This window comes from Tabrizicola piscis, assembly GCF_003940805.1.
Taxonomy (GTDB): Bacteria; Pseudomonadota; Alphaproteobacteria; order Rhodobacterales; family Rhodobacteraceae; genus Tabrizicola; species Tabrizicola piscis.
This window is the reverse complement of the sequence record NZ_CP034328.1, coordinates 57672-170100: the sequence shown is the minus strand read 5'-3', so window position 1 is coordinate 170100 and position 112429 is coordinate 57672. Positions and strand designations below refer to the sequence as shown.

The 112429-nt window shown below is 64.4% G+C and carries 109 protein-coding genes and 3 tRNA genes (2 of these 112 only partly in view); 74 read left to right on the top strand and 38 right to left on the bottom strand.

Annotated elements, in window-relative coordinates; all coding sequences use genetic code 11:
- The 6 genes from EI545_RS00790 to EI545_RS00765 form a co-directional block, all read left to right on the top strand.
- On the top strand, positions 1 to 419 hold the final stretch of the coding sequence (locus tag EI545_RS00790; protein ID WP_125323694.1) for an aminotransferase. 988 nt of this gene lie to the left of the window's left edge; the window shows 419 of its 1407 coding nt (coding positions 989-1407); the start codon falls outside the window, past its left edge; the stop codon is at positions 417 to 419.
- Between the two features lie 145 nt (positions 420 to 564).
- Positions 565 to 1530: an agmatinase gene (gene speB, locus EI545_RS00785; protein ID WP_125323693.1), complete on the top strand. Its 966-nt coding sequence runs from the start codon at positions 565 to 567 to the stop codon at positions 1528 to 1530.
- 11 nt (positions 1531 to 1541) lie between these two features.
- The gene (locus EI545_RS00780) at positions 1542 to 1964 is read left to right on the top strand and encodes a DUF1499 domain-containing protein (RefSeq protein WP_125323692.1); all 423 of its coding nucleotides are present in this window, start codon (positions 1542 to 1544) and stop codon (positions 1962 to 1964) included.
- A gap of 94 nt (positions 1965 to 2058) precedes the next feature.
- Positions 2059 to 3114 carry a peptide chain release factor 1 gene (gene prfA, locus EI545_RS00775; RefSeq protein ID WP_125323691.1) on the top strand — a complete coding sequence of 352 codons (1056 nt, stop codon included), beginning with the start codon at positions 2059 to 2061 and terminating at the stop codon, positions 3112 to 3114.
- A complete protein-coding gene (gene prmC / locus EI545_RS00770; protein WP_125323690.1) occupies positions 3111 to 3968 on the top strand; it encodes a peptide chain release factor N(5)-glutamine methyltransferase in 858 nt (285 codons plus the stop codon). The genes prfA and prmC overlap by 4 nt, the downstream gene beginning before the upstream one ends.
- A gap of 181 nt (positions 3969 to 4149) precedes the next feature.
- Positions 4150 to 4983: a DUF4167 domain-containing protein gene (locus EI545_RS00765; protein WP_125323689.1), complete on the top strand. Its 834-nt coding sequence runs from the start codon at positions 4150 to 4152 to the stop codon at positions 4981 to 4983.
- A gap of 135 nt (positions 4984 to 5118) precedes the next feature.
- Here the strand turns inward: EI545_RS00765 and EI545_RS00760 are convergent.
- Positions 5119 to 5193 (bottom strand) — tRNA-Asn (locus EI545_RS00760).
- Positions 5194 to 5262: 69 nt separating this feature from the next.
- A complete protein-coding gene (locus EI545_RS00755; RefSeq protein ID WP_125323688.1) occupies positions 5263 to 6132 on the bottom strand; it encodes an MBL fold metallo-hydrolase in 870 nt (289 codons plus the stop codon).
- Between the two features lie 59 nt (positions 6133 to 6191).
- On the opposite strand from EI545_RS00755, the gene EI545_RS00750 reads away from it, so the two are divergent.
- Positions 6192 to 7505 (top strand): ATP-binding protein, encoded by a 1314-nt coding sequence (locus EI545_RS00750; protein WP_125323687.1) that lies wholly within the window; start codon positions 6192 to 6194, stop codon positions 7503 to 7505.
- 3 nt (positions 7506 to 7508) lie between these two features.
- Here EI545_RS00750 and EI545_RS00745 read toward each other — a convergent pair whose 3' ends face one another.
- Positions 7509 to 7997: a CAP domain-containing protein gene (locus tag EI545_RS00745; protein WP_164517170.1), complete on the bottom strand. Its 489-nt coding sequence runs from the start codon at positions 7995 to 7997 to the stop codon at positions 7509 to 7511.
- A 231-nt stretch (positions 7998 to 8228) separates the two neighbouring features.
- Between EI545_RS00745 and EI545_RS00740 the strand changes: the two genes are divergently transcribed.
- The 6 genes from EI545_RS00740 to EI545_RS00715 all read left to right on the top strand — a co-directional run bounded on the left by EI545_RS00740 (position 8229) and on the right by EI545_RS00715 (position 12409).
- Positions 8229 to 8867 carry a CDP-alcohol phosphatidyltransferase family protein gene (locus EI545_RS00740; protein WP_125323685.1) on the top strand — a complete coding sequence of 213 codons (639 nt, stop codon included), beginning with the start codon at positions 8229 to 8231 and terminating at the stop codon, positions 8865 to 8867.
- Positions 8868 to 9002: 135 nt separating this feature from the next.
- The gene (locus tag EI545_RS00735; RefSeq protein WP_125323684.1) at positions 9003 to 9635 is read left to right on the top strand and encodes an ATP-dependent Clp protease proteolytic subunit; all 633 of its coding nucleotides are present in this window, start codon (positions 9003 to 9005) and stop codon (positions 9633 to 9635) included.
- A 132-nt stretch (positions 9636 to 9767) separates the two neighbouring features.
- Positions 9768 to 11030, top strand: a complete 1263-nt coding sequence (gene clpX / locus EI545_RS00730; protein ID WP_125323683.1) for an ATP-dependent Clp protease ATP-binding subunit ClpX — start codon at positions 9768 to 9770, stop codon at positions 11028 to 11030.
- Between the two features lie 151 nt (positions 11031 to 11181).
- Positions 11182 to 11556, top strand: a complete 375-nt coding sequence (locus EI545_RS00725) for an NADH:ubiquinone oxidoreductase subunit NDUFA12 (protein WP_125323681.1) — start codon at positions 11182 to 11184, stop codon at positions 11554 to 11556.
- Complete coding sequence (gene mlaD, locus EI545_RS00720) at positions 11556 to 12026, top strand: outer membrane lipid asymmetry maintenance protein MlaD (RefSeq protein ID WP_125323679.1); 471 nt, start codon at positions 11556 to 11558, stop codon at positions 12024 to 12026. Before EI545_RS00725 ends, mlaD begins: the two co-directional genes overlap by 1 nt.
- A complete protein-coding gene (locus EI545_RS00715; RefSeq protein WP_125323677.1) occupies positions 12023 to 12409 on the top strand; it encodes a DUF2155 domain-containing protein in 387 nt (128 codons plus the stop codon). The genes mlaD and EI545_RS00715 overlap by 4 nt, the downstream gene beginning before the upstream one ends.
- Here the strand turns inward: EI545_RS00715 and aat are convergent.
- From aat to accB, 3 genes are all read right to left on the bottom strand, one after another.
- Positions 12343 to 12954 (bottom strand): leucyl/phenylalanyl-tRNA--protein transferase, encoded by a 612-nt coding sequence (aat, locus tag EI545_RS00710; protein ID WP_245990386.1) that lies wholly within the window; start codon positions 12952 to 12954, stop codon positions 12343 to 12345. The genes EI545_RS00715 and aat overlap by 67 nt on opposite strands.
- A gap of 125 nt (positions 12955 to 13079) precedes the next feature.
- Entirely contained in the window at positions 13080 to 14429 is a 1350-nt protein-coding gene (gene accC, locus EI545_RS00705; protein WP_125323673.1) for an acetyl-CoA carboxylase biotin carboxylase subunit, read from the bottom strand.
- Between the two features lie 4 nt (positions 14430 to 14433).
- Positions 14434 to 14916 (bottom strand): acetyl-CoA carboxylase biotin carboxyl carrier protein, encoded by a 483-nt coding sequence (gene accB / locus EI545_RS00700; protein ID WP_125323671.1) that lies wholly within the window; start codon positions 14914 to 14916, stop codon positions 14434 to 14436.
- A 246-nt stretch (positions 14917 to 15162) separates the two neighbouring features.
- On the opposite strand from accB, the gene EI545_RS00695 reads away from it, so the two are divergent.
- The 3 genes from EI545_RS00695 to preA all read left to right on the top strand — a co-directional run bounded on the left by EI545_RS00695 (position 15163) and on the right by preA (position 18441).
- On the top strand, positions 15163 to 16482 hold the full coding sequence (locus EI545_RS00695) for an NAD(P)-dependent oxidoreductase (RefSeq protein WP_125323669.1): 1320 nt from the start codon (positions 15163 to 15165) through the stop codon (positions 16480 to 16482).
- Positions 16483 to 16548: 66 nt separating this feature from the next.
- On the top strand, positions 16549 to 17079 hold the full coding sequence (locus tag EI545_RS00690; RefSeq protein ID WP_125323668.1) for a DedA family protein: 531 nt from the start codon (positions 16549 to 16551) through the stop codon (positions 17077 to 17079).
- A gap of 63 nt (positions 17080 to 17142) precedes the next feature.
- The gene (gene preA / locus EI545_RS00685) at positions 17143 to 18441 is read left to right on the top strand and encodes an NAD-dependent dihydropyrimidine dehydrogenase subunit PreA (RefSeq protein WP_125323666.1); all 1299 of its coding nucleotides are present in this window, start codon (positions 17143 to 17145) and stop codon (positions 18439 to 18441) included.
- A 16-nt stretch (positions 18442 to 18457) separates the two neighbouring features.
- Here the strand turns inward: preA and EI545_RS00680 are convergent, their stop codons facing one another.
- Positions 18458 to 18757: a hypothetical protein gene (locus EI545_RS00680; protein ID WP_125323665.1), complete on the bottom strand. Its 300-nt coding sequence runs from the start codon at positions 18755 to 18757 to the stop codon at positions 18458 to 18460.
- A gap of 89 nt (positions 18758 to 18846) precedes the next feature.
- Entirely contained in the window at positions 18847 to 19461 is a 615-nt protein-coding gene (locus EI545_RS00675; protein ID WP_125323663.1) for a TetR family transcriptional regulator C-terminal domain-containing protein, read from the bottom strand.
- A 134-nt stretch (positions 19462 to 19595) separates the two neighbouring features.
- On the opposite strand from EI545_RS00675, the gene aptA reads away from it, so the two are divergent.
- A complete protein-coding gene (gene aptA / locus EI545_RS00670) occupies positions 19596 to 20921 on the top strand; it encodes an omega-aminotransferase AptA (protein WP_125323662.1) in 1326 nt (441 codons plus the stop codon).
- Positions 20921 to 21223 carry a cupin domain-containing protein gene (locus EI545_RS00665; RefSeq protein ID WP_125323660.1) on the top strand — a complete coding sequence of 101 codons (303 nt, stop codon included), beginning with the start codon at positions 20921 to 20923 and terminating at the stop codon, positions 21221 to 21223. Before aptA ends, EI545_RS00665 begins: the two co-directional genes overlap by 1 nt.
- 51 nt (positions 21224 to 21274) lie before the next feature.
- On the opposite strand, the gene EI545_RS00660 is transcribed toward EI545_RS00665, so the two are convergent.
- Together EI545_RS00660 and EI545_RS00655 are read right to left on the bottom strand one after the other, a co-directional pair.
- On the bottom strand, positions 21275 to 21727 hold the full coding sequence (locus EI545_RS00660) for a heme-degrading domain-containing protein (RefSeq protein ID WP_125323659.1): 453 nt from the start codon (positions 21725 to 21727) through the stop codon (positions 21275 to 21277).
- A 9-nt stretch (positions 21728 to 21736) separates the two neighbouring features.
- Positions 21737 to 22384, bottom strand: a complete 648-nt coding sequence (locus EI545_RS00655) for a TetR/AcrR family transcriptional regulator (protein ID WP_125323657.1) — start codon at positions 22382 to 22384, stop codon at positions 21737 to 21739.
- Positions 22385 to 22505: 121 nt separating this feature from the next.
- On the opposite strand from EI545_RS00655, the gene EI545_RS00650 reads away from it, so the two are divergent.
- The 3 genes from EI545_RS00650 to hydA all read left to right on the top strand — a co-directional run bounded on the left by EI545_RS00650 (position 22506) and on the right by hydA (position 25731).
- Positions 22506 to 23768, top strand: coding sequence for a Zn-dependent hydrolase (locus EI545_RS00650; RefSeq protein WP_125323656.1), 1263 nt, complete (start codon positions 22506 to 22508; stop codon positions 23766 to 23768).
- Between the two features lie 63 nt (positions 23769 to 23831).
- On the top strand, positions 23832 to 24191 hold the full coding sequence (locus EI545_RS00645; RefSeq protein WP_245990230.1) for a GIY-YIG nuclease family protein: 360 nt from the start codon (positions 23832 to 23834) through the stop codon (positions 24189 to 24191).
- 88 nt (positions 24192 to 24279) lie between these two features.
- Positions 24280 to 25731: a dihydropyrimidinase gene (gene hydA / locus EI545_RS00640; RefSeq protein WP_125323654.1), complete on the top strand. Its 1452-nt coding sequence runs from the start codon at positions 24280 to 24282 to the stop codon at positions 25729 to 25731.
- An 8-nt stretch (positions 25732 to 25739) separates the two neighbouring features.
- Here the strand turns inward: hydA and EI545_RS21250 are convergent, their stop codons facing one another.
- The gene (locus EI545_RS21250; protein WP_164517169.1) at positions 25740 to 25880 is read right to left on the bottom strand and encodes a hypothetical protein; all 141 of its coding nucleotides are present in this window, start codon (positions 25878 to 25880) and stop codon (positions 25740 to 25742) included.
- A 92-nt stretch (positions 25881 to 25972) separates the two neighbouring features.
- Here EI545_RS21250 and EI545_RS00635 point away from each other — a divergent pair, with 92 nt between their 5' ends.
- The 10 genes from EI545_RS00635 (at position 25973) to EI545_RS00590 (ending at position 35741) form a co-directional block, all read left to right on the top strand.
- On the top strand, positions 25973 to 26770 hold the full coding sequence (locus EI545_RS00635) for an ABC transporter ATP-binding protein (protein ID WP_125323653.1): 798 nt from the start codon (positions 25973 to 25975) through the stop codon (positions 26768 to 26770).
- A 93-nt stretch (positions 26771 to 26863) separates the two neighbouring features.
- Positions 26864 to 27199, top strand: coding sequence for a hypothetical protein (locus tag EI545_RS00630; protein ID WP_125323651.1), 336 nt, complete (start codon positions 26864 to 26866; stop codon positions 27197 to 27199).
- Positions 27196 to 28062 carry an ABC transporter permease gene (locus EI545_RS00625; protein WP_125323649.1) on the top strand — a complete coding sequence of 289 codons (867 nt, stop codon included), beginning with the start codon at positions 27196 to 27198 and terminating at the stop codon, positions 28060 to 28062. The genes EI545_RS00630 and EI545_RS00625 overlap by 4 nt, the downstream gene beginning before the upstream one ends.
- Positions 28059 to 28904 carry an ABC transporter permease gene (locus EI545_RS00620; RefSeq protein ID WP_125323647.1) on the top strand — a complete coding sequence of 282 codons (846 nt, stop codon included), beginning with the start codon at positions 28059 to 28061 and terminating at the stop codon, positions 28902 to 28904. Before EI545_RS00625 ends, EI545_RS00620 begins: the two co-directional genes overlap by 4 nt.
- A gap of 54 nt (positions 28905 to 28958) precedes the next feature.
- Complete coding sequence (locus tag EI545_RS00615) at positions 28959 to 29939, top strand: ABC transporter substrate-binding protein (RefSeq protein WP_125323645.1); 981 nt, start codon at positions 28959 to 28961, stop codon at positions 29937 to 29939.
- Positions 29940 to 30050: 111 nt separating this feature from the next.
- Positions 30051 to 31370: an XRE family transcriptional regulator gene (locus EI545_RS00610; RefSeq protein WP_125323643.1), complete on the top strand. Its 1320-nt coding sequence runs from the start codon at positions 30051 to 30053 to the stop codon at positions 31368 to 31370.
- A gap of 60 nt (positions 31371 to 31430) precedes the next feature.
- Positions 31431 to 31793: a response regulator transcription factor gene (locus tag EI545_RS00605; protein ID WP_125323642.1), complete on the top strand. Its 363-nt coding sequence runs from the start codon at positions 31431 to 31433 to the stop codon at positions 31791 to 31793.
- Positions 31793 to 32053 carry a hypothetical protein gene (locus EI545_RS00600; RefSeq protein ID WP_125323641.1) on the top strand — a complete coding sequence of 87 codons (261 nt, stop codon included), beginning with the start codon at positions 31793 to 31795 and terminating at the stop codon, positions 32051 to 32053. Before EI545_RS00605 ends, EI545_RS00600 begins: the two co-directional genes overlap by 1 nt.
- A 1-nt stretch (position 32054) precedes the next feature.
- The gene (locus EI545_RS00595) at positions 32055 to 34739 is read left to right on the top strand and encodes an ATP-binding protein (protein WP_125323639.1); all 2685 of its coding nucleotides are present in this window, start codon (positions 32055 to 32057) and stop codon (positions 34737 to 34739) included.
- Positions 34740 to 34796: 57 nt separating this feature from the next.
- Positions 34797 to 35741: a FliM/FliN family flagellar motor switch protein gene (locus tag EI545_RS00590; protein WP_125323638.1), complete on the top strand. Its 945-nt coding sequence runs from the start codon at positions 34797 to 34799 to the stop codon at positions 35739 to 35741.
- A 16-nt stretch (positions 35742 to 35757) separates the two neighbouring features.
- Here the strand turns inward: EI545_RS00590 and EI545_RS00585 are convergent, their stop codons facing one another.
- Positions 35758 to 36189, bottom strand: a complete 432-nt coding sequence (locus EI545_RS00585; protein ID WP_125327174.1) for a protein tyrosine phosphatase family protein — start codon at positions 36187 to 36189, stop codon at positions 35758 to 35760.
- 153 nt (positions 36190 to 36342) lie between these two features.
- Here EI545_RS00585 and EI545_RS00580 point away from each other — a divergent pair, with 153 nt between their 5' ends.
- From EI545_RS00580 to EI545_RS21720, 3 genes are all read left to right on the top strand, one after another.
- Positions 36343 to 36675: a TraR/DksA family transcriptional regulator gene (locus tag EI545_RS00580; protein WP_125323637.1), complete on the top strand. Its 333-nt coding sequence runs from the start codon at positions 36343 to 36345 to the stop codon at positions 36673 to 36675.
- Entirely contained in the window at positions 36672 to 36878 is a 207-nt protein-coding gene (locus EI545_RS00575) for a hypothetical protein (protein ID WP_125323635.1), read from the top strand. Before EI545_RS00580 ends, EI545_RS00575 begins: the two co-directional genes overlap by 4 nt.
- 95 nt (positions 36879 to 36973) lie before the next feature.
- A complete protein-coding gene (locus tag EI545_RS21720) occupies positions 36974 to 38701 on the top strand; it encodes an enoyl-CoA hydratase-related protein (protein WP_125323633.1) in 1728 nt (575 codons plus the stop codon).
- A gap of 11 nt (positions 38702 to 38712) precedes the next feature.
- Here EI545_RS21720 and EI545_RS00565 read toward each other — a convergent pair whose 3' ends face one another.
- Positions 38713 to 38928 (bottom strand): hypothetical protein, encoded by a 216-nt coding sequence (locus tag EI545_RS00565; RefSeq protein WP_125323632.1) that lies wholly within the window; start codon positions 38926 to 38928, stop codon positions 38713 to 38715.
- A gap of 139 nt (positions 38929 to 39067) precedes the next feature.
- Here EI545_RS00565 and EI545_RS00560 point away from each other — a divergent pair, with 139 nt between their 5' ends.
- Complete coding sequence (locus tag EI545_RS00560; protein ID WP_125323630.1) at positions 39068 to 39322, top strand: DUF2312 domain-containing protein; 255 nt, start codon at positions 39068 to 39070, stop codon at positions 39320 to 39322.
- A gap of 7 nt (positions 39323 to 39329) precedes the next feature.
- On the opposite strand, the gene EI545_RS00555 is transcribed toward EI545_RS00560, so the two are convergent.
- Positions 39330 to 40202 carry a hypothetical protein gene (locus tag EI545_RS00555; protein WP_125323628.1) on the bottom strand — a complete coding sequence of 291 codons (873 nt, stop codon included), beginning with the start codon at positions 40200 to 40202 and terminating at the stop codon, positions 39330 to 39332.
- Between the two features lie 105 nt (positions 40203 to 40307).
- Between EI545_RS00555 and EI545_RS00550 the strand changes: the two genes are divergently transcribed.
- Positions 40308 to 41966 (top strand): ABC transporter permease, encoded by a 1659-nt coding sequence (locus tag EI545_RS00550; RefSeq protein WP_125323627.1) that lies wholly within the window; start codon positions 40308 to 40310, stop codon positions 41964 to 41966.
- A gap of 42 nt (positions 41967 to 42008) precedes the next feature.
- Positions 42009 to 42084 (top strand) — tRNA-Thr (locus EI545_RS00545).
- A gap of 96 nt (positions 42085 to 42180) precedes the next feature.
- Here EI545_RS00545 and EI545_RS00540 read toward each other — a convergent pair.
- Both EI545_RS00540 and EI545_RS00535 read right to left on the bottom strand, forming a co-directional pair.
- On the bottom strand, positions 42181 to 42519 hold the full coding sequence (locus EI545_RS00540) for a TfoX/Sxy family protein (RefSeq protein ID WP_125323626.1): 339 nt from the start codon (positions 42517 to 42519) through the stop codon (positions 42181 to 42183).
- A gap of 400 nt (positions 42520 to 42919) precedes the next feature.
- The gene (locus EI545_RS00535; RefSeq protein ID WP_125323624.1) at positions 42920 to 43120 is read right to left on the bottom strand and encodes a heavy-metal-associated domain-containing protein; all 201 of its coding nucleotides are present in this window, start codon (positions 43118 to 43120) and stop codon (positions 42920 to 42922) included.
- A gap of 390 nt (positions 43121 to 43510) precedes the next feature.
- Between EI545_RS00535 and EI545_RS00530 the strand changes: the two genes are divergently transcribed.
- The 7 genes from EI545_RS00530 to EI545_RS00500 all read left to right on the top strand — a co-directional run bounded on the left by EI545_RS00530 (position 43511) and on the right by EI545_RS00500 (position 56354).
- Positions 43511 to 45904 (top strand): glycogen/starch/alpha-glucan phosphorylase, encoded by a 2394-nt coding sequence (locus tag EI545_RS00530; protein WP_164517168.1) that lies wholly within the window; start codon positions 43511 to 43513, stop codon positions 45902 to 45904.
- A 44-nt stretch (positions 45905 to 45948) separates the two neighbouring features.
- Positions 45949 to 48111, top strand: a complete 2163-nt coding sequence (glgB, locus tag EI545_RS00525; RefSeq protein ID WP_164517359.1) for a 1,4-alpha-glucan branching protein GlgB — start codon at positions 45949 to 45951, stop codon at positions 48109 to 48111.
- A gap of 39 nt (positions 48112 to 48150) precedes the next feature.
- Entirely contained in the window at positions 48151 to 49422 is a 1272-nt protein-coding gene (glgC, locus tag EI545_RS00520) for a glucose-1-phosphate adenylyltransferase (protein ID WP_125323618.1), read from the top strand.
- 109 nt (positions 49423 to 49531) lie between these two features.
- A complete protein-coding gene (gene glgA, locus EI545_RS00515; protein ID WP_164517167.1) occupies positions 49532 to 50977 on the top strand; it encodes a glycogen synthase GlgA in 1446 nt (481 codons plus the stop codon).
- A 68-nt stretch (positions 50978 to 51045) separates the two neighbouring features.
- Entirely contained in the window at positions 51046 to 53097 is a 2052-nt protein-coding gene (glgX, locus tag EI545_RS00510) for a glycogen debranching protein GlgX (protein WP_125327171.1), read from the top strand.
- Positions 53094 to 54725 (top strand): alpha-D-glucose phosphate-specific phosphoglucomutase, encoded by a 1632-nt coding sequence (locus EI545_RS00505; RefSeq protein ID WP_125323617.1) that lies wholly within the window; start codon positions 53094 to 53096, stop codon positions 54723 to 54725. Before glgX ends, EI545_RS00505 begins: the two co-directional genes overlap by 4 nt.
- 96 nt (positions 54726 to 54821) lie before the next feature.
- Positions 54822 to 56354, top strand: coding sequence for a trimethylamine methyltransferase family protein (locus EI545_RS00500; RefSeq protein ID WP_125323615.1), 1533 nt, complete (start codon positions 54822 to 54824; stop codon positions 56352 to 56354).
- Between the two features lie 55 nt (positions 56355 to 56409).
- On the opposite strand, the gene EI545_RS00495 is transcribed toward EI545_RS00500, so the two are convergent.
- Positions 56410 to 56874 (bottom strand): lytic transglycosylase domain-containing protein, encoded by a 465-nt coding sequence (locus tag EI545_RS00495; RefSeq protein WP_125323613.1) that lies wholly within the window; start codon positions 56872 to 56874, stop codon positions 56410 to 56412.
- 183 nt (positions 56875 to 57057) lie between these two features.
- Between EI545_RS00495 and EI545_RS00490 the strand changes: the two genes are divergently transcribed.
- The 9 genes from EI545_RS00490 (at position 57058) to pgi (ending at position 66763) form a co-directional block, all read left to right on the top strand.
- Positions 57058 to 57573, top strand: coding sequence for an SRPBCC family protein (locus EI545_RS00490; RefSeq protein ID WP_125323611.1), 516 nt, complete (start codon positions 57058 to 57060; stop codon positions 57571 to 57573).
- 62 nt (positions 57574 to 57635) lie between these two features.
- The gene (locus tag EI545_RS00485) at positions 57636 to 58121 is read left to right on the top strand and encodes a (2Fe-2S)-binding protein (RefSeq protein WP_125323609.1); all 486 of its coding nucleotides are present in this window, start codon (positions 57636 to 57638) and stop codon (positions 58119 to 58121) included.
- A 12-nt stretch (positions 58122 to 58133) separates the two neighbouring features.
- On the top strand, positions 58134 to 60509 hold the full coding sequence (locus EI545_RS00480) for a xanthine dehydrogenase family protein molybdopterin-binding subunit (protein WP_125323607.1): 2376 nt from the start codon (positions 58134 to 58136) through the stop codon (positions 60507 to 60509).
- A gap of 12 nt (positions 60510 to 60521) precedes the next feature.
- The gene (locus EI545_RS00475; protein WP_125323606.1) at positions 60522 to 61310 is read left to right on the top strand and encodes an FAD binding domain-containing protein; all 789 of its coding nucleotides are present in this window, start codon (positions 60522 to 60524) and stop codon (positions 61308 to 61310) included.
- 225 nt (positions 61311 to 61535) lie between these two features.
- Positions 61536 to 62120: an HNH endonuclease gene (locus EI545_RS00470; protein ID WP_125323605.1), complete on the top strand. Its 585-nt coding sequence runs from the start codon at positions 61536 to 61538 to the stop codon at positions 62118 to 62120.
- A gap of 112 nt (positions 62121 to 62232) precedes the next feature.
- Complete coding sequence (locus EI545_RS00465; protein WP_125323603.1) at positions 62233 to 62931, top strand: MgtC/SapB family protein; 699 nt, start codon at positions 62233 to 62235, stop codon at positions 62929 to 62931.
- A gap of 107 nt (positions 62932 to 63038) precedes the next feature.
- Entirely contained in the window at positions 63039 to 64493 is a 1455-nt protein-coding gene (zwf, locus tag EI545_RS00460) for a glucose-6-phosphate dehydrogenase (protein ID WP_125323601.1), read from the top strand.
- Complete coding sequence (gene pgl, locus EI545_RS00455; RefSeq protein ID WP_125323600.1) at positions 64490 to 65161, top strand: 6-phosphogluconolactonase; 672 nt, start codon at positions 64490 to 64492, stop codon at positions 65159 to 65161. Before zwf ends, pgl begins: the two co-directional genes overlap by 4 nt.
- 3 nt (positions 65162 to 65164) lie before the next feature.
- The gene (pgi, locus tag EI545_RS00450; protein WP_125323599.1) at positions 65165 to 66763 is read left to right on the top strand and encodes a glucose-6-phosphate isomerase; all 1599 of its coding nucleotides are present in this window, start codon (positions 65165 to 65167) and stop codon (positions 66761 to 66763) included.
- A gap of 62 nt (positions 66764 to 66825) precedes the next feature.
- Here the strand turns inward: pgi and EI545_RS00445 are convergent, their stop codons facing one another.
- The 11 genes from EI545_RS00445 to EI545_RS00395 form a co-directional block, all read right to left on the bottom strand.
- Positions 66826 to 67179: a RidA family protein gene (locus tag EI545_RS00445; RefSeq protein ID WP_125323598.1), complete on the bottom strand. Its 354-nt coding sequence runs from the start codon at positions 67177 to 67179 to the stop codon at positions 66826 to 66828.
- A 57-nt stretch (positions 67180 to 67236) separates the two neighbouring features.
- Positions 67237 to 67557 carry a hypothetical protein gene (locus EI545_RS00440; RefSeq protein WP_125323597.1) on the bottom strand — a complete coding sequence of 107 codons (321 nt, stop codon included), beginning with the start codon at positions 67555 to 67557 and terminating at the stop codon, positions 67237 to 67239.
- 95 nt (positions 67558 to 67652) lie between these two features.
- Positions 67653 to 67726: transfer RNA gene (locus tag EI545_RS00435), tRNA-Gly, on the bottom strand.
- Between the two features lie 63 nt (positions 67727 to 67789).
- Entirely contained in the window at positions 67790 to 69457 is a 1668-nt protein-coding gene (locus EI545_RS00430; RefSeq protein WP_164517166.1) for a vWA domain-containing protein, read from the bottom strand.
- A 131-nt stretch (positions 69458 to 69588) separates the two neighbouring features.
- The gene (locus EI545_RS00425) at positions 69589 to 70143 is read right to left on the bottom strand and encodes a fasciclin domain-containing protein (RefSeq protein WP_125323596.1); all 555 of its coding nucleotides are present in this window, start codon (positions 70141 to 70143) and stop codon (positions 69589 to 69591) included.
- 107 nt (positions 70144 to 70250) lie between these two features.
- On the bottom strand, positions 70251 to 70910 hold the full coding sequence (locus tag EI545_RS00420; RefSeq protein WP_125323595.1) for an anti-sigma factor: 660 nt from the start codon (positions 70908 to 70910) through the stop codon (positions 70251 to 70253).
- Positions 70907 to 71443, bottom strand: coding sequence for a sigma-70 family RNA polymerase sigma factor (locus EI545_RS00415; RefSeq protein WP_125323594.1), 537 nt, complete (start codon positions 71441 to 71443; stop codon positions 70907 to 70909). The genes EI545_RS00420 and EI545_RS00415 overlap by 4 nt, the downstream gene beginning before the upstream one ends.
- A gap of 57 nt (positions 71444 to 71500) precedes the next feature.
- Entirely contained in the window at positions 71501 to 73540 is a 2040-nt protein-coding gene (locus EI545_RS00410; RefSeq protein ID WP_125323593.1) for an ASKHA domain-containing protein, read from the bottom strand.
- Complete coding sequence (locus EI545_RS00405; RefSeq protein WP_125323592.1) at positions 73537 to 73929, bottom strand: cupin domain-containing protein; 393 nt, start codon at positions 73927 to 73929, stop codon at positions 73537 to 73539. Before EI545_RS00405 ends, EI545_RS00410 begins: the two co-directional genes overlap by 4 nt.
- A 93-nt stretch (positions 73930 to 74022) precedes the next feature.
- Entirely contained in the window at positions 74023 to 74739 is a 717-nt protein-coding gene (locus EI545_RS00400; protein WP_125323591.1) for a hypothetical protein, read from the bottom strand.
- 42 nt (positions 74740 to 74781) lie between these two features.
- Positions 74782 to 75546 carry an MmyB family transcriptional regulator gene (locus tag EI545_RS00395; RefSeq protein ID WP_125323590.1) on the bottom strand — a complete coding sequence of 255 codons (765 nt, stop codon included), beginning with the start codon at positions 75544 to 75546 and terminating at the stop codon, positions 74782 to 74784.
- Positions 75547 to 75679: 133 nt separating this feature from the next.
- On the opposite strand from EI545_RS00395, the gene EI545_RS00390 reads away from it, so the two are divergent.
- On the top strand, positions 75680 to 76108 hold the full coding sequence (locus EI545_RS00390; RefSeq protein WP_125323589.1) for an excinuclease ABC subunit A: 429 nt from the start codon (positions 75680 to 75682) through the stop codon (positions 76106 to 76108).
- On the opposite strand, the gene EI545_RS00385 is transcribed toward EI545_RS00390, so the two are convergent.
- Complete coding sequence (locus tag EI545_RS00385; RefSeq protein ID WP_125323588.1) at positions 76105 to 77250, bottom strand: CaiB/BaiF CoA transferase family protein; 1146 nt, start codon at positions 77248 to 77250, stop codon at positions 76105 to 76107. The genes EI545_RS00390 and EI545_RS00385 overlap by 4 nt on opposite strands.
- Positions 77251 to 77345: 95 nt before the next feature.
- Here EI545_RS00385 and EI545_RS00380 point away from each other — a divergent pair, with 95 nt between their 5' ends.
- Positions 77346 to 79154 carry an ABC-F family ATP-binding cassette domain-containing protein gene (locus EI545_RS00380; protein WP_125323587.1) on the top strand — a complete coding sequence of 603 codons (1809 nt, stop codon included), beginning with the start codon at positions 77346 to 77348 and terminating at the stop codon, positions 79152 to 79154.
- 175 nt (positions 79155 to 79329) lie between these two features.
- Positions 79330 to 79926 carry an outer membrane beta-barrel protein gene (locus EI545_RS00375; RefSeq protein ID WP_125323586.1) on the top strand — a complete coding sequence of 199 codons (597 nt, stop codon included), beginning with the start codon at positions 79330 to 79332 and terminating at the stop codon, positions 79924 to 79926.
- A gap of 165 nt (positions 79927 to 80091) precedes the next feature.
- Here the strand turns inward: EI545_RS00375 and EI545_RS00370 are convergent, their stop codons facing one another.
- The 3 genes from EI545_RS00370 to EI545_RS00360 all read right to left on the bottom strand — a co-directional run bounded on the left by EI545_RS00370 (position 80092) and on the right by EI545_RS00360 (position 82906).
- On the bottom strand, positions 80092 to 80493 hold the full coding sequence (locus EI545_RS00370; protein ID WP_125323585.1) for a hypothetical protein: 402 nt from the start codon (positions 80491 to 80493) through the stop codon (positions 80092 to 80094).
- Between the two features lie 77 nt (positions 80494 to 80570).
- Entirely contained in the window at positions 80571 to 81524 is a 954-nt protein-coding gene (locus EI545_RS00365; RefSeq protein ID WP_125323584.1) for a TPM domain-containing protein, read from the bottom strand.
- On the bottom strand, positions 81494 to 82906 hold the full coding sequence (locus EI545_RS00360; RefSeq protein ID WP_125323583.1) for a pyridoxal phosphate-dependent decarboxylase family protein: 1413 nt from the start codon (positions 82904 to 82906) through the stop codon (positions 81494 to 81496). The genes EI545_RS00365 and EI545_RS00360 overlap by 31 nt, the downstream gene beginning before the upstream one ends.
- Positions 82907 to 83072: 166 nt before the next feature.
- Between EI545_RS00360 and EI545_RS00355 the strand changes: the two genes are divergently transcribed.
- The 4 genes from EI545_RS00355 (at position 83073) to EI545_RS00340 (ending at position 87857) form a co-directional block, all read left to right on the top strand.
- Positions 83073 to 83687: a DUF6778 family protein gene (locus EI545_RS00355; protein ID WP_125323582.1), complete on the top strand. Its 615-nt coding sequence runs from the start codon at positions 83073 to 83075 to the stop codon at positions 83685 to 83687.
- A gap of 183 nt (positions 83688 to 83870) precedes the next feature.
- Positions 83871 to 85295 carry a cysteine--tRNA ligase gene (gene cysS / locus EI545_RS00350; protein ID WP_125323581.1) on the top strand — a complete coding sequence of 475 codons (1425 nt, stop codon included), beginning with the start codon at positions 83871 to 83873 and terminating at the stop codon, positions 85293 to 85295.
- Positions 85296 to 85464: 169 nt separating this feature from the next.
- The gene (gene cimA, locus EI545_RS00345; protein WP_125323580.1) at positions 85465 to 87099 is read left to right on the top strand and encodes a citramalate synthase; all 1635 of its coding nucleotides are present in this window, start codon (positions 85465 to 85467) and stop codon (positions 87097 to 87099) included.
- On the top strand, positions 87096 to 87857 hold the full coding sequence (locus EI545_RS00340) for a phytoene/squalene synthase family protein (RefSeq protein ID WP_125323579.1): 762 nt from the start codon (positions 87096 to 87098) through the stop codon (positions 87855 to 87857). Before cimA ends, EI545_RS00340 begins: the two co-directional genes overlap by 4 nt.
- An 82-nt stretch (positions 87858 to 87939) precedes the next feature.
- Here the strand turns inward: EI545_RS00340 and EI545_RS00335 are convergent, their stop codons facing one another.
- Complete coding sequence (locus EI545_RS00335) at positions 87940 to 89145, bottom strand: MFS transporter (protein ID WP_125323578.1); 1206 nt, start codon at positions 89143 to 89145, stop codon at positions 87940 to 87942.
- Positions 89146 to 89229: 84 nt separating this feature from the next.
- Between EI545_RS00335 and EI545_RS00330 the strand changes: the two genes are divergently transcribed.
- Positions 89230 to 89859 carry a DNA-3-methyladenine glycosylase family protein gene (locus EI545_RS00330; protein WP_125323577.1) on the top strand — a complete coding sequence of 210 codons (630 nt, stop codon included), beginning with the start codon at positions 89230 to 89232 and terminating at the stop codon, positions 89857 to 89859.
- Positions 89856 to 90512, top strand: a complete 657-nt coding sequence (locus tag EI545_RS00325) for an alpha/beta hydrolase (protein ID WP_125323576.1) — start codon at positions 89856 to 89858, stop codon at positions 90510 to 90512. The genes EI545_RS00330 and EI545_RS00325 overlap by 4 nt, the downstream gene beginning before the upstream one ends.
- An 18-nt stretch (positions 90513 to 90530) precedes the next feature.
- On the opposite strand, the gene EI545_RS00320 is transcribed toward EI545_RS00325, so the two are convergent.
- Genes EI545_RS00320 through EI545_RS00310 form a run of 3 tightly spaced genes read right to left on the bottom strand, consistent with a single transcriptional unit; the run spans position 90531 to position 93875 of the window.
- Positions 90531 to 91505: a glucokinase gene (locus EI545_RS00320; RefSeq protein WP_125323575.1), complete on the bottom strand. Its 975-nt coding sequence runs from the start codon at positions 91503 to 91505 to the stop codon at positions 90531 to 90533.
- A gap of 9 nt (positions 91506 to 91514) precedes the next feature.
- Positions 91515 to 92843, bottom strand: coding sequence for a GH1 family beta-glucosidase (locus EI545_RS00315; RefSeq protein ID WP_125323574.1), 1329 nt, complete (start codon positions 92841 to 92843; stop codon positions 91515 to 91517).
- A gap of 3 nt (positions 92844 to 92846) precedes the next feature.
- Positions 92847 to 93875, bottom strand: a complete 1029-nt coding sequence (locus tag EI545_RS00310; protein WP_125323573.1) for a substrate-binding domain-containing protein — start codon at positions 93873 to 93875, stop codon at positions 92847 to 92849.
- Between the two features lie 263 nt (positions 93876 to 94138).
- On the opposite strand from EI545_RS00310, the gene EI545_RS00305 reads away from it, so the two are divergent.
- The 7 genes from EI545_RS00305 to EI545_RS00275 all read left to right on the top strand — a co-directional run bounded on the left by EI545_RS00305 (position 94139) and on the right by EI545_RS00275 (position 102624).
- Entirely contained in the window at positions 94139 to 95485 is a 1347-nt protein-coding gene (locus EI545_RS00305; protein ID WP_125323572.1) for an ABC transporter substrate-binding protein, read from the top strand.
- A 110-nt stretch (positions 95486 to 95595) separates the two neighbouring features.
- Positions 95596 to 96819 (top strand): carbohydrate ABC transporter permease, encoded by a 1224-nt coding sequence (locus EI545_RS00300; RefSeq protein ID WP_125323571.1) that lies wholly within the window; start codon positions 95596 to 95598, stop codon positions 96817 to 96819.
- A gap of 10 nt (positions 96820 to 96829) precedes the next feature.
- Positions 96830 to 97966, top strand: coding sequence for a carbohydrate ABC transporter permease (locus EI545_RS00295; protein ID WP_125323570.1), 1137 nt, complete (start codon positions 96830 to 96832; stop codon positions 97964 to 97966).
- Between the two features lie 5 nt (positions 97967 to 97971).
- Positions 97972 to 99606 carry an alpha-amylase family glycosyl hydrolase gene (locus EI545_RS00290; protein WP_125327169.1) on the top strand — a complete coding sequence of 545 codons (1635 nt, stop codon included), beginning with the start codon at positions 97972 to 97974 and terminating at the stop codon, positions 99604 to 99606.
- 12 nt (positions 99607 to 99618) lie between these two features.
- Positions 99619 to 100704, top strand: coding sequence for an ABC transporter ATP-binding protein (locus tag EI545_RS00285; protein ID WP_125323569.1), 1086 nt, complete (start codon positions 99619 to 99621; stop codon positions 100702 to 100704).
- Positions 100705 to 100771: 67 nt separating this feature from the next.
- Positions 100772 to 101563: a phytanoyl-CoA dioxygenase family protein gene (locus tag EI545_RS00280; protein WP_125323568.1), complete on the top strand. Its 792-nt coding sequence runs from the start codon at positions 100772 to 100774 to the stop codon at positions 101561 to 101563.
- 53 nt (positions 101564 to 101616) lie between these two features.
- Positions 101617 to 102624, top strand: coding sequence for a TDT family transporter (locus tag EI545_RS00275; RefSeq protein ID WP_125323567.1), 1008 nt, complete (start codon positions 101617 to 101619; stop codon positions 102622 to 102624).
- 94 nt (positions 102625 to 102718) lie between these two features.
- Here the strand turns inward: EI545_RS00275 and EI545_RS00270 are convergent, their stop codons facing one another.
- The gene (locus EI545_RS00270) at positions 102719 to 103417 is read right to left on the bottom strand and encodes a type 1 glutamine amidotransferase (RefSeq protein ID WP_125323566.1); all 699 of its coding nucleotides are present in this window, start codon (positions 103415 to 103417) and stop codon (positions 102719 to 102721) included.
- A gap of 132 nt (positions 103418 to 103549) precedes the next feature.
- Here EI545_RS00270 and guaB point away from each other — a divergent pair, with 132 nt between their 5' ends.
- The 3 genes from guaB to EI545_RS00255 all read left to right on the top strand — a co-directional run bounded on the left by guaB (position 103550) and on the right by EI545_RS00255 (position 108429).
- Positions 103550 to 104998 carry an IMP dehydrogenase gene (gene guaB / locus EI545_RS00265; protein ID WP_125323565.1) on the top strand — a complete coding sequence of 483 codons (1449 nt, stop codon included), beginning with the start codon at positions 103550 to 103552 and terminating at the stop codon, positions 104996 to 104998.
- Between the two features lie 51 nt (positions 104999 to 105049).
- Positions 105050 to 106195: an RsmB/NOP family class I SAM-dependent RNA methyltransferase gene (locus EI545_RS00260; RefSeq protein ID WP_125323564.1), complete on the top strand. Its 1146-nt coding sequence runs from the start codon at positions 105050 to 105052 to the stop codon at positions 106193 to 106195.
- A 155-nt stretch (positions 106196 to 106350) separates the two neighbouring features.
- Positions 106351 to 108429, top strand: coding sequence for an ATP-binding protein (locus EI545_RS00255; protein WP_245990227.1), 2079 nt, complete (start codon positions 106351 to 106353; stop codon positions 108427 to 108429).
- Between the two features lie 6 nt (positions 108430 to 108435).
- On the opposite strand, the gene hemB is transcribed toward EI545_RS00255, so the two are convergent.
- A complete protein-coding gene (hemB, locus tag EI545_RS00250) occupies positions 108436 to 109437 on the bottom strand; it encodes a porphobilinogen synthase (protein ID WP_125323562.1) in 1002 nt (333 codons plus the stop codon).
- 160 nt (positions 109438 to 109597) lie between these two features.
- Between hemB and EI545_RS00245 the strand changes: the two genes are divergently transcribed.
- On the top strand, positions 109598 to 110122 hold the full coding sequence (locus tag EI545_RS00245; RefSeq protein ID WP_125323561.1) for a component of SufBCD complex: 525 nt from the start codon (positions 109598 to 109600) through the stop codon (positions 110120 to 110122).
- A gap of 9 nt (positions 110123 to 110131) precedes the next feature.
- Positions 110132 to 112429: the 5' portion of a transcription-repair coupling factor gene (gene mfd / locus EI545_RS00240; RefSeq protein WP_125323560.1), read on the top strand. The gene runs 1149 nt beyond the window's last position; 2298 of the gene's 3447 nt are visible here — the first part of the coding sequence; the start codon lies at positions 110132 to 110134; its stop codon lies off the right edge, out of view.

Genomic DNA, 112429 nt, shown 5'->3' with positions numbered 1-112429 from the left:
CCTATGCCGGGCATCCCGTGGCGTCGGCGGTGGCGCTGAAGAACATCGAGATCATGGAGCGTGAGGACCTTCTTGGCAACGCAACCAAGGTCGGGGCCTATTTCGAGGCGCGGATGAAGGAGTTGGCGGCGATGCCGCTGGTCGGGGATGTGCGTGGCAAGAAGCTGATGGTCTGCGTGGAAAACGTGGCCGACAAGGAGACCAAGGCCGTGCTTCCCGATGAGGCGAACGAAAGCAAGCGCATCTCGAACGCGGCCGAGGCGATGGGCTTGATGGTGCGCCCGATGGGGCATCTGAACGTGATGTCGCCGCCATTGGTCATCACTGAAGCGCAGGCGGATTTCGTGGCCGAGGTGCTGGAGCGCGCGATCCGGCAGGTCACGGACGAGTTGGTGCGCGAAGGGTTCAAGCTGGGCTGAGCCTTGGCTTGACACGCCGTGGCTTGACGAGCCTTGGCTTGACACGCGTTGGCTTGACTTGGGCGGGCGGGTCCTTACACCTGCCACCTGACGGATTTGCGCGGTCTCCGGTCCCTGAACGATAGCGCCTGCGAGGGAGGCCCGGATGGCCCTGGAAGATGCCAAAAGCGAAGTCGATACCGCCTTCACCCGCAAGGGGCTGCGCGGTTATGCCTTTGAAAACGCGTTCGGGGGGGCGACGAGTTTTCTGCGGCGGACCTATACCAAGGATCTGGCCGGGGTTGATCTGGCGATCACCGGGGTGCCGTTCGATCAGGCCGTGACGCATCGCACCGGTACGCGCTTTGGGCCCCGCGCGATCCGCGAGGCATCGGCGCTGATGCCCTATGATCCGCCCTATGGCTGGCCCACCAACCCGCTGGAGGAGATGAGCATCATCGACTACGGCGATTGCGCCTTCGATTATGCCAAGGTGTCGGACTTCCCCGACACGCTGACCGCCCATATCCGGGGCATTCTGGCCGCCGGAGCGGGGACGGTGGTGCTGGGTGGTGATCACTACATCACCTATCCCATCCTGAAGGCCTATGCCGAAAAGTTCGGCCCGCTGGGGGTGATCCATTTCGATGCGCATTCGGACCTTTGGCCGGATGACGATCTGACGCGGATCGACCATGGCACCATGCTGTATAAGGCGGTCAAGACCGGGATCGTGGACCCGGCCCGGTCGGTCCAGATCGGGATCCGGACGACGACCGAGGATTATCTGGGCGTCCATGTCATCGACGCGCGCGAGGTGCATGAAAAGGGCGTCGCGGCGGCGGTGGCCAAGGCCAAGGACATCGTGGGCGACAAGCCGACCTATGTGACCTTCGACATCGACTGCCTTGACCCTTCGGCCGCGCCCGGCACCGGCACGCCGGTCTGGGGCGGGCTGCACAGCTGGCAGGCCGCCGCCGCCTTGCGCGATCTGGCGGGGATCAACATGGTCGGCGGCGATATCGTCGAGGTGTCGCCCCCCTATGACACCACCGGGGCCACCGCGATTGCCGGGGCGCATGTCGCCTATGAGCTGATCTGCCTCTACCACTGGGCCAGGACGCAAAGGTGAGGGGCAGCAGAATGGGATGGGTCATCGCTCTGGCGCTGGTCGCGGTCATCGGGTTCGCGGCCTATGTCCGGCTTGCGCCCAGCGACCCCGCGCGCTGGCATGTGCCGCCCATGGCCGAGGGCGCCTGGGATGACGTGCAGGCGGGGCAGGGGTCGGCCAGCCTGCGCCTGTCGCAGGCCGTGGGCGCTCCGGCGGATCTTCTGGCCCGTCTGGATGCCGTCGCACTGGCCACGCCGCGGACCATCCGGCTGGCGGGAACGGTGGCCGAGGGGCGGATCACCTGGGTCACGCGCAGCGCGCTTTGGGGCTTTCCCGATTACACCACTGCCGAGGTTCGGGACGACGGGCTTTATGTCTACGCCAGACTGCGCTTTGGCGGCGCGGACATGGGCGTGAACGCAGCGCGCCTGCGGGACTGGCTGGAGCAGCTTTAGTCTTTCTCTTCCCCAAATATCCCGGGGTCCGGGGCAGCGCCCCGGGGGTCGGCCCCCTTGACCGGCCAGCCGTAAAGCGCCAAACCCCCTGCCCATGGTTCCGTTAGACAAACTTGCCCAGATCACCCAGCGGTTCGAGTTTCTCGAAGCGCAGCTGCATGCCGGTTCTGCCCCGTCGGAAATTGCGCGGATCAGCAAGGAATATTCCAGCCTGAAGCCCGTCGCCGACGAGATCGCAGCCTATCGCCAGGCCCTGACCGCTCTGGCCGAGGCCGAGGCGATGCTGTCAGACCCCGAGATGAAGGCGCTGGCGGAAGAGGAAATCCCGCAGCTACGTGCCCGCATTCCGGAAATGGAGCAGGCGCTGCGGCTGGCCTTGCTGCCGAAGGACGCCGCCGATGGACGGCCGGCCATTGTGGAAATCCGCCCGGGTACGGGGGGCGACGAGGCCAGCCTGTTTGCCGCCGATCTTGCCCGGATGTACCAGCGCCATGCGGAAAAGATGGGCTGGCGCTGGGAAGTGCTTGAGGAACAGACGACAGACCTTGGCGGTCTCAAGGAACTGGTCGCGCTGGTGTCTGGTGACGGCGTGTTTGCCCGGCTGAAGTATGAATCCGGCGTTCACCGGGTGCAGCGGGTCCCGGAAACCGAAGCTCAGGGCCGGGTGCACACATCGGCCGCGACAGTTGCCGTCCTGCCCGAGGCGGAGGCCGTGGATATCGACATTCCGGCCAGCGACATCCGGATCGATACGATGCGATCCTCGGGCGCGGGGGGGCAGCATGTGAACACGACGGATTCGGCTGTGCGGATCACGCATATTCCGACTGGCACTGTCGTGACCTCGTCGGAAAAGTCGCAGCACCGCAACAAGGAAATCGCGATGCAGGTCCTGCGCTCGCGGCTGTACGAGGCGGAACGGGAGCGGGTGCATTCCGCCCGCGCGGCGGACCGGAAGTCGCAGGTCGGCTCGGGCGACCGGAGCGAGCGGATCAGGACCTACAACTTCCCGCAAGGGCGGATGACGGATCACCGGATCAACCTGACGCTTTACGCGTTGCCGCAGATCATGGCCGGTGACCTGACCGAGATCATCGATGCGCTGACGGCGCAGGATCAGGCCGAAAAGCTGGCCGAGATGGAAGGATGACCGCGCAAGCGGCGCTGGTGGCGGCGGTGGCGCGGCTGGAGGCGGCGGGCATCGACGGGCCAGGGCGCGACGCGCGCGTGCTGCTGGCGCATGCGCTGGGGGTCGGGGCGGACCGGCTGACGCTGCATCTGCAGGATGCGATGACTGCGGCCCAAGGCGCGGCCTATGAGGCGGCGCTTGTCGCGCGCATCGCGCGGCAACCGGTCGCGCAGATCATTGGCCAGAGGCTGTTCTGGGGGCTGTCCTTTCGGGTCACGCCCGACACGCTGGACCCAAGGCCCGAGACGGAAACGCTGGTGGCCGCGGCGCTGGAGCGGCCATTCCTGAAAGTCCTGGACCTTGGCACTGGCACAGGGTGCATCCTGTTGTCCTGCCTGAAGGGCATGCCGATGGCGCGGGGGGTTGGGGTTGACGCCTCGCCCGCAGCGCTTGACGTGGCAGCGGTCAATGCGCGCGATCTTGGGCTGGCTGACCGGGCACGGTTTCTGGTGTCGGACTGGTTTTCCGCCGTGTCGGGGGCTTTCGATCTGATCGTGTCGAACCCGCCCTATATCGCGGCAGAGGAGATGGCAGCCCTTGCCCCCGAAGTGCGCGACTGGGAACCGCTTCTGGCGCTGACGCCGGGCGGCGATGGTCTTGACGCTTACCGAGCGATTGCCCGGGGCGCAGGCGCGCGGTTGATGCCGGGGGGGCGGATCCTGCTGGAGATCGGACCGACGCAAGGGGCGGCAGTCGCTGGGCTGCTGGCTGCGGCGGGGCTTTGCGAGGTTCGGGTTCTGCCGGACATGGACGGGCGTGACCGGGTTGTCGCGGCGGTAAAGCCGGGGCCGGAAGATGCCTGCGGCTGTGCCTGAAACGCGCGGATTCCCACTAATCCGTGCAAATTCTGCTTGTCAGCACCGGGACCTTGTGGTTATTGACTTTGGCGCAGGTAGGGGTTGACCCCGGCCTAACGCATATACCAGCCCCTGCGCGACCAAGCCTTGCTGCCCGGATAGGGGCGGCGGCCGCAGGCCAAAGCCATCAAAGGACAAGATGCGCTCTTCGAAGAAACGCTCGCGTTCCAGCCAGAACCGCCCGCGCACCCTTGGCAACATCATCAACCGCGTCTTTGACTCCTCGGGTCCCGAGGGCAAAGTGCGTGGCACGCCGCAGCAGATCATCGAAAAGTACCAGATGCTCGCCCGCGACGCGCAGTTGTCGAATGATCGGGTGGCGGCGGAAAACTTCCTGCAACATGCCGAGCATTATACCCGGATGCTGGCCGAAGCCACGCGTGAGATGGCTGCCGAACAGGAAGCCCGGCAGCAGCAGTTCCAGGCGCATGGTGGACAAGGTGGTGGGCAGAACGGTGGCCAAGGTGCCGGGCAGCAAGGCGGCCAGAACGGTGGGCAGAACGGTGGGCAGCAGGCTGGCGGCTACGGTGGCCAGGGTGGCCAGCCGCAGCGCAATGACCGCCAGCCCGACCGGAACGATCGCCAGCCGGACCGGAATGACCGTGCCGATCGCGGTGACCGCCCCGACCGTGGCGAACGCCGTCAGGAATTCACCCGCGACTACCGCGAAGATCGCGACTATGCCGCGATGGAGCAGCCCTCGGTCCCCGATGTGATCGACCTTGACGCAGGGGACGACACCGGCCTGATCGACACGCCGGAATCCGTGGTCAAGCCCGTCAGCAAGCCCGCCGCGCGCCCCCGGGCCGAGGACCGGTCGCAAGACCGGGCAGAGGCTGCACCTGCCGCTGAGGCCCCCCGCGACCCGGCCCAAGCGCGGGACGACCGCGCCCCCCGCCGCGCCCGCAGCCCCCGCAAGCCGAAGGCAGAGGGCAAGCCGGAAGGCGAGCCGCCAAAGGAAGCGGCAGAGTAGGCCGACCCGGTCAGATCGAAACAAACAGGGCCACCCAAGCGGTGGCCCTTTTTCATTTGTGCGGAAGGTTCGGGGTCAGGGCGATCCCCGCAAATGCCAAAAGGGCCCGACGCCGAGGCGTCAGGCCCTTTGATTTGGCTCCGGCGGTAGGGATCGAACCTACGACCAATTGATTAACAGTCAACTGCTCTACCGCTGAGCTACGCCGGAACACGGGGGCCGTATAGCAAGCCCGTCTGGGGGCGTAAAGGGGCAAACGCCGGGAAAATGCCGGGGATGTCAAAGGCGGGAGAAGCGGGCCTCTGGGTGCAGGGCGGGTTCGGCGGAAACCTCGTTTCTGGCGGCAAGATCAATGAGATGGGCAAGGACGTTGCGTTCCGCTGCGGGCAAGAGGGCTTGAGGGATGTCGTGATAGATCCGGCGGGTGAGGGGGGCGATGTGGTCGGGGGTTTGGCCAAGCTCGGCCAGGATCGCCGCTTCCCGCGTCAGGCGGTGGGCGATGAGTTCGGCAAGGCGCGCGGCTGGATCTTCGACCGGGGCGCCGTGGCCCGGCAGGAAGCGCGTCCAGGCGGTGTCCTGCAGGCGGCGGAGCGAGGCCATGTAGTCAGCCATGTCGCCATCCGGGGGGGCCACGATGCTGGTGGCCCAGCCCATCACATGATCGCCGGAAAACAGCGTCTGGCCAAGGGCGAGGCAGAGGTGCCCGCCAAGGTGGCCGGGGGTGTGCAGGGCAGTGAGGTCCCAGTCGGGTCCGGCAAGGCGGTCTCCCTCGGCCAGCAGGGCCGTGGGGTGGAAGGCGAGGTCCAGCCCCTCGCCCGTCGTTGGCAGATGCGGGGCGAGGGCGGTCATCTGCGGGCTGCGGCCGGCGTGGGCGGGGCCAAAGGCCAGAATGGGCGCGCCTGTCAGGGCGGCAAGGCGGGGGGCGAGGGCGGAGTGGTCGCGGTGGGCGTGGGTCACTAGGATATGCGACAGGCGCTGGCCGGGGCCGAGGGCGGCAAGGATCGCCTCCATGTGGTCGGGCAGGTCAGGGCCGGGGTCGATGACGGCGATGTCGGTGGCACCAACGAGGTATGTGTTGGTGCCCGTCCCGGTCAGGGGCGAGGGGTTGGCGGCCCTAAGGCAGCGCAGAGGCGGGTCGCTGCTGGTCATGCGCGCGCGGGGCAGGGCGCCCTTCCCATGCAGGGCCGGGGCGGATAGTGTCGCGGGCGATGTCGATCTTGCAACGTCTTCTTCCCCGAAGTCTGTACGGCCGCGCGGCGCTGATCCTGATCGTGCCGGTGGTGACGATCCAATTGGTCGTGTCCACCGCCTTCATCCAGCGCCACTATGAAGGCGTGACCCGGCAGATGACGCAAGGGGTAGTGATCGACCTTGGCTATCTTCTGGCGGAAATCGAGGCCGCCCCGACGGCTGAGGCGGCGCGGGCTGCCGTGCTTGGGGTCGCCGAGGCGCTGGAGATCACGCTGACGCTGCCAGCGGAGGCGGATGCACCGCTGACGGACCGGATCGGGCCATTGGACCTGTCCGGCCGGGTGATCGTGGAGACGCTGCACATCCAGTTGCCCGCGCTGAAGGCTGCGGATGTGACGGATGAAGAGCGGGTGGTCAACTTGCGCTTTGCCACGCGGCATGGGGATTTGCAGGCGGAGCTGAGCCGGCGGCGGATGTCGGCGACCAATCCGCACCAGTTGCTGGTGCTGATGATCTTCACCTCGATCCTGATGACGGTGATCGCCTACATGTTCCTGCGCAATCAGCTGCGGCCCATCACCAAGCTGGCGCGGGCGGCTGAAGATTTCGGCAAGGGGCGCACGGTTCCCTACCGGCCACGCGGCGCGCAGGAAGTGCGGGCGGCGGGGCGCGCGTTTCTGGACATGCGGGCCCGGATCGACCGGCAGATCGAACAGCGCACGCTGATGCTGTCGGGGGTCAGCCATGATCTGCGTACTCCGCTCACACGGCTGCGGCTTGGGTTGTCGCTGATGCCGGATGACCCGGAAACTGCTGCCTTGCAGACCGATGTCATGCAGATGGAGCGGATGGTTGATGAATTTCTGGCCTTCGTGCGCGGCGATGCGATGGAGGGGTCAGAGCTGACGGATGCGGTAGCACTTGTGGGCGGCGTCGTCGCTCGGGCGGGTGACGGCGCGCGGCTGGCCGGAGTTTCGGGCAAGGCCGAACCGGTGGAGATGCGGCCACAGGCGGTGGAGCGGGCGGTGCAGAACCTTGTGTCGAACGCGCAGCGCTTTGGCACGGTCATCGAAGTGCGGCTGGAGTTTCTGGACCGCAGCCTGCGCATCAGCGTTGAAGACAACGGCCCCGGCATCCCCGAAGACCGGCGCGAGGAGGCGCTGCGGCCCTTCACGCGGCTTGACCAGTCGCGCGATCCGAACCGGGGGGGCGGGGTCGGGCTTGGCCTGTCGATTGCGGCAGACATCGCCCTTAGCCACGGTGGCACGTTGCGCCTGTCGCAGTCGGAACGGCTGGGGGGGTTGCGGGCGGATCTGATGATTGCCCGCTAGGCGTTACTTTGACGCGCCAACGACCAGAATCCAGTGCAACTTGTTGTCCGGCGCGGGGCTGACAGCGATGCCGATGCCCACTTCCTTGGCTTTGCGCAGCAGGATGTTGTCGCGGTGCTTGGAGGAATTCATCCACCACTGTACGGCGCGCGCGCCCGAGGCGAAGCCGCGCCCGGTATTCTCGGCGGCGGTGCGAAAGCTGTAGCCAGCGCGGCGCAGGCGGTTCTTCAGCGTGCCGCCGTCGGACGAGACATGGCTAATGGACATGCGTTTGGCATTGTCGCAGGCGTGGCCCTGGGCGGCCTTGTCCAGCTTGTTCGACAACCGCAGCGGTGCCAGACCGTTGGCGCGGCGTTCGGCGTTCAGGTGGGACAGAACCTCGGCCTGCATCGCGCTGGCGTTGCCCGGAACCGTGCAGGCGATGGCAGGTGCGGCAAGGCTGACGGCAAGGCTGGTGGCAAGCGCGGTCAGGGTGGTGCGAAGGTCCATCATACTCTCCCTAAGGGGGTGCGGTGGTTCAGTGATTCCATGGCAGTGCGGCTGGAATCTGGCGCAAAGGTGTGGAAGTCGTGAAAAGCAACGGATCGTCGGGCGGGGCTGACGAATTCGGGCCGGGTCGGGGATTGGTCCGGGCTGGGGCGGCTGCATGTCAAAGCCGTCTTTGAAACGTGACTTTGCTTACCGCCCAAGCGCGGCGAATATGCTGGAAACTGTGAGGGCTGGATGCTGGATGGGCTGATCCGCGGGGTGATAGACCCCCCGATGAACCGAGGCGGGCGCTGGCTTGCCGCGCGGGGCGCATCTGCCAATGCCGTCACGCTGACGGGCCTTGGGTTCGGGCTGGTGGCGGCGGGGATGCTTGCCTTCGGGAAGTCGGGGCTTTTGGTCGTGCTGCCGCTTTTGGCCAGCCGTCTGGCCGACGGGCTGGACGGCGCGGTGGCGCGCGCTTCGGGCAAGACGGATTTCGGCGGATACCTGGACATCGTCTGTGATTTCGCTTTCTACGCGGCTATTCCCCTGGCCTTCGTGCTGCGCGATCCGATGACCAACGGGGCGGCAGGGGGATTTCTGCTGCTGAGCTTCTATGTGAACGGCGCGACGTTCCTTGGGTATGCCATACTCGCCGCGAAGAACGGAATGGAGACATCCTCGCGTGGCGAAAAGTCGCTCTACTTCACGGCGGGACTGCTGGAGGGCAGCGAGACGATCGCGTTCTTTTTGTTGATCGTGCTGGTGCCGGGCGCTTTTGTCGCAGCGGCGTGGATTTTCGGTGGGCTTTGCCTGGTGACGGCGCTGGCGCGGGTGCTCCTCGCATGGCGCGTCTTTGGCCGGGGCGGGGCGGCCGGCTGGCCCCGCAAGTGATGTGGGGGGTATGGAGACCCGGCAACGCCCGGCAGGGAATTCGACCCGCCCGCCCTTGCAGCCCCCGTTCCGCCCTACTAAGACTCTGGCAATACTCCGGCGATATTCCTCGCGAGATACCGAAGGCAGGCACCGATGCGCGATCCCGTTGACCACTACATGAACACCCTTGTCCCGATGGTGGTCGAACAGACCAGCCGGGGCGAACGCGCCTATGATATCTTCAGCCGCATGCTGAAGGAACGGATCATCTTCCTTGGCGGCCCGGTCCATGACGGCATGTCCAGCCTGATCTGCGCGCAGCTGCTGTTCCTTGAATCGGAAAACCCGAGCAAGGAAATCAGCATGTATATCAACAGCCCCGGTGGCGTGGTGACGTCTGGCCTGTCGATCTATGACACGATGCAGTACATCAAGCCGAAGGTCAGCACGCTGGTGATCGGGCAGGCGGCCTCGATGGGGTCGCTCCTGCTGACGGCCGGGCATCCGGGGATGCGGTTTAGCTTGCCCAACAGCCGGGTGATGGTGCACCAGCCCAGCGGTGGCTATCAGGGCCAGGCGACGGACATCATGATCCACGCCCGTGAAACCGAAAAGCTGAAGCGCCGCTTGAACGAGATTTACGTCAAGCACACTGGCAATACCTATGAAACGGTTGAAGCCGCGCTGGAACGGGACAACTTCATGTCGGCTGAAGACGCCAAGGAATGGGGTCTGATCGACAGCATCCTGGAAAGCCGCGGCAAGGCGGAAGACACCGCCTCGTAAGGCAAGATCCCGGCGGGAAACCCGCCGGGTTTTTCGGATTGTGGTGACTTGGGGCTTGGCTTAGAGTTTCAGGTCAGGGACCCGGACGGCGCGACCGGGGACAGGTCAGTGAACGCGCCTAGAGGACTGCGGATGGCGAACAATTCCGGCGGCGACAGCAAGAACACGCTTTACTGCTCGTTTTGCGGTAAAAGCCAGCATGAGGTGCGCAAGCTGATCGCAGGGCCAACGGTCTTTATCTGCGACGAATGCGTCGAACTGTGCATGGACATCATCCGCGAGGAGACGAAGACCACGGGTCTCAAGTCCTCGGACGGGGTGCCGACGCCGCGGGAAATCTGCAAGGTGCTGGACGACTATGTGATCGGCCAGATCCATGCCAAGCGGGTTCTCAGCGTCGCGGTGCACAACCACTACAAGCGGCTGAACCACACGTCGAAGACGGATATCGAACTGTCGAAGTCGAACATCCTGCTGATCGGCCCTACCGGTTGCGGCAAGACCCTGCTGGCGCAGACGCTGGCCCGCATCCTGGACGTGCCCTTCACGATGGCGGATGCGACCACGCTGACCGAAGCGGGCTATGTGGGCGAAGATGTTGAAAACATCATCCTCAAGCTTTTGCAGGCGTCGGAATACAATGTCGAACGCGCGCAGCGCGGGATCGTTTATATCGACGAGGTCGACAAGATCACGCGGAAGTCGGACAACCCTTCGATCACCCGCGATGTCTCGGGTGAGGGCGTGCAGCAGGCACTGCTGAAGATCATGGAAGGCACTGTCGCTTCTGTGCCGCCGCAGGGGGGCCGCAAGCATCCGCAGCAGGAATTCCTTCAGGTGGATACGACGAACATCTTGTTCATCTGCGGCGGGGCTTTCGCAGGTCTGGAAAAGATCATCGCGCAGCGCAACAAGGGGTCGGGCATCGGCTTTGGCGCGGATGTGAAGGGACCGGAAGAGCGGTCGGTTGGTGAGCTTTTCAAAGAGCTTGAGCCGGAAGACCTTCTGAAATTCGGTCTGATCCCGGAATTCGTTGGCCGTCTGCCGGTGATCGCCACCCTGACCGATCTGGATGAGGCCGCGCTGGTCACCATCCTGACCGAACCGAAGAACGCGCTGGTCAAGCAGTACCAGCGTCTGTTCGAGATTGAGGGCGTCAAGCTGACCTTCACCCCCGACGCCATGGTCGCCATCGCCAAGCGCGCGATCAAGCGCAAGACCGGCGCGCGGGGCCTGCGGTCGATCATGGAAGATATCCTCTTGGATACCATGTTCGAACTGCCGGGCATGGACGGGGTTGAGGAAGTTGTGGTCAAGGACGAAGCGGTGACCAATGGCGCCAAGCCGATGCTGGTCTACACCGAGACCAAGAAGAAAGAACCTGTAAAGGCCTAAGCGCCTGAAAGCATGACCATGAAGGGCGGGCCAATGGCTCGCCCTTTTGTGTGGCGGACAATGGCGCTGGATTGCCGCTTTGACGTGCTTGGCCCTAGACCTTGGCAGGGGTTTCGGCCATATGGAATGAAACGAAACCGGAGGCCCGCCGATGTATTTCCTCAAGCGCATGTTGACCTGGTGGAACACCCAGACGCTGGGCACCCAGATCTTCACCGCGCGCAAGGGCGTGAAGGTCGGCGCGGACTCGGCCGGGAACACATTCTTCCAGACCCGCGACGGCAAGCGGCGCTGGGTGATCTTCAACGGTGAGATGGAAGCCTCACGCGTGTCGCCGGACTGGCACGGCTGGCTGCATCACACCTGGGATCAGCCGCCGACCGAAGCGCCGTTGAAGAAGAAGGCTTGGGAAAAACCGCATCAAGAGAACCTGACCGGCACTCCGGCCGCCTATGCGCCGCCCGGGTCTATCCGCCGCGATGATCCCGTCCAGCGCCGGGATTACGAGGCGTGGCAGCCCGAGTGATGGCGTATGAACGGGCAGAAGTGGCGACAGGCGCCGCAGTCTTGGCCGTGGCCATCGGCTTTGCGGTCTATGCGGCGCAAGGGTCGGGTGTGCTGGGCGAAGCGGAAAGCTATCCGCTGACGGCAAGTTTCCGGTCGATCGAGGGGATCGGCGTGGGGTCGGATGTGCGGCTTGCAGGGGTGAAGGTGGGCACGGTCACTGACCTGACGCTGAACCCCGGCACCTTCTTTGCCGATGCCGAGATCAGCATGCGCAACGATGTGCAGTTGCCGGTGGATTCCACAATTCTCGTGTCTTCCGAAGGGCTTCTGGGGGGCAATTTTATCGAGGTTCTTCCCGGTGGAGCCTTGGAAAACCTGGAGCCCGGCGCCGAGATCGAGGATACTCAGGGCGCGGTCAGCCTGATCAACCTGCTGTTGAAGTTCGTCGGTGGCGGCGATGCGGCAGCCAGCGACCCTGCGGCACCATGAAGGCGGTCTGGCTGGCAGTTGGCCTGCTGGTCGCCAGCGCGGCCTCGGCGCAGGACTATGCCGAATCCGACGGGGCCATGCTGCGCTTTCTGGACAAGCTGACCAGCGTGACGGGCGATGTGACGCTGAGCCGGGGGCAGGCGGCGCAGTTCGGTCGGCTCGTGGTGCGGTTGGACAGCTGTCGCTATCCGGTGGGCAATCCGGCCTCGGACGCCAGTGCGCATTTGACCATTCTGGATGATGCCACCCAGACCGATTTGTTCAATGGCTGGATGCTGGCCTCTTCCCCGGCGCTGTCGGCGCTGGATCATCCGCGCTATGACGTCTGGGTGTTGTCCTGCATTCTGCCGGAAGCCGCCACGGAAGCGGTCGAGGGCGAATAGCCGGCCGGGAAGAACTGTGCCGGGGCAGCAAGAGCTGCCGCCAGTCGGCGGTGATAGTCCGCCCGCGTGATTTCCACGGCACCAAGGCTGGCCAGATGGGGTGTCAGGAACTGCGTGTCGAACAGCCGGAACCCCCCGGCGCGCAGGCGGTGCACCGTATGGGCAAGGGCGATCTTTGATGCGTTGGTGACGCTGGAGAACATGCTTTCGCCAAAGAACGCGCCGCCAAGGCAGACGCCATAGACGCCGCCCACAAGGTCTTGGCCTGCGCGCACTTCGATGCTGTGGGCAAAGCCACGGCGGTGTAACTGGCCGTAAAGCCGCTGGATGCGGTGGCTGATCCACGTCTCCTCACGCCCGGCGCAGGCGGTGACGACAGCTTCGAAATCGGTGTCAACGGTGACGATCAGCGGGGTTTGCCGCAGGGCGCGCCCCAGGGACCGAGAGATGCGGAAGCCGTCCAGCGGCATGATCCCCCGGCGGCGCGGATCAACCCAGTGGATTTCGGGGTCATCCCGCCCCTCGGCCATTGGGAAAATGCCCATGGCATAGGCCTGCAGCAGGGTTTCTGGGTCCAGAGGGTCGGCCACGACAAAATCCTTCGAAGGATTTTGCAAAAGTTTTCGAAAACTTTTGCGGCGAGGCGCCGGTCAGGGCGCCTCATCCTGTTTTACTGGCCGAATTGAACCGCCAGCCACTTTTCCAGCCAGTGGATATTGTATTCGCCGTTCTGGATTTCCGGCTCTGCCAGCAGCATGTGAAACAGCGGCACCGAGCTGTCGACACCGTCGATGATCAACTCACCCAGCGCGCGCTTCAGGCGGGCGAGCGCTTCGGGCCGGTCGCGGCCATGGACGATCAGCTTGCCGATCAGGCTGTCGTAATAGGGCGGGATCGAATAACCGCCATAAAGCGCGGAATCCATCCGCACGCCAAGCCCGCCGGGGGCGTGGAAGGTGCGGACCTTGCCCGGGCAGGGGGCGAAGTTCGGCAGCTTTTCCGCGTTGATCCGAACCTCGATGGAGTGGCCGTTGATCTCAAGCTCATCCTGGGTGAAGGACATGCCCATGCCAGCTGCCACGCGGATCTGTTCGCGCACGAGGTCGACGCCAAAGATGTATTCGGTGACTGGGTGTTCGACCTGCAGGCGGGTGTTCATTTCGATGAAGTAGAAGTTGCCGTCTTCATACAGAAACTCCACCGTGCCGGCGCCGATGTAGTTGATCTTGGCCACGGCATTGGCGCAGATGGCACCGATTTCGGCGCGCATCTTTGGGGTGATCGCGGGGCCGGGGGCTTCTTCGAACACTTTCTGGTGGCGGCGCTGCAGGCTGCAGTCGCGTTCGCCAAGGTGGACGGCGCGGCCCTTGCCGTCGCCGAAGACCTGAATTTCGATATGCCGAGGTTTTTGCAGGTATTTCTCGATATAGACTTCGTCATTGCCGAAGGCGTTCTTCGCCTCGGACCGGGCGGTGCGGAAGGCCATTTCCAGCTCGGCCGCGTTCTGCGCGACCTTCATGCCGCGCCCGCCGCCGCCGGCGGTGGCCTTGATGATGACGGGAAAGCCGATCTCTTCTGCCGCCTTCTTCGCGATGTCGAAATCTGCAACGCCGCCTTCCGACCCCGGCACCACGGGAATCCCCAAGGCCTTGGCGGTTTCCTTGGCGGTGATCTTGTCGCCCATGATGCGGATATGTTCCGCGCTTGGGCCGATGAAGGTCAGGCCGTGGTCTTCCAGCGCCTGGGCGAAGCTGGCGTTTTCGGACAGGAAGCCATAGCCCGGATGCACCGCCTGCGCGCCGGTGATTTCACAGGCGCTGATGATCGCCGCCTTGTTCAGATAGCTTTCCGAACTGGGCGCAGGGCCGATGCAGACGGATTCATCTGCCATCCGCACATGCATGGCATCCGTGTCAGCGGTGGAGTGGACGGCGACCGATTTGATCCCCATCTCGCGGCAGGCGCGGATGACGCGGAGGGCGATTTCGCCGCGGTTGGCGATCAGGATTTTCTCGAACATGGGCTTACTCGATGATCATCAGCGGCGCGCCGTATTCGACGGGCGACCCATCCTCGACCAAGATGCGCTTGACCACGCCCGATTTCGGGGCGGGGATGTGGTTCATCGTCTTCATCGCCTCGATGATCAGCACCGTCTGGCCGGCGCTGACCGTGGCGCCAATGGTAACGAAAGCGGCGGCACCCGGTTCGGGCGAGAGGTAGATGGTGCCGACCATGGGCGAGGTGACGGCGCCCGGATGCTGGGCTGGGTCTTCGGGGGCGGCCGGGGCGGGGGCTGCGGCGGATGCCGCGGGCGCGTGGTAGACCGGGGCAGGGGCTGCGGCGGTCACTGTCACGACATTGGCTTGCTTGACCACGCGGACCTCAAGGCTGTCATCCTCGCCATACTCACGCTTGACGGAAAGTTCCGTCAGGTCGTTCTTGTTGAGAAGTTCGGCCAGTGCCGAGATGAAGGCCACATCGGTGTCGGTCGTCTGCTTGCTCATGCCGTCCTCTGTTTTTCTGGTCGGTGCCGCGTTTGGCGCCTGCGTGCGGAAGGTGCCCCGCACTGTGGTGTGGGGCGCTTATACGCGAGGGGGGCGGGCCTGAAAAGCCGCGAAAGCGGTGCCTGCAAAAGCGGCAGTCGGGGCGGGCGGGATGCGATTTCCCGGTCTGGTGAAAATTTACCGTTTGATAAAAAAAATGACCTGTGCCAGCGTTTGAAAAACAGCCAAGGGAGGACATAGGGTCCCATGACGAACAGCCCGCTGACGCCCGGCATTGTTCCGGGTCGCCTGCCAGCCGCCGCCTATGCCGCGAATTTCGGTGACCACACGCCCGCCCTTGACGGGCATGAGGCGCGGGTTGCGGCGGATCGCTGCTACTTCTGCCATGACGCGCCCTGCATCACGGCCTGTCCCACCTCGATCGACATCCCGCTGTTCATCCGCCAGATCGCAACGGGCACGCCCGAGGCGGCGGCCAAGACGATCTGGGACCAGAACATTCTGGGCGGCATGTGCGCCCGGGTCTGCCCCACCGAAACCCTGTGCGAAGAGGCCTGCGTCCGCGAAGCGGCCGAGGGCAAGCCGGTCGAGATTGGCCAGCTGCAGCGCTATGCCACCGATGTGGCGATGGCCAAGGGGCTGCATCCGTTTGAACGGGCGGCTGCCACTGGCAAGAAGGTCGCGGTTGTGGGGGCGGGGCCTGCGGGTCTGGCTTGTGCGCACCGGCTTGCGATGCATGGCCATGATGTCGTGGTGCTGGAGCGTTTGCCCAAGGCGGGCGGTCTGAACGAATACGGCATCGCCAGCTACAAGGCCACAGGCGGCTTTGCGCAGGCGGAGGTGGAGTGGCTGCTGCAGATCGGCGGGATCGAGATCAGGAACGGTGTCGAACTTGGCCGTGATGTGACGCTTGCGGCGCTGCAGGCTGAGTATGACGCGGTGTTCCTTGGCATCGGTCTGGCCGGGGTCAACGCCCTGCGCGCCGCGGGTGAGGATCTGGCGGGCGTCAGCAACGCCGTGGATTTCATCGCGGCGCTGCGGCAGACGGACGACCTTTCCACCTTGCCCATCGGGCGCGATGTAGTGGTGATCGGTGGTGGCATGACGGCGGTGGATGCGGCGGTGCAGTCCAAGCTGCTGGGCGCTGAGAATGTCACCATCGTCTACCGCCGCGGGCGCGAGAAGATGAGCGCCAGCGGTTACGAGCAGGACCATGCGGTGCAATCGGGCGTGCGGATCATCCACAATGCGGCTCCGGTCCGGGTGGTTGGCAACGGGGCCGTGCAGGCGGTGGAGTTTGCCTATACCGATGACACCCCCGGCGGCCTGCAACTGCGAACCGAGACCTTCACGCTGAAGGCCGATCAGGTGTTCAAAGCCATCGGCCAGACCCTTACCGGTGCGCCTGATGGGCTTCCCGTCGCGGGGGGCAAACTGGCCGGTCCGGTCGGCAAGGTCTGGGTTGGCGGCGACTGTGCGGCGGGGGGGGAAGACCTGACCGTGACGGCCGTCGCCGAAGGGCGCGATGCCGCCGAGGCGATCCATTCCGCGCTGACGGGCGCCTGATGCGGGCGGTTTTTCCTTGCCTGACGCGGGCTTTCCAGCCAAAGCGCTGGAAGGCAGGGAGCAGGCATGGACGGCTGGATCGACACCTTCATCGCGTTCATCGAGCGCAACCAGGACTGGCTGCCGCTGATCATGCTGATCTTTGCGGCGGCGGAAACCACGGCGTTCCTGTCGATCGTGATTCCGTCAACCGCCGTTCTGGTGGCTGTGGGCGCACTGGCCGCGACCGGCGCGGTGCCGTTCTGGCCGCTTTGGGCCGGGGCCACGGTCGGGGCGCTGATCGGGTCAAGCTTCAGCTATTGGCTGGGCTGGCGCTATGGCACCACCGTTCTGACCATGCGCCCGTTGCGGGACCATCCCGAGATGGTGGAAAAGACCCGCGCCGCCTTTACCCGCTATGGTCCGGTCACGATCGTGATCGGCCACTTTGCCACGGTCCTGCGGCCGGTGGTCTTTCTGATGGCTGGGATGAGCGGGATGACATTGGCCCGTTTTGCCATCTGGAACACCATAGGCTGCGTGGCTTGGGCCTATCTGATCCCCAAACTTGGCCAGTTTGGCGGCGACATCATCGGCTGGCTCTGGTCGTTTTTCTGAGCAGCGGTGGGGACGATCCCCGCCTTGAACCCTTTCTCCCAGTTTTCGCCAAGGAGGTTCCCCATGGCTAACCTGTCCGCCGATTTCATTGGCATCAAGTCACCGAACCCGTTCTGGCTGGCCTCGGCCCCGCCGACGGACAAGAAATACAACGTCGAGCGCGCGTTCGAGGCGGGCTGGGGCGGTGTGGTCTGGAAGACACTCGGGTCCGAAGGCCCGCCGGTCGTCAACGTCAACGGCCCGCGTTATGGCGCGATCTGGGGGGCTGACCGCCGCCTTCTGGGGCTGAACAACATCGAACTGATCACCGACCGCCCGCTGGAAGTGAACCTGCAGGAGATCAAGGAGGTCAAGCGCAAGTGGCGCGACCGCGCGATGGTCATCAGCCTGATGGTGCCCTGTGATGAGGATAGCTGGAAAGACATCCTGCACCGGATCGAGGATACCGAGGCCGACGGGGTAGAGCTCAACTTCGGCTGCCCGCATGGGATGGCCGAACGCGGCATGGGGTCTGCCGTGGGGCAAGTGCCGGAATACATCGAGATGGTCACGCGCTGGGTCAAGAAGCATAGCCGCATGCCCTGCATCGTCAAGCTGACGCCGAACATCACCAATATCCTGGGGCCGGCCGAGGCTGCCAAACGCGGCGGCGCGGATGCGGTGTCGTTGATCAACACGATCAATTCCATCACCTCTGTGAACCTCGACAGCTTCTCGCCCGAGCCGATGATTGACGGCAAGGGCACGCACGGCGGCTATTGCGGCCCGGCGGTGAAACCCATCGCGATGAACATGGTGGCCGAGATTGCCCGGTCAGCCGAAACGCGCGGTCTGCCGATCAGCGGCATCGGTGGCATCACCACTTGGCGCGATGCGGCTGAGTTCATGGCGCTTGGGGCGGGCAATGTGCAGGTGTGCACGGCGGCGATGACTTACGGGTTCAAGATCGTGCAAGAGATGATCTCGGGCCTGTCGCAATATCTGGATGAAAAGCAGCTTGGTCTGAACGATCTGGTCGGCCGCGCGGTGCCGAATGTCACCGACTGGCAATATCTGAACCTCAACTACGTCGCCAAGGCGCATATCGACCAGGATGCCTGCATCAAATGCGGGCGCTGCTACGCGGCCTGCGAGGATACCAGCCACCAGGCGATTTCCATGTCAGCGAACCGGGTGTTTGAGGTGATGGACGACGAATGTGTCGCCTGCAACCTTTGCGTCAATGTCTGTCCGGTGGACAATTGCATCACCATGGTGCCGATGGCCAAGGGCGAAGTCGATCCCCGCACCGGGACAAAGGTGGGCGACTACGCCAACTGGACCACGCATCCGAACAACCCCAGCGTTCGGGCGGCAGAGTAGCCAAGCGGTCGCGGCCTCAGGGCAGGGGCAGAGGGCTGATACCTGCCTCGATGCTGGCGCGGATATAGGCGGCGCGGGCCGCCTCCGCCGTGGCGGCGGCTTTGGCCTCGGCCATGTCGCGGGCGGCGAGCAGGTGAGGGTTGGCCGCTGCCGGCTTGGCGGGCACCTGTTGGGGCGCGTCGGGCAAGGTGGTCTTGCTGACCGGGGCAATCCCGTCACGCGGTTGGCGCTGGTCATTGCGCTGGTCGGCCAGAGCGGGCGAGGGTGCAGGGTCGGTCACAGGCATCTGCGCCCGGATGGAGGTGATCGGTCCCATGGGATGGCTTGCTTTCTGCTGCTACGGTTTGTGAAGAATACCTTAACTCCGCAGGCCGTGCATCCGCCGGATCGTTAAAATGCGTGTGGTCAGGGTGCCAGAAGGCGCTCGAACAAGGTGTCAAGGAACCGCCCGGCCTCGGAATAGGGGTCATGGCCGGGGCCAAGCACGGCCCGGACCTGAACGTCGAAATCGGCATAGTGCTGGGTCAGCGCCCAGATGGAAAAGATCAGATGCACCGGATCGACCCGGGCAATCCGGCCATCATCCATCCAGCGGATCAGGACCTTGGCCTTGTCATCGACCAGCGCCTTCAGATCGCCTTCGATCGCCTCGCGCATCCGGGGGGCGCCTTGCAGGATTTCCCCGGCAAAGAGCCGGCTTTCGCGCGGGTAGTCCCGGGCAAGGTCCAGCTTGCGACGGACATAGGCCAGAACCTCGGCCACCGGATCGCCTTGGGGGTCCATCGCGCGCAAGGGATCAAGCCAGGTGTCCAGAAGGCCGGTCAGCAGCGCCTTGTGCACCGCCTCTTTCGACGGGAAGTAGTAAAGAAGATTGGGTTTGGACAGGCCAGCCCCGTCCGCGATCTGGTCCAGCGTGGCGCCACGGAACCCGTGCTGCGAAAACACCTCAAGTGCGGCGTCAAGAATGCTTTCGCGGTTCTTCTGCTGAATGCGGGAGCGCGCGCGCGAGGGGGTGGGCATCGGGTTTGGGGGCATGGGACTTGACGGTAAGGGAAGGCAGGATCAGGCTTGACCTTGGGGACCCCATGGATAGCTTGCCCCGCAGGACCACGTCAAATCATTCGCCGCAGCCCGGCGGTTCCCAGGAGAAAGCCATGGCGCTTGACCGCAATGCCCCGAACGACCTGAACGCCTTCTGGATGCCGTTCACGGCGAACCGCCAGTTCAAGAAGAACCCGCGGATGTTCGTGGCGGCCAAGGACATGCACTACACCACTAGCGACGGCCGGCAGGTGCTGGACGGAACGGCGGGCCTGTGGTGCTGCAACGCGGGTCATTGCCGCCCGAAGATCGTTGAGGCGATCCAGAAACAGGCGGCCGAGCTGGACTATGCCCCCGCCTTCCAAATGGGCCATCCGATTGCGTTTGAGCTGGCAAACCGGATCATCGACATCGCGCCCAAGGGCATTGAGCATGTGTTCTACACGAACTCCGGTTCGGAAAGTGTTGAAACGGCGTTGAAATTGGCGATTGCTTATCACCGTGCAAGGGGTGAGGGGACGCGCACCCGCCTGATCGGGCGGGAACGGGGCTATCACGGGGTGAACTTCGGCGGCATCTCGGTCGGCGGGATCGTCAACAACCGCAAGTTCTTTGGCACGCTTCTGGCGGGGGTCGATCACCTGCCGCACACGCATCTGCCGCAGTTGAACGCCTTCACCAAGGGCCAGCCGGAACATGGCGCCAACCTTGCCGATGATCTGGAGCGGATCGTGGCCTTGCACGGTGCGGAGACGATTGCCGCGGTGATTGTTGAGCCGATGGCAGGGTCAACCGGCGTGCTGATGCCGCCGAAAGGTTATCTGGAAAAGCTGCGGGCGATCACGAAGAAACATGGCATCCTGCTGATCTTTGACGAGGTCATCACCGGCTTTGGCCGCCTTGGGTCGGCCTTTGCGGCCCAGCATTTTGACGTATTGCCGGACATGATGACCACTGCCAAGGGCCTGACGAATGGCGTCATCCCGATGGGCGCGGTTCTGACCACGGCCGCCGTGCATGATGCCTTCATGCAGGGCCCCGAACACATGATCGAGCTTTTCCACGGCTACACCTACAGCGGCAACCCGATTGCCGCCGCTTGCGGCGTGGCAACGCTGGAGGTCTACAAGGAAGAGGGCCTGTTTGACCGGGCGCGGGAGCTGGAGCCCTATTGGCAAGAGGCGATCCATTCACTGCGCGACCACCCGCATGTCATCGACATCCGCAACATGGGCCTGATCGGTGCCGTGGAACTGGAGCCGATTGCGGGGGAGCCGACGAAGCGCGCCTTCAGTGCCTTCCTCAAGGCCTATGAGAAGGGCATCCTGATCCGCACCACGGGCGACATCATTGCGATGAGCCCGCCGTTGATCATCTCCAAGCCCCAGATTGACGAGTTGATCGGGACCTTGGGCGATGTGCTGAAGTCGCTGGACTGATGCGCCCCGCCTGTTCCGCCACAACGCTGGTCGATGATGACCGTGTGCGCGTCACCCGCTTCGACTTTGCCCCGGGCGCTGAGACCGGTTGGCATCGGCACGGGCATGACTATGTCATCACCGCGATCACCGACTGCCACATGCTGCTGGAGGAACCGGACGGTGGCAGCCGCAAGGTGCTGGTTCCGGCCGGGACGGCTTACCGGCGCAGTGAGGGGGTGGAGCATAACGTCGTCAACGGCGGGACCGCTGCGATGTGCTTTGTCGAGGTGGAGTTGAAAGAGCCTGCCGGTCGGCGTTAGGGCCAAAATCCTTCGAAGGATTTTGCAAATCTTTTCGAAAAGATTTGCCCTTTACCCCGCCATCAGCGCCCTGATCCCCCGGACGACCAGCCGGTGATCCTCGACCTGCGGCAGACCCGAGACGGTGGCTACGGCAACCACGCCAACACCGGCGACTCGGATCGGGACCGCGCCGCCGTGGTCGGCATAGTCTGCCAGATCCAGCCCGTGTTTCGCCAGCGTCTCGCCCTTCTCGCGGTGCTTCGTGCCGACCAGAAGCGAGGCTTCGTGGAATCGCAGCGCGGTGTTTGATTTGCGCCGGGCCCAAAGGTCGTTCAGCGGGGCCGAACCGGGCAGGCCCGCGTGGAACAGCGTCCGGTCGGGGGTACGGATGTCAATCACCACCGGCAGGGCTTCGGCCAAGGCAAGGTCGGTCAGGATCCGGCCCAACCGCAGGGCTGTGGTTTCGTCAAAGCCCGGCAGAACCAGCGTGGCGGCTTCGGTTTCAAGATCGGCACTGTTCATCTCATATCCCTATTTCGCTCCGATCCCGCGCAGGACCATGTCCTTGACGCTGGCCTTGGCCTCGTTCCATTGCCGGTCGGACAGCGCCTTTCCACCGTTCAGTGTCTGGATCTGGTGGCCGAAATCGGCGTAATGCTGGGTCGTGGCCCACAGCATGTAAAGCAGGTGCCGGGGGTTGACCGGTGCCATCTTGCCTTCGTCGATCCAGCGCTGGATTGCCTTGATCCGGCCTTCGGTCCAGTCGCGCAGGGTGGTTTCCAGATAGTCCTGGATCACTGGCGCGCCGTGCATCACCTCGGACGCCCAGACCTTGGACCCGTGCGGATGGGTGCGTGAGATGTCCATCTTGGCGTCGATATAGCCGCCAATCCCTTCGACCGGACCGGGGGCATCGTCGAAGATCATCGCCGCATCCAGCCAGATTTCGAAGATCTGCTGCACGACCTTGCGGTAGAGATCCTCCTTGGTGGCAAAGTAGTAGTGCAGGTTCGCCTTTGGCAGCCCCGCCATATCCGCGATCAGCTGCATCGTCGCGCCACCGAATCCAGCCTCGGCAAAGACCTTCTCGGCGGCGTCAAGAATGGTCCGTTCGTTCTCGCGCCGGATATCTGTGCGCTTGCCCGGCTTCAGGCGTGAAATCTGGGCATCGCCGCTCATGCACTTCCCATATTTTCGTTGACCGGTTGGTCAGGTTGTGGTGCGCTTCACCTTGACCATACGGTCAGGAAATGAGTCGCGGCAAGGGGCAGCATGGCCCTACCGCAACGGGGAGCGTCAGATGTCAGCAACCGCCACAGCTTCGGGGGACAACCTGCGGATCAATTCCGAACGGCTGTGGGACAGCCTGATGGAGATGGCGAAGATCGGCCCCGGCGTGGCGGGCGGCAACAATCGCCAGACCCTGACGGATGCGGATAGTGAAGGCCGGCACCTGTTCGCGGGCTGGTGCAAGGCGGCTGGCATGACCATGGGTGTCGATACCATGGGCAACATGTTTGCCACGCGCGGTGGCACGGACCCCGCCGCCTTGCCGGTCTACATGGGCAGCCATCTTGATACCCAGCCGACCGGGGGCAAGTATGACGGCGTCCTTGGCGTCCTTGGCGCGCTGGAGGTGGTGCGGACGATGAACGACATGGGGGTGAAAACCAAACATCCCATCGTCGTGACGAATTGGACAAATGAGGAGGGCGCGCGGTTCGCGCCTGCCATGCTGGCCTCGGGTGTCTTTGCCGGTCTTCATACCGAGGAGTATGCCAAGTCGCGCCGCGACCTCGACGGCAAGGTCTTTGGCGAGGAGTTGGCGCGGATTGGCTGGGTTGGTGAGGAAAAGGTCGGCGCGCGGAAGATGCACGCGATGCTGGAGTTGCACATCGAGCAGGGGCCCATTCTGGAGGCCGAGGGCAAGTCGATTGGCGTTGTCACCCACGGCCAGGGGTTGTGGTGGCTGGAGATCACGCTGACGGGCAAGGACGCCCACACCGGATCGACGCCCATGAACATGCGGGTGAACGCGGGCCTCGGGATGGCGCGGATCACCGAGCGGGTCCACCAGATCGCGATGAGCCACCAACCAAACGCCGTGGGTGCGGTGGGGCAGGTGAAGGTTTTTCCCAACAGCCGCAACGTGATACCGGGCAAGGTTGTATTCACGGTCGACATCCGGTCGCCTGAGCAGGCCAAGCTGGACGCGATGAAGGCTGAGGTGATGCGGGCGGCCCATGCGGTGGCGAAGGAATTGGGGCTGGGCTGTGAGATTGAGGATGTGGGGCACTTCGACCCCGTCACCTTCGACCCGGGCCTTGTGAAGACCGTCCGGCAATCCGCTGAAAAGCTGGGCTATTCCCACATGGACATCGTCAGCGGCGCCGGCCACGACGCCTGCTGGATCAACCGCGTTGCCCCCACGGTGATGGTGATGTGCCCCTGTGTGGGGGGGCTGAGCCACAATGAGGCGGAGGAGATTTCGCCAGAATGGGCGGCGGCGGGGACGGATGTGCTGTTGCACGCCGTGTTGGAAGTGGCGGAGGTGGTGGGGTGAGGTTCCAGGGTATACCCGTCCCGGGCTTGACCCGGGACCTCCGTTTTCTACGGGGGGTGCCGCTTGCTGGTAGAGGCCCCGGATCAAGTCCGGGGCGAGGTTTACCTTCAGTTAACCGTGGCACAGCAATCTGCGCTCATGGTGCAATTCGTCTACATCATGGCCTCCCGCCACTGCGGAGCAATCTACATCGGGCGCACGGGCAACCTCGCTGCGCGGGTAGAAGCACATCGCGCCGGGGCTTCAGTGCATACGGCCAAGTACAGGATCCGCACGCTGGTCTGGTTCGAGTGTCACGAGGACTTTGCGGAAAGCCTGCAACGCGAGCGCGCCATCAAGCGCTGGCCGCGCGCTTGGAAGAATGCGTTGATCGCCGAGCACAATCCGAACTGGCAGGATGTGACCGCACACATTCCAGTCTAGCGCGACTTTCCAAGTCCAGTGCTGGAAGCGACAAGAGGTCCCGGGTCAAGCCCGGGACGGGTAATCCCTTTTCCTTGAGGAGCCGCACATGACCACCATCATCAAGAACGGCACCGTCGTCACTGCCGACCTCACCTACAAGGCTGACGTCCGCATCGAGAACGGGGTGATCACCGACATCGGGCAGGGCCTCAAGGGCGGGGCGGAGCTGGATGCCACGGGCTGCTATGTCATGCCCGGCGGGATTGATCCGCATACGCATCTGGAGATGCCTTTCATGGGCACCTACTCGGCCGATGATTTTGAAAGCGGGACGCGGGCGGCGCTAAGTGGTGGGACCACGATGGTCGTTGACTTCGTGCTGCCGGGGCAGGGGCAGGGCCTCATGGACGCGGCCCAGATGTGGCACAACAAGTCCGGTCGGGCGAATTGCGACTATTCCTACCACATGGCGGTGACCTGGTGGGGCGAGAAGGTCTGGGACGGGATTGCCGAGGCGATGGGCGCGGGCATGACCAGTTTCAAGCACTTCATGGCCTACAAGGGTGCCTTGATGGTCAATGACGATGAGCTGTTCGCCAGCTTCCGCCGGATCGGTGAACTTGGCGGGCTGGCCATGGTCCATGCCGAAAACGGCGATGTGGTGGCGGAGCTGACGGCCAAGCTGATCGCCGAAGGGAATACCGGGCCGGAAGGCCACGCCTATTCCCGCCCGCCGCAGGTGGAGGGTGAGGCGACCAACCGCGCGATCATGATTGCCGATATGGCGGGGGTGCCGCTCTACGTGGTGCATGTCAGTTGCGAGGACGCACATGAGGCGATCCGCCGCGCGCGGCAGCAGGGCAAGCGGGTCTGGGGCGAACCCTTGATCCAGCACCTGACGCTGGATGAAAGCGAATACTTCCACCCCGACTGGGACCATGCCGCGCGGCGGGTGATGTCGCCCCCCTTCCGCAACAAGCAGCATCAGGACAGCCTTTGGGCGGGCCTGATGTCTGGCAGCCTTTCGGTGGTCGCGACCGACCACTGCGCCTTCACGACCGAGCAGAAGCGGTTCGGCCTTGGCAACTTCGCCAAGATCCCGAACGGGACGGGGGGGCTGGAGGACCGGATGCCGATGCTGTGGACGCATGGGGTCGCGACCGGGCGGCTGACGATGAATGAATTTGTCGCCGTAACCTCAACCAATATCGCGAAAATCCTGAACTGCTACCCGAAGAAGGGCGCGGTTCTGGTGGGGGCGGATGCCGATCTTGTGGTCTGGGACCCGGAGAAGGAAAAGACGATCACGGCGGGCAAGCAGCAATCGTCGATCGACTACAACGTGTTTGAGGGCAAGACGGTCAAGGGCCTCCCCCGCTTTACCCTGACGCGGGGGATGGTGGCGATCCATGATGGCGAGGTGAAGACGCAGGAAGGCCACGGCAAGTTTTTCGCCCGCGAACCACGGCCCGCGATCAACAAGGCGTTGACCCAGTGGAAAGATCTGACCGCGCCGAGGCCGGTGGTGCGGACGGGCGTGCCGGCGACGGGGGTGTGATGCCTAAATCACGGCTCCCCGGGTTCGCTTTCCTCGTCATCCCGGATTGGCGGCGCGAAGGCGATCAGGGGGGCGGTGAAATCGATGTCGTCCAGGTCTTCGGGCGAAGGCGCGAAGGCGAGGGTCGTCTGCGGGGCATTGGTCAGCATGGCGGTCCTCCGGTTTCGGACGAGGTGGTAAGCGACGCGGGCTGGTGCAAGACTGGCACGGCAAGGCTACGGGAATGTGAAGGGATCTTTGGGTGAAGGACACGCTGAACGCGCATCAGCCGGTGATCGAGGCCAAGGGACTGCAGCTGGTGTTCCAGACGGCGGACGGGCCGGTGCAGGCGCTGAAGGACGTTGATCTGACGATCAACCGGGGCGATTTCGTCAGCTTCATCGGGCCGAGCGGGTGCGGGAAGACCACCTTCCTGCGCGCCATCGCGGCATTGGAGCATCCGACTGGTGGCACGCTGACGGTCAACGGGATGACCCCGGATGAGGCGCGCAGGAAGCGGGCCTATGGCTATGTCTTTCAGGCCGCGGGGTTGTATCCTTGGCGGACCATCAGTGGGAACATCCGGCTGCCGCTGGAAATCATGGGGTTTTCCAAGGCGGAGCAGGATCAACGGGTAGACCGGGTGCTGGACTTGGTGGAGCTTTCGGGGTTTGGCAAGAAGTTCCCATGGCAGCTTTCCGGGGGCATGCAGCAGCGCGCCAGCATCGCGCGGGCGCTGGCGTTTGATGCGGATATCCTGCTGATGGACGAACCCTTTGGGGCGCTGGATGAAATCGTGCGGGACCGGCTGAACGAAGAGGTGCTGAAGCTTTGGGCGCGTACGGGCAAGACCATCGGCTTTGTCACCCACTCCATCCCCGAGGCCGTGTATCTGTCGACCAAGATCGTCGTCATGTCTCCGCGTCCCGGTCGGATCACCGACATCATCGACTCGCCTTTGCCGAAGGATCGCCCGCTGGATATCCGCGACAGCCGGGAGTTCATCGAGATCGCGCATCGGGTGCGGGAGGGGCTGCGGGCCGGGCATCAGGATGACTGAAACTGCTGTCTTTTCCCCGTCTTCCTTGCATCTTCCTTCCGTCGCCATGCGCGGGGCTGGCATGGGGTCTTCATCTTGCGCGCGGGGCGCCCGATGAGCGGTGCGCTGATGCTGTGGCTGGCGGTCGCGATGGCGGTGTTCATCACCGCGAATTCGGTGCTGCGGGCCTATGTCACGAGTGCTCAGGTCTGGGTACTGCTGGTGGCGTTGGCGCTGTTCTGTGTCGGCAACCTGATGATGGTGCGGCTGATGCGGGAAAGCGGGCTTGCGGTGGCGATCTCGGTCTCCTCCATCGTGCAGCTGGTGATGATCGGGCTGGTGGCCTGGTTCATCTTTGGTGAGCGGCCGACGGGGTTGCAGATCGCCGGAATGGCGCTGGGGGTGGTTGCGGTGGCGATGATCGCCTGGCCAGCGGGGGCGAAAGGATGAGCCGCGCGCTTCCAATTCTCACCGTCCTCGCCGGGATCGTGGTGATCTGGTACGCGGCTGCGGTCTGGATGAACTCCACCTGGGTCTATGACCAGGCCGAGCGGGCGGGGACGACAGTCTCTTTCGCCGAGATGGTGCCGCAGACCATGACGCAGGACCGCCCGCTGCTGCCGCCGCCGCATCAGGTGGGGGCGGAGCTGTGGAAGGGGCTGTTCGGGCAGGCGGTCACGTCGAAGCGCAGCCTAGTCTATCATGGCTATGTGACCTTCAAGGGCACGATGATGGGGTTCGCCCTGGGGATCATCGTTGGTGTGGCGCTGGCGATGTCGATTGTCCGGTTCCGGGTGATGGACATGAGCGTGATGCCCTGGGCGATTATCAGTCAGACCATTCCCATTGTGGCGCTGGCTCCGATGATCATCGTGGTGTCCAGCCAGTTGGGGCTGACCGGGCGCGATGTGCCGAAGGCGATCATCGCGGCATACCTGTCGTTCTTCCCGGTGCTGGTCAGCATGGTGAAAGGCCTGCGCAGCCCGGACCAGATGCAGCTTGATCTGCTGCGGACCTATGGCGCAAGCGAGGCGGCGACATTCCTGAAGCTGCGGCTGCCAGCCTCGATGCCGTATTTCTTTGCCTCCCTGAAGGTGGCGATTGCGGCGTCGCTGGTCGGGACCATCGTCGGGGAGTTGCCGACCGGCGCGATTGAGGGGTTGGGCGCGCGGATGCTGATCGGGTCACAGTTCGGCGAGCCCCTGATCATGTGGGCGGCGCTGTTTGCGGCGGCGATCCTGGCGGGGCTGCTGATCGTCACCGTGGGGCTTCTGGAGGGAATGGCGCGCAGGCGGATGGGGGTGCCGGCATGACGGCGCTTTGGGTGGCAGTCGCGGTGTGGCTGGGGGCATGGGCGCTGAACGTGGCGCTGGCCGGCAGCGCGCTGGCCCGCAGACCTTTCGGCAGGCTTCTGGTCCCGCTGATCTTTGGCGCGACGGTGCTGGTCCTGTGGGAAGGGCTGGTCCGCGGCCTTGGGGTGGCACCGGTGATCCTGCCCGCGCCCAGCGTGATTGCGGCCAAAATCGCGGTTGAGCTGCCGACCCTTTGGGCCGACTTTGCCCAGACCATCCTGAAGGGCGCGATCCCCGGGTTCCTGATCGGGGCGGGGGCGGCTTTTGTGGTGGCCGTGGCGATTGATCGGTCGCCCTTCCTGCAGCGGGGGTTGCTGCCGGTGGGCAACTTTGTGGCCGCCTTGCCCATCGTTGGCCTCGCCCCCATTCTGGTGATGTGGTTCGGGTTTGACTGGCAGTCAAAGGCCGCCGTCGTGGTGGTGATGGTGTTCTTCCCGATCCTTGTGAACATGGTGGCGGGCTTGCAGGCCAGCGAGCGGATGCAGCGCGATCTGATGGCCACCTGGGGGGCGTCCTACTGGCAAAGCCTGTGGAAGCTGCGGCTGCCCGCCGCCATGCCCTTCATCTTCAACGGGCTTAAAATTGCATCGACTCTGGCCCTGATCGGCGCGATTGTTGCCGAGTTTTTCGGCAGTCCGATCTATGGCATGGGGTTCCGCATCTCGACCGAGGTGGGACGGCTTGGCCTTGACATGGTTTGGGCCACGATTGCGGTCGCGGCATTGGCGGGGTCGGCGCTGTACGGGCTGATCACGCTGATCGAACGGTGGGTGACCTTCTGGCACCCTTCGCAAAGACACTGACGGCAAAGACATTAACCAATGGCCCGGGGAACGGGCCCAACACGGGAGAAGACGATGAAAAGATTGATGACCGCCGCATTCGTCGCGGCACTTGGCACCGGCGCGCAGGCCGAGGACGTGACGCTGCAACTGAAGTGGGTGACCCAGGCACAGTTCGCAGGCTACTATGTGGCGCAGGCGAAAGGGTTCTATGAGGAAGAGGGGCTGAATGTCACCATCCTTCCGGGCGGCCCCGACATCGCACCGACGCAGGTGATCGCAGGTGGTGGCGCCGACGTGATGGTGGACTGGATGCCGGCCGCCCTTGCGGCGCGCGAAAAGGGTCTGCCGCTGGTGAACATTGCGCAGCCCTTCGCCTCGTCCGGCATGATGCTGACCTGCCTTGCGGAAACCGGGATCAAGACTCCGGCAGATTTCGCGGACAAGACGCTGGGTGTCTGGTTCTTCGGCAACGAATACCCGTTCCTGTCCTGGATGGCGACGCTGGGGCTGGCCACCGATGGTTCGCCCGGTGGGGTGACGGTGCTGAAGCAGGGCTTCAACGTTGATCCCTTGCTGCAAAAGCAGGCGGCCTGCATTTCTACCATGACCTACAACGAATACTGGCAGGTGATCGACGCCGGGATCACGCCGGAGCAGCTGGTGACGTTCAAGTATGAAGATCAGGGCGTCGCCACGCTGGAAGACGGGCTTTATGTGCTGGAAGACCGTCTGGCCGACCCGGCCTTTGCCGAGACGATGGTCAAGTTTGTCCGTGCCAGCATGAAGGGCTGGAAATACGCCGAGGCCAACAGCGACGAAGCCGCGATGATCGTGCTGGAAAATGACCAGACCGGTGCGCAGACCGAAAACCACCAGAAGCGCATGATGGGCGAGATTGCCAAGCTGACGGCAGGCTCGAACGGTGCCTTGGACGTGGCTGCGGCAGAGCGCACGGTGGCCACGCTGCTGGCAGGCGGGTCGGACCCGGTGATCACCAAGGCGCCGGAAGGGGCCTGGACCAGCGCCATCACGGACGCAGCGCTCGCGAACTGATCGGGATTGAAGGCTTGGACGCGCCCGGGGCAACCTGGGCGCGTCTTTCTTTTCAGATGTTGTGAAGTGCGGCGCATCCTGTAAATCTGTGTAAAGAAACACAGGTCCCCCATGCCACTGTCCGCCTTGACCGGAACCCGTCTGCGCGAACGCCGTCTTGCCGCCGGGCTGCGGCAGGCCGATGTCGCGGCGTCGGTGGGGATCTCGGCATCCTACCTCAACCTGATCGAACATGACCGGCGCAGGGTCGGAGGGGCGCTGCTGGTGCGGCTTGCCGATGCCCTTGGGTTTGATCGGGCGGCGCTTGCCGAAGGGGCTGATGCAGCGCTGATCGAGGGGCTGAAGAGTTCGGCCGCGCGCGGGGGCGCTTTGGCGGTCGAGCTTGCGGGGCTGGAGGATTTTGCCAGCCGGTTTCCAGGTTGGGCGGGCCTGCTGGTGGCGCTGGATGTCCGGGTGCAAACGCTGGAGCGCGCCGTCGAGGCGTTGAACGACCGGATGACGCATGACCCGCACCTGTCGCAATCGTTGCATGAGGTGCTGTCGTCGCTGTCCTCGGTCCGGGCGACCGCGTCTATTCTGGCGGAGACCGAGGATCTTGATCCGCAATGGGCGGGCCGGTTCCACCAGAACCTGCATCACGACAGCGAACGCCTTGCCGCCGGGGCCGAGGCACTGGTGGCCTATCTGGACGCGGGCACAGCCATGGCGGAACAGGGCATCGCGGCCCCGCAGGAAGAGGTGGAAGATTGGCTGAAGGCGCGCGGCTGGGGGTTTGACGATGCCACCCTTGCGCAGGGCTGCGGGGATGAGGTGGCGGCGCTCGCCTCAACCGCTGCGCGCATGCTGGCACGGGCGCATCTGGTCCGGGCGGCGGCAGATGCGACGGCGCTGCCGATGGCGGAATTTGTGGCGGCGGTGGCTGCGTTGGGACCTGACCCCTTTGCCCTTGCCGAACGGTTCAACTGTGATCCGATGATGGTCATGCGTCGCTTGGCGGCCTTGCCGGACCTTGGGGCCGGGCTGGTCACCTGCGATGCGTCAGGCACGCTGACCTTTCGCAAGCCCACATCCGGGTTTCCCTTGCCGCGCTTTGGGGCGGCTTGCCCGCTCTGGCCGCTGTACGCCGCACTGGGGAGACCCCAGCAACCGGTTGAGGTGGTCGTGGAGATGGCCGGGCAGGGCGGTCGGCTGCACCGGGTGCTGGCATGGGCCGCCCCCCGGCATCCGCTGGGTCTGCGCGGCCCGGAACTGCGCGAAGCGGCCATGCTGATCCTGCCCGAGGATCAGCCGCGCCAGACGGCCCTTCCGATCGGGTCAAGTTGCCGGATTTGCCCGCGCCCTGCCTGCCCGGCGCGGCGCGAGCCTTCGATCCTGTCCGAAGCCCGGGGCGGCGACGCCTTGACTGCTGACGCGGCGGCAAAGGGGTTTTGACACGGGGGCCGGTTCTGCCGATACTGTGTGAGGGGCGGCCAAGTCCGCCGGGGGGAACCAGTGTCAGGCCATGTGCTCCTCATTGAGGATGAACCCAATATCGCGGAAGCGTTGCAGTTCCTTTTGTCGCGTGACGGATTGCGGGTGACGCATCTGGGGGATGGCCTTGGCGCGCTTGATCTGGTGCGCAGCGACCGACCTGATCTGGTGATCCTTGATCACATGCTGCCGGGGCTTTCGGGTCTGGAAATCCTAGGTGCCTTGCGGGCGGACCCTGAAACCCAGGCAATCCCGGTGATGATGCTGACCGCGCGTGGCCGTGACCGTGAGGCTGCCGAACGCGCCGGGGCGGACCGCTTCATCTCGAAACCCTTTTCCAACGCCGAGATCCTGGCCGAGGTGCGCGCCATGATGCATCGTTGATGGCACGGGCAAAGCCCCCGCTGTTTCTGGCCCGCGCGCCCTACCGTCGGCGGCGGCTGCGTGATGCTGCACGGCTGCTGCCGATCCTTGGCCTGTTTCTGCTGCTGTTGCCGCTTTTGTGGACCCATGGCGACCGGACCAGCCTGAGCGCGGGGGATGTCATCTACTTCTTTCTGGTCTGGGTGGCGATGATCGGCGTGGCCGCTGGCTTTGCCCCCGGCCTGTCGCACGGTGAGGGCACCGAGGAGGAAGAGGACTGAGATGCCCTTCAACCTTCTGGTTTTCGCTTGCGTCCTTTACGTGGTCTTTCTGTTCGCCGTCGCCTTCATCGTCGAACGCCGCGCGCAGGCCGGGCGGCTGGGGTGGCTGCGGTCGCCGCTGGTCTACACGCTGTCTTTGTCGATCTACTGCACCGCCTGGACGTTTTACGGCGCAGTTGGCTATGCCGCGCGGTCGGGGCTGGAGTTTCTGACGATCTACTTCGGCCCGACGCTGGTGTTCATCGGCTGGTGGTGGCTTTTGCGCAAGCTGGTGCGGATCGGGCGGCAATACCGGGTGACGTCGATTGCCGACCTGATCTCGTCCCGGTTCGGAAAATCGAACACGCTGGGGGTGATTGTCACGATCATCGCGGTCGTGGCGGCCACACCCTATATCGCGCTGCAGCTGCAATCGGTCGTGCTGTCCTTCGGGGTCTTCGCCAGCACCGAGCCTGACGGCATTGCGCCGCCCGATCCGGCAAGCACGGCCATCTGGGTGGCGGTTGGGCTGGCGCTGTTCACGATCCTGTTCGGCACGCGGAACCTTGATGCCAAGGAACAGCACCACGGCATCGTCACCGCCATTGCGGTCGAGGCGGTGGTCAAGCTGGTGGCCTTGCTGGCGGTTGGCTGTTTCGTCGTCTGGGGCATTGCCGACGGGGTGGGTGACATCATCGCCCGGATCGACGCGGCGGATCTGTCAGCGTGGCAACTTCAGCCGGGGCGCTGGACCGGGCTGATCTTCCTGTCGGCGGCGGCGGTCATCACCTTGCCGCGGATGTTTCAGGTGATGGTGGTTGAGAACGATGATGAGGGGCATCTGGCCCGCGCCAGCTGGGCCTTTCCCTTGTATCTGATGCTGATGAGCCTGTTTATCGTGCCCATCGCCGTTGTGGGGCTGGACCGGCTGCCTGCGGGATCAAACCCTGACATGTTCGTGCTGACTTTGCCTCTGTCCGAGGGGCAGGGCGGGTTGGCGATGCTGGCGTTTCTTGGCGGCTTTTCCTCGGCCACGTCGATGGTCATCGTGGAATCCATCGCGCTGGCGACGATGATTTCCAACCATGTGGTCATCCCGCTTTGGCTGCGGCTGCGCCCGACGGCGGGGGCGGGCGATGACTTGCGCGGCGTGGTGCTGAACGCCCGGCGCGTGGCGATCGCGGCGGTGCTAGCGCTGGGGTACGGCTACTATCACGTTTCGGGTGGGTCAACGGCGCTGGCGGCGATCGGGCTGATCGCGTTTCTGGGGGTGGCGCAGGTGCTTCCGGCGATGCTGGCGGGGCTGTTCTGGCGCGGGGCCAACAAGAACGGGGCGATGCTGGGGCTTGTGACCGGGTTCACGGTCTGGGCCTACGCATCGTTCCTGCCGTCCTTCGGTCCGGGCGCGGCACTGTCCGAGGCGGTGTTCACCCAAGGTCTGTTCGGTCTGTCATGGCTGCGCCCGCAGGCCTTGTTCGGGACTGAGGGGATGGATCCGATGATCCACGCGCTGTTCTGGTCCCTGACGCTGAACGTCATCGCCTTGTGCCTTGGGTCCTTGCTGACCTTCCCCGGGCCGCTGGAACGGCTGCAGGGTGCTGCCTTCGTGAATGTGTTCGAAGGTGCTGTCGGCCCGCAACGCTGGGCGCGTGGACAGGCAGAGCCTGAGGCGCTGTTGACCATGGCGCAGCGGATTCTGGGTGAAGACGCGGCGCTGGCGTTGTTTCAGGACGCCGCGCGCGATCAGGGCAAGGAGGGGTTCCTGCCCGATCCGACGCCCGGTTTCCTTGACACGCTGGAGGCGCGACTGTCCGGCTTTGTCGGCGCGGCAACCGCGCATGCGATGATCAGCCAGCTCGTTGGCCGCGCCACCGTGACAGTGGAAGACCTGATGGCCGTCGCCAGCGAATCCGCGCAGATCATGGAATACTCCGCCCAGCTTGAGGCGCGTGAGGCCGAGCTGACCCGCACGGCCGGCGCCTTGCGGGAAGCGAATGAAAAGCTGATGCAGCTTTCGATCCAGAAGGATGCCTTCCTTAGCCAGATCAGCCACGAATTGCGCACGCCGATGACCTCGATCCGGGCGTTTTCCGAAATCCTGACCGAAGGCGATTTGCCGCCCGAGATGGTGACGAAATACGGCCGCATCATCCATGATGAGGCCAAGCGGTTGACGCGGCTTCTGGATGACCTTCTGGACCTTTCGGTTCTGGAAAACGGCACGGTTCAGCTGAACCTTGGCCTCGCCAACCTGCAGCAGATGCTGGACACCGCCCTGACCGCAGCCCGCCAGACCCGGCCCGAACGCAGCTTCATCATCCACCGCGACCTCCCGTCCGAGGCGATCTACATCAAGACCGACGCCGACCGCCTGACGCAGGTGTTCATCAACCTGATCTCGAACGCGCGAAAGTATTGCGATGCGGCCCAGCCGGAGCTGCGTATCGCCGTGCGGCAGCGGGCCGGGCGGGTGACGGTGGATTTCATCGACAACGGCAAGGGCATTCCGAAGGAATCGCAATCGCTGATCTTCGAAAAGTTCGCCCGGCTGACCGATGCCAATCGAGCAGGCGGCGCGGGACTTGGTCTGGCGATCTGCCGCGAGATCATGACCAATCTGGGCGGATCAGTGGCGTATCTGCCGGGGCAGGGCGGGGCAGCCTTCCGGTTGACCGTGCCCCTGCGGTTGGAGAAGGCCGCGGCTTAAGCCTTTGGTAGGGATGCGCGGGCTAGGGTACGATGTCCAACCCCGGGGCCTCACAGCATGACCGAAGTTCTGCGCCGCAAGATTGACCGTGCCAAGCAACCGCAGGCCGAAGGCGCCCCCGGCGCTGACCGGGGCTGGCGGCTTGCGCTTGCCCGGGCCACGCGCGATGCCATGGGTATGGATCTGGAAGTCCGGCGGTTGCGCGTCCTGCGCGTCAGCATTGCCGAGCTTCTGGAAATGGCGCCCGAACGGGCACTGGTATCACTGCTGGATGGGCCGCAAGCGGGGCTGGGTGTGCTGATGGTCGCACCGAACATAACCGCCGCCTTGATCGAAATGCAGACCCTTGGCCGTCTGGCCAGTCAACCCGCCACGGCGCGAAAGCCCACGCGCATTGACGCCGCGATGGTCGCCGGGGTCATTGACCGCGCCCTTGCCATTCTGGACGACACCCTTGCCGAAGAGGCAGACCGGATCTGGGCCGCTGGGTTCCGCTATGCCTCGTTTCTGGAAGATCTGCGTCCGCTGGCCTTTCTGCTGGAAGAGGAAAGCTATCGCATGCTGCTGGCCGATGTGTCGGTTGGGGCCGGCGCGCGGGACGGTCAGGTGATCCTGGTTTTGCCGGCGCTGGGGCGGGGCGAACGCATCACCCTAACCACGGATGAGGCGGAGGCTGCCCCCCAATTCACCACGTCGCTGGCCGCGCATGTGCTTCAGGTGGACTGCAGGCTGGATGCCGTGATCGGACGGCTGACCCTGCCCATCCGGCAGATCATGGGGCTGCAGCCCGGGGATATGCTCGACCTGCCTTTGGCCGGGGTTGATGCGATCTCCATCGAAACGATGGATGGCCGCCCGCTTGCCCGCGGAAAACTGGGCCAGCACCGCGGAATGCGCGCCCTGAAGATGGTTGAGGCGGACCGCGTCCGCGGTCTTGCCAAGGCCCCGCACCGCCCGCCCCCGCAGGCTGATCCGGCACCAGACCTGCGTGCTGCAGGCTGATCGTCAGGCTGCCGGATTAGCCGCCGTTCTGGGCCAGCGCCTCGATCTGTGGGCGCAGGTGGTCAAGCTGATAGCCGTGGCGCGCGGGCAGGCCGACAAGGTCGTCCACCGGGCGGGTTCCCGCCAAGGCCAAGGCCCAGACGATCGAGCTGCGGTTGCCACTGGCGCAATAGGCGAAGACCGGGCCGGTGGCGGACTTGATCGCCGCGCGCTGTGCGGTGACATTGTCCAGGGTCAGCATGCCGCCAATCACCGGATTGGCGACGAAGGTCAGGCCCAAAGCCTCAGCCGCGCGGCGCATCTCGGCCGTGTGCAGGTGGGGCGGAATTTCGCCATCCGGGCGGTTGTCGATGACGCAAGTGTAGCCGGCGGCCTTCACGGCGGCCAGATCGCCCGGCTCGATCTGCGGCGAAACGGCGTAGTCCGGGGTAAGCGGGCGGATGTCCATGGTCTGTCCTTTGCGGCTGGCCGACCCGGCAGGATCGCGATCGGTGCCAACCATATTCCTGACTGCTGCCGGGCGGAAGTACCGCTGTTGACCTGAGTCAAGGCGGTCGCCTTCGCCCAGTGGGATACTTGCGGGATAGATGGAGGATTTGGGATGACTGCGAAACCGACACTTTCCCTGGCGACCCGCCGGGCCATGCTTGAGGGCCGACTGATCGAGCTTGGCGCGCGGCTGGAGTTGATCGAGGAAGAGCTTGATTCGCATCACAACCCCGACTGGGAAGAGCTGGCGACCGAACGCGAGGCGGATGAAGTTCTGGAAGCCACCGCCAAGGCCGGGCTGACCGAGATTCCCCAGATCCGCGCGGCCCTGCGTCGGATTGCGGATGGCAGCTATGGCACCTGTGCCCGCTGCGGCGACCAGATCGAAGAGGGTCGGCTTGATGCCTTGCCCTGGACCCCTTTTTGCAGGAGCTGCGCCCAATGACCCATTCCAAGCCGACGGACCTGATCCGGAAGGAAGCTGACTTTGTCGAGGCGGGCCTGTCGCTGCAGACCGAAAGCCTGCGACTGCTGTTGGCCGAAATGCAGGCCCTTGCTGCCGTTCTGCCGCATGTTGGAAAGATCGAACCCTCCTCCGCCGAGACCGAGGCCCAGGTCGAGGCGGATTTTGACAATATGCCAATCTGAAGACTCGTCTGACCGGGCCTGACACCAAGGCCTTGGCGGCTTGCCAAGCTGTGACGATTGCGCCTTACTCGCCCTCCAGTGGCAGGAGAGGCGCGATGGCAACAGGCGGCCTTTTGGTGGATTTTCAGGACAGGACCCTGATCCTGACGCTTGCCAATGCACCGTCAAACGGGCTGACGCCCGCCCTGCGCGCGGCGCTGCTGACCGAACTTGCGACACCTTTCGCGGGCTGCGACTCTGTCGTTCTTGCCGGGGCGGGCGTGAACTTTTCCAGCCTGCTGCCCATGGAGCCCGACACGGCGCAACCGTCTTTGGCTGACCTGTGCCGGGCGGTTTCCGGGGCTTCGGTTCCGGTGGTGGCCGCGATCCAGGGGCTGGCCATGGGGCCCGGGGCGGAACTGGCGCTAGCGGCCCATGCCAGGATTGGCGCGCCCGGCTGCCGCATCGCCTTTCCTGAGGTGGCGCTGGGGCTTTGCCCCACGGCAGGCAGCACCCGTCGTTTGCCCCAGCGTGTCGGGGCCAGTGCTGCGCTGCAGTTGCTTCTGACAGGTCGGGTCGTTCCAGACGCCGAAGCTTTGGGTCTTGGCTTGCTGGACGAGCTTGCCACCGGCCCCCTGTTGCCTGCGGCCATCGCTTTGGCCGAAGGGCTGGCCCGGGGTCAAAGCCTGCCGGGCCAAGGACTTGTCCGTCCCCCTGAAGCCGCCGCCAGCTGGCAGGCGGCAGTGGCTGCAGCGCGCCGGGCGCATGTCGGCGCTTTGCCCGCGACGCGGCGGATCACCGACTGCGTCGAGGCGGCCCTGCTGCTGCCCGCCGAAAGTGCTGACAGCTTCGAGACTGTCGCGCGTACCGATCTGGAAGCGACGCCGGAAGCTGCCGCCCTCTGCGCCATCGCCCAGGCCGAACGGCGCGCAGCCCGGTTGCCCGCCGCCGTTGCCCGGGCCGAGCCAGTGCCCCTGACCACCCTTGGGCTTGTGGGCGAGGCCCCTGCTCTTGTCCTCCTTGCCCGCGCTGCGCTGCGGGAACGCATTCCCCTGCGTTGGCTGCACCCGTCTCGTCGGGTCATGATGGCAAGCCTTGGCCCGTTTGACCCTGATCCCAAAGACCTGCAGCATGTCGAGGATTCGGCCGATCTGAACGGGCTTGCCCTGCAAGTCCACGCCACGGCCCCGATTGCCGGTCCCTTGCGCACCCATTCGGACGGGACGGCCCTTGTGGTGCTGGATGGGGCCGAGGGCGAGATGGGTCTTTCCATCGCCCCGTCGGGCCGGGCCTGCGAAGTGTCGATACTGGCCGAGGAAGCCCCGCAGGCCATCGCCACGGCCGTGGCCGGGCTGCGGCGGCTGCGCCTTGTCCCCCTGTTGGTGGGTCACCGCCCCGGGCTTGGCCGCACTGTGATGCGGGCAGGCGATCTGGCACTGGCGCGGCTTGCCGCTTCGGGCGTAGCGCTGCGCCAGCTTGCAGCAGCAGTATCGGCCTACGGGGTGCGCCTGCCGGACACTCAGGGTGCCGCTACAGCGCGCGACATGACGGAGGCTGAGATTTGCAATCGCTGGCTTGGCGCCATGACGACTGCGGGGTTGCGCTTGCTGGATCAGGGCGTGGCGCGGCGACCTTCCGACATCGACCATCTGTTGGTCGCTGGGTATGGCTTTCCGCGCTGGAAGGGCGGGCCCATGCATCTGGCCGACCGGCGCGGCCTGCTGGTCCTGCGCCATGACCTTAGGCTTTGGGCAGCCGAGGATCCGGTCTGGACCCCTGCGTCCCTGCTGGACCGGCTTATTCAGGACGGGCGCCGCCTGTCGGTGCTGGATGGCAGCCCCTGATCCGGTCGACTTTAACCCAAGGCGATTCCTGCGACCACCATCATCAGCCCCAGCGCCGACACGCCAAGCGCCACGGTGTTCAGCAGCACGACTTTCTGCAGTTCTGCCCGCATCCCGGCATCGTCCAGCCCCGAACGTCTGGCGCGCATTGCTTTCAGAACGCAGTAGCCAAGGCCACCGATCCCGATCAGCGTCAAGGCCGCTCCCGCCCAGATCAAGACCTGCATGTCGCGCTCCTGCTGCATTCTGCCATGCGCCCGCGTCTAGCCGCTTCACGTTGCGCATTCAAGCCGCCGTTCCTGCTTGAACCTGCCCGCACCGGCAGGGTAGGAACCCCCAGACATCCCAAGCAGCCCGAGGACGAAGATGGCCGACGCGAACGATCCCTATGCCGTGACCGCTGACGAGCTGCGCCAGTTCATCGAACGGTTCGAACAGCTTGAGTCCGAGAAGAAGGACGTTGCCGACCAGCAGAAAGAGCTGATGGCCGAAGCCAAGGGCCGTGGCTATGACACGCGCGTGTTGCGCAAGGTTGTGGCCATCCGCAAGCGCAAGCCGGACGAACTGGCCGAGGAAGAGGCAGTGCTGGAGCTTTACAAAGCCGCCCTTGGCATGAGCTGAGGCACAACTACGCCCCGATCACGGTGACGCCCGGCATGCTGCGGATACGTTCGACATCCACAAGATAGGCCTGCGTCACCTCTTCCACCAGATCGTCGGTCCAGCCGGGCAGGGTGATTTCCTGCTCTACCAGTTCCGGTCGGGCGAACTTTTCCAGAAAAGCCGTCACGATCCGCCGCCGTTGGGTGACCGACTGCGGCGGATGCTCGGCGCAATAGGCCCGCAGCCTGCCCATGCCGATCTCGGTCATGATCAGGGTCAGCACTTCATCCGTGTCGACCAGTTCGGTCTCTGCGGCGTGGCCTGATACGGCTTGCAAAACCTCGGGCCAGATCAGGGGCGTCTCCTCGTCGCACCACAGCGTGAGCGGCACGCCGGGATTGGCGGCGAGCAGGTGCCGCACCGCATCCGACCAGCGCAGCCCCAAAGGATCGATCCCGGTCAGAATATCCTGATGCCCTTTGGCCGTCACCGCGTCCTGCAGGCTCGGCAGGAAGGTGGCCGGGTTGCGAATGGCAAGGTGAAACTCGGCCTCGGTATCGGGAAAGATCTGGGTATAGGCCCGCACCCTTTCCCCGGCCGAACTGTAGAGGCCGCCAAGCAAGGCATAGGCCGGAAAGCTGAGGAAACTTGGCCAGGAGAGGATCAACCGCTCTGCCTGCGGTTCATCCGTGATCTGTTCCAGGACCATCGCCTGCGTGTCGTCTGACGCGGCCTGTCCGCGCAACTGCAGGGCTGTGTCGCGCAACAGCTTGCGATACCGAGTGGGCGAGGGGACGGCGATCCCCTGTTCGGCCAGCGTGGCGCGGTTCTTCAGCAGACAGCGAACCAGACGGTCCTCGTCGGTGCAATGGGCACCCAGATGATAGACGATGCGCATGGGGCCCTGCCTTGACGGGTTCGCCGCAACTTTGTAGCGGGGCTGTGACCCTACTGTAAGGGCCTTTCTGGACAGTTAAACGGCTTTCCTGTAAGCCCCGGCAAGATGACCGACCGTTTCAGTCAACTTGCCACGCCACCCCGCCGCCTGCGGCTGGACCTCTGGACCCCGGGGGCTGTGATTATTGCGGCAGTGGTTCTGTCGCCGATCCTGTCCATCGTCTGGATCGCCTTCAATCCGGTGGAAAACATCTGGCCCCACCTGCTTGCGACGGTGCTGCCGCGGTATCTTTTGACAACGGTACTGCTGATGCTGGGCGTGGCCCTGCTGACCGCGCTGATCGGTACCGGGGCGGCCTGGTTGGTCAGCCAATACCGCTTTCCCGGACGCGACTGGCTGGCCTGGGCCCTGCTGTTCCCGCTGGCAATCCCGGCCTATGTCGGGGCCTACGCGCTGGTTGATTTTCTGGATTATGCCGGGCCACTGCAGACCGCCATGCGCGCGACCTTCGATTGGGCCTCGGCGCGGGATTACTGGTTTCCGGAAACCCGGTCGCTGTGGGCCGCTGTTCTTGTCCTGTCCCTTGCGCTTTACCCTTATGTCTATCTGCTGGCGCGGGCCGCCTACCGCGAGCAATCGGGCTGCACCTATGAGGTAGCGCGGGCCTTGGGCTGCGGCCCATGGGGGATGTTCTGGCGTGTAGGCCTGCCGCTGGCCCGCCCAGCCATCGCCGCCGGTGTGGCGCTGGCCCTGATGGAGACGGTGGCCGACTACGGCACGGTGCAGCACTTCGGGGTGCAGACGCTGACGACGGGCATCTTTTCCACCTGGCTGAATGGTGGCAATGCCGGTGGTGCGGCGCAGATTGCCGGGGTCATCCTCATGCTGATCCTTCTTCTTGTCGGGCTGGAGCGGGCAGGGCGTGGCAGCGCGCGGTTCTACCGCCTTGGCCGAGGGTCCCGCCCGATCGAGCGGCAGGCGATCCTTGGCTGGCGCCGGTGGCTCGCGACGGCGGCCTGCCTGCTGCCCTTTGCCGCTGGGTTTGTGCTGCCGGTCGGTGTGATGCTGGCCAACAGCATGGCGGCGCCCGAAGGCTGGCTTGCACCGGGGTTGATCGACGCGCTGTGGAACACACTGGTTGTCGCGGGGCTGGCCTCGCTGGCCACGGTTGGGGCCGCGCTGTTTCTGGTCTATGCGCTGCGCCAGTCGGGCTCACGGGTGGTGCGCTGGGTGCTGCCCTTGACGCTTGTCGGCTACGCCGCGCCGGGGGCCGTGCTGGCGCTTGGGCTCCTCATCCCCTTGGCGGCGGTGGATCACCGGCTTGCCGATACCGTCCTTGCGCTGACTGGTTGGGATCCGGGCCTGTTGATCACGGGCACGGCTTTTGCGCTAGGGTTGGCCTATCTGGTGCGGTTCTTCGGCATCGCCCAAGGGGCGCTTGATGCGGCTTTTGGCCGGGTCTCACCATCCCTGCCGATGGCGGCGCGTTCACTTGGGCGGACAGCAGGGGGGACGCTGGGCGCGGTCTATCTGCCCTTGATGCGCGGGTCGGTGTTCATGGCGCTGCTGGTGGTCTTTGTCGACTGCGTCAAGGAACTGCCGGCGACGTTGCTCTTGCGCCCGTTCAACTACAACACCCTGTCAACGCGGGTCTATGAACTGGCCAGCCTTGAGCGATTGTCCGAGGCCGCCCCGGCGGCGCTGGTCGTGATGGCGGTCGGACTGGTCGCCGTCGGCTTGCTCGCGCACGGGCAGCGGGACTGAACCCTTGCGGACCGGCTGCAGTGGGGGTATTTGAAGCGCGTGGCCCCTATAGCTCAGCTGGTAGAGCATCTGATTTGTAATCAGAGGGTCGGGAGTTCGAGTCTCTCTGGGGGCACCACGGCCACTCGTCCGGGTTTCGGACAGCTTTTCAGATCACTGATTTGCTTGGGGTTCGCGGTGCAGTTTCGGCATGACACCGCAGGGCCGGCTTGTCCTATTGGCGTTCCACCACGCCAAGAAAGCTGAGGGTCTGTTCAAGGTCGGCCCGCAGCTTGGCATCGCTGCGATTGAAGCCATTGCACAAAGCGTCAAAGCGTTTGCGCAGGGCTTTCTTCTCATCCCCCTTGCAGTCGTTCCACGGCCGGCCCTGCAGGCCCATCACCAGCACATAGTAGCCGATGAAATGCGGCCGCGTTCCATGGGCAAGCAGGCGACGATAGGCTTCATCCGCGCCCATCTCGTGGATTTCTTCTGCGGTCGTGATCCCGGCGCGGGCAAAGGCGATTTCAGACGCCGGGCCAAGATTGGGGATCGAGGATACGGGGTTGGGCATCGTGAAAGACCTGTCTGTGGAGGGCCAGCCTTGCGGCTGGTCCGTGGTCTTGTCAACGGCGCCTATGGCCTGCGAAGCGCCTTAGATGGAGGCCCAGTCGCGGAAGATCGGCTGACCGGCCTGTTGGGGCTTGCCCGCCGGTTGCTGGCCTTGCTGCTGCTGTTGTTGTGGGGCGGAGGACCCGCCTTGCTGGGGTTGGGAAGGGGACGTGGCCAATTGACTGCTCCGTTCGCTGGCTCTTTACGCGGTCTTGTTCCCGACATTGCGCGGAGACAGGGCCGCATCAAGCCGGGAACATGACGATTTTGCGACGATATGACCGTTCTGTGCGGCATCGGCAACAGGGCAGTGATCACATTTCGGTTTTCCCTACCTTGGCCCGAAGGATAGGCAGGCCCCTTCAGTCCAGGGCGCTGGCCGGATACCCTGCCGCGTAAAGGGCGGCCAGCAGGGCTGGCAGAGCGGCCGGGCCGGTGACAGCGGCCTTGCGGGCGGACAGGTCAACTGTCACGGCACCGGCGTCCGGAACGGCGGCAAGGGCGGCTTCAACGGCGGCCTTGCAATGGCCACAACTCATGTCGGGAATCGAAAGGGTCGTCATCGGTGGGGTCCTTCTCCTGATCCGGCCATGGTTGACCTCTGGCGGCCAAGGTCAAGCCATAGCGTCGCCCAAAGCTGCGGCATAGCCACACCCTCGATCCCGCGCAGGTGGGAGGGGGCATTGGGGATTTCCTTTGACAGCATGGGGTTGCAGTGGCAGGCTGCTCAAAGCGCTTTGAATATCGGAAATGTCTGGTGAAGCTATGGAAACGCCGTGCAGACTAGGGTACTGTTTGCGGTAACACAAAAGCGGTTTGAAGCTGCCCGTTGCCGCCCACGGTCACAGTTCCCCCCGCAAGCCCGCCTGCAAGACCGCTTGACCGCCGCCCCATGGCGCTTAGGCTTTGTGCAACCGCCTTGTTGAAAGTTTCTCCCCTTGCTGGATAGACCCGTGACCGATCTGAGTGTGACCCCAAACGTCCTGCAGGCAGATATCCTGCGCCACCTGACCTTTACCGTGGGCAAGGACGCGCCCCATGCCAGCCTGCATGACTGGCGGATGGCCCTGTCCCACGCGATCCGCGACCGGATCGTCGAGCCTTGGTTCGCGTCCACCAAGCGCACCTGGGCCGAGGACAGAAAGCGCGTCTACTACCTGTCGATGGAATTCCTGATTGGCCGCATTCTTGAAGATGCGACGATCAATCTGGGGCTTTACGATCAGGCGGCCGAGGCGATGGCGGCGGTCGGGCAGGACCTGCGCGCTGTGATCGGCGATGAACCCGACGCGGCTCTGGGGAACGGCGGGCTTGGGCGGCTTGCGGCCTGCTTCATGGAATCGATGGCGACGCTGGGCTGCCCGGCCTATGGCTATGGCATCCGGTACGAACACGGCCTCTTCCGCCAGCAGTTCGAGGCTGGCCGTCAGGTAGAGACCCCGGAAAACTGGCTGGCGCAGGAACATCCCTGGGAATTTGCGCGTCCCGAAAGCGCCTATACCATCGGGTTCAAGGGCCATGTCGAAACCCGCGATGGCCGCGACATCTGGCACCCCGCCGAAACCGTCATCGCCGAGGCGCATGATACGCCCGTGGTGGGCTGGCAAGGCAAATGGGCCAATACGCTGCGGCTCTGGGGGGCAAAGTCCACCGGGCAGTTCGATCTGGAGCGGTTCAACCGGGGTGATTACACCGCCGCGGCAGAGCCTGAGACCTTGGCCCGGACGCTCAGCCGGGTCCTTTACCCCGACGACACCACCTATCAGGGAAAGGAACTGCGCCTGAAGCAGGAATTTCTGCTGACCTCGGCAGCCTTGCAGGACATTCTGCGCCGCTATCTGGCGAACCATTCGGATCTGAAGGCGCTGCCAAGATACGTCGCGATCCAGATGAACGACACGCATCCCGCGATTGCCGGGCCGGAACTGATCCGCCTGCTGCAGGATGCCCATGGCGTGCCCTTTGATGAGGCGCTGACGATCGCGCGGGCCTGCCTGGGCTATACCAATCACACGCTTCTACCGGAAGCCCTTGAAAAATGGGCGACATTCACCTTTGGCAACGTGCTGCCGCGCCACATGCAGATTGTGGAAAAGATCGACAGCTGGCACCGCCGCGCCTATCCGAACCGGCCGCATTATGTGGGGATCGTGAAGCATCAGGAAGTGCGGATGGGGGAACTTGCCTTCATCATGAGCCACAAGGTGAACGGCGTGTCGGCGCTGCATTCGGACCTTGTGAAGCAGAACCTATTCCCCGAACTCCACCGCTTGCATCCTGGCCGGATCGTGAATCAGACCAACGGGGTCACCCCGCGGCGGTGGCTGCGGATGGCGAACAAGCCGCTGGCGGGCCTGATTACCGACACCATCGGCGCGGGCTGGGAGGCGGACCTTGATCGCCTGAAGGAGCTGGAGCCGCATGTCGAAGACGCCAGTTTCCGCGCGGTCTTTGCCGCGGCGAAGCGGGTCAACAAGGTGGAGATGTCGAACTGGGCGGGGGCGGAGATGGGAATCCAGATCTCTCCCGATGCCCTGTTTGACGTCCAGATCAAGCGCATCCACGAATACAAGCGCCAGCTTCTGAACATTCTTGAGACCATCGCGCATTGGAACAAGCTGCGCGCAAATCCCAAGGGTCCCTGGGTGCCGCGCGTCAAGGTCTTTGGGGGCAAGGCTGCCCCGGGTTATGCGGTCGCCAAGGAAATCATTCGCCTTATCAACGATGTGGCGGTTGTCATTAATGCTGATCCCGTGACGAGCGACCTGCTCAAGATCATCTACCCGCCGAACTACAACGTCAGCATGGCGGAACGGGTGATCCCGGCGGCTGACCTGTCCGAACAGATCTCGACCGCCGGGAAAGAGGCGTCGGGTACCGGCAACATGAAGTTCATGATGAACGGCGCGCCGACCATCGGCACGCTGGACGGCGCGAATGTCGAGATATTGCAAGAGGTTGGCGCCGACAACTTCTTCCTCTTCGGCCTGACCGCGGCCGAGGTGTCAAAGCGGCGCGAGGATCCTGACCACTCCAAAAAGGCGATCGAGGCGAGCCAGCCACTGCAGGACGTGCTGCAGATGATCGCCGAAGGGCGGTTCAACCCGGAAGAACCGGAACGGTATCATGGCCTTGTCCACCGGGTCTGGCACCACGACTATTTCCTCGTCGCCGCCGATTTTGACGCCTACCATGCCGCGCAGGCCGAGGTGGACAAGGCCTACGCCGACCCGGACCGCTGGTGGCGCATGGCGGCGTTGAATACGGCGCGAAGCGGGTTCTTCTCGTCCGACCGCACGATCCGCAGCTACATGGATGAAATCTGGCAGGCATCAAGCGCGTTGTGACGGGCGCACTCTGACGCGCTTTCGGGGAGGAAAGCATGGCTGAGATGACACTGGACCAAAGCGCAGCCGAGGCGATTGCCGGTGGCTGGCATGGCGACCCGTTTGCCGTCCTCGGACCGCAAAAACGCGCCAAGGGGTGGGAGATCACGGCCTTTGTCCCGGGGGCCGACCGGCTTTGGGTGCTGACCGGCAAGACCGAGGCTGAAGCGGTGCCCTATCCGGGGATTCCGGGGCTGTTCACGCATCAACTGGCGCGCAAGGTGAACTACAGGCTTCGCGCGCAAGGCCATGGCAATACTTGGGAATTTGAAGACCCGTTCCGGTTCGGCCCGGTCCTTGGCGAGTTGGATGAATACCTGCTGGGCGAAGGCACGCACCGCCGGCTGTGGCAGGTTCTCGGCGCGCATTGCATCAGCCATGAAGGGGTGGACGGTGTACATTTCGCCGTCTGGGCCCCGAACGCGGAGCGGGTTTCGGTGGTGGGTGATTTCAACATCTGGGACGGTCGCCGCCACCCGATGCGGCGGCGGGGGGCGACCGGTGTGTGGGAAACCTTCATCCCCGGTCTGGGGGAAGGCACGACCTACAAGTATGAAATCAAGGGTCCGGGCGGGCAGGTCTTGCCGCTCAAGGCCGATCCGGTCGGGTTTGGGTCTGAACATCCGCCGGCAAATGCCTCAGTCGTCAGGAAAATTGACGGCGCGTGGCAGGACGATGGCTGGATGACCAGCCGCGCCGCCGCGCATACCATTGACGCGCCGATTTCGGTCTATGAGGTGCATCTGGGGTCATGGCGGCGCGCGCCCGGCAACCGGATGCTGAGCTATCTGGAACTGGCCGAGCAATTGGTGGACTACGCCGTCGACATGGGTTTCACCCATATCGAGTGCCTGCCGGTCAGCGAGTATCCCTTTGACGGATCATGGGGATACCAGCCGGTCGGCATGTTCGCGCCCACGATCCGCCACGGAACCCCCACGGAATTCCGCGCCTTTGTCGATGCCGCGCACCGCAAGGGTCTTGGCGTGATCCTGGACTGGGTGCCGGGCCATTTCCCGACCGATGCGCATGGGCTGGGCCGCTTTGACGGCACCTCGCTTTACGAACATCAGGACCCGCGTGAGGGGTTTCATCAGGACTGGAACACCCTGATCTACAACTACGGCCGGGTAGAGGTGAAGAACTACCTCGTCTCCAACGCCTTGTATTGGCTGGAGGAATACCACATCGACGGTCTGCGTGTCGATGCCGTCGCCAGCATGCTGTACCGCGACTACAGCCGCAAGGCGGGGGAATGGATCCCGAACCTCGACGGCGGGCGCGAGAACTATGAGGCGATCGACGTCCTGCGCACGACGAACATCACCGCCTATGGTGAAGTGCCCGGGATCATGACGATTGCCGAGGAAAGCACCGCCTTTCCCGGCGTGTCGCGGCCTGCGAACTGGGGCGGGCTGGGGTTCGGGTTCAAGTGGAACATGGGCTGGATGAACGACACCCTGTCCTACATGCAGAAGGACCCGCTTTACCGCAAATACCACCACCACCAGATGACCTTCGGCATGGTCTACGCCTGGTCGGAAAATTACATCCTGCCGATCAGCCATGATGAGGTCGTGCATGGCAAAGGCTCCATGCTGTCGAAGATGCCCGGCACCGCTTGGGAGAAATTCGCCAACCTGCGCGCCTATTACGGGTTCATGTGGGCGCATCCGGGCAAGAAGCTTCTGTTCATGGGGCAAGAATTCGCCCAAGGGGCGGAATGGAACCACAACCAAAGCCTTGACTGGCATCAGCTTGATATCCTTGAACATAAGGGCATGCAGCGTCTGGTCCGCGACCTGAACCGGGTCTACCGTGAGGTCCCTGCGCTCCATGTGAACGACTGCCGGCCCGAGGGGTTTGACTGGATCGAGTCCAACGATGCCGATGCCGGGGTCTATTCCTTCGTCCGCAAGGGCAATGCGGGTGACAAGCAGGTCGTCGCGGTTATCAACATGACACCGCTGGAGCGCAAGTATCGCCTTGGTCTGCCCGCGTCGGGCAAATGGCACGAGATTCTGAACACCGACGCCGAGGCTTATGGCGGGGGCAACCGTGGCAACCTGGGAGGGGTGACCACGGAAAAGACGCCTTGGCACGGCCAGACGCAATCGGCGCTTGTCACGTTGCCGCCGCTGTCGGCAGTGTATCTGCAACAGGACTGAACTCAGGCGGGCCAAACCGCCACCCAGGGGAGGGAAAGCATGAAACCAAGACCGAACCAGCGCCTGTCATCTCAGGCCATGGCCTTCGTGCTGGCAGGCGGACGCGGCAGCCGGTTGAAAGAGCTGACCGACCGGCGCGCGAAACCTGCGGTCTATTTCGGCGGCAAGACCCGGATCATCGACTTTGCGCTGTCAAATGCGGTGAACTCGGGCATCCGGAAGATGGCGATTGCCACGCAGTACAAGGCGCACAGCCTGATCCGGCACTGCCAGCGCGGCTGGAACTTCTTTCGGGCGGAACGGAACGAATATCTGGACATCCTGCCCGCATCCCAGCGGATGGATGAGGTGAACTGGTACCGCGGCACGGCCGATGCGGTGGCGCAGAACATCGACATCATCGACAGCTACGGGATCACTTACGCAATCATCCTTGCGGGCGATCATATCTACAAGATGGATTACGAGGTGATGCTGCGCCAGCATGTCGAGGCGGGGGCCGATGTCACCATCGGTTGCCTCACCGTCCCGCGGATGGAGGCGACGGCCTTTGGCGTGATGCATGTCGACAAGTCCATGCGGATCACGGATTTTCTGGAAAAGCCGAAGGATCCGCCCGCGATCCCGGGTGATCCTGCCCATGCGCTGGCCAGCATGGGGATCTACATCTTCAACTGGGCCTTCCTGCGCGATCTGCTGATCCGGGACATGCAGGACGACAGCTCCACTCATGATTTCGGCTTCGATCTGATCCCCCATATCGTCAAGAACGGCAAGGCCGTGGCCCACAAGTTCGCCGACAGCTGCGTGATGAGCGGGCTGGAAACCGAACCCTACTGGCGCGATGTCGGAACGATTGACGCCTTCTGGCAGGCCAATATCGACCTGACGGATTTCGTCCCGAAACTGGACCTATACGACAGCGCCTGGCCGATCTGGACCTATGCCGAGATCGTGCCGCCCGCGAAGTTCATCCATGACGAGGATGGGCGCCGGGGCTCGGCGGTATCGTCGCTGGTGTCGGGCGATTGCATCGTCTCGGGCTCGGCGGTGTCGAACAGCCTGTTGTTCACCGGGTGCCGCACGCACAGCTATTCCAGTCTGGAATATGTCGTGGCGCTGCCACAGGTCATCGTCAACCGCAAGGCACAGCTGACGAAATGCGTGATCGACCGGGGGGTGGAAATTCCCGAAGGTCTGGTCGTGGGCGAGGATCCGGAAGAAGACATGAAGTGGTTCCGCCGGTCGGAAGGCGGGATCGTGTTGATCACGCAAGACATGCTTGACGCGCGGGCCAAGGCGTTGTCCTGAGAGGGCGTGACTGTGGATGCCCCGGGGGACCTTGCGTCCCCCCATGCCACCGGTTTCTTGGACCGGTGGCGAAAACGGTGGCATACCCCTGCAGGATGTTTGGGCAAAGATGAAAGGGGTTCCCATGGTTGTGCGCGGGCGGGTGCTTTCGGTGGCGTCGGAATGTGTGCCGCTGGTCAAGACCGGCGGGCTTGCCGATGTCGTGGGGGCACTGCCTGCGGCGCTGGCGGCGGTGGGCTGGGACATGCGGGTGCTGCTGCCGTGCTATCAAGGCCTGCGCGCTCAGTCGGCCGGCTGGCCGGTGGTCTGGGAGGAAGCCGACCTTTGGGGCGGACCGGGGCGCGTCCTTGCGGGGGACGTCGCGGGCATGCAGGTGCTCCTCCTGGACGCCCCGCATCTTTATGACCGCGACGGTGGCCCCTATTCCGGCCCGCGCGGCGACCATCCCGACAACGCGGTGCGGTTTGCCGCCCTAAGCTGGATTGCGGCCCGGATCGCGCGTGAGGGGTTGGAGAGTTGGAAGCCCGATGTCCTGCATGCGCATGACTGGCAGGCGGGGCTGGCTCCGGCCTATCTTGCCTATCACGGCAGTGGCGGGGTGAAATCGGTCCTGACCATCCACAACATCGCCTTTCAGGGCTGGGCAGCGGCGCATATGCTGGGCGTGCTGCGGCTGCCCGGGCATGCCTATCACCCCGAGGCTTTGGAATATTACGGCGGGATTTCCACCCTGAAGGCCGGGCTTGTCACGGCGAATTGGATCACGACCGTATCGCCCAGCTATGCGGCGGAACTGATGCGCCCCGCCTTCGGGATGGGCCTTGAAGGCGTGATCGCGGCACGCGGACCGGTGGTTTCCGGTATCCTGAACGGGGTCGACACCAGCGTCTGGGACCCGGGCGCCGAAGACCCGCCGTTCAGCGCCAAGGCACTTGCAGGCAAGGCCACGGCACGCGCGCACTTGTGCGAGGAGTTCGGGCTGGAGGTGCCGGGGCCCTTGGCCATCGTCGTCAGCCGGTTGACGGACCAGAAGGGGATCGACCTTCTGCCCGCCGTGATCCCGGATTTCGTGCTGGGCGGTGGCGGGTTGATCGTGCTTGGGTCGGGCGATCCCGGCATGGAGGGGGCGATGCGCGCCCTTGCCGCGCGGTTCCCGGGGCGGGTCGCGGTGCGGATCGGCTATGATGAAGGGCTCAGCCACCGGCTGTTTGCCGGCGCCGATGCGGTGCTGGTGCCAAGCCGGTTCGAACCCTGTGGCCTGACGCAGATGTATGGCTTGCGCTATGGCACACTTCCGGTCGTGTCGCTGGTGGGCGGGCTTGCCGATACGGTGATCGGCGCATCGCCCGCCACGATTGCGGCCGGGGTGGCCACGGGCGTGACCTTCCACCCGGTCGACGCGCTGGCCTTCGGTCAGGCGCTCACGCAATTGCTGACGCTGCATGGCCAGCCAAAGCTGTGGGCCAAGCTGCGCGCCAATGCGATGGCGCACCCGGTCGGCTGGGAAACCAGCGCCGCTGCCTATGCCGCCCTTTACGAAAGGCTGACCGCGTGACGCCACAGTCCAGCCAGCCCCCCGTACGGCTGTCCGGCCATGCTGTCGGGCCCGGTCGCCCTTGGCCGATGGGGGCCAGCTTTACCGGGGATGGCGTGAACTTCGCGGTTTTCTCCGCCCATGCCGAACGGATCGAGCTTTGCCTTTTCACCGGCGACGGCCGCAAGGAAATGGCCCGCCTGCCGATCATCGAGCGGGACGGGGACATCTGGCATATCCACGTCGGCGGGCTGACCCCGGGCACGGTCTACGGCTTTCGCGCGCACGGGCCCTATGCGCCGGAGCAGGGCCACCGCTTCAACCCGAACAAACTGCTGCTGGACCCCTATGCCCGTGCGCTGGAGGGGCGTTTGAAGTGGTCGGATGCGCTGATGGGCTACAAGATCGGCTCCTCCCGCGGGGACCTCAGCTTTGACACGCGTGACAGCGCCTTTGCGGTACCGAAGGCCGTGGTCACCGACCCCTCCTTCAGCTGGGGAACGGACACCGCCCCGCGTACCCCCCGGGTGGATACGGTGATCTACGAGGCGCATGTAAAGTCGCTGACCGCGCTTCATGGCGGCGTGGAAAAGGGGCTGCGCGGCACCTATCTGGGCCTGTGTTCAGACCCGGTGATCGACCACCTCCAAAAGCTGGGCGTGACGGCGATTGAACTTCTGCCGGTGCAGGCATTCATCGACGACCGGTTTCTGGTGGCCAAGGGCCTGCGCAACCACTGGGGCTACAACACGCTGGCCTTCTTTGCGCCCGAACCCCGCTACATGTCGAAAGGCGCGCTGTGGGAGTTTCAGACCATGGTCCGCCGGTTCCATTCGGCGGGGATCGAGGTCATCCTGGACGTGGTCTACAACCACACCGCCGAGGGCGATGAATGGGGCCCGACGCTGGCGTTTCGGGGCCTGGACAATGCCAGCTACTACCGGCTTGCGGGCGGCGGGCGGCATTATGTGAATGACGCGGGCACCGGCAACACGCTGAACCTGACGCATCCGATGGTGCTGCGGATGGTCATGGATTCGCTGCGCTACTGGGTGGAATTTGCCCATGTCGACGGCTTCCGCTTTGACCTTGCCACCGCCCTTGGCCGTGAGGCGCATGGGTTTGACCCGAATGGCGGGTTCTTCGATGCCATCCGGCAGGACCCGACCCTGAGCCGCGTCAAGCTGATCGCCGAGCCTTGGGACATCGGCCCCGGCGGCTATCAGCTTGGGGCCTATCCGCACCCGTTTCACGAATGGAACGACAGGTTCCGCGATGGCGTGCGGCGGTTCTGGAAGGGCGACGCCGGGATGACCCGCGACCTTGCCGCGCGCGTTCTGGGCAGTGCCGACCGGTTCGATCATTCCGGGCGGGCGGCGACCTCATCGGTCAATTTCATCACCAGCCATGACGGCTTCACGCTGGAGGATCTGGTCAGCTTCACCATCAAGCGCAACTTCGCGAATGGTGAAGATAACCGCGACGGCCACCACGAAAACCACTCGGACAACCTTGGGGTCGAGGGGCCGACGAAGGACCCCAAGGTGCTGGCGGCGCGGGGGCTGCGGAAGCGCAACCTGTTGGCCACGCTGCTGCTGGCGCAAGGCGTGCCGATGCTGCTGGCCGGGGATGAGATTGGCCACAGTCAGGGCGGCAACAACAACGCATATGCGCAAGACAATGAAACCAGCTGGATCGACTGGACCAGCCGGGATGAAGACCTTCTCGGCTTCGTCCAACGGCTGATCGCACTGCGCCGGTCCTTGCCTGTCCTACGGCAACGCCGGTTTCTGCATGCCCGGCAGCGGCCCTCGGATACGATACCGGATGTGATCTGGCGGCGGGCCGATGGCACCGTGCCGCAGTCCGAAGAATGGCACGACCCGGCTTTCCGCTGCTTGTGCGTCGAGCTTCGCATGGCGGCCGAAGGCGGCGATCCGACGCCCGATGCAGTCTTTGCCGTCTTCAACAGCGGCCCGGCCACTGCGCTCTACCTGCCCGACAGTGCCCCGGGGTGGGAGCTGCTGCTGGACACCACACGCCCGGACCTGCCGCCGGGGGCCGCCTTCACCGAAGCGCCCGCGCAATCCGTACTGCTGTTTCGGTCCCTGACCGGCACGCCAAAGGGAGGCAAACCATGACCCAAGTGACCACAGTCGCCACCGCCCCGATCGCCGGGCAAAAGCCGGGCACGTCGGGCCTGCGCAAGAAGACCCCGGTCTTCATGGGGCGCCATTATCTGGAGAATTTCGTACAAGCGATCTTCGATGTGGTTGGCTCTGCCGGCAAGACCTTCGTTCTGGGCGGCGACGGGCGCTATTTCAACGACCGCGCGGCGCAGGTGATCCTGCGGATGGCGGCGGCGAATGGGGCTGCGCGGGTGATCGTGGGGCAGGGGGCGATCCTGTCCACCCCCGCCGCCAGCCACCTGATCCGGCTGAACAAGACCGATGGTGGGATCATCATGAGCGCCTCCCACAACCCCGGCGGGCCGGAGGAGGATTTCGGCGTCAAGTTCAACATGCCGAACGGCGGGCCAGCCCCCGAAGGCGTGACCGAGGCGATGTATCAGCGCACGACCACGATCACCGAATACAAGGTGCTTGAGGCGCAGGATGTGGATCTTGCGGCCATCGGACGGCACCAGTTGGGCGGCATGATCGTCGACGTGGTCGATCCGGTGGCGGACTACGCCACCCTGATGGAAAGCCTTTTCGATTTCCCGGCGCTGCGCAGCATGTTTGCCAATGGCTTCCGGATGCGGATGGACTCCATGTGTGCGGTCACCGGGCCCTATGCGGTGGAGATACTGGAAAACCAACTTGGGGCAGCCAAGGGCACTTGCGTCAACGCCACCCCCTTGCCGGATTTCGGCGGGATGCACCCCGACCCGAACCCGACCTGGGCCAAGGCGCTTATGGATGAGATGTTCTCGGACGCGGCCCCCGATTTCGGCGCGGCAAGCGATGGCGACGGGGACCGCAACATGGTAGTGGGGCGGGAGGTCTATGTTTCGCCCTCTGACAGTCTTGCCGTGCTGGCGGCCAACGCGCATCTGGCACCCGGCTATGCCAAGGGCCTGAAGGGTGTGGCCCGGTCCATGCCAACCTCAGCCGCTGCGGACCGCGTGGCGGATGCGCTGGGGATCGGCAAGTATGAAACCCCGACCGGCTGGAAGTTCTTCGGCAACCTTCTTGACGCCGGAATGGCGACGATCTGCGGCGAGGAATCCTTTGGCACCGGGTCCGACCATGTGCGCGAAAAGGACGGGCTCTGGGCAATCCTTCTGTGGCTGAACATCCTTGCGGTCAGAAAGCAGTCCGTTGCAGAGATCCTGAAGGACCACTGGGCCACCTACGGCCGCAACTACTATAGCCGCCACGATTTCGAGGCGATCGAAGTCGCCAAGGCCGACGCGATGTTCGCGGCGCTGCGCGGGTCGCTGGCCACTCTGCCGGGCCGCGTGGTGGAGGGGATGACGATTACCGCCGCCGACGATCTCGCCTATACCGACCCCGTGGATGGGTCGGTCAGCCAGAAGCAGGGCGTGCGGGTGATGTTTGGCGATGGCAGCCGCATCGTCTACCGCCTGTCCGGCACCGGCACCGAAGGCGCGACGCTGCGGGTCTATCTGGAACGCTATGCCGCCGGGCCCTCCGGGCTTGACCTTGACGCGCAAGAGGCCCTGGCCCCGGTCATCCGTGCAGCGCATGACTTGGCGGGGATTGCCGCCCATACCGGCCGCACCGCACCCGATGTGGTGACCTGAGGCGCAATGTGGCTGCGCAATGTCGCGGATTGACCAGACTCAAGGTTCGTTTGCGACAAACCTGACACCTATGTCGAGTTTGACGGAGGGGCGGCAATGGGCGAGGTCAGGGTAAGGTCAGGCCGTCAGGCGCGACAGGCGGAACGGGCACAGAAGGGCGGTGGGGTCGGTCGGCCCTATATCGTCCGCAATATCCCGACCTATGACGTGCTGTCCGAAGAGAACCTGCTTCGCATCGAGGCAGCGGCGGATCGGGTGCTGGCGGAAACCGGCATCGAATTCCGCGATGACCCCGCGTCGCTCGACCACTGGAAGCGCGCGGGCGCCGATGTGCAGGGCCTGCTGGTCAAGTTCCCGCCCGGCATGCTGCGCGAGATCCTGAAATCCGCCCCGGCCGAATTTACCCAGCACGCCCGCAACCCGGCCAATTCGGTTCGGATCGGGGGGAAGAACGTCGTCTTCTCGCCCGCCTATGGCAGCCCCTTCGTGATGGACCTTGATCGCGGCCGCCGGTTCGGCACGATCGAGGACTTTCGCAACTTCATCATGCTCGCGCAATCAAGCCCGAACTTCCACCATTCGGGCGGCACGATCTGCGAACCCACCGACGTGCCGGTGAACAAGCGCCACCTGGATATGGTCATGGCGCATATCGAACTATCGGATCGGCCGTTCATGGGCTCTGTCACCGCCGAGGAACGGTCGGAAGACAGCATCGAGATGACGCGCATTGTCTTTGGTGAGGCGTTTGTGAACGATCATTGCGTTATCCTCGGCAATGTGAACGTCAATTCACCTTTGGTCTGGGATTGCACGATGACCAAATCCCTGCGCGCCTATGCGCGGGCCAATCAGGCGGCGGTGATCGTGCCCTTCATCCTTGGCGGGGCGATGGGTCCGGTGACCAACGCCGGCGGGATTGTGCAATCGCTGGCCGAAACGATGGCCGGCTGTGCACTGACGCAGCTGGAACGCAAAGGCGCGCCGGTGATCTTTGGCAACTTCCTGTCGTCGATGTCTTTGCGGTCAGGCTCACCGACTTTCGGGACGCCAGAGCCTGCGATTGGCAGTCAGGTCATCGGGCAACTGGCGCGGCGGCTGAACCTGCCGCTGCGCTGCGCGGGGAACTTCACCACGTCAAAGCTGCCGGACGGGCAGGCGATGATGGAAGGCACGATGTCGATGCTGTCGGCGGTGCATTGCGGGGCGAACTTCATCCTGCATTCGGCGGGGTTCCTCGATGGCTTGCTGTCGATGTCCTACGAGAAATTCATGATGGACGCCGACCTCTGCGGCGCGCTGCATGCCTATCTGGACGGGATCAAGATCGACGACGATCAGCTTGCCGTGGACGCCTTTGCCGAGGTTGGTCCGGGCAACCATTTCTTTGGCTGCAGCCACACGATGAAACATTACGAGACTGCGTTCTGGGACTCTGATCTCTCGGACAATGAGCCGTTCGAGAAATGGGAAGCGGCGGGGTCCACCGATGCGGCGACCCGGGCGAACAAGCTGTGGAAGAAGCGGCTTGCCGAATTTGAGGCCCCGGCCTTGGACGAGGGCATCCGCGACGGGCTGCAGGATTTCGTGGCACGGCGCAAGGCCGATGCTGCAGACGCCTGGTACTGACGCGGGCCAAAATCCTTCGAAGGATTTTGCAAATCTTTTCGAAAAGATTTGGCTCTCAGGCGCGCAGGCCGGTCTCTTCCAGAAGACCCAGGCGCTTGGCCTCATAATAGTAGCCGCGCGCGTACCAGCCGATGGCCTCGTCTTGATCCCCGCGGGCGACAAGCCAAGCACCGCGCAGATAGCGCCCGGCGTAGCGCAGATTGGTTTCGGGATCGAGCAGATCGGACGCATCGCCCCGAAACCCCATGGTGCGCGCGGTTTGCGGCAGGATCTGCATCAGCCCGTAGTAGGGCCCATTTCGCGCGCGGGGGTTGTAGTCGCTTTCGCGCTGGATCACCCGGTGCAGCAGGCTTTCCGGAATCTGGTGCTCCTCCGCAGACCTTCGGATCAAGGCCCGCAGTTCCGGCGTCTCGCCCGGATGCAGATCGCCGCGCGAAGTCTGGGGGGGTTGGCGCCGCGAACAGCCGGCAAGCACGGCGCTGGCGGCAAGAAGCAGAAGGGCACGGCGGGAAACAGGCATGGCACGGGCTTTCGTTTTGACGGTGCCAGATAGCGGGGCCGCACCGTTGCTGGCAAGGGCCGCGGCACACAACTGGCAAGAAGCAGCCGGGATCGCGCAATTTTGTGTCGGAAGCGGTGAGATTCTTCTTAGCCCTTGCAAAGTTTCGCTTACTCTCACCGCAAGGGAGCGAGGGAATCGTCAATGAAGCTGAGCGACACCCGCGACATCGGCGCGGATCCTGCCATCGTGTGGCGGGCCATTCTTGACCCGGAGGTGCTGAAGGCCTGCATTCCGGGGTGTCAAAGCCTTACCGGCTCGGTCGCCGACGGGTATGAGGCGGTGGTCAAGCAAAAGGTTGGCCCCGTCAGCGCCACCTTCACGGGCCTTGTCCAGCTGTCCGACATTGTCGAAGGCGCAAGCCTGCGGATCTCGGGCGAGGGGAAGGGTGGTGTCGCGGGCTTTGCCAAGGGCGGGGCGAACGTGACGCTGGACCCGATCCCCGAAGGCACGCGGCTAAGCTATGATGTCGAGGCATCGGTCGGCGGCAAGATCGCCCAGCTGGGCAGCCGCATCATCGATGGCTTTGCCAAGAAGATGGCCGATGAGTTTTTCACCCGCTTTCAGGAGGCGGTCGAAGGTCCGGAAGATGAACCGGAACCGACCGAAACCACGGCGGATGCACCAAAGAAGGGCTGGTTCAAACGCCTGATCGGCTGAAATCGCGGGCCGATACAGCGGCCCCGCACCGTTACCAAGGATGTCCCAAGGGAGGGGAAAGCATGACAAAAGTCAGCATGACCGTGAACGGCCGCGCCGTCTCGGCCGAGACTGAAGGGCGGACACTCCTGTCCGCCTATTTGCGCGAAGGGCTGCGCCTGACCGGCACCCATGTCGGTTGTGATACGTCGCAATGCGGCGCCTGCGTGGTGCATGTCGATGGCAAGCCGGTGAAAAGCTGCACGGTCTTCGCGCAGGACGTGGCCGGCGCCGATGTGCGGACGATCGAAGGGATGGCGAATGCGGACGGCTCGCTTGGCGTGATCCAGCAGGCGTTTCAGGACCACCACGGACTGCAATGCGGGTTCTGCACGCCGGGCATGGTGATGTCTGCAGCGGCCTTGCTGGCTGAGAACCCAAAGCCAAGCGAACAGGACGTGCGCCACTACTTGGACGGCAACATCTGCCGCTGCACGGGATACCACAACATCGTCAAGGCCGTGATGGCTGCCTCCGGGCAGGACGTCAGCGCCTTGGCCGCCGAATAAGGGGGAAAGACGATGCCGAAGGATCATGGAATTGGCGCAAGCTCGAAGCGCCGTGAGGATGTCCGCTTTCTGACCGGGAAGGGTGTCTATACCGACGACATGAACATCTCCGGGCAGGCCCATGCGGTGATGGTGCGGTCCAATGTGGCGCATGGCCGGATCGTGCGCGTCGCGACCGAGGAAGCTGCGGCGATGCCCGGCGTTCTTGCCATCTTCACCGGTGAGGATTTCGCCGCCGTCGGGGGCAACCCGGCAGGCTGGCTGATCAACAGCCGCGACGGCACCCCGATGCGCGAACCCAAGCGACCAGTGCTGGCGCATGGCAAGGTCCGCCATGTGGGCGACGCCTATGCCGCCGTCATTGCCGACACCTACCAGCAGGCCCGCGACGCCGCACAGGTGATCGCGGACAACAGCCAGATCGACGAACTGCCTGCCATCGTCAACATGGCCGACGCCGTGGCCAATGCCTCCAACCGCGTGCATGACGAAATCCCCGACAACCTTTGCTTTGACTGGGGCTGGATCGAGGATAACCGCGCCGCAGTGGACGCGGCGATCAAGGCCGCCCCGCATGTCACCACACTGGAACTGGTGAACAACCGGCTAGTGCCGAATGCGATGGAACCCCGCGCCAGCATTGGTGAATTCTTCCCCGGCACGGGCGATTACAAGCTGACCACGACCAGTCAGAACCCGCATCTGACACGGCTTCTGGTGGCGGCGTTTGTCATGGGCATCCCGGAAAACAAGCTGCAAGTCGTGGCCCCGGATGTGGGCGGCGGCTTCGGGTCGAAGATCTATCACTACGGCGAAGAGGCGCTGGTGCTGGCGGCGGCCAAGAAACTGGCCCGCCCGGTGCGCTGGACGGCGGAACGGTCAGAATCCTTCCTGACCGACGCGCATGGCCGCGACCATGTGACGAAGATCGAGCTGGCAAGCGACCTTGAGGGCAACATCCTTGCCATCCGCACCGAAACATTGGCCAACGTCGGCGCGTATCTGTCGAACTTCTCGACCGCGACGCCGACCTTCCTGCATGGCACGCTAATGTCCGGGCCCTACAAGGTGCCGCATGTCTATGTGAACGTGAAGACCGTGTTCACCAACACCGCCCCCGTCGATGCCTATCGTGGCGCGGGTCGCCCCGAGGCGACCTATTCGCTGGAGCGTGTCATCGACAAGATGTGCCGCGAGCTTGGCCTTGATCCGTTCGACGTGCGGCGCAAGAACCTGCTGACGCCCGACCAGTTCCCCTATCAGTCGCCCGTAGGCCTGCTTTACGATACTGGCAACTATCAGGCGACGCTGGACAAGGCGATTGAGATGGCCGACGTCGCCGGCTTCGAAAAGCGCGCCGCCGCCTCCAAGGCCAAGGGCAAACTGCGCGGCATGGGGCTTTCCACCTGGATCGAGGCTTGCGGGATCGCGCCGTCCAACCTCGTGGGTGTCCTTGGCAGCCGCGTCGGGCTTTACGACGCTGCGACCGTGCGGGTGAACGCGACCGGCAACCTTTCCGTTATGGTCGGCGCTCACAGTCATGGGCAGGGGCATGAGACGGTCTTTGCCCAGATCGTCGCCGACAAGCTGGGGATCCCGGAATCCTCCGTCGAAATCGTCCATGGCGATACGGCGCGCATTCCGTTCGGAATGGGCTCCTACGGGTCGCGCAGCCTTGCGGTCTGCGGCACGGCGATGGACAAGGCGCTCGACAAGATCATCGCCAAGGGCAAGAAGATCGCCGCCCACATGCTGGAAGCAGCAGAAGGCGACATCACCTTTGGTGACGGCAAGTTTTCCGTGGCCGGCACCGACAAGGCCAAGACTTTCGGCGAAATTGCCTTCAGCGCCTATGTCCCGCACAACTACCCGCTGGAAACGCTGGAACCGGGGCTGGAGGAAACCGCCTTCTACGACCCCGCCAACTTCACCTATCCCGCAGGCGCCTATATCTGCGAGGTTGAGGTGGACGAAGGCACCGGCAAGGTCGATGTGGTGGCCTTCCACTGCGCCGATGACTTCGGCAACATCATGAACCCGATGATCGTCGAAGGTCAGGTGCATGGCGGCGTCGGGCAGGGGATCGGCCAGGCCCTGTGCGAGTTCACGACCTATGACGAAAACGGCCAGCTTCTGACCGGGTCCTACATGGATTACGCCATGCCAAGGGCCGAGGATGTGCCGTTCTACAACGTGGACTATTCCTGCCAGACGCCCTGCACGCACAATCCCTTGGGCGTGAAAGGCTGTGGTGAGGCGGGGGCCATCGGCTCCCCCCCCGCCGTCGTCAACGCGGTGATCGACGCGCTGCACCGTGGCGGCCACAAGGTTGCGCATATCGACATGCCGGTCTCGCCCTCGCGGGTGTGGTCGGCGATGAACGCGTGAGGGGAGGATACCATGCACAACTTTGACTTCGTGAAGCCCTCGACCATCGCGGATGCGGTAAAGGCCATGGGCGGCGACGGCGCGCAGGCGCTGTCGGGCGGGCAAACCCTGATCCCGACGATGAAGCAGCGGCTGGCCGCGCCCACGGTGCTGGTCAGCCTGACCGGCATCGGTGAGATGAAGGGCGTCTGCATGGGCGACGGGGGCCTGCATATCGGGGCCGCCACACCGCATGCGGTCGTGGCACATGAAGCGGCAGCGCAGTACCCGGCGCTGGCGGCTTTGGCAGGCGGCATTGGTGACCCCGCAGTGCGGTCGCGCGGCACCATCGGCGGCAGCCTGGCGAACAACGACCCGGCGGCCTGCTATCCGGCAGGGGTGCTGGGGTCCGGCGCGACAGTGGTCACCAACAAACGCAAGATCGCTGCGGATGACTACTTTCAGGGCATGTTCACCACTGCGCTGGAAGAAGGGGAGATCATCACCTCCGTTGTTTTCCCGATCCCGCAGAAGGCGGCCTATGTAAAGTTCAACCAGCCCGCCAGCCGCTTTGCCCTGACCGCAGTCTTCGTGGCGAAATATGCGGATGGGGTACGGGTGGCCGTCACCGGGGCATCGGCCGGCGGGGTCTTCCGCTGGACGGATGCCGAGGCGGCGCTGTCGGCGAACTTCTCTGCCAGTGCGATTGCCGGATTGACGGCGGATGCCGGTGACATGATCGGCGATCTGCATGGCTCGCAAGCCTATCGTGCCAATCTGGTCAAGGTCCTGACCGGCCGCGCGGTCACCGCCGCCGGCTAAGCCGTTCCACAAACGATCGACGGCCCCGGAAGAAACCCTTCCGGGGCCGTTGTCATTTGCCTGTCACCGATCTGGGGCATCCAGTCTGTGGATAAACCCCAAGATGTCGCAGGCGCTTGGGGGTTGCGCGGGCGGAAACGCCAGATATAGTTTGCGGTGTCGGGGCGGGCTCCCCCCGCCCTGTCGCCAGAACGGCAACGGGCAAAGCTGGGAGTCTTTGACGGAATGGACGGCGATTTCAGAACTCACTTCGTGCGCGATCCCGCAGCACTGAAGCACTACCCGGCCCTGGTGCTGAACGCCGATTACCGGCCGCTCAGCTATTACCCGCTCAGCCTCTGGCCCTGGCAAGAGGCGATCAAGGCTGCCGTCCTGGACCGGGTGCAGATCGTCGCCGAATATGACCAGGTGGTGCACAGCCAGCGACAGGTGTTCCGGATACCCTCGGTCGTCGTGCTGAAAGACTATGTGAAACCCCAGAAGCGCGTGGCATTCACGCGCTTCAATCTTTTTCTGCGGGACGAATTCTGCTGCCAGTACTGCGGTGCCAAGGGCGATCTGACCTTTGACCATGTCCTGCCCCGGTCCAAGGGCGGGATCACGTCCTGGGAAAACGTGGTTGCCGCCTGCAGCCCATGCAACCTTCGCAAGGGGTCACGTACGCTCAAGCAGGCCGGGATGTTCCTGAACCGCCACCCCCGTGCGCCATCAGCCGAAGAAATGCAGGCGCATGGCCGCCGTTTTCCGCCCAACCACCTGCACGAAAGCTGGATGGATTATCTGTACTGGGACGCAGAGCTGGAGGCTTAAGGCTCCGGGCGCGGGTTCGGCCCTTCGCCGGACTTTCGTCATATAATCGTTACAAAACATTTACATTGACCGTGCCGCATGATCCGATGCCGGAAAAGCATCGGGGAATATCGTGGTCGTCGCACTCGAAACAGCCGCAATCAACCTGTTCACGGCCCTCGCTTGCGGGGCGGTGATCGGGTCGGAACGTCAGGTCCGACAGCGGATGGCGGGGCTGCGGACCAACGCCCTTGTTGCCCTTGGAGCGGCAAGTTTCGTCACCTTTTCAGGGCTTTACCCGGATGAGGTCAGCCCAACCCGCGTCGCCGCGCAGATCGTGTCGGGCATCGGTTTCCTTGGGGCCGGCATCATCTTTCGCGACGGGTTCAACGTCCACGGGCTGAACACGGCGGCAACGCTGTGGTGTTCGGCAGGCGTGGGCATGATGGCCGGGGCAGGGGCCTGGGACTTCGCGCTGTTGCTGACCGGCATGGTCGTCTTCGTGAACCTGGGCCTGCGCCCGCTGGTCAAATGGCTGAAGCGTCGCACCCGGGCCGGGCTTCCGGTGACCCGCGCCTACCGCGTGATCCTGACCGTGACCGAAGCCCAGGAACCCGAAGCACGCAGTCTGGTGCTGCGCACGCTGTCCTTGGGCGGGTTGCACCTCAGCGAGATTGGCGTTGCCGTCGCCGAAGACGGGCGGGGTCTGGACCTGTCTGCGACGGTGACTGCCGAAGGCGCGGGCGACCTTGCGCTGGAACAAGCCGTTCAGCGCCTAGCCGCCGAACCGGGCCTGATGCGGGTACGCTGGCTGGCGCTTGAGGACGGCTGACCCCCGCCTGCGGTTCCTAACAGCGCGCAGCGGTGCTAGACATGCGGACGGGCAGCCTGTAGAAGGACGCCGTTAGCGCTAACAGATGCTACCCCGAGGAGACGATCATGGTTTCGCGAGTCATTCCGGTGGATGTCTTCGATCTGGTGATCTTCGGCGCCACTGGCGATCTCGCCCGCCGCAAGATCCTTCCCGGCCTTTACCGCCGCTTTCTGGCAGGCCAAATGCCAGATGACAGCCGGATCATCGGGGCCGCCCGCGCCGATCTGACCAACGACGCCTTTTGTGAACAGGTGCGCGCCGCGATCACGGAGTTTGTGCCAAAAGACCGGCAGGACCCTGCTGTGATTGACGCCTTCCTCGCACGGCTGGCCTATGTCCCGATTGACGCCACCGGCACCAATGGCTGGGCTGCGCTTAAGGCCCTGATGCGGCCAAACGTGGTGCGGGCCTTCTACTTCTCGGTCGCTCCCAGCCTGTTCGGTGATATCGCCAGCCGGCTGCACGACCACGGCATCGCCGATGCCTGGAGCCGGATCGTCGTGGAAAAGCCGTTCGGGCGTGACCTTGCAAGCGCGCGGGCCCTGAACGCAGCCTTGGCTCAGCATTTCAGCGAAGCGCAGATTTACCGGATCGATCATTACCTTGGCAAGGAAACCGTCCAGAACCTTATGGCGGTCCGCTTTGCCAACATCCTGTTCGAACCGCTGTGGAAGGCCGAATACGTCGATCACGTCCAGATCACCGTGGCCGAAACCGTGGGCGTGAACGGTCGCGGGGCCTATTACGACAAGTCCGGCGCCATGCGGGACATGGTGCAGAACCACATGATGCAGCTGCTCTGCCTCATCGCGATGGAGCCGCCCTATCACTTTGACCCCGACGCCGTGCGGGATGAAAAGCTCAAGGTGATCCGCGCTCTGAAGCCGGTGCAGCCGGAAGACATCGTGCGCGGCCAATACGGGGCTGGCAGCGGCGACAAGGGCTATGTCGCGCATAGCGAAAACCCGGCATCGAAGACGGAAAGCTACATTGCCCTCAAGGTGAATGTGTCCAACTGGCGCTGGCAGGGCGTGCCCTTCTACCTGCGCACCGGCAAACGCCTGCGGGCCCGCGCGTCCGAGATTGCCATCACCTTCAAGCAACCGCCCCACGCGATCTTTGACGATGCCAAGGGCTGGCGCGAAAACGTGCTGGTGATCCGGCTGCAACCGAACGAAGGCATGAACCTGATGGTGATGATCAAGGAACCGGGACCGGGCGGCATGCGCCTGATGCAGGTGCCTCTCGACATGTCCTTCGCTGCCGTGCTGGGGGACGAGGCCGAGGAAACCCCCGACGCCTACGAACGTCTGATCATGGACGTGATCCGCGGCAACCAGACCCTGTTCATGCGCGGGGATGAGGTCGAAGCTGCCTGGGCCTGGACCGATCCGATCATCGAAGGCTGGGAAGCGCGCGGTGACAAGCCCCAGACCTATGATCCGGGATCCTCGGGGCCAGAGGATGCGTTGATGCTCATGCACCGCGACGGACGCCGGTGGCGGGAGATCAAGGAATGAATCTGCAAACCTACCCTGACCGCGAAATGATGATGCTGTCGCTCGCGGACAAGATCGCCGGGCAACTGGGCGAATTTCTGCGCCGCGATGGCAAGGCCACGCTGTCTGTCCCCGGCGGCACGACCCCGGGTCCGGTCTTCGATACGCTCTCGGGCGTGGATCTGGATTGGGCCAATGTTGCCGTGGTTCTGAACGACGAACGCTGGGTGCCGGAAAGCAGTGACCGGTCAAACACCCGTCTGGTACGGGAACGCCTGATCCGCGGTCGGGCCGCTCAGGCCCGGCTGATCCCGCTTTACGCCCCCGCTGACGCGCCGGAGGAGATGCTTGAAGCGCTGTCCGACGGTGTCCGGCCGCATCTGCCGATCTCGGTCCTGCTGCTTGGCATGGGAACCGACATGCACACCGCAAGCCTCTTTCCCGGCGCCGACAAACTGGACGAGGCGCTGTCCCCCCAAGCCCCGATCCTCATGGCCCTGCGCGCCGAAGCGGCGGGGGAACCGCGCATCACCCTGACCGCGCCGGTGCTGCAAGCGGCCTACAACATCCACATCCTGATCACCGGCGCAGAAAAGCGCGCGGCGGTCGAACGGGCAGCCAGCCTGCCCCCGAAGGACGCGCCCGTCCGGGCCGTTCTGGACAACGCAACCGTGCATTGGGCGGAGTGAGTGATGACCAAATGGGCCCCGCTACAGGCACAGCACGCTGCGAGCATTGACCGGCATATCCTTGATCTCTTTGACGAAACCCGGGCCTCGGTGTTTTCGGTCACGGCCGACGGGATGCTGTTTGACTATTCCAAGACCAATATCGACTCAGCCACCCGCGACGCGCTGATCGCACTGGCCGATTGCTCCGGCGTTGCCGAAAAGCGGGCCGCGATGTTTGCCGGCGAAAAGATCAACCTGACCGAAGGCCGCGCCGTGCTGCATGTGGCGCTGCGGGCCGGGCCAGATGCGGTGATCCGGGTGGATGGTCAGGACGTCTTGCCCGAGGTGCGCCGGATTCGGGCCGATTGTGCGGCCTTTGCCCGCGACGTGCGGTCGGGTGCCTATACGGGGCAGGGCGGCAAGATCACCGATGTTGTCAACATCGGCATCGGCGGGTCAGACCTTGGCCCCGCAATGGCCACGCTTGCGCTGGCACCGTTCCATGATGGGCCCCGTGTCCACTTCGTGTCCAACGTCGACGGGGCGCATATCGCCGACACGCTGAACGGCCTGAACCCGGAAACGACGCTGGTGCTCGTCGCCTCAAAGACCTTCACCACGATCGAAACGATGACCAACGCCGACACCGCAAAGCGCTGGATGGCGGCAAAGGTGGCCAATCCTGCCGCCCAGTTCGCCGCCGTCAGCACCGCCGGTGACAAGACCGCCGCCTACGGCATTGATCCTGCAAGGGTTTTCGGGTTTGAAGACTGGGTCGGCGGGCGCTATTCAATGTGGGGCCCGATCGGCCTGTCGCTGATGATCGCCGTGGGACCCGAGGCGTTTGACCAGTTCCTCGCCGGTGGCCGGGCGATGGACACCCACTTTCTCACCGCACCGTTTGCCGACAACATGCCGGTGATGCTGGCCCTTGTCGGCCTCTGGCACAACCAGATCTGCGGCCACGCCACCCGCGCGGTTTTGCCCTATGATCAGAGGCTTGCGCGGCTTCCTGCATACCTTCAGCAGCTTGAGATGGAATCAAACGGCAAGCGCGTCGCCATCGACGGCAGCGATCTTCCCACCCACTCTGGCCCCGTGGTCTGGGGCGAACCCGGCACCAACGGCCAGCACGCCTTTTACCAGCTGATCCATCAAGGCACCCGCGTCGTGCCCTGTGAATTCCTCGTCGCCCGCAAGGGACATGAGCCTGACCTTGCCCACCAGCACCTCCTCCTCGTATCGAACTGCCTTGCACAGGCCGAGGCGCTGCTGCGTGGTCGCAGCCTCGTCGAAGCCCGCGCCATCATGGCCAAGAAGGGACTGACCGGGGCCGAGCTTGAACAGCAGGCCCGCCACCGGGTCTTTCCCGGCAACCGGCCCTCAACCGTCTTGGCCTATGATCAGCTGACCCCCTTCACCCTGGGCCAGATCATCGCGCTTTACGAACACCGCGTGTTTGTCGAAGGGGTGATCCTCGGGCTCAATTCCTATGACCAGTGGGGCGTGGAACTGGGCAAGGAACTGGCCTTGGCCCTGCAACCGGTGCTGGAAGGCCGCACTACGACCGAGGGCAAGGATGGCTCCACCGCCGCGCTTGTCTCGTTCCTGCGCCGCTGAATTTCATACTGGCGGAAATATCCCACGGGGGTGCGGGGGTGTGAAACCCCCGCTCCAACGGCTCAGCGCAGCGCCGCCGTGACGATCACTTCAACCTTGTAGTCCGGGGTGGCCAGCTTCGCCTCACCCGTAGCGCGTGCGGGCGTGTGACCCTGCGGAACCCAAGCGTCCCAGACCGCATTCATGTGGGCAAAGGTCGAAATATCGGCCAGCCAGATCTGCGCCGACAGGATCCGGGTCTTGTCGGTGCCGGCTTCGGCAAGGATCCGGTCCACTTCCGCAAGGCACTGCCGCGTCTGGTCCGCCACCGAGGCGCCCGGCTGGCCAACCTGGCCCGCGACCCAAAGGATGCCGTTATAGGCCACAGCCTCGGACATGCGGGCGCCGGTGCCGTAGCGGGTGATGTCGGTGTTCATGGAATGCTCCCTGCAGATGTTCGGCGCTTGCTACCCTGTCGCCACAGAAAACGAAAGCTACTTCAACCGCCGGCAGGTGAACTGGTCACCCGTCTTGCCCGAAACCCATGTCATCCCGGTGTCAGTCACCGCCGCCAGCGCGATGACGTAATTGCCGGGAAAGAACAGCGTGTAGTTCCGCCCGTCGCGGCTGACATTTCGGATCGGCAGGGTCTGGCTACCGTTGTTGTAGGTCGTCTCGGTGAAGGTGAAGGTTTCAACCTCACAGTCCCAGGTGCCGACAAAGGGGTAGGGTTCAGCCGGGCCGGGGTCGCTGGCACAGCCGGCCAGCAGGGCGGCACCGCCAAGGGCGACAGCAAGGCGCAACGGGTTCGGCATCAAGGATCCTCCAGCAAGGTGACGTGCAGAAGGCTACGGCCTTGCCAGAGCAAGTCAACGCCAACCAAGCGCCACGTCAACAGGGGGGAAGGATATGGAGCGGGTGAAGGGAATCGAACCCTCGTCGTAAGCTTGGGAAGCTTCTGCTCTACCATTGAGCTACACCCGCGACGCTGAAGGAGGTAAGCCAAGCGCGGTCCAAGGTCAAGCGGCCTTGGACCACAGCAAGGCCTCAGGGCGCTGCGGCGGTCACTTCCACCCGTTCCCCGGCCTTGACTGAAAACGGCGTCTCTGTGCGTCCGGCTGCGCTGTCGGCGGCAACCACCAGGACATAATCCCCCGCGGCAAGCGCGGTTTGCCAAGTTGGGCCATAGGCGTAGCCAAAGGATTTCTGGTTGCCGTTGATGTCCTTCGTGGGCGACAGCACCTCCATGTACTCGCCCCCCGGCGTGGTGAAGGCGGCAATGCCAGCGTCCAGCATTGCCACCAGATCGACCCGTTCGCCCACCTTGGCGGTAAACGGCACCTCGACCTTGACGGCGCCCAGGGTAACCACCGCCACATAGTCGCCCCCGGGCAGGTCGAAGCTTGCGCCCGATCCGTAGGTATAGCTGACGGACTTGCGGTTGCCTTCGATGTCTTTCTTCGCCTCAAGGATCTCGACGAACTGGTCGCCGCCCTCCACCATCAGGCCTTCGGTATAGAAGGCCTCGACCACCGCCAGACCGGTGCCGATGACCAGATCCTTGTCGATCTGCTGGCCTGCGACAAAGGTCAGCGTCTCTTCGACCTTCGCTGAGCCAAAGCTGGCCTGAAGGCTGTACTCCCCGGCCGGAAATACATGCAGCGTCTGGCCGTAACCGGATTCGCCAATGTCATCCGGCCCCCGCACCTCCCAGAAGGCGTCGGTTTCAACCTCGCCGCCCTCATAGGCAAAGAGGCGCAGGTTCAGGACCCCCGCGTTCAGCACCACCACCGGCTGCGCCAGCGCATCGGCGGTGATCGTGACATCCTGTTCGACTTTTGCATCGTCCAGTTCGGTGATCATCCGGTAGGTGCCGGGGGGAACAAGCTCGGTAGACCGGCCGTAAACGGTGATCGCCTCCTCGGCCAGCGACCCATCCGCGCCGATCAGGCGCAGGGTGAAATAGGCATCCTGCACGATCTCGTCCGCCGGTTCGGGCTGCCCCTCGACCAGCGCGATGACCGGATCGAAGTTCTTCTCCAGCGCCACCGGGGCAGGCGCAGGCTCTGGCTTCGGTTCAGGTTCGGGAGCGGGCTCTGCCACTGCCATCGTGATCTTCAACGCACCGGCCAAGGCGCCCGCGTCCGACGCCTGAATGTATTTTCCGCCGGTGTTTTCAGCCAGACAGGCAACTGCGCGGCCTTCTTCCTCGGTCAGGCCGAAGCCGACGACATGGGCGGTGAAGTCCACGCCTGACGCTTCCAGCGCCGCGCCAAGCGCGCAAGGGTCAGCTTCGCAGGTTTCGATCCCGTCGGTGATCAGGATCACCGTCGCCGCCTCTTCAGTATATCGCAGGTCTTCCGCCGCCAGTTTCACCGCTGCCGATAGTGGCGTCTTGCCAAGGAATTTCATCGCATTGGCCGCGTCGATGATCGCCACGGCCGTGCCCGCTGCGGGGGGCACCACAAGCTCGATATCGGTGCAACTGCCCTTTTCGCGGTGACCATAGGCCATAAGCCCAATCTCGGTCGCCGGGTCGATCCCTGACAGCACCGTTCCCAGCGTCTCACGCGCGATCTCAAGTTTCGCCCGGCCGTCGATCTGCCCCCACATCGACCCCGAGGCGTCCAGCACGATGATGGATTGGCCCTCGGCCAAGGCGGGGACGGGCAGGCCCAAGAGCATGGAAATGGTCAGGGCAGAAAACAGGCGCATGAGAATCTCCGATCAACCAATAATTGCATCAACTCTGGCCCATGCCGCCCGACCGATCAAGTCGCGCATGACAAAGGCCGCCGGGCGAGTGACGCGCCCAGCGGCCCTGCCGACCTGCTTTAGGGGACTTTTTACATCGCAGGCAGCAGCACGGTGTCGATGACGTGGATCACGCCGTTCGACTGCTTGACATCAGCGATGGTGACATTCGCCACATTGCCCTGACCGTCCTTGATCATCACCACACCATCCTTGGCCATCATGGTGAACTCGCAGCCGCCGACCGTGGCAACCTTGTGCTCGCCGCCGTCCGCTTCGATCATGCCCATGATGTCGCCAGACATCGCATTGGCCGCCACCACATGGCAGGTCAGGATCTTGACCAGCGTTTCCTTGTTCTCGGGAAGCAGCAGCGATTCAACCGTGCCCGCAGGCAGCTTGGCAAAGGCGTCGTTCGTCGGGGCGAAGACAGTGAACGGGCCGGCGCCCATCAGCGTTTCGGCCAGACCAGCCGCAGTCACCGCTGCAACCAGCGTCGTGTGATCAGCCGAGTTCACGGCGTTTTCGACAATGTTCTTGTCGGCAAACATCTCGGCGCCACCGACCATCGGGTTGGCATGGGCTTCGGCCAGCACGATACCGGTCGACAGCGCAAGGATTGCCGTTGCAAGTTTGAATGCCTTCATGGCGTCAGTCCCTTCAGATCCGGGCGGGCCAGTCCCGCCTCACATCCAAAGCAACGAAGCCGTCTGGGGCGAAGTTTCAGCCACCCCCGACACACACGCGTTCGTGATCAGGTCTCCGCCCCAACTTCCACCGCAAGGATCACCGGGCCCGTTGGCGAGCCGATGGGCGACCCGCCCGCAGGTTCAATGGACACCGCAAGGGTCCAGCCTTCCGGCGGCCGGGGATAGTCCACCACCAGCTCAGCCCGGTCCAGCAGCCCCAGCGAAATCGGCGCTGCTCCGGGGGCGATCAGCCAAAGTTCGTGCACGCGGCCCGCCACAGCCGGCACGCCCGCGACGCGGGTGATCTGCAGCTCGCCCCCGAAATGGCGCACTTCATAGGCCAGCCGCGCATCAGCCGTGGCAAGCACCGCCACCAGCGCAGGCTTGGGCGGCACCAGAGTGGCCAAGCCCAGCAGCACGACCGCCGTCGCAAAGACCGCCCCCGAAACCCAGCGCCAAAGCCCGCTGCGGGACGGGCTTTTCGCCGGTTTCGGGAACAGCCGGGCTTCGATGGCGGGCAACAGGTTCGGGGCAGGGGCCTCGTCAAAACCGTCGTTCAAGCCTTCGAACCGGTTTTCCCAGTCTGCGACCATGGCCGCAAACTCCGGGTCGCGCTTGACCCGTGCCGCTGATGCCGTGCGTTCGGCAAGGCTCTGCACGCCCAGCACATATTCGGCGGCTTCGGCGTCATCTGCGTCACGCGGGGTCAATGGGGCGTCGGTCATTGGTCCAGACACTCCTTCAACCTAAGGAGGCTGCGCCGCAACCACGTCCGCATCGTGTTCAAGGGCACCGCATGGCGCGCGGCAAGGTCCACATAGGACAGCCCGCCCAGATAGGCCCCGCGCACGGCGTCAGCACGCTCGGGTTCAAGGGTGTCAAAGCAATCCGCCATCCGCCGCGCCTCGCCCATGGCGACCAGCCGGGTTTCGGCGCGCGGGGCACTGTCCTGCACCATGTCCAGCCCGTCGTCGCTGGTGGCGTCAGGCCGGGCGCGCAGCCGGTCGATGGCCAGATTGCGGGTGATCGCGATCAGCCAGGTCATACCCCGGCCTTTCGCGGGATCGTACTTTCCCGCGCGCAACCAGACCCGTGTGTAAACCTCTTGCAAGGCATCCTCCGCCTCAGCGCGTTCTCTTACGATACGCAAAAGAACACCCATGAGTTTCGCGGAGGTGTCACGATAGAGTGCACGAAACGCCGCACGGTCCTGCGCGGCGCATTTTTCGATCAGCAAGGCAACCGGATCGTCAGTCATAACTTGACGTTACGGGTTTTCGCTGCAGGCGCAAGCCGCTCATCTGCCGTGGCGACCTTAGCCGCGCCGCCTGCGGCGCCCACCCTCACCCCCGGAACCCGAGGTGTTGAAGCTGACGTCGGGCAGCGTGACGATCCCGGCAAGGTTCGGGAAGGGGTCCACTGCGTGTGGGATGGCGTTGGCATTCACGAAATGCTCTTGAAACCGGGGTTCGATCGCCGTTTCCACCTTGTGGATGTCATGCACCGTCGCCTCGATGCTGTCGCGCGCCGCCACGGAACAGAGCGCAATCCGTGCGCCGGTCCCCGCCGCGTTGCCCGCGCTTGTCACATGGTCAAGGGGCGCATCGGGGATCATCCCCAGCACCATCGCGTGTTTCGGGCTGATATGCGCGCCAAAGGCCCCGGCCAGCGTCACGCGGTCCACCGTGTCCACGCCCATCGCGTCCATCAACAGCCGCGCCCCGGCGTAAAGCGCGGACTTGGCCAACTGGATCGCGCGAATATCGCCCTGAGTGACAAGGATTTTCGGCCCGCCCGCAGCGCTGCCATCGTAAAGCACATAGGAATGGGTGCGCCCATGCGGCTCACACCGGTCAGTGCCAGTCTGGTCCGGGCTGCCGATCAGTCCGCCGGGATCGACCAGCCCCGCCATCCGCATCTCGGCCACGGCTTCGATGATCCCCGACCCGCAGATGCCGGTGATGCCGCTGACCGCAGTCGCCGCGTCAAAGCCGGGCTCATCCGACCAGAGGTCCGATCCGATCACCCGGAACCGCGGCTCCTTGGTCACGGGATCAATCTCCACCCGCTCGATCGCACCGGGGGCCGCCCGTTGCCCGCTTGAAATCTGCGCGCCTTCAAAGGCGGGGCCGGTCGGGCTGGAACAGGCCAGCACGCGGGTCTCATTGCCCAGCAGAAGCTCCGCATTGGTGCCGACATCGACGATCAGCACCATGTCCTTGGATTTCTGCGGTTCTTCCGACAAGGCCACCGCCGCGCAATCCGCGCCGACATGGCCCGCGATGCAGGGCAGGACATAGACCCGCGCGTTGCGGTTCAGGTTGCCAAGGTCCAGATCGCGCGCGTCCAGGGACAGGCTGCCGCTGGTGGCCAGAGCGAACGGGGCTTGCCCCAGTTCCACCGGATCAATGCCCATCAGCAGGTGGTGCATCACCGGGTTGCAGACCACGACCATCTCATAGATTTTGGCCGGGTCCACCCCCGCCTCATCCGCAATCGACTTGGCCAGTGAATTCAACGCCTCACGCACGGCGCTGGTCATCTCGACATCGCCACCGGGGTTCATCATCACATAGCTGACGCGGCTCATCAGGTCTTCGCCGAACCGGATCTGCGGGTTCATCAACCCGCTGGACCCCAGCACGCGCCCATCCGAAAGATCGCACAGATGTGCGGCGATGGTGGTGGACCCAAGGTCCACTGCAAGCCCCAGCAGGGGGCCTTCATGGAAGCCGGGGAAAATGTCCAGCACACGCGTCGCCGCGTCGTGGTTGCCCTTATGCAACACGACCGTCGCTTTCCATTCGCCCTTGCGCAACACCGGCTGCAAACGGCGCAGGACCGACAGGTCCGCCTCAACCCCCTCCACCTGCCACTGCGCGGCAAGCGCGCGCTGCAAGCGTTCGAAGTCGCCGGTCGGCTCGTGCATGTCGGGCTCTTCCACCTCGACGTAGACGGCGCGGGTGGCCGGGTCCATCACCATGACCCGCTCGGTCGCGGACTTGCGGATCACCTGCTTGTGGACCTGGGATTCGGGGGGCACGTCGATGACCACATCGCCCATCACCTTGGCCTGACAGCCCAACCGCCGCCCATCCACCAGCCCGCGAATCCGCTTGTACCGATCCTCGACCGAATTCCATTCGCTCAGCGCGTCAGGGGCGACAGTCACGCCATGCTTGGAAAACTCACCATAGCCCGGGGTGATCTGGCATTTCGAACAGATGCCGCGACCGCCACAGACGCTGTCAAGATCCACCCCCAACTGCCGCGCAGCGGTCAGGACCGGTGTTCCCAGCGCGAACCGCCCCCGTTTGCCAGAGGGCGTGAAGATCACCAGTGCGTCGTCGGTCATTCGGGGCTCTCATGCAGGAAGCGGTAGTGGATGTCGGCAAAGCTGTCGGCGGCGAAGGTGTAGAACCATGTCATCGGGGTCTTGGCCAGAGGCACGCCATGCACGGCCCCCCCGGGGATGTAAAGCGCCACCCCGGGTGCAAGGGAATGCGGCATCCCGTCAATCTGCACTTCGCCCGTCCCGTCCAGCCCGAAATAGACCTCAGGCTCGGCGTGGGAATGCAGCGGGAACGTGTCGCCCGCCGCCATCATCGCCACACCGCAGACTATGCCAAGGCTGTCCGTCGTGGGGGCCGAGATCAACGTGCGAAACCGGATCGTACCGCGTGCCGGGTCATCCCAACACTCGTCCGGCAGGGTGGATGCATCCACGCGGGTGGGCGACGTCACTGCAAAGCCCTCAAAGGTTCCCGGCAGTTGTAGAACTGCGCCCGGTCACAGCAATGCCCGGAAGCGGCACGTCGCGCGCTCATTCCGGCAGGTTCAGTCGCGTTTCCGCCGCGCGGCAGGCTTTGCCTCGATCAAGGTGATCTTCTGCCAGATCTTGCGCGACAGGGATGCCCCCAACACCTCGATGTCATTGACCGCCGAGGCCACACCTTCCTCAGGCACCGCCTGCGCGTAAAGTGCAGCGAGCTTGCCGGTGATCGCCAGAAGCTCCGAACAGTAGTCCAGATACCGCGACAGCGCGACCGCATCCATATCGCGCCGGGGCGACGTGGCGGTGGGCGCGAAATCGGGCGACAGGGCCACCGGGTCCTTGGTCAGCTGGTGCATGTCGATGACATGGATCACCGACCGCAGCGCATGCAGCCCCCGCGCCACCCGACGCCCCTTTACCCGCGCTTCCAGCCGCACCAGCGCCAGAATGCCAAGGGCCGCCAGCAGCAAGGTGTTGATCGCCGCCTCGAAGGTCTCGACCGACCCGATCGCCGCCCGCCCAACCTGATTGAGCGGGATCACCGACCCCACCCACAGAAACACCGCCGCCCCGGCCAGAACCACCAACCCGATCAGGATGCGCAATCCCCAGATCGGGGGTTCCAGCGTCTTCACCTCGGCCGCGACCGTGCGGGACAGCCCGACAACCTCGCGCGCAACCTTGGTCAGGCCACGGTCGGGAAAGCGTTCGGCAATCCGCTGCTCCAGCCGTTCGGCCGTGGCAAGGATCATAGCGGGGTCAAGCGTGCGAAACGGCATGGGCCGCAGCCTTAGCGACCGCCGGGCACAAGGCAAGATGCTTCAGGGCGCAAGCGCCAGCAAAGCTGCCTTGGCATGGTCATCTGCCGGAAACATCAGCTCGATCTTCATGTCCGACAGGGCCACCTCTTCGGCCGCGCCGAACTGGGCATAGGTCGAAAAGAACGGCAGCCGCTGGTCGCCCATCCGGTAGATGGTGGCCAGAACTGCCCGACCCGTGGCCTGCGGCTGACTGGCGGCAATGGCAGGGTTGGCCAACAGCATGGCCACTGCGCGGTCAAGCTCCGCGATTCCGCCTGCCCGCGCGCTTTCGGCCCGTAGGCGAAGGGCGGTGTGGTGGCCAACCTCGACCCAATTCTCGATCAGCGCCGGAAACAGCACCGGATCGCACAGGGCGTCCAACAGGCTGGCCCCCGGGGCAAATCCCGCCGGGCCGAACAGCTGCCGCGCCGGCCCGTTCAACGCGACGATCCGCCAAAGCCGGTCCAGGATCAGCGCGGGGTAGGGGGCGTGCCGGTCAATCGTCCAGTCCATCGCCTGACGCACTTGCGCCATTTCCGCAGCTCCAAGCGGAAGCGACGGGAACTGCGGTGCAAAGCCCGCTGCCGCCAGAAACCCGTTCTGCTCCACCGGCGGCAAGGTCAGCACCCCGGCCAGCCGCAAGACCATCGCGCGGGAAGGCCGCGACCGCCCGGTTTCCAGAAAGGCAAGGTGGCGGGGCGACACCTCGGCCTCGGACGCAAGATCAAGCTGGCTCAGCCGCCGCGTCCGGCGCCAGCGGCGCAGCGCTGTGGGAAAGTCATGCATGGCGGGACCTCTCGGTAAAGCGTGCCACCGACCCTAGCAAGGATCAGGGGGCCAGACACTTACCTTGCAGGGAATTGGGTCACTTCTGCGAACCGGGCTATCCCGGCACTGCACCATATGAAGGAGACGTGCCATGACCCGTGAACAAACAACCCTGCGCCTTGCCGCCAGTGTTCTCTTGATCGGCTTCGGCCTTGTCAGCGCCCTGTCGGCCTATGCGCCACTCTCTGGCCCGATGGGTGCCGTGCTTGATGCGGTCTTCTGGCCGGTGGACGGGGGCCAAGGTGCGGCGGCCAGCGAAACCCGGCTTCTCATGGCCATCATGGGCGGAATCACCTTCGGCTGGGGGCTGATGATCTGGCAACTGGCCGGCGCACCCCTTGCCCGCGACCCCGAGGTGATCCGCCCGATCCTCCGCAACGCCGTGATTGGCTGGTTCGTGGTCGACAGCGCGGGGTCCTTCTTGGCCGGGGCACCGCTGAACGTGGTGGCAAACGTGCCCTTCGCGGCGATGTTCCTGATCCCGCTGCTGACCGCCGCGCGTCCCGCCGTGCAGTCCTAGGCCTTGCCAAGCCAGGTCAGAATCCGGTCCCGGTCGCCGTCCAGCGCCGGGACCGGGCCACGTTCGGCAAGCTCGGGCAGGCTGCTCATCTTGATCGGGTTGCCGGGTGCCGTGAACCCGGGCCCGCCAGGCTGTGGGGCGACGGGCACAACCATGTTGCGCGCCAGAATCTGCGGGTCCTGCAGCACTTCGGCCATGTCCTGCACCCGCGCGGTGGGCAAGCCCGCCGCCTCCAGCACCGAAATCCAGTGACTGACCGTCTCGCCCAAGGTCACCGCTTCCAGCAACCGCTTGAGCAGCATGTGGTTTTCACACCGTGCGGCATTGGTGGCAAAGCGCGGGTCGGTGGCCATATCCAGCCCCAAGGCCTCACACAGCCGGGCAAAGATCGCATCATTTCCGGCGGCAATCACGACAAAGCCATCCGCCGCACGATAGGTGGAAAACGGTGTGATCGTCGGATGCCGCGCGCCCGTCCGCCCGGGTGGCACACCCGTGGCGCTGGTGATAGCCACCGAATGTTCCTGAATGGCCAGTTGCGAATCCAGCATCGCCACATCGACCATGGCACCCTGTCCGGTCTTTTCACGCTCATAAAGTGCGGCCAGAATCCCTTGGGCCAGGAACATCCCCGCCACGATATCGCCAATGCTGGCACCCACCCGGACGGGCGGCCCTCCAGCCTCACCGGTGATCGACATCACGCCACCGCGCGCCTGCACGACCATGTCATAGGCGGGCTTCATCGCATCCGGCCCGGTCTGCCCGAACCCGGAGACCGAGGCATAGACCAACCGCGGATGCCGTGCATGCACCACCTTCCAGCCATAGCCAAGCCGGTGCATCGCGCCGGGGCGGTAGTTTTCAATCAGCACATCCGCCCGCGCCAGCAGCGCCTCAAAGGTGATCCGGTCGGCATCGGCCTTCAGGTCCAGCGCGATGGATTGCTTGCCTGCGTTCAGCGTGGCGAAATAGGCGCTGATCCCGTCGACGAAGGGCGGAAAGGCCCGCGTGTCATCGCCCACCCCGGGCCGTTCCACCTTGATGACCCTCGCGCCCAGATCCTGCAATGTGTGGCTGGCAAAGGGACCAGCCAGCACATGCGTAAGATCCAGTATGGTTATCCCATCCAGCGGTGCCATCCTATGTGCCTTTCTGCAATCTACCCCTGACAGCATGGCAGCTTGCGAACCGCCGGGCGTTGACGCGGATCAAATCCCCCACTACCTCGCCCCCCATGGCACGCGCACCCCTCCTTCAGCTTTCCGGCATCTCGCTCACTTTCGGCGGCAACCCGGTTTTCGATGACCTGACTCTTGTGGTCCAACCCGGCGACCGGGTGGCCCTTGTCGGCCGCAACGGTTCTGGCAAATCCACGCTGATGAAGGTGATGGCCGGGCTGGTTGAGGCGGACCGCGGCACCCGAACCGTCGCCCCCGGCACCACCGTGGGCTATATGGAGCAGGACCCGGACCTGTCCGGCTTCGAAACCCTCGGCGATTTCGCCGCCTCCAACCTGCCCGACGGCATGGAATACCGCCTTGCCGTGGTCGCCGAAGGCCTCAAATTCCGCCCCGAAGCCCCCGTCGCCACTGCCTCAGGCGGCGAAAAGCGCCGGGCGGCGCTGGCCAAACTCCTCGCCGAAGCGCCCGACCTCATGCTGCTGGACGAACCCACCAACCACCTCGACATCCAGGCGATCGAGTGGCTGGAGGAAGAGCTTTCCACCACCCGCACCGCCTTTGTCCTCATCTCGCACGACCGCGCCTTCCTGCGCGCGCTGACCAAGGCCACCCTCTGGATCGACCGGGGCGAGGTCCGACGCCGCGAATCCGGCTTTGACGGGTTTGAAGACTGGCGCGAAACCATCTGGGCGGAAGAGGACGAGGCCCGCCACAAACTTGACCGCAAGATCAAGGCCGAGGCGAAATGGGCCGTCGAAGGCATCTCCGCCCGCCGCAAACGCAACCAGGGCCGCGTCCGCGCGCTGGCCGACCTGCGCGCCGAACGCTCCTCGCAGATCCGCCGTCAGGGCACCGCCGCGATGGCGCTGGAAAGCGGCCCGACCTCCGGCAAAAAGGTGATCGAGGCGCAGCATCTGACCAAATCCTTCGGTAACAAGCACCTGATCCGCGACTTCTCGCTCCGCATCCTGCGCGGCGATCGGGTGGCCTTTGTCGGCCCGAACGGGGTCGGCAAGACCACGCTTTTGAAACTCCTCACCACCGAACTGGCCCCCGATGCGGGCAAGGTCACCCTCGGCACGAACCTTGAGATTGCGGTTTTCGACCAGTCCCGCGCCCGTCTCGACCCCGACGCCACGCTGTGGGACAACCTGACCGGCGATCCCCTGATGCGCGTTTCCGGTGCCGCAGACCAAGTTATGGTGCGCGGCACCCCCCGCCATGTCGTGGCCTACCTCAAGGACTTCCTCTTCGACGAAGCCCGCGCCCGCGCCCCTGTCCGCAGCCTGTCGGGCGGCGAAAAGGCCCGCCTGCTGCTGGCCAAGCTGATGGCCCAGCCCTCGAACCTCCTGATCCTTGACGAACCGACGAATGACCTCGACGTCGAAACCCTCGACCTCCTGCAGGACATCCTTGGCGACTATGACGGCACCGTCCTTCTCGTCAGCCACGACCGCGATTTCATCGACCGCATCGCCACCGCCACTGTGGCGATGGAGGGGCAGGGCAGGGCGACCGTCTACCCCGGCGGCTGGTCCGACTATGCCCGCCAGCGCGCCGCCCCGGAGGAGGCTGCAAAGCCCCCAACCAAATCCGACGCCCCCAAAGCCGACACGTCCAAACCCGCCGCCCCACGTCAAAGCGCCCTAAGCTTCACGGAACGCAAACGCCTTGACGATCTGCCGTCCCAGATCGACCGGCTGGAGGCCGAGATCGCCAAACTCGCCACCCTCTTGGCCGAGGCCGACCTGTTCACCCGCGACCCGGTAAAGTTCCGCAAGGCGACCGCGGCGATGGCCGAACGTCAGGCCGCCCTCACCGCCGCCGAGGCCGAATGGCTGGATCTGGCTGACCGCGCGTAACTTTGTTTTCCCGGCGACAATCGGCCAAAATCGCCGAACCCGTCGGCACATCTTCGCCCGTGCCCCACACGCCTAATCACCCTGCCGTGAGGCGGCATTGTACCTGGGTCCGGCAATCCCCATGCCTTAGCACAGCCGCTTGGTAAATCCCGAGCCGCACATGCAGGAGAATATCATGAAAAAAATCGCAGCAGCCTTGGCTACCCTTGCCTTCGTTACCCCGGCCTTCGCCGGCGGTCCGGTCGAACTTGCCCCGGAGCCGACCGTCGAACCGGTTTACGCCCCCGTAGCACCTGCTTCGCTGGATTGGTCCGGCTTCTACGCCGGTGCGCAGTTCGGCTATGCCGACATCGATTCCAATGGCAGCGGCCTTGACGGCAATGGCTTCCTTGGCGGTGTGCACGCCGGTTACCGTTGGGACTTCGGCAGCTATGTTGCCGGTGCCGAACTGGACTATGACTCGGCCGACATCGATCTTGGCGGCACCACCGGTACGCTGGACGACGTTGCACGTCTGAAGCTGATCGGCGGCGCTGAATTCGGCAACAGCCTGATCTACGCGACCGCAGGCGTTGCCCGCGCCAGCGCGTCTGTCCCGGGTGCCGAACTCAGCGACAATGGCTACTTCCTTGGCGCCGGGATCGACTATGCCGTTTCGGATCGCTGGACTGTGGGTGGCGAATTGCTGCAGCACAAGTTCGACGACTTCGACGACACCGGCGTCGATCTGGACGCAACCACGCTGAAGGCCAAGGTCGCCATGCGCTTCTGATCGGCAACGCCTTGATTTCAGGGGGTGAAAGCCTCCTGTGTTATGGCATCGCTTGTCGACGTCCCCTTCCCCTTGCGGGAAGGGGTTGGGGATGGTGGGCCTCCCCGCTCACCATCCCCGCCCATTCGAAGTGACCAAAGTCTGTCACAAAGTCTGTCACGGGGATCAGCGACAATCGCGCGTCGGCTGCAGCAGAAACTGGCGATCATCGCCCCGCGTCCGCTCCAGCGTGACAAAGCCACGCTCGCCCTCGAACCCCATCCCAAGGCTGGAAACGCTGACCAGAACCGCGCCACCCTTGGCCGGGGTCACGGTAAAGCCGCTAGCGTCCCCCTCCATCCCGCAATACAGCGTGTCAGCACCGTTGTTCTCGCAATAGCCCAAGGCCAGCAAGTGCTCGCCCGGCCAGTCCTTGACTGTCAGCGTCACCCAAAGCTGCAGCCGCGGGTCGGTGCCAGTGCCATCGGCCGGGGTCAGGGCGATACTTGTCACCCGTTGGGCCGGATGATCGGCCAAATGCGCAGCCGAATAGTCGCGGGCATAGCAGGTCGCTCTGGTTGGAAACATCAGGTCTTGGGGGCTTTGGGCCGCAAGTGGAACCGCCGCAAGGCACATGAAGGTCACCCCCCAAGCGCCTACCTTTCCTACCATTTCCCGCTTGCCCCGCCGCCCGAGGATCGCCCGCCGCCAAATCCGCCACTGCGGCCGGACCGTCCGCTGCTGGATGACCGGTTGCCATCCCGGCTCCGCGATGACCCGATCGACTGCATCCGCCCGACTGTAAACGACTTGCGGTCCACATAGCCGCAGCTTGAACAGGACAGATGCTCGATCCCGGACCCGCTGCTCATCACTGTGGCCGGATCAATCACTTCCCGCGTACGGTTCAGCGTCGCCTCACCGCAGCGCGGGCACAGCTTCTTGGACCGGGCAGATCGCCAGATCATCAGCAGCAGCCCGGCGCCAACGGCACCGGCACCGCCCAGCCAGGGGGCAATCCCCGGCTCCTCCTGCTCGAATCCTTCCGTCAGCGTGACCGGTCGGCCTTCCAGAAACGGCGCGATCAGCCTGTCACGAGAGGATGCGATGCCCGCCTCGATCCCCGCAGCCAACTGGCCCTCGCGGAACGCAGGCAACACGGCAGTTGACAGCACCCGCGCGGCCCGCCCGTCATAAACGGCGTCATACCCCGACCCAAGCGCTATGCGCACCTCGCGCGCTTCGGTGGCAACCAGCATCAGGATGCCGTCATTGCGCTCGGCATCGCCAATGCCCCAGTTGTTGAACAACGCCTTGGCATAGGCATCCAGCCGCATCCCCGCGCCGCCATGGGCCGCGATGTCGGGCAGGGTGACAACCACCATCTGCACACCGGTTTCGGCACGGGTGGCGGCGAGCAATCCGGCAATGCGCGCTTCGGCCACCGGATCAAGCACATCGGCAAGATCGGTGACCGTGTCGCTTGCCGGTTGCGGCAGCGCCAGACCGGGGGCAGGCTGGCTTTCGGCGGGTGGCGGGTCAGACGTCTGGGCGTAGGCCCCCATGGAAAAAGCCAGGGGCGCCAGCGTCACGGCAAGGACGAGGGCTCTGAAGGACATGATGCAAGCAATTCTTTGATTGTTGTTGCAATCAGCATGACATCTTCGTGGCAACAGTCAAATGATCCGACCTGAACCCGGATTGCAAAGCGCCCATCGACCTTGGTCTGGGTCAGATAGATGCGTCCGTCGTCATTGATCCGGGCCAAAAGCGCCTCGGTCGCGGTATTGTCGTCCAACGCGAAACTGAACAGCGACAGCCTTGGTTCGGTAACGATTCTCACCCCCGGCAGCGTGGCGATCTGGTCGCGCGACTCAGCAGCCCAGGCGACGTGATTCCTTATGCGTGTCCGCAGCCCTTCCAGCCCATAGGCCCGCAGCACGAACCACAGCTTCAGCGCCCGGAACCTGCGGCCCAAAGGCACAGTCCATTCGTTGAAGTTGACAATCTCCTCCCGCCCCGCCGTCTCAAGATAGGTCGGCCGCAAGCCCAGCGTGCGCACCTGCGCGCCCGGGTCCTTCAGGAACTGCACCGAACAGTCGAACTGCGCCCCCAACCATTTGTGCGGGTTCAGCACAACCGAATCCGCCCCCTCGACCCCATCCCAAAGGTCGCGGAACTCCGGGCAGATCATCGCCGACCCCGCCCAGGCCGCATCGACATGCACCGGCACGCCCTCGGCCTGCGCGGCGGCGATGCACTCGCCAATCCGGTCGAAGGCCCCCACGCTGGTCCCCCCAGCGCAGAGGATCACGCCCGCAGGCAGCATCCCCGCCGCCCGGTCCGCAACAATCGCCGCCCGCAGCGCGGCACCGGTCATCGCCCGGTCGCCGTCCACCGCTACCTTCACCAGATTGCGCTGCCCGATCCCCGCCACCCGGATCGCCTTGTCCACGCTCGAATGCGTCTCGGCGCTGGCGTAGAACCGCAGCACCGGCCCCCCGGCCAGGCCCTCCTCCAGCCCCTGCCACCCCAGCGCCCGTTCCCGCATCGTCAGCACCGCCGACAGCGTCGCCGTCGTCGCCGTGTCATGGATCGTGCCGACAAACCCCTCCGGCAGACCCACCGCCTGACGCAGCCAGTCGACCATCACCTGCTCGATCTCGGTCGCGGCGGGCGAGGTTTGCCAGATCAGCGCATTGCACCCCATCGCGTTGACCAGCTGTTCGGCCAGCATCGACGCCGGGGCCGCATTGGCCGGGAAATAGGCGAAGAACCGGGGGTGCTGCCAATGCGTCATGCCCCCCGGCACGATCCGCTCGAAATCGTCCCAGATCGCCGCCATCGGCTCGGCCGTCTCGGGCGGGCCTGCGGGCAACTGCCGCGCCACCGTCCCGGGTGTCAGCGGCGCGCGCACCGGCCGGTCCCGCAACCCCGCATGATAATCCGCCGCCCAATCCGCCGCCCGCTTCGACCACAACCTAAGGTCTTCATGGTCCATGCTCTTCTCCCGCCCCACGTTTATTCCGCCTGCAACTGGGCATGATCGGGGCAAAACGGCAAGCTTCTACCCTGTTCCCGACACGCTGCCTCCTTGTTCCGGCCAAGGTGAGTCCTTAGGGATTCCCCCCTAATGTCAGGAAATTCCTGCTTCCAAGAGGTCCCTTATGTCCATTGTCCGCCGAACCGCCCTGTTTGGTTTGACCGCACTCCTGCTGTCCGCCTGCGTCGGCGGCAGCTTCAAGACCGAATATGATCCGCTGCCTGCCGACGTCACCCGCGCCTGGCGGTTGTCAGCGGTTCAGGTGAACGTGCCCCGCACCCTTGTGGTCTCTGAAGCCAAGACGCTGCTGCCCAAGGCGGACATCGTCTGGCGCGAAGATCCGCTGGGCGACCGCTACGCCCAGGTTGATACCATCATGACCGATGCGATCACCCGTGGCGCCCAAGGCCTGCGCGGTGGGCGGCCGGTCATCATCGACGTGACGGTCACCCGCTTCCACGCCCTGACGTTCGAAGCCGAACTGCGGGAACAGAACTGGGGTGTCCACAACATCAACTTCACCGCCCAGGTGGTTGACGCCCGCACGGGCGAGGTGCTGATTCCCGCCACGGCGATCCGGTCGGAACTGCCTGCGTTGTCCGGCGAACAGATGCGCGAAGCCCGTCGCAACGGCCAGTCGCAAAAGTCGATGATCACCAACCACGTCGCGCGGACCGTGGCGGGCTGGCTGGCCATCGGCCCCGACAACCGGGGTGAGTTCAGCCGTCAAGGCAACTGACCTGCGGCAAGGCTTGCACGGGGCCGTGGCCCCGTGCTACGCCGCCCGCATGACGACATTGCGCAACATCTCCATCTGCTGCATTACCCGCTGACCTAAGGTCACGCGGGCGCTTCGTCATTCCCCTTGGATGAAAAGCCGGTCCCGCGCAGGATGACTGCCGCTTGGCTAGGGACGACTGACATGGTGACGATCCGCCTGACGAACTCGAAGACGCGCAAGAAGGAAGACTTCGCGCCGATCGACGACAAGAACGTGCGGATGTATGTCTGCGGCCCCACCGTCTATGACCGCGCCCATCTTGGCAACGCCCGCCCCGTGGTGGTGTTCGACACGCTTTACCGCCTGCTGCGCCACGTCTACGGCCCGGACCAAGTGACCTATGTCCGCAACTTCACCGACGTTGATGACAAGATCAACGCCGAGGCGCTGCGCCGCCAGAAAGCCGGCAGCCCCGGCACGCTGGAAGACCTGATCCACCAGCGGACCGAGGAAACCATCGCCTGGTATCACGCCGACATGGACGCGCTTGGCGCGCTGCGGCCCAACCATGAACCCCGCGCGACGGAATTCATCGCCCAGATGATCGCGATGATCGACGGGCTGATCGCGAGCGGTCATGCCTATGAGGCGAACGGCCACGTCCTCTTCCGCGTCCGCAGCTACAAGGACTACGGCAAACTCTCCGGCCGCAGCATCGACGACATGATCGCCGGCGCGCGGGTGGAGGTCGCGCCTTTCAAGGAAGACCCGATGGATTTCGTCCTGTGGAAACCCTCCTCAGGCGAAGAACCCGGCTGGTCCTCTCCCTGGGGCAAGGGCCGCCCCGGCTGGCACATCGAATGCAGCGCCATGGCGCATGAGCTTTTGGGCGAATCCTTCGACATCCACGGCGGCGGGCTGGACCTGCAATTCCCCCACCACGAAAACGAAATCGCCCAGAGCGCCTGCGCCCACCCCCACGGCGACTTCGCCCATTACTGGCTGCACAACGAGATGCTGCAGGTCGAGGGCAAGAAGATGTCCAAAAGCCTTGGCAACTTCTTCACCGTGCGGGATTTGCTGGATCAGGGCATCCCGGGCGAGGTGATCCGGTTTGTGTTCCTGATGACGCATTACCGCAGTCCGATGGATTGGACGGCAGAGAAGCGTGTCGTCGCCGCCACAAAGCTGGAGGATTACCTCGTTCTAGGTGAGCGCTTTGCCGATCTTGGCAAAGCAAGGCAAACCGCCCCTGCAAGGGAAGTTGTCGATGCGCTGGCCGACGATTTGAATACCCACCTTGCACTCTCAGAAGTCGACCAATTGTTGGGCAACGCACGGTGGAATGAACTGGTTTCGACGTTGGATTTTCTGGGTCTGATCCCGTTCGAGCGTTTCGATGAACGGCGCGAGTTGCTCAACAATTCAGTAGTCTTTCTGAACCAACTATCAGAACACCTCGTTGAAGTGCGGCAGTCTGCCATGACCTCCAAAGACTTCTCCGCTGTCGACGCGCTGAAATCCGCCCTGATTGCCGCAGGCGTCGAGGTGCGAATGTCCAAGGCAGGAGTCGAACTCGTCCCCGGCCCGAACTTCGACCCCACCAAACTGGCGGCCCTCCAGTGACACCTCACACCCCCCAAATTTCTTCGAAGAAATTTGCAAAATCCTTCAAAGGGTTTTGGTCATCAGCCACAAAGTCGGTTAAGGCAACATTAACAGACACGCTTAACCCCTTGAAATACATACCACCGCAAAGTGTCCCCGCCCGGGACACCCCAACCGGACCCACCCCATGACCCGCCAGCGCCTGTACCTTTTCGACACCACCCTCCGCGATGGCCAGCAGACGCAGGGCGTCCAGTTTTCCGTGGCCGAAAAGGTCCAGATCGCCCGCGCCCTCGACACCCTCGGCGTGGACTATATCGAGGGCGGCTGGCCCGGCGCGAACCCGACCGACAGTGATTTCTTCGCCGCCCCCCCCGAAACCCGCGCCACGATGACCGCCTTCGGCATGACCCGCAGGGTAGGGCGGTCGGCGGAAAACGATGACGTGCTGGCGGCGGTCCTGAACGCGAACACCCCCGCGGTCTGCCTTGTCGGCAAGACCCACGAATTCCACGTTACGACCGCCCTCGGCGTGACCCTCGACGAAAACCGCGAGGCCATCGCCTCCTCCATCCGCCACCTCGTCGCCAAGGGCCACGAGGCGCTGTTTGATGCGGAACACTTCTTCGACGGCTACCGCGCCAACCCCGGCTACGCCCTCTCTTGCCTGCAGGCCGCGCTTGAGGCCGGTGCCCGTTGGGTCGTCCTGTGTGACACCAACGGCGGCACGCTGCCCGCCGAGGTGGGCCGCATCACCGCCGAGGTGGTTGCCGCCGGCATCCCCGGCGACCGGCTGGGCATTCACTGCCACGACGACACCGGCAATGGCGTCGCCAACACCCTTGCGGCGGTCGAGGCTGGGGCGCAGCAGGTTCAGGGTACGCTGAACGGCCTTGGGGAACGGTGCGGCAATGCCAACCTGACGACCCTGATCCCGACGCTGCTGCTCAAGGAACCCTTCGCCAGCCGGTTCGAGACCGGCGTCACCCCGGAGGCGCTGGCGGGCCTTCTGAAGACCAGCCGCATGCTGGACGACATCCTGAACCGCGTGCCCTTGCGGTCGGCTGCCTATGTCGGCGCGTCGGCCTTTGCCCACAAGGCGGGCCTGCATGCCAGCGCGATCCTGAAGGACCCGACGACCTACGAACACATCGACCCGGCGCTGGTGGGCAACGAGCGGGTCATCCCGATGTCCAACCAGGCCGGGCAGTCGAACCTGCGGGCAAGGCTTGAGGCGGCGGGACTCGTGATTGACCCCAAGGACCCGCGCCTTGGCCGGATCATCGAGGTGGTCAAGGATCGTGAGGATCAGGGCTATGCCTATGACGGCGCGCAGGCCAGCTTTGAACTCGTCGCCCGGCGGGAACTGGGGCTTTGCCCCGAGTTCTTTGAGGTCAAGCGTTACCGTGTCACCGTGGAGCGGCGGAAGAACAAGTATGATCGCATGATCAGCCTTTCCGAAGCGGTTGTGGTGGTCAAGATCGGTGAGCGGAAGATGATGTCGGTCAGCGACAGCATGGATGAAGCAGGCGGTGACCGTGGCCCGGTGAACGCGCTTGCCAAGGCTTTGGCCAAGGATCTTGGTCCCTATCAGGCCTGCATCGACGACATGAAACTGGTGGATTTCAAGGTTCGCATCACCAACGGCGGGACCGAGGCGGTCACGCGGGTCATCATCGACAGCGAAGACGGGCAGGGGCGGCGCTGGTCCACCGTCGGCGTCAGTGCCAACATCGTCGACGCGAGTTTCGAGGCCCTGCTGGACGCGATCCAGTGGAAGCTGATCCGCGACATCGGCTCACCCGTTGGGTCGGCGCCATGACGATCGCGGCTTGCGCGGCATTGGTCGAACGGGGCGACCCCGACCGGTTCCTTGCCGTGATGGCCGCCCCTGCCGATGTCCGCGCCCAGCTTTTCCCGCTGTACGCCTTCAACATTGAGATTGCCCGGACCCCTTGGGTCACCGAGGAGCCGCTGATCGCCGAGATGCGTCTGCAATGGTGGCGGGATGTGGTGGACAACGCCGCCTCGGGTGCCGCGCGGGCGCATGAGGTGGCGGGGCCGCTGCATGATCTGATCCGCGATTTCGGCCTGCCGGTGGAGGTGCTGGACCGGCTGATCGCGGCGCGGCGCTGGGATATCCACCGCGAGCCGCATGAAAGCCCTGCCGCGCTGGAGGCGTATCTTGAGGACACCGGCGCGGGTCTGATGTGGTTGGCGGCAAGGGCGCTTGGCGCGCCGGAAACGGCGGAAGAGGCTGTGCGGGCCTATGGCTGGGCCGCGGCGGCGGCAAGCTATCTGCGCGCCCTGCCAGAGTTGCAGGCACGAGGGCGGCAGCCACTGCCGGACGGGCTTGGCGCACGCACGCTGGCCGAGATGGGCCTGGCCAAGCTGAAGGCGGCACGGGCAGGGCGCAAGACGGTGCCGAAAGACCTTGCCCCGGCGCTCTTGGCGGGATGGCAGGCGGAAATGATCTTGAAACAAGTGGTTGCGGGGCTGTCTTCCGAAACAGCTCCGCAGGTATCCGAATTCAACCGGCGTGGGCGGCTGCTTTGGCAAACCGTTTCGGGGCGCTGGTAGCCGGGGTTACGGGGTTTTCAAAAACCCCGGTCCGGAGCCTTTGAAGGCTCCGGTGCGATTTCTTTGAAGAAATCGCTTGGGCTCAGGCCCGGCTTTCGCTGGGTTTCAGCCAAAGCCAGATCAGCGCGCCGCCGGCAAGGATCAGGAAGGGCAGCATCGCAAGGTTGACCATCTGCCAGCCCGCCTCGACCGACCCGCCGGCGCAATTCATCAGGCCACCCGAGGAAAAGCTGGCCATCGTCACGCCGCCGAACACCACCAGGTCATTCAGGCCCTGCAGGCGGCCACGCTCTTCCGGGCGTTGGGCGGAGGTCAGCATGGTCGTGGCGCCAATGAAGCCGAAGTTCCAGCCGATGCCCAGCAGGATCAGGGCGATGAAGAAATTCTCAAGCTCGACCCCGGCCATGGCGACCGCTCCGGCGGCGGCAAGGATCGTCAGGCCAAGCGCGATGACCCGTTCGGTGCCGAAGCGGGCGATGATATGGCCAGTGACGAAGCTGGGGGCATACATCGCCAGCACATGCGCAGTCACCACGTCGGCAGCATTGCCGGTATTGAAGCCGCAGCCGACGACGGCCAGAGGCGATGAGGTCATCACCAAGTTCATCAAGGCATAGGACACCGTGGCGCAGATCATCGCGACGGCGATGGTCGGGGTGCGGATCAGCTCGGCCCTCGTGCGGCCAATCGGGGCACCGGCAACCGGTGGGCGCGGTTTCGGGATGTTGAGGCCGAAGAACAGGAACATGCCGACAAGGTTCAGCCCGATGACGGCAAGGTAGCTGCCAAGGAAGGTCACGGCCATCAAGTCGGAGGTCACCTTGACGAGTTGCGGGCCAACGACGGCAGACAACAGCCCCCCCGCCATGACCCAGCTGATCGCCTTGGGGCGAAAGGCATCCGACGCGGTATCGGCGGCGGCAAAGCGGTAAAACCCTTGGGCCGACATGTAGATACCGGTCAGCAGCGCGCCGATGCAGAACAGAAGGAAGCTGCCGGTGGCCAGACCGTAAGCCCCGATCGCTGCGCCAAGTGCACCGCCAAGGGCGCCGACGATGAACCCTGCGCGCCGCCCATGGCGCTGCATGAGTGCGGAAATCGGGGTGGCGGTCAGCATTGAGCCGATAACGGTCATCGTGATCGGCAGGGTGGCCCAGCAGACATTAGGCGCAAGGGTGGACCCCGCCAACCCGGCGATGGTGAAGATCATCGGCATCTGCGCCCCAAGGATGGCCTGGGCTGCGACAAGGACGATGATGTTGCGTTTGGCGAGGGCGTCAGTGCTCATGCCCGTATCGGTACGAGCCTGTTGCGGGCGGGGCAAGGGCCAAACTTGGGTTGCCTGCAGCGGGGATGCTTGTAGACAGGCAGGATGGTAGGCCGGATCATTCAATCGCTGGACTGTGTCGCGGAAGGGGCCGCATGGCTGGCCCTGCGCGACCCAGGTTTTGCCCGGGCGCTGCCGCTGGTTGGCGATCTGCCCCTGCGGCGCGAGGCGGATGGATTCGCCGCCTTGCTGAGGGCTATCGTCGGACAGCAGGTGTCGGTCGCCAGCGCGCGGGCCATCTGGGCGCGGCTGGAGGGCGCGGGGTTGACCGACGCTGCCGTCATGGCTGCGGCGTCGGATGACGCCTTGCGGGCGGCGGGGCTAAGCCGGCAGAAGGCGCGCTATGGCCGGGCGCTGGCGCAGGCCGGGATTGACTTTGACGCGCTGCGGGGGCTGCCCGATGCCGAGGTTGTGGCGCGGTTGGTGGCCGTGCCGGGCATCGGCGTCTGGACGGCGGAAATCTACGCGATGTTCGCGCTTGGCCGGGCGGATGTGTTCGCCCCCGGTGACCTTGCCTTGCAAGAGGCGGCGCGGATGCTGTTCGGCCTTGAGGTGCGGCCAACGGACAAGGCGCTGCGGGCCATGGCCGAGGACTGGTCGCCCTGGCGGTCGGTTGCGGCGCGCATCCTTTGGGCCTACTACCGGGTCGCGAAAGAACGAGATGGGGTGGCATGATGCGGGACTTGCGGTTCGGTCGGAAAGGGGCAACGGACCCTTCGGCGCTGGTGGTGTTCCTGCACGGCTATGGCGCGGACGGGTCAGACCTGCTGGGGCTGGCCGATGTGCTGGGGCCGCATCTTCCAGGGGTGGCTTTCCTGGCCCCCGATGCCCCGGAACGCTGCGTGGGCGGTGGCTTTGGGTATCAGTGGTTCCCGATCCCCTGGCTTGATGGTTCCCCCCAGGCGGCGGCCGAGGCCGGGCTGGATGCGGCGGCGGAGGACCTGAACGGGTTTCTGGACGCCCGACTGGCCGAGTTCGGGCTGGGGCCAGAGGCGCTGGCCTTGGTCGGGTTCAGCCAGGGCGCGATGATGAGCCTGCATGTCGCGCCGCGCCGGGCAAAGCCGGTGGCGGGGGTCGTGGCAATCTCCGGCAGGCTACTGCGGCCCGAGCGGTTGGTGGCAGAGGCCATCGTGAAACCGCCGGTTCTGCTGGTGCATGGTGATCAGGACCCGGTGGTGCCGTTCGACAGTATGGAAATGGCCGGGAGCGCGCTGGTGGCCGCGGGATTCCCGACCTTTGGCCATGTCATGCAGGGCACGGCCCACGGCATCGCGCCAGATGGATTGGGCGTGACGCTGCAGTTTCTGAAGGAACGCCTGCCGGGCTGAAAATGCAGGGCCGCGCTGTCAGGGCTGGCTGTGCAGATAGGCCGCGCAGCCCGTCAGGGCGGCATAGTCATCTTCGACCACCGTGACCGAAAAATCCTTTTGCAGCAGGTCCACCCGCCGCGCCTCGCGGAAGCCTTCCGTCAGGCCGAAGGTCTTGAAGTGCGGGGTCATCGCGCGGGACATGCCGCCGATCAGATAGATCCCGCCATAGGGCAGGTGGATCAGCGCAAGGTCGGCCAGCGTCTGGGCCAGGATATGGACGTAAAGCCGGGCGGCATGGGCGGCAACCGGATCACCGGCCGCGAGGGCCGCAAGCACTTCGGCAGAGGTGAGCGAAGCAGGGTGACCAGTCTCGGTCGCGGCGAAGGCGTGGAGATTGGCAAGACCACGGCCGGCGAGCACTTCCTCCACCCCGGCGTGGGGCACCTCGCCTTCGGCGGCAAGGCGGGCTTCGATGAAGCGGACAAGGCGGAAATCTTCTTCAGTCCGGACGGGCATGTTGACGTGGCCACATTCGGACGGGGGCACGACACGGCCCTGTGCGCCGGGGTGGACCGGGGCCGCATTCACGCCCGTGCCAAGACCCACAACCAGCATGGATGCACCAGCCTTGACCGGGCCGTCGATGACGCAGCGCAAGTTGGCGGCGGGGATATGGCCAAGCGCCTGACCCTGCGCCTGCAAGTCGTTGAGAATGGCCACTTTCGCGGCCCCCGTGGCATGGGTCAGCTTGGCCGCGTCCATCACCCAGTCAAGGTTGGTCATCGTGGCGACCCCATCCTGCACCGGACCGGCGGCCGCCACGCAGACCCCGGTCACCTTGGCCCCGGTTTGCGTCAGGTAGTCCTGCAGGACATGGGCAATATCCTGTCCGCGCGCCTGATAGTCGGCGTTGGGAAAGCGGCGGATGCTGTCCAGCCGCACTGTCGCACCGTCGGCAAGCGCCACGCGGGTGTTCGTTCCCCCGATATCGGCAAGGATGGCAAGGGTCATTGCAGCGTCCTACTCGTTGCGCGCCAGAGCGCGGGCGAGGGCGTGATAGGAGGATTTCGGCGTCCTGACCAGAGTGTCAAAATCCACATGGACCAGACCGAAGCGCTTTTCATACCCCTCGGCCCATTCGTAATTGTCGAGAAGGGACCAGTAGAAGAAGCCCTTCACATTGGCACCATCGGCGATGGCCTGTTTGGTGGCGGCAAGGTGGGCGAACAGGAAATCCTCACGGATTTGGTCGGTTACGACCCCATCTGCAAGCTGGTCAGCATTGGCCATGCCGTTTTCGGTGACATAGATCGGCAGATCGCCGACATAGTCTTTTGACAGGCGTGTCAGGAAGTGGTGCAGGCCTTCGGGATAGATCTCCCAGCCCATCTGGGTTTTCGGCCGGTCGCCGGGGACGTCCCGCAGGCTGGGCCAAGGGGTCCCGGGGGCGTGGGCATGCAGGTGGCGGGTGTAGTAGTTCACGCCAAGCCAGTCGAGCGGTTGGCCAATCGTGGCCATGTCATCCTGCCAGTTCTGCGGCATGTGGGGGGCAAGGCCTTGAAGCACGTTTGCCGGGTAGGCCTGTTTGGTGATGCCTTCGATGAACCAGCGGTTGAAGATTCCATCCCAAAGGTCTGATGCTGCTTGATCTTCTGGACTATTGGTCGCCGGGGAGGCGTGGTCGAAATTCAGGACGATGCCAAGGTTTGGCTGCCCCATGCCGCGCAGGCGTTCCACGGCAAGGCCGTGGGCCAGAAGGATATGATGCATCGCCCGGGCAGCGGCGCGGATGTCGCGCAGGCCGGGGGCGTGGATGCCCATGAAATGCGACAGCCAGGCCACGCACCAGGGTTCGTTGATCGTGGCGATGGAGGCCACCCGGTCGCCCAAGGTGCGGGTGATCGTTTCGGCGAAATCGGCGAAGCGGTGGCAGGTGTCGCGGTTGGTCCAGCCGCCAAGGTCGGCAAGGGCTGAGGGCATGTCCCAATGGTAAAGCGTCTGGAAGGGTTTCAACCCGCGTTCCAGCATGCCGTCGACCAGACGGTCGTAGAAATCAAGGCCTTCCGGGTTGACGTTGATGCCATCCGGCATGACGCGGGGCCATGAGGTCGAAAAGCGGTAGCCGTCCATGTTGGCCTGCTTCAAAAGGTCCAAGTCAGCGGGCCACTGGTGGTAGTGGTCGCAGGCCCTTGCGCCATCTTCGGCCCGGACGACGTTGCCGGGGGTAGCCGCAAACGTATCCCAATGCGACGGGCCGCAGCCGCCGAAAGCGGAGCCTTCGATCTGGTAGGCGGCGGTGGCGGCGCCGAAGACGAAGCCGGGCGGAAAGTCGAAGCGGGACAAGGACATGGATCAGGTTCTGGGTGCGGGGCCGGTGGACTGGCCGATGATAAGTTCCGCCTCAAGCAGGCGCTGCTGGGGGCCGGCTTCGGGGTGGGCGATGACGTCAAGGAGCATCTCGGCGGCAAGCCTGCCAGCCTCGCGGACGGAAGAGCGGGTGGCGGTGAAGATCGGCACATCCTCACCGTTCTTCATGTAGGACAGGTCATCGTCGTGGATGATGACCGACACGTCCCGCCCAAGGACAAGGCCCGCCGTCTCGATCGCGCGGCGGACCCCCATGCCCGAGATCATCGACGAGGCAAGGATTGCGGTGGGCGGGCGGGGCAGGGCGAGCATGGCCTGCGCGGCGCGGAAGCCGGCGATTTCGGTCATTTCGCCCGATGCCATGCAGGACGGGTCCGGCACAATGCCGCGCGCGGTGAGGGCATCGACATAGCCGGTGCGGCGGCGGATGGCGAAATCCATGAATTCAAGGCCGTTCACCAGACCGATGCGGGTGTGGCCAAGGTCCAACAGAAACTCGGTCGCGCGCTGAAAGGCGCGGCGGTTGTTGACGTCCAGCCAGCAGTAAGGCTCGGCCGTTCCGGTAGCACGACCGTGCACGACGAAGGGCAGGCCGATGTCGCGCAACAGCGGGATCCGGGGGTCATTCATCCGGGGGGCGTGGACGATGACGCCGTCAACGTTGCCCTTGGATTTGAGACTGCGGTAGGTGGCGTCCTCATCCTCATCCGGCACGACGGACAGGACCATGTCATAGTCGTTGCGACTGTAGCATTCGCCGGCGCCGGCAATGAAATCGGCGAAGACGGGGTTCACGATCTCATGCCTGGTGGCGATGGGAATGACGTGGCCCACGGCCATGGCGCGGCCGGTGGCAAGGCGGATGGCGCGGGTGTTGGGGTGGTAGTTGTGGCGTTTGGCCGCAGCGACGACACGTTCGCGCGTCGCTTCGTTCACCTCGGGATAGCCGTTCAGGGCACGCGACACCGTGGTGGGCGACAGCCCCAGCTTGGTGGCGAGTTCCTTCAAGTTCATCGGAATTGCTGCTCAAAACGGTTTCAACCGCCCAAACCTTAGCCAGCTTGGCGGGGTGCGTCAAAACATATCACGGCGCTCCGTAATCGTTTACGGCGCGGAATACGGGCACTGGGCCGCCAGAATGCATCATTTGAAGGCGCTTTGGATTGACTCAAAAGCGTCGATAGGCGACCCTGTTTCAATCCAAAGCGGTTTGAAGCGATTCTGCCGCCGTAGGGAAATCGCCCCGCCATGAGGGCGGGGTAATCGGGAGGAATGCTATGAAGACGAAACTTCTCGTCAGTGCTGCGGCACTGGCGCTGGTCGCGGGTGGCGCGACGGCGCAGGACCTGAAGTTCCCCGTGGGCGAAGGCGCGTTCAACTGGGACAGCTACACCGCGTTTGATGAGGCCTTCAATCTTGACGGCCAGTCACTGACGATTTTCGGGCCTTGGCGCGGCGAAGACCAGGTTCTGGTTGAATCGCTTCTGGCCTATTACACCGCCGCGAGCGGCGTGACGGTCAGCTATTCATCGTCCGAAGGCTATGAACAGCAGCTGATCATCGATGCCGAGGCTGGGTCCCCCCCCGACGTGGCCGTCCTGCCGCAGCCCGGTCTGATCGCTGATCTGGCCAAGCGTGGCTTCGTCACCCCCCTGCCGGCCGAAACCGCAACCTGGTTGAGCGAGAATTACGGCGCTGGTCCCAGCTGGGCAGCACTTGGCACCTATCCGGGACCGGATGGCACGCCGGCGCTGTTTGCGTTCCCCTACAAGGCGGACGTGAAGTCGCTGGTCTGGTACAGCCCGGACAACTTTGAAGATGCAGGCTACGCCGTTCCGACCACGATGGAAGAGCTTAAGGCGCTGACCGACCAGATCGTCGCCGACGGTGGCACCCCGTGGTGCATCGGGCTTGGATCAGGCGGGGCGACTGGTTGGCCTGCGACCGACTGGGTCGAGGATCTGATGCTGCGGACCCAGCCGCCCGAGGTTTATGACCGCTGGGTGTCGAACGAACTGCCGTTCAACAGCCCCGAAGTCGTGGCCGCGATCGAGGAATTCGGCTACTTCGCCAAGAATGACAGCTATGTGGCTGGCGGCGCGGCAGCCGTGTCATCGACCGACTTCCGGGACAGCCCCAAGGGTCTCTTCTCGTCGCCGCCGCAGTGCTACATGCACCGTCAGGCGTCGTTCATCCCGTCCTTCTTCCCCGAAGGCACGGAACTGGGCACCGATGCGGACTTCTTCTACTTCCCGGCCTATGCCGAGAAGGATCTGGGTCAGCCGGTTCTGGGTGCGGGCACCCTGGCCTTCATCATGAAGGACAGCCCGGCCGCCCAGTCCTTCATGGAGTTCCTGAAGACCCCGATCGCGCATGAAGTCTGGATGGCCCAGACCGGGTTCGTGACCCCCCACACCGGGGTGAACCTGGAGCTTTATGGCAGTGCTGCCTTGAAGAAACAGGGCGAGATCCTCGCCAATGCGACCACCTTCCGCTTTGACGGATCCGACCTGATGCCGGGCGCTGTTGGCGCGGGCAGCTTCTGGACCGCGATGGTGGATTACGTCGGCGGCAAGTCGGCACAGGAAGTGGCTGACGCGATCCAGGCCAGCTGGCCGAAGTGATCTGAGACGGAAGGGCCGGGCGCGTCACAGCGCGCCCGGCCTGATCGCGGCTATCGTGCCCAAGGGCCCCGCCAGAGGACCCGATCCAAGACCGTCTGATGGAGGGGACCATGCATCCTGCCCTGCAAGCCTTGTTCGTGATCGTCATCGGTGTCGGCGGCTGCGTCTTCTACTTCTACGCGTCCAACCTGTTCCTCGACAAAGTTCTGTACCCGGCGCGCGGCCCGAATGCCGGGCGCAACACCAACCGCGCCAACATGATCCGGCCGTGGCTGTTCCTGTTCCCGGCCATGGCGCTGTTGTGCCTTTACCTTGCCTATCCGGTGTTCGCGACGGCGTGGCTGTCCATTCTGGACCGTGAGGGTAACTTCGTCGGGCTGGGCAACTATACCCGGATGTTTGCTGAACCGAAGTTCGTGGAAAGCCTGCAGAACAACATTCTGTGGCTGATCGTCGTGCCGGCCGCCGCCACCGCCTTTGGCCTTTTGGCAGCCCAGCTGACCGACCGGATCAAATGGGGCAACTTCGCCAAGTCGCTGATCTTCATGCCGATGGCGATCTCGTTCGTCGGGGCCTCGGTCATCTTCAAGCTGATCTATGACAGCCGCGACGCGAACCTTTCCCAGATTGGCCTGATCAACGCGGTCTGGCTGAAGTTTGACGGCGGCGTGGGGTCGTTCCTGATGCTGCGGCTGGTGCCCTTCGTGCTGATCGGGTGTCTGTTTTTGGCCATCGTCTGGGCGGGCTGGGCCTTGCTGCGCCCGCTGCTGCAGGGGCAGGGGGGTGCTGCACTGGTCAAGGCCGGGCGGGTTCTGGGAGCTTTGGTGGCCGCCTTTTTGGCCTATGAGCTGGCAATCTGGCTGTTCGGCATCGTCACCAACGAGCTGCCCTATGGCCAGCCGCAGGTCTGGCTGCAAAAGCGCTATTGGAACAACTTCTTCCTGATGGCGGTGCTGGTCTGGATCCAGACCGGGTTCGCCATGGTCATCCTGTCGGCAGCGCTGCGCGGCGTGCCGGAAGACACGATCGAGGCTGCGACCATCGACGGCGCGAACCCGTTCCAGATCTTCTTCAAGATCAAGGTGCCGCAGGTCATGGGGACGATTGTCGTGGTCTGGACCACGATCACGATCACGGTCCTCAAGGTCTTTGACATTGTGCTGGCCATGACCAACGGCCAGTGGGAAACGCAGGTGCTGGCCAATTACATGTACGACAAGCTGTTCCGTTCGCTGGACTGGGGCATGGGCTCGGCCTCGGCGATGATCATCATGCTGCTCGTGACTCCGATCCTGATCTGGAACGTGGTCAACGCGCGCAAGGAAATGCGGTAAGGGGGCGGCGATGGACGGGATTGCAGGCAAGAAATCGGGCCTCGTCTGGGCGGTGCATCTGTCGACGCTGGTGCTGGTGCTGCTGTGGGTCGTGCCGACCTTTGGCCTTCTGGTGTCATCCTTCCGCACCGGGGATCAGATCGTCGGCTCCGGCTGGTGGCAGTCGCTGTCAACACAGGTGCAGCAACTGTCGCCCGTGCGGATCAGCGGCGACGAGGTGGAGCGGGACGGTGTCTTTGTCATCGAGGGGCAGCTGTTCGCCGCGGGAACCGATGTCGGTGCCTGGGGGACGTCGTCCGTCCAGCCTGAGGCTTACGCGCCGGGCGATGTGGCCACGCTGGATGACGGCATTACCCTGACTGTTGGGGCCGATGGCAGCTTTGCGCTGACCTCACCCACGACGATGGCCGACCTGCGGATGCCGCGGGTGTTTGCGACCGCCTCCACCCCGCCTGAGTTCACGCTGGACAACTATACCAACGTCATCTCCTCGCCCTTGGCGGGGCAGTCAATCGGGCAGGCGTTCCTGAACACGATGACGGTGGCGATCCCGGCGACGATCATCCCGATTCTGGTGGCGGCCTTTGCGGCCTATGCGCTGGCCTGGATGGACTTTCCGGGCCGCGCGCTGCTGGTGGCCTTTGTCGTGGGGCTGCTGGTCGTGCCGTTGCAACTGGCACTGATCCCACTGCTGCAGTTCCACAATTACATCGGCATCGGGAAGGGGTATCTTGGCATCTGGATGGCCCATACTGGGTTTGGCTTGCCTTTGGCGATCTACCTCCTCCGAAACTACATGGTCGGTCTGCCGCGCGACATCATCGAGAATGCACGGGTCGACGGGGCGACGGATTTCCAGATCTTCACCAAGATCATCCTGCCACTGTCCTTCCCCGCTTTGGCCAGCTTTGCGATCTTCCAGTTCCTGTGGACGTGGAATGACCTGCTGGTGGCCCTCGTCTTCCTTGGGACCGGCAATGACCAGCAAGTGCTGACCGGCAACATTGTCAACCTGATGGGGTCGCGCGGTGGTGACTGGGAGATCCTGTCCGCCTCGGCCTTTGTCTCCATCGCGGTGCCGCTGGCGGTGTTCTTCTCGATGCAGCGCTTCCTTGTGCGCGGTCTGCTGGCGGGGTCGGTGAAGTGAGCCTGATGGAAAGGGAAGGGCGCAGCGTGCTGGCGGCGGACCCGGATTGGTGGCGCGGGGCGGTGATCTATCAGATCTATCCGCGCAGCTTTCAGGACAGCAATGGCGACGGGATCGGCGATCTGGCGGGTATCACCGGGCGGCTGGACCATATCGCCAGCCTTGGCGCCGATGCGATCTGGATCAGCCCGTTCTTCAAAAGCCCGATGAAGGACTTTGGCTACGACGTCAGCGACTATTGCGACGTTGACCCGATGTTCGGCTCGCTGGCCGATTTTGACCAGCTTGTGACGCGGGCGCATGACCTTGGCCTGCGGGTGATGATCGACCTTGTGCTGTCGCATACCGCCGATACGCACCCTTGGTTCACCGAAAGCCGCCGCGACCGGACCAACCCGAAGGCCGACTGGTATGTCTGGGCGGACCCGAAACCCGACGGCACGCCGCCGAACAACTGGTTGTCGGTGTTCGGCGGCAGCGCATGGGCCTGGGACAGCCGGCGTGAGCAGTATTTCCTGCACAACTTCCTGACCAGCCAGCCCGACCTGAACCTGCACCATGCGCCTGTGCAAGAGGCTTTGCTGGATGTCGCCCGCTTCTGGCTGAAGCGGGGGGTGGATGGCTTCCGGCTTGACACCATCAACTTCTACTTTGCCGACAAGTACCTGCGCGACAACCCGTCCCTGCCCAAGGAATTGCGCAACGACAGCATCGCGCCATCGGTGAACCCCTATAACCACCAGCTGCACCTGTTCTCGAAAAACCAGCCGGAAAACCTTGAATTCCTGCGCAAATTCCGTGCTGTCCTGAACCCCTACAACGCCGCTGCCGTGGGCGAGGTGGGCGATGCCCAGCGGGGGCTGGAGATCATGGCCGAGTATACCTCGGGCGGGGACAAGGTGCAGATGTGTTACCCGTTCGAGATGCTGCAGCCGACGCGGCTGACGGCACCGATGGTGGTGGAGACATTCGCCCGGATGCGTGCGGCAGCGCCAGATGCCTGGCCCTGCTGGTCCTATTCCAACCATGACACCGTGCGCCACATCACCCGCTGGGGCCTGACGGATGCGGCGGCAAAGACCTATGCCACGCTACTGGTCTGCCTGCGCGGGTCGATTTGCCTGTATCAGGGCGAGGAATTGGGCCTGCCCGAGGCTGACCTGACCCTTGACGAATTGCAGGACCCCTACGGCATCCAGTTCTGGCCCGAGTTCAAGGGCCGCGACGGGGCCCGCACACCGATGGTCTGGGTGACCGACAACGGCAATGGCGGCTTCACTTCGGCCAGGCCCTGGCTTCCGGTCAAGGCGCCACATTTGCCCTTGTCGGTTGCTGCGCAGGACCGCGATAATACTTCGATTCTGGCGCACTACCGCCGCGCGTTGGCCTTTCGCCGCGCACATCCTGTTTTGCGAAACGGCACGATGGACTCCATAGATGCCGTGGGTGGGGTAACGAGTTTTCGGCGCAGAGGGGATGAAGATCTCTTCTGCGCCTTTAATCTTGGGGACACACCGGCCGAGATCCGGTTCCCCGAAGGCAATTGGCAGACAATCGGAACGGACCTGGGAAGCCAGAGCGCCACAGGGGGCAGCGTGACGCTGGCACCTTGGGGCGTTCATCTGGCCAAGCGGGCGTGAGGGGGGAATTCCATGGCTGATCTGGTCCTGAAGAACGTCGAAAAGGCCTATGGCGAGGTGAAGGTGTTGAAGAACATCAACCTCGACATCAAGACCGGGGAGCTGATCGTTTTCGTCGGCCCGTCTGGCTGCGGGAAATCCACGCTTCTGCGGATGATCGCTGGGCTGGAGCGGATCACCGGCGGTGATTTCAGCATTGACGGCGTGCGGATGAATGACGTGCCCCCCGCGCAGCGCGGGATTGCGATGGTGTTCCAGTCCTACGCGCTTTATCCGCATATGACGGTGCGCGACAACATGGCCTTTGCGCTGAAGATCGCCAAGAAATCAACGGCCGAGATCAATGCCGCCGTCGACAAGGCCGCGCGTATCCTGCAGTTGACGCCCTATCTTGACCGGCTACCCAAGGCCCTGTCCGGTGGCCAGCGCCAGCGCGTGGCCATCGGGCGGTCCATCGTGCGTGATCCGAAGGTCTACCTGTTCGACGAACCCCTGTCGAACCTTGACGCCGCCCTGCGGGTGGCCACGCGGATCGAGATCGCGCAGTTGAAAGAGGCGATGCCGAATTCCACCATGGTCTACGTCACTCATGATCAGGTTGAGGCGATGACCTTGGCCAGCCGGATCGTCGTGCTGGCGGGCGGCGGGATCAGTCAGGTCGGCTCGCCCCTTGAGCTTTATGAACGCCCCGAGAACGAATTCGTCGCCCAGTTCATCGGCAGCCCGTCGATGAACCTGCTGGCCGGCGAAGTGATGGAAACCGGGGCGACCACTGTCATCCGGCTGGAAAACGGCGGGCTTGCGCGCAGCCATGTCCCGACACAGGCCGCCGACAAGGGCTTGAAGGTCAAGATCGGCGTCCGGCCTGAGGATTTCACCGAAACCGATGGCGATGCGATCCACGCGGGTGAGGTCGAGATTACCGAGGCTTTGGGGGAGGTGACGCTCCTTTACTTCCAGAAGACCGCCGATGGCGCTCAGGTCGTGGCAAAGCTGCCCGGCATCCGCCCCGAACTGCGCCGCACCACAGTCAAGTTGACCGCAGACCCGAAGAAGGTGCATCTCTTCGCCAATGGCCGATCGTTGCTGTATCGGTAGGGCCCTGCTTCCCCCCTTGGCCTATTACAGGCGGGTCGGCGGGGCGGGTGAAACAGGAGAAGGCCGGATGGTCACCGTAACGGATGAGATGGTCGCCGCCTATCAGCGCGACGGTGTAGTGCTGGTCAAGGGGCTTTGGGCGGACTGGGTGGAGATGCTGCGCGCCGGGATTGCCCGGAATATGGCGGCACCGACCCATCAGATGCCGACGCTGAAGCCGGGCGAGGCTGGTTCCTTCTTCGACGACTACTGCAACTGGCAGCGCATCCCCGAGTTTGCGGCAGTGATCCGCCAATCCCCTGCGGCTGCGGTCGCCGCGCGGCTGATGGGGTCGGACCGGGTGCAACTTTTTCACGACCATGTGCTGGTCAAGGAACCCGGGACCACGAAACCCACGCCCTGGCACACCGACGGCCCCTACTACTTTGTCGAGGGGCGGCAGACGGTCAGCTTCTGGTCGCCGCTTGATCCGGTGAAAGAGGCCAGTTTGCGCTGTGTGGCGGGGTCACATCTCTGGCCGAAGGATGTGCTGCCGACGCGCTGGGTGAGCGAGACCGAGTTCTATCCGGGGGACCACGACTATATTCCCGTCCCCGACCCCGAGGCCGAGGGGATGGTGATCCGCGAATGGGAGATGGAGCCGGGCGATGCGGTGGCCTTCAACTTTCGCACGCTGCACGGCGCACGCGGCAACCTTGCCGCAACCCGGCGGCGGGCCTTTTCGCTGCGGCTGGTGGGGGAGGATGCCCGCTATGTGGAACGGCCGGGGCCAACTTCGCCGCCGTTTCCGGGGCATGGGATGCAGCCCGGCGAACGCCTGCGCGAGGACTGGTTTCCGGTCCTGCATGGGGCGGCTTGATCGGTCTTTGCCTTCCGTTCCGGTGGAGATATGAGGGGGGCAAGGAGACCCGAATGACACCCCCCGACACCAGATCTGAAGCCCGCCCGAAACGCTATCCGCCGCCGGAGTTTCCGCCACGGCGCATCCCGGCGTTTGCGAAGACTCCGCCTGCGATCTTTCCGCCGATCCTTGGCCTTCTGGGGCTGGCCATCGCCCTGCAACTGGCGCTGGAGGCTTTGGGCTTTGACCGGGGTCTGGGCGATCTGCTGGCGGGTCTGGCCGTGGCCTTGTGGGCCTTTGCTGCCTTTGCCTACGGCGCAAAAGCCATGCGTCGCCCGGCTGTGGTGATCGAAGATCTGCGGGTTCTGCCCGGACGGTCGGGCCTTGCGGCGATGACGATGGGCGGGATGGCGGCGGCGACCCTTGTCGCGGCCTATGCGCAAGGCCCGGCACTGGCGCTGATGACGGTGGCGCTGGCCGGCCATGCGGTGCTGGCGGTGCTGCTGATCCGACTTTTGCTGACGTTGCCGCCCGTGGCGCGCGAAGTGAACCCGACATGGCATCTGAGCTTTGTCGGCTTCATCGTCGCGGCCCCCACCGCCGTGGCCCTGGGCATGGAACAGGTCGCGACCGTCCTCTTCTGGCTGGCGCTGCCGATTGCGGTGCTGAACTGGGGCCTGAGCGCGCTGCAGTTCATCCGCAGCGTCCCGCCGCCGCCGCTGCGGCCGCTGCTGGCGATCCATGTAGCACCCGCGGCGCTGCTTGGGTCGGTCGCAGGGCTGCTGGGGATGGTGGAACTGGCAGGCGCGTTCATTGCCATGGGAACCGGGCTGACGTTGGCACTTGTTGCGTCCTGGCGCTGGCTGGCCGGGACAGGGATCACGCCGCTTTGGGGGGCCTTCACCTTTCCCCTCGCGGCGCTGGCGACCACAATGCTGCGCGCGGGCGACGGCTGGCTGTGGCCAGGGCTGGGGCTGACGGCGATCGGTCTGGTGGCGATCCCGGCGATCTTGTGGTGGGTGCTCAAGCGCTGGCCGGGGGGCAGGCTGGCGGCGGTGACCAACGCGGCCGAAGCCTGACCCTGTGCCTGCCGATGGGGGCATTCTGCCCCCAAACCCCCTGAGAGTATTTGTCAAAGAGCAAAACATAGGGGCGCCTTGGCACAGGCCTGCGTCAGCCGATCAAGTTGACCCAGGCACGGGCGATGGCAAGTCCATGGCTGTCGGCGGCATGGCCCTTGGTCTGGGCAAGGCTGTCGTGTTGGGCGGACCAGCCCGGGGCCATCTGGTCCACTAGATCAGGAAAGCGGGCGAGCCAGTCTGCCACGACCGGGCGGCTGGCCTCAAAATGGAACTGGGTGCCGTAGGTGGCGCGTCCGATGCGGAAGGCCTGATTTGCCGCAGCAGCACTCTGCGCAAGGTGGGTAGCCCCTGCGGGCAGGGTGAAGGTGTCCGAGTGCCATTGAAAGACCGGGAAGCTGTCGGGCAGCTGCGACAGGACCGGGTCGGCACGGCCCGCAGCCGTCAGGCTGACATCGGTCCAGCCGAATTCGACGGCTGCGCCAAGATGGTTCTCTGCACCAAAAGCGCGCGCCAGTAGCTGCGAGCCGAGGCATATCCCCAGCACGGGTTTGTCGGCCTGAGTATAGGCCTGCATCAGGCGGGCGAGGGCGGGCAGATAGGGGTGGCTGTGGTCATCGGTGGCCGATTGTTCGCCGCCGAAGACAATCAGGGCGTCGGCCTCGGGGTCTTGGGGCAGGGGCTGGCCGGTCCAGGGTTTCAGTTGATCGACAAGGGCTGCGCGTTCATGCAGCGCCACCCCGACAAGGCCATGGTGGGTGACGCGAGTATTCTCGACGATGGCGACGCGCATGTGTAGCTCCGGAATTCCAATGACAGGATGTGCACGGGGGTTGGCGGGCTGCAAGCGGATTTGCCCTTGCCAAGGCTGGTCTTGCGTGAAATGGGGAACCGCCAAACGATGCTAGCTCCGGAGGGATTATCCATGGAGATTCGTGAGGCTCTTACCTTTGATGATGTCCTTCTGGTGCCGGCGGCATCCAGTGTCCTGCCGTCGGATGCGGATACGTCAACCTTTGTCACCAGAGCGATCCGGATGAACATCCCGCTGTTGTCCAGCGCGATGGATACGGTGACCGAAGGCCGCATGGCGATTGCCATGGCGCAGGCCGGGGGGATCGGGGTGATCCACCGCAACCTCGACCTTGAGGCACAGGCGCGGGAAGTCCGCCGGGTGAAGCGGTTCGAAAGCGGGGTGGTCTATCAGCCGATCACTTTGACGCCGGACCAGACGCTGGCCGATGCGAAGCTTTTGATGGAGCGGTATTCGATCACGGGTTTTCCAGTGGTCGACGGGTCTGGCCGCGTGCTGGGGATCGTGACTAACCGGGACATGCGCTTTGCGACGGACGACCGGACCCCGGTCAGCGTGATGATGACGTCGGAAAATCTGGCTTTGCTGCGCGAACCGGTGGACCGTGCCGAGGCGATCAGCCTGATGAAGGCGCGGCGGATCGAAAAGCTGCTGGTGACGGATGGCAAGGGCAAGCTGACGGGGCTTCTGACGCTGAAGGACACCGAAAAGGCCGTGCTCAATCCACAGGCCTGCAAGGATGATCTGGGGCGGCTGCGGGTTGCTGCGGCCTCGACCGTCGGGGATGCGGGGTTTGCGCGGTCTGAGGCCCTGATCGACGCCGGGGTGGACCTTGTGGTGATCGACACGGCGCATGGCCACTCCGAAGGAGTCGCGCGGGCGGTGGAGCGGATCAAGCGGCTGTCGAACACCGTGCAGGTCGTGGCCGGAAACGTGGCTACGGGCGAGGCGACGCGGGCGTTGATCGGCGCCGGGGCGGATGCGGTCAAGGTGGGGATCGGGCCGGGCAGCATTTGCACGACGCGGATCGTCGCGGGCGTGGGCGTGCCCCAGCTGACGGCCATCATGGACAGCGCGCAGGCTGCGGGCGATGTGCCAGTGATCGCGGATGGCGGGATCAAATATTCGGGCGACTTTGCCAAGGCAATCGCGGCGGGGGCGTCCTGCGCCATGGTCGGCAGTGCCATTGCCGGCACGGACGAAAGCCCGGGCGAGGTAATCTTGTGGAACGGGCGGTCGTTCAAGGCCTATCGCGGCATGGGCAGCCTTGGCGCGATGGCGCGGGGGTCAGCGGACCGGTATTTCCAGAAGGACGCGGCCAGTGACAAGCTGGTGCCGGAAGGGATTGAAGGGCAGGTGCCCTACAAGGGCAGTGCTGCGGCAGTCATTCACCAGATGGTCGGGGGCCTGCGCGCCGCGATGGGCTATACCGGTTGCGCCACCGTGGCGGCGATGCGGTCCCAGTGCCAGTTCGTGCGGATCACCGGGGCGGGGCTGAAGGAAAGCCATGTCCATGATGTGCAGATCACCCGGGAAAGCCCGAACTACCGGGTCGGCTGACCGGCTCAGACGCTGGCGGGGCGCTTGTCCCGCCCCTTGATCGGAGACTGCATGACCCCCTCTGCCAGACTTGCCGCCGCGATCGAGGTGCTTGACCGGATCCTTGCCGGTGCGCATGCGGAACGGGCGCTGACAAACTGGGGCCGGGCCAGCCGCTTTGCCGGGTCGGGGGACCGGGCGGCGGTGCGGGATATCGTGTTCGACGCGCTGCGCCGCCGCCGGTCTGCGGCGGCACTTGGCGGGGGCCTGACCGGGCGCGGACTGGTGCTTGGCCTGTGCCGCGACGCCGGGCAAGAGGCGCTGTTTACTGGCGTGGGCCATGCGCCCTTGCCGCCCGGACCTGACGAACAGGGCCGAACGCCCGTTGCGGCTGAGGCGCTGGATGTGCCGGACTGGCTTTTGCCCAAGTTGCGGGAAAGTCTGGGTGCCGACACCGAGGCCGTCCTTTTGGCGATGCGCAATCGGGCGCCCGTCTTTGTGCGGGTCAATCTGCGCAAAGCGACGCTTGCATCGGCAGTCGCGGCACTGGCAGGCGAAGGGATCACGGCCACCCCGCACGCTCTGGCGCCAGCCTGTCTGGAGCTTGGGGGGCAGGTCCGCAAGCTGCAAACCTCGGCAGCCTATCTGGAAGGGTGGGTCGAGTTGCAGGACGCCTCGTCCCAAGCGGTGGTCGAGGCACTGCCGCTGGCTGACGGGATGCGCGTGCTGGACCATTGCGCGGGCGGCGGTGGCAAGAGCCTTGCCATGGCGGCACAGGCTGACCTGCAGCTCTTTGCCCATGACATCGCGCCACAGCGGATGGCCGACCTGCCGCGCAGGGCAGACCGGGCGGGCGTGGACGTGACCTTGACTGCCGCACCCGAGGACAACGGACCATACGACCTTGTGCTGGTCGATGCGCCCTGTTCCGGCCTTGGCAGCTGGCGCCGCGATCCCGAAGGCAAGTGGGCGCTGACCCCGGAGCGTCTGGCCGAACTGGTGGACCTGCAGGCCCGCATCCTGCAACGGGCCGCAGGAATGGTGCGTCCCGGGGGCTGCCTTGCCTATGCCACCTGCTCCATGCTGCGCGACGAAAATTCCGATCAGGTGACCAGTTTTCTGGCCAAGTCTGCTGGCTGGACGCTTGAGCGCAGTCTTGCGCTGACGCCACTGACCGGAGGCGATGGCTTTTACCTTGCGACCTTGAGGCGAGTGTAAACCAACCTACTCCCGCATTGCGCGCAAGCTCGTAGCGGTTAAGGTTGAATTAACCTTTCGCAAGCGATGCTTCGGTGACGAGTGACAGTGGGATAAGTGGTGGGAACGTGACCCTGTTTGGCAGCAGACCTTTCCCGCAGTCGGCGGGCGTTTTGGTGTCGGGGTTCTCACCCCTCAGGCTTGTGGCAATGGGGCTGGCAGGGCTTGGTCTGGTCGCGCTGGCACTGGCTGGCTCGGGCCTCTGGACTGGCACTGGATTTGCCGGCCTGACGCTTGCCGCAGCGGCTGGCCTGCTGGGCGGGCTGGCGGCCACCCGGCGCGCGCGTGACCGACAGGAACAGGAACGCACCTTTCGTCTGGTGGCCCATGACACAGCCGCATGCTTTTCGACCGATCCGGAGGGCAGGGTGGTGCTGCGCAACCGCGCGGCGGAGGATCGGTTTGGCCCGGACAGCCAGTCCCTGGTCGAAGCGCTGTCGCGCAACATCCTTACGCCCGGGGCCCTGCTGATGAAGCTGCAGGCCCGTGCAGCGGCCGATGGTGCCGCGCGGGAGGATGTGGCGACACATCGGGGCCTGTTGCGAGTGACGGTGCACCGATCTGGCAGGGACCGGTTCCTGTGGCGGGTTGATGCGTTCGACGCGACTGACACCCTGCCTTCCGACGCCCCGCGGGCTAAGGCAGCCGGGCCGGACAGCAGCGGTCCATACCGCCCAGCCTGCGAGGCGGGCGCGGAGGCGGGCGGGCCTGATCTGGAGGATGTGCCGGTAGCGTTGATGATGTTCGGACCGGATGGCGTCTTGCGCAGTGCCAACCGGGCGGCGCGGGAACTCATGCTGCAAGGAGAGTTGCGGTCATTGATGTTCCACGACCTTTTCGAAGGTCTGGGGCGGCCGGTCACTGACTGGCTGGGCGATGTAGTGGCGGGGCGTCTTCCCGGCGGGACCGAGGTCTTGCGCGCGCGCACCCGGCCCGAGGAAAGCTTCATCGAGGTGACCTTGCGCCGCTTTGTCGAGGGTGGCCGCACCAGCGCCCTTGCCGTCCTGAACGATGCGACCCGGCTGAAAACGCTGGAGGCGCAGTTCATCCAAAGCCAGAAGATGCAGGCGATCGGCCAGCTTGCTGGTGGGATAGCCCATGACTTCAACAACCTTTTGACAGCGATTTCCGGGCATTGTGACCTGCTGCTCTTGCGGCATGGCCGCGACGCGCCGGACTTTGCGGATCTGGAACAGATCCGTCAGAACGCCAACCGCGCCGCCTCATTGGTGGGGCAGCTTCTGGCGTTTTCCCGCAAGCAGACCCTGAAACCCGAGCGGCTTGACCTTGAGGAGGTGCTGGCCGACCTGACGCATCTTCTGAACCGGCTGGTGGTTGAACGGGCCGGATTGAAACTGGCGCATCTGGGGCGTGGGGCGGAAAGGGCCTTGCGTCCGGTGCGTGCCGACCGGCGGCAGTTGGAGCAGGTGCTGATCAATCTTGTCGTCAATGCGCGGGATGCGATGCCTGACAAGGGCAGCATCGTGATCGAGACCGAGCCGGTGACATTGATCGAAGACCTTCGGCGCGACCGGGCTGTGGTGCCTGCGGGGGACTATTCGGTGATCAGGGTCATCGACCATGGGACGGGCATCCCCCCGGAAAACCTGCAGAAGATCTTTGAGCCATTCTTCACAACCAAGCGCGTGGGCGAAGGTACGGGCCTTGGGCTTTCGATGGCGTATGGGATCGTCAAACAATCGGGCGGTTTCATCTTCGCCGATTCCACAGTTGGGAAAGGGACCACGTTCTCGATCTACTTCCCGACGTATGAGGGGGTGGACCTGCCCGCGCCCGAACCCGAAGCGCGCCGTCCGCTTGGCAAGCCGGGCGAAGGCGTGGTTCTGCTGGTCGAGGATGAGGCCCCGGTTCGTGCTTTTGCCAGCCGGGCATTGCGCCTGCGCGGCTATACCGTACTGGAGGCGGCCACCGCCGAAGAGGCGCTGCAGACGCTGGAAGACCCGACGCTGGAGATTGATGTCTTTGTGACCGACGTGGTCATGCCGGGGATGGATGGGCCATCCTGGGTGCGCCACGCGCTGAAAGATCGCCCGAACGTGCGGGTGATCTTCGTATCAGGCTATGCCGAAGATGCGCTGTCGGAAGATCGGGCAAGAATCCCGAACTCGGTCTTCCTTCCCAAGCCGTTTTCGCTGAACGACCTTACGGCCACCGTGCAGGCCCAGTTCAACTGACCGTGGCTACCCGGCCCGCAACACCCGGGCCACATCCGGCGCGAAATAGGTCAGGATGCCATCACAGCCCGCGCGCTTGAAGGCCATCAGGCTTTCCAGCATGGCACGCTCGCCGTCGATCCACCCATTGAGGGCGGCCCCCTTGATCATCGCATATTCGCCCGACACCTGGTACGCGAAGGTCGGGGCACCGAAGGCGTCCTTCACGCGGCGGCAGATGTCCAGATAGGGCATTCCGGGTTTTACCATCACCATGTCGGCCCCTTCGGCAAGGTCACGCGCGACCAGACGCAGGGCTTCGTCACTGTTGGCCGGGTCCATCTGATAGGTCTTCTTGTCCCCCTTCAGCGCGCCCGTAGCGCCCACCGCATCGCGGAACGGCCCGTAAAAGGCGCTGGCGTATTTGGCGGCGTAGCTGAGGATCGCCACATCCTTGTGACCCGCCCCCTCCAGCGCCGAGCGCATCGCGCCAATCCGGCCATCCATCATGTCCGAGGGGCCAAGGATATCAGCCCCGGCGTCGGCCTGCGCGAGGGTCATCTTGACCAAAGCCTCGATCGTTTCGTCATTCTGGATCACCCCGTCGACGACCAGCCCATCATGGCCGTGGGCGTTGTAGGGATCCAGCGCCACATCGGTCATCACCGCGATGTCCGGCACTTGGGCCTTGATCGCACGAATGGCACGGTTGGCCAGGTTTTCCGGGTTCCACGCCTCACGACAGTCGGCAGTCTTGAGCGCGGGATCGGTGTAGGGAAACAGGCAGATCGCGGGGATGCCAAGCGCTGCCGCCTCGGCCGCCGCCTCGACCACAAGATCGACGGACAATCGCGCCACGCCGGGCATCGAGGCAACCGGTTCCCGCAGGCCGCTGCCATCGCGGATGAAGACGGGCCAGATCAGATCATCTGTCGTCAGGGTGTTTTCCCGGGTCAGCGCGCGGATCGCCCCGGTCCGGCGAGTACGGCGAAAGCGGCTCTGGGGGTAGGGGGCAAATATCGGCTGCACGCGCAGGTTCCTTGGCTGTGGCCATGCAAGCCCTGGCTTGCGGCGATGGGCACTTGCAAGCGGGGGCTTGCGACTTTGCCTCTTGCCTGCCATGGAAAGCGACGCATCTCAAGCGACTAGACGCCCATTCGGCGTGCGGTGGAAAAGGAAGACCAGGCCGGTGGACGTGATTGACACGGTTTTCGAAGTGATCGACATGCGGTCCTTCTCGAATCTCTGGTACTGGATCGCGCTGGCTGTGCTGTGGTCATCGACAAGCCACTGGGTATTGGGCGTACCACATGACTTGATCCAGCGCGCAAGGCGCGAAGGCGGACAGGCGCAGCAGGACGTGGAAGACCTTGTCAGGATCAATGCCGGGCGGCTTTTGCATGTCGTGGATCACGGGGCGCTGGTTGTCACGGCGCTGGTCAGTTTCTGGCTGTCGGGGCTTGCGGTGCTGGCCTTTGTGTACGAGATCGAATTTGCGGCGGCCGTCTTCCTGTTGCTGGCGCCTTTGACACTGGTCGTCTGGCTCAGCGTGCGGGTCTGCCGCCGGATCGTGGCCGGGGAAAACACCGGGGCTGCGCTGCATCGGCGGCTGATCGTTCACCGGCGCTGGACGCAATCTGTCGGCATGGCGGCGATCTTTATCACGGCCATGTATGGCACCTGGAAGAACATCAACGTCTCGATCCTGCACTGACCCCCACAGATGACCGCAGAGCGCATCATATTGGGCGGCGCGCCCGAAGGGTTTGACGCCTTGCTTCTGTCCCGCGAACTGGCGCGGGGGCGCCCGGTTCTGCACATCGCGCGCGATGACAAACGAGCCGAGGCGATGCGGGCGGCCCTTGCCGTGCTTGCGCCGGAAGTTGCGGTGCTGGACTTTCCGGCATGGGATTGCCTGCCCTACGACCGCGTCAGCCCCAACCCCGAGATTTCCGCGCGGCGGATGGCAACCCTGGCTGCCTTGGTGGACGGGATGGCGGCTCCCTTCGTGCTGCTGACCACGCTGAATGCAGCAACCCAGCGCATTCCGGCGCGGGATGTGGTGCGCGGCGCGTCGTTTCGGGCGGTGGTGGGCGAGCGGGTGGATGAGGCCCGGCTGAAGCAGTTTCTGGCGCGGATGGGGTTTTCGCCCGTGTCGACGGTTGCGGAACCCGGCGACTATGCCTTGCGCGGCGGCATCGTGGATATCTTTCCGCCGGGGCCGGGGGGGCCGATCCGCCTTGATTTCTTCGGTGACGTGCTGGACGGCGCGCGGCGGTTTGACCCGGAAACGCAGCGGACGATTGAAAAGCTGAAACGGGTGGAGTTTTCGGCAGTGTCCGAAGTGATCCTTGACGAAGGGTCGATCGCGCGCTTCCGGCAGAACTATCGCATCAGTTTCGGCGCGGCAGGCACGGATGACCCCCTGTATGAGGCCGTCAGCGCGGGCCGCAAGCATCAGGGGATGGAACATTGGCTGCCCTTCTTCCACACCGGGCTTGAGACGCTGTTCGACTACCTGCCCGATGCCTCCGTGATGCTTGACGATCAGGTGACCCCGGCCCGGTTGGCCCGTTGGGAGGGGATCGACGACAGCTACGACAGCCGGCATGAGGCGATGGGGGCAAAGGGGCGGATCGATACGGTCTACAAGCCCGTGCCGCCGGGTGAGCTTTACCTTGACGATCCCGGGTGGGAGGCTGCCGTGGCGGGCCACCGGGTGGTGCAGCTTTCCCCATTGCCGCAAAGCCCGGGGCCCGGGGTTCTGGACGCAGGGGCAAGGGTGGGCCGCAGCTTCGCACCAGAACGCCAACAGGAAAAGGTGAACCTTTTCGGTGCTTTGGCGGACCACATCAAAGTGCTGGCCAAGACGGGGCAGGTGGTGATCGCCAGCTGGTCGGACGGCGCGCGGGAACGGCTGCGCGGGCTTTTGGCTGACAACGGGGTTGCCGGGGTCACCGACATTGGCGATTTCCGCGCCGTGCCACAGGGGAAGGGTGGGTTGTTCCTGGTCGTCTGGCCGCTGGAGGCGGGCTTTGTCGCGCCCGGCCTTGCCGTCATCTCCGAACAGGACGTCCTGGGCGACCGGCTGGTCGGCAAACCCCGCCGCAAGCGCAAGGCCGACAACTTCCTGCGTGAGGTGGACACGCTTAGCCCCGGCGATCTTGTGGTCCATGTCGAACACGGCGTCGGGCGCTATCTGGGGATCGAGACGATCACCGCGCTTGGTGCCCCCCATGCCTGCGTGATGCTGGAATATGCCGAGAACGCAAAGCTTTACCTGCCGGTGGAGAATATCGAGCTCTTGTCTCGCTATGGCCATGAGGAGGGGTTGCTTGATCGGCTCGGTGGTGGGGCCTGGCAGGCGAAGAAGGCCAAGCTTAAAGAGCGGATCAAGGAGATCGCCGACCGCCTGATGCGGATCGCGGCGGAACGGGCCTTGCGCCATGCGCCGATCCTTGAGGCGCCGCATTCGATCTGGGAGGCTTTCGCCGCGCGGTTCCCCTATCAGGAGACGGATGACCAGCTTGCCGCAATTGCCGATGTGGTGGCGGATCTGGAAAAGGGCTCGCCCATGGACCGCCTCGTCGTGGGCGACGTGGGGTTCGGCAAGACCGAGGTCGCGATGCGGGCGGCGTTCGTTGCGGCGCTTTCGGGCATGCAGGTGGCGGTGATCTGCCCGACGACGCTGCTTGCCCGCCAGCACTATCGCAGTTTTGCGGAGCGATTCCGGGGATTTCCGATATCCGTCAGACCCTTGTCCCGCTTTGTTAGCGCAAAGGATGCTAATGCCACGCGGGCGGCAATCAGTGACGGATCCGTGGACATCGTCGTCGGCACCCATGCCCTGCTGGCCAAGGGCATCAGCTTCAAGAACCTCGGCCTGCTGATCATCGACGAAGAGCAGCACTTTGGCGTGACGCACAAGGAACGGCTGAAGGAAATGCGGTCAGAGGTTCACGTCCTGACCCTGACGGCGACGCCGATCCCCCGCACGCTGCAACTGTCCCTTACCGGGGTG

Coding starts and splice junctions, on each gene's coding strand:
- speB (WP_125323693.1), top strand. CDS start 565: ATGGCCCTGGAAGATGCCAAAAGCGAAGTCGATACCGCCTTCACCCGC.
- EI545_RS00780 (WP_125323692.1), top strand. CDS start 1,542: ATGGGATGGGTCATCGCTCTGGCGCTGGTCGCGGTCATCGGGTTCGCG.
- prfA (WP_125323691.1), top strand. CDS start 2,059: ATGGTTCCGTTAGACAAACTTGCCCAGATCACCCAGCGGTTCGAGTTT.
- prmC (WP_125323690.1), top strand. CDS start 3,111: ATGACCGCGCAAGCGGCGCTGGTGGCGGCGGTGGCGCGGCTGGAGGCG.
- EI545_RS00765 (WP_125323689.1), top strand. CDS start 4,150: ATGCGCTCTTCGAAGAAACGCTCGCGTTCCAGCCAGAACCGCCCGCGC.
- EI545_RS00755 (WP_125323688.1), bottom strand. CDS start 6,132: ATGACCAGCAGCGACCCGCCTCTGCGCTGCCTTAGGGCCGCCAACCCC.
- EI545_RS00750 (WP_125323687.1), top strand. CDS start 6,192: ATGTCGATCTTGCAACGTCTTCTTCCCCGAAGTCTGTACGGCCGCGCG.
- EI545_RS00745 (WP_164517170.1), bottom strand. CDS start 7,997: ATGATGGACCTTCGCACCACCCTGACCGCGCTTGCCACCAGCCTTGCC.
- EI545_RS00740 (WP_125323685.1), top strand. CDS start 8,229: ATGCTGGATGGGCTGATCCGCGGGGTGATAGACCCCCCGATGAACCGA.
- EI545_RS00735 (WP_125323684.1), top strand. CDS start 9,003: ATGCGCGATCCCGTTGACCACTACATGAACACCCTTGTCCCGATGGTG.
- clpX (WP_125323683.1), top strand. CDS start 9,768: ATGGCGAACAATTCCGGCGGCGACAGCAAGAACACGCTTTACTGCTCG.
- EI545_RS00725 (WP_125323681.1), top strand. CDS start 11,182: ATGTATTTCCTCAAGCGCATGTTGACCTGGTGGAACACCCAGACGCTG.
- mlaD (WP_125323679.1), top strand. CDS start 11,556: ATGGCGTATGAACGGGCAGAAGTGGCGACAGGCGCCGCAGTCTTGGCC.
- EI545_RS00715 (WP_125323677.1), top strand. CDS start 12,023: ATGAAGGCGGTCTGGCTGGCAGTTGGCCTGCTGGTCGCCAGCGCGGCC.
- aat (WP_245990386.1), bottom strand. CDS start 12,954: ATGGGCATTTTCCCAATGGCCGAGGGGCGGGATGACCCCGAAATCCAC.
- accC (WP_125323673.1), bottom strand. CDS start 14,429: ATGTTCGAGAAAATCCTGATCGCCAACCGCGGCGAAATCGCCCTCCGC.
- accB (WP_125323671.1), bottom strand. CDS start 14,916: ATGAGCAAGCAGACGACCGACACCGATGTGGCCTTCATCTCGGCACTG.
- EI545_RS00695 (WP_125323669.1), top strand. CDS start 15,163: ATGACGAACAGCCCGCTGACGCCCGGCATTGTTCCGGGTCGCCTGCCA.
- EI545_RS00690 (WP_125323668.1), top strand. CDS start 16,549: ATGGACGGCTGGATCGACACCTTCATCGCGTTCATCGAGCGCAACCAG.
- preA (WP_125323666.1), top strand. CDS start 17,143: ATGGCTAACCTGTCCGCCGATTTCATTGGCATCAAGTCACCGAACCCG.
- EI545_RS00680 (WP_125323665.1), bottom strand. CDS start 18,757: ATGGGACCGATCACCTCCATCCGGGCGCAGATGCCTGTGACCGACCCT.
- EI545_RS00675 (WP_125323663.1), bottom strand. CDS start 19,461: ATGCCCACCCCCTCGCGCGCGCGCTCCCGCATTCAGCAGAAGAACCGC.
- aptA (WP_125323662.1), top strand. CDS start 19,596: ATGGCGCTTGACCGCAATGCCCCGAACGACCTGAACGCCTTCTGGATG.
- EI545_RS00665 (WP_125323660.1), top strand. CDS start 20,921: ATGCGCCCCGCCTGTTCCGCCACAACGCTGGTCGATGATGACCGTGTG.
- EI545_RS00660 (WP_125323659.1), bottom strand. CDS start 21,727: ATGAACAGTGCCGATCTTGAAACCGAAGCCGCCACGCTGGTTCTGCCG.
- EI545_RS00655 (WP_125323657.1), bottom strand. CDS start 22,384: ATGAGCGGCGATGCCCAGATTTCACGCCTGAAGCCGGGCAAGCGCACA.
- EI545_RS00650 (WP_125323656.1), top strand. CDS start 22,506: ATGTCAGCAACCGCCACAGCTTCGGGGGACAACCTGCGGATCAATTCC.
- hydA (WP_125323654.1), top strand. CDS start 24,280: ATGACCACCATCATCAAGAACGGCACCGTCGTCACTGCCGACCTCACC.
- EI545_RS21250 (WP_164517169.1), bottom strand. CDS start 25,880: ATGCTGACCAATGCCCCGCAGACGACCCTCGCCTTCGCGCCTTCGCCC.
- EI545_RS00630 (WP_125323651.1), top strand. CDS start 26,864: ATGAGCGGTGCGCTGATGCTGTGGCTGGCGGTCGCGATGGCGGTGTTC.
- EI545_RS00625 (WP_125323649.1), top strand. CDS start 27,196: ATGAGCCGCGCGCTTCCAATTCTCACCGTCCTCGCCGGGATCGTGGTG.
- EI545_RS00620 (WP_125323647.1), top strand. CDS start 28,059: ATGACGGCGCTTTGGGTGGCAGTCGCGGTGTGGCTGGGGGCATGGGCG.
- EI545_RS00615 (WP_125323645.1), top strand. CDS start 28,959: ATGAAAAGATTGATGACCGCCGCATTCGTCGCGGCACTTGGCACCGGC.
- EI545_RS00610 (WP_125323643.1), top strand. CDS start 30,051: ATGCCACTGTCCGCCTTGACCGGAACCCGTCTGCGCGAACGCCGTCTT.
- EI545_RS00600 (WP_125323641.1), top strand. CDS start 31,793: ATGGCACGGGCAAAGCCCCCGCTGTTTCTGGCCCGCGCGCCCTACCGT.
- EI545_RS00595 (WP_125323639.1), top strand. CDS start 32,055: ATGCCCTTCAACCTTCTGGTTTTCGCTTGCGTCCTTTACGTGGTCTTT.
- EI545_RS00590 (WP_125323638.1), top strand. CDS start 34,797: ATGACCGAAGTTCTGCGCCGCAAGATTGACCGTGCCAAGCAACCGCAG.
- EI545_RS00585 (WP_125327174.1), bottom strand. CDS start 36,189: ATGGACATCCGCCCGCTTACCCCGGACTACGCCGTTTCGCCGCAGATC.
- EI545_RS00580 (WP_125323637.1), top strand. CDS start 36,343: ATGACTGCGAAACCGACACTTTCCCTGGCGACCCGCCGGGCCATGCTT.
- EI545_RS00575 (WP_125323635.1), top strand. CDS start 36,672: ATGACCCATTCCAAGCCGACGGACCTGATCCGGAAGGAAGCTGACTTT.
- EI545_RS21720 (WP_125323633.1), top strand. CDS start 36,974: ATGGCAACAGGCGGCCTTTTGGTGGATTTTCAGGACAGGACCCTGATC.
- EI545_RS00565 (WP_125323632.1), bottom strand. CDS start 38,928: ATGCAGGTCTTGATCTGGGCGGGAGCGGCCTTGACGCTGATCGGGATC.
- EI545_RS00560 (WP_125323630.1), top strand. CDS start 39,068: ATGGCCGACGCGAACGATCCCTATGCCGTGACCGCTGACGAGCTGCGC.
- EI545_RS00555 (WP_125323628.1), bottom strand. CDS start 40,202: ATGCGCATCGTCTATCATCTGGGTGCCCATTGCACCGACGAGGACCGT.
- EI545_RS00550 (WP_125323627.1), top strand. CDS start 40,308: ATGACCGACCGTTTCAGTCAACTTGCCACGCCACCCCGCCGCCTGCGG.
- EI545_RS00540 (WP_125323626.1), bottom strand. CDS start 42,519: ATGCCCAACCCCGTATCCTCGATCCCCAATCTTGGCCCGGCGTCTGAA.
- EI545_RS00535 (WP_125323624.1), bottom strand. CDS start 43,120: ATGACGACCCTTTCGATTCCCGACATGAGTTGTGGCCATTGCAAGGCC.
- glgB (WP_164517359.1), top strand. CDS start 45,949: ATGACACTGGACCAAAGCGCAGCCGAGGCGATTGCCGGTGGCTGGCAT.
- glgC (WP_125323618.1), top strand. CDS start 48,151: ATGAAACCAAGACCGAACCAGCGCCTGTCATCTCAGGCCATGGCCTTC.
- glgA (WP_164517167.1), top strand. CDS start 49,532: ATGAAAGGGGTTCCCATGGTTGTGCGCGGGCGGGTGCTTTCGGTGGCG.
- glgX (WP_125327171.1), top strand. CDS start 51,046: ATGGGGGCCAGCTTTACCGGGGATGGCGTGAACTTCGCGGTTTTCTCC.
- EI545_RS00505 (WP_125323617.1), top strand. CDS start 53,094: ATGACCCAAGTGACCACAGTCGCCACCGCCCCGATCGCCGGGCAAAAG.
- EI545_RS00500 (WP_125323615.1), top strand. CDS start 54,822: ATGGGCGAGGTCAGGGTAAGGTCAGGCCGTCAGGCGCGACAGGCGGAA.
- EI545_RS00495 (WP_125323613.1), bottom strand. CDS start 56,874: ATGCCTGTTTCCCGCCGTGCCCTTCTGCTTCTTGCCGCCAGCGCCGTG.
- EI545_RS00490 (WP_125323611.1), top strand. CDS start 57,058: ATGAAGCTGAGCGACACCCGCGACATCGGCGCGGATCCTGCCATCGTG.
- EI545_RS00485 (WP_125323609.1), top strand. CDS start 57,636: ATGACAAAAGTCAGCATGACCGTGAACGGCCGCGCCGTCTCGGCCGAG.
- EI545_RS00480 (WP_125323607.1), top strand. CDS start 58,134: ATGCCGAAGGATCATGGAATTGGCGCAAGCTCGAAGCGCCGTGAGGAT.
- EI545_RS00475 (WP_125323606.1), top strand. CDS start 60,522: ATGCACAACTTTGACTTCGTGAAGCCCTCGACCATCGCGGATGCGGTA.
- EI545_RS00470 (WP_125323605.1), top strand. CDS start 61,536: ATGGACGGCGATTTCAGAACTCACTTCGTGCGCGATCCCGCAGCACTG.
- zwf (WP_125323601.1), top strand. CDS start 63,039: ATGGTTTCGCGAGTCATTCCGGTGGATGTCTTCGATCTGGTGATCTTC.
- pgl (WP_125323600.1), top strand. CDS start 64,490: ATGAATCTGCAAACCTACCCTGACCGCGAAATGATGATGCTGTCGCTC.
- pgi (WP_125323599.1), top strand. CDS start 65,165: ATGACCAAATGGGCCCCGCTACAGGCACAGCACGCTGCGAGCATTGAC.
- EI545_RS00445 (WP_125323598.1), bottom strand. CDS start 67,179: ATGAACACCGACATCACCCGCTACGGCACCGGCGCCCGCATGTCCGAG.
- EI545_RS00440 (WP_125323597.1), bottom strand. CDS start 67,557: ATGCCGAACCCGTTGCGCCTTGCTGTCGCCCTTGGCGGTGCCGCCCTG.
- EI545_RS00430 (WP_164517166.1), bottom strand. CDS start 69,457: ATGCGCCTGTTTTCTGCCCTGACCATTTCCATGCTCTTGGGCCTGCCC.
- EI545_RS00425 (WP_125323596.1), bottom strand. CDS start 70,143: ATGAAGGCATTCAAACTTGCAACGGCAATCCTTGCGCTGTCGACCGGT.
- EI545_RS00420 (WP_125323595.1), bottom strand. CDS start 70,910: ATGACCGACGCCCCATTGACCCCGCGTGACGCAGATGACGCCGAAGCC.
- EI545_RS00415 (WP_125323594.1), bottom strand. CDS start 71,443: ATGACTGACGATCCGGTTGCCTTGCTGATCGAAAAATGCGCCGCGCAG.
- EI545_RS00410 (WP_125323593.1), bottom strand. CDS start 73,540: ATGACCGACGACGCACTGGTGATCTTCACGCCCTCTGGCAAACGGGGG.
- EI545_RS00400 (WP_125323591.1), bottom strand. CDS start 74,739: ATGCCGTTTCGCACGCTTGACCCCGCTATGATCCTTGCCACGGCCGAA.
- EI545_RS00395 (WP_125323590.1), bottom strand. CDS start 75,546: ATGCATGACTTTCCCACAGCGCTGCGCCGCTGGCGCCGGACGCGGCGG.
- EI545_RS00390 (WP_125323589.1), top strand. CDS start 75,680: ATGACCCGTGAACAAACAACCCTGCGCCTTGCCGCCAGTGTTCTCTTG.
- EI545_RS00385 (WP_125323588.1), bottom strand. CDS start 77,250: ATGGCACCGCTGGATGGGATAACCATACTGGATCTTACGCATGTGCTG.
- EI545_RS00380 (WP_125323587.1), top strand. CDS start 77,346: ATGGCACGCGCACCCCTCCTTCAGCTTTCCGGCATCTCGCTCACTTTC.
- EI545_RS00375 (WP_125323586.1), top strand. CDS start 79,330: ATGAAAAAAATCGCAGCAGCCTTGGCTACCCTTGCCTTCGTTACCCCG.
- EI545_RS00370 (WP_125323585.1), bottom strand. CDS start 80,493: ATGTTTCCAACCAGAGCGACCTGCTATGCCCGCGACTATTCGGCTGCG.
- EI545_RS00365 (WP_125323584.1), bottom strand. CDS start 81,524: ATGTCCTTCAGAGCCCTCGTCCTTGCCGTGACGCTGGCGCCCCTGGCT.
- EI545_RS00360 (WP_125323583.1), bottom strand. CDS start 82,906: ATGGACCATGAAGACCTTAGGTTGTGGTCGAAGCGGGCGGCGGATTGG.
- EI545_RS00355 (WP_125323582.1), top strand. CDS start 83,073: ATGTCCATTGTCCGCCGAACCGCCCTGTTTGGTTTGACCGCACTCCTG.
- cysS (WP_125323581.1), top strand. CDS start 83,871: ATGGTGACGATCCGCCTGACGAACTCGAAGACGCGCAAGAAGGAAGAC.
- cimA (WP_125323580.1), top strand. CDS start 85,465: ATGACCCGCCAGCGCCTGTACCTTTTCGACACCACCCTCCGCGATGGC.
- EI545_RS00340 (WP_125323579.1), top strand. CDS start 87,096: ATGACGATCGCGGCTTGCGCGGCATTGGTCGAACGGGGCGACCCCGAC.
- EI545_RS00335 (WP_125323578.1), bottom strand. CDS start 89,145: ATGAGCACTGACGCCCTCGCCAAACGCAACATCATCGTCCTTGTCGCA.
- EI545_RS00330 (WP_125323577.1), top strand. CDS start 89,230: ATGGTAGGCCGGATCATTCAATCGCTGGACTGTGTCGCGGAAGGGGCC.
- EI545_RS00325 (WP_125323576.1), top strand. CDS start 89,856: ATGATGCGGGACTTGCGGTTCGGTCGGAAAGGGGCAACGGACCCTTCG.
- EI545_RS00320 (WP_125323575.1), bottom strand. CDS start 91,505: ATGACCCTTGCCATCCTTGCCGATATCGGGGGAACGAACACCCGCGTG.
- EI545_RS00315 (WP_125323574.1), bottom strand. CDS start 92,843: ATGTCCTTGTCCCGCTTCGACTTTCCGCCCGGCTTCGTCTTCGGCGCC.
- EI545_RS00310 (WP_125323573.1), bottom strand. CDS start 93,875: ATGAACTTGAAGGAACTCGCCACCAAGCTGGGGCTGTCGCCCACCACG.
- EI545_RS00305 (WP_125323572.1), top strand. CDS start 94,139: ATGAAGACGAAACTTCTCGTCAGTGCTGCGGCACTGGCGCTGGTCGCG.
- EI545_RS00300 (WP_125323571.1), top strand. CDS start 95,596: ATGCATCCTGCCCTGCAAGCCTTGTTCGTGATCGTCATCGGTGTCGGC.
- EI545_RS00295 (WP_125323570.1), top strand. CDS start 96,830: ATGGACGGGATTGCAGGCAAGAAATCGGGCCTCGTCTGGGCGGTGCAT.
- EI545_RS00290 (WP_125327169.1), top strand. CDS start 97,972: ATGGAAAGGGAAGGGCGCAGCGTGCTGGCGGCGGACCCGGATTGGTGG.
- EI545_RS00285 (WP_125323569.1), top strand. CDS start 99,619: ATGGCTGATCTGGTCCTGAAGAACGTCGAAAAGGCCTATGGCGAGGTG.
- EI545_RS00280 (WP_125323568.1), top strand. CDS start 100,772: ATGGTCACCGTAACGGATGAGATGGTCGCCGCCTATCAGCGCGACGGT.
- EI545_RS00275 (WP_125323567.1), top strand. CDS start 101,617: ATGACACCCCCCGACACCAGATCTGAAGCCCGCCCGAAACGCTATCCG.
- EI545_RS00270 (WP_125323566.1), bottom strand. CDS start 103,417: ATGCGCGTCGCCATCGTCGAGAATACTCGCGTCACCCACCATGGCCTT.
- guaB (WP_125323565.1), top strand. CDS start 103,550: ATGGAGATTCGTGAGGCTCTTACCTTTGATGATGTCCTTCTGGTGCCG.
- EI545_RS00260 (WP_125323564.1), top strand. CDS start 105,050: ATGACCCCCTCTGCCAGACTTGCCGCCGCGATCGAGGTGCTTGACCGG.